Source organism: Pseudomonas triticicola (genome assembly GCF_019145375.1).
Lineage (GTDB): Bacteria > Pseudomonadota > Gammaproteobacteria > Pseudomonadales > Pseudomonadaceae > Aquipseudomonas > Aquipseudomonas triticicola.
Map to the genome: position 1 here is coordinate 115026 of NZ_JAHSTX010000001.1, position 111197 is coordinate 226222.

Consider the following 111197-nt stretch of genomic DNA (forward strand, 5'->3'; position numbering starts at 1 on the left):
TGCGCAACGACATGTTGAACAACATGGACAAGCTCGGCTTCGACTCCTGCGCACAGACCGCTGCCAAGGACTTCCTCGCGGACGCCAAATCCGGCGGCCTGCAACCAAGCATGGCGCACAACATGGCGACCACGCTGGCCGTGCAGGGCGCGTTCTTTGACGTAGTCACCAACTACATCAACGACCCGAAAGCCGACCCGGCTGATGCGGCGAAGAAACTCGGCGCGGCGGTTCAGTCGGCCAAATAGGCGCCTTGACGGCGAGCTGCAAGCTTCAAGCTTCAAGCTGCAAGTTAAAGGCTTGCGCGTTGCTGGGCTTGTAGCTTGCAGCTTGCAGCTGTTCTTCTCTTTCTTTTCTGGATTTGCTCATGAGTTCTGTTGCTGTGTTCAGCAAGGCCTCGCCGTTCGATGCATTGCAACGCTGGCTACCGAAACTGGTGCTGGCGCCGAGCATGTTCATCGTGCTGGTGGGCTTCTATGGCTACATCCTGTGGACGTTCATTCTGTCGTTCACCACCTCGACCTTCCTGCCCAACTACAAGTGGGCCGGTCTGGCGCAATACGCGCGGTTGTTCGACAACGACCGCTGGTGGGTGGCGAGCAAGAACCTCGCCGTGTTCGGCGGCATGTTCATCGGCATTACCCTGGTGATCGGCGTGTTGCTGGCGGTGTTCCTCGACCAGCGCATCCGTCGCGAAGGCTTTATCCGCACCATTTACCTGTACCCGATGGCGCTCTCGATGATCGTCACTGGTACCGCGTGGAAATGGCTGCTCAACCCGGGCATGGGCCTGGACAAATTGTTGCGTGACTGGGGCTGGGAAGGCTTCCGTTTGGACTGGCTGATCGACCCCGATCGCGTGGTCTACTGCCTGGTGATCGCCGCTGTTTGGCAAGCCTCGGGCTTCATCATGGCGATGTTCCTCGCCGGCCTGCGTGGCGTCGATCAATCGATCATCCGTGCCGCACAGATCGACGGCGCGAGCATGCCGCGCATCTACTGGAAAGTCGTGCTGCCAAGCCTGCGTCCGGTGTTCTTCAGTGCGGTGATGATCCTCGCGCACATCGCGATCAAGAGCTTCGACCTCGTTGCGGCAATGACCGCCGGCGGCCCGGGTTATTCCTCCGACCTGCCAGCGATGTTCATGTATTCCTTCACCTTCAGTCGCGGCCAGATGGGCATGGGCTCGGCCAGTGCGATTCTGATGCTCGGTGCGATCCTCGCGATCATCGTGCCTTACCTGTATTCCGAGCTGAGGACCAAGCGTCATGACTAGTCTTGCTGCCAAACCCGCTATCAGCTTGAGCCGCATCGCGATCTACGCGGTGCTGATCCTCGCAGTGTTCCTCTATCTGGTGCCGCTGGTAGTCATGTTGCTGACCAGCTTCAAGACCCCGGAAGATATCAGCACCGGCAACCTGTTGAGCTGGCCGACCGTGGTCAGCGGCATCGGCTGGGTCAAGGCCTGGGCCACGGTTGACGGCTACTTCTGGAACTCGATCAAGATCACCGTACCGGCCGTCATCATCTCCACCGCGATCGGTGCGTTGAACGGTTACGTGCTGTCGATGTGGCGCTTCCGGGGTTCGCAGTTGTTCTTCGGTCTGCTGCTGTTCGGCTGCTTCCTGCCGTTCCAGACCGTGCTGCTGCCGGCCTCGTTCACCCTCGGCAAGATGGGCCTGGCGAGCACCACCACCGGTCTGGTGTTCGTGCACGTGGTCTACGGTCTGGCGTTCACCACGCTGTTCTTTCGCAACTACTACGTGAGCATTCCCGATGCGCTGGTCAAGGCTGCGCGTCTGGATGGCGCCGGGTTCTTCACGATTTTCCGCCGCATCATTCTGCCGATGTCGACGCCAATCATCATGGTCTGCCTGATCTGGCAGTTCACCCAGATCTGGAACGACTTCCTGTTCGGTGTGGTGTTCTCCAGCGGTGATTCGCAACCGATCACCGTGGCGCTGAACAACCTGGTCAACACCAGCACCGGCGCCAAGGAATACAACGTGGATATGGCAGCGGCGATGATCGCCGGCCTGCCGACCCTGCTGGTCTATGTGGTCGCAGGCAAGTATTTCGTGCGCGGGCTGACGGCCGGCGCGGTCAAGGGGTAATCATGGCTACGCTTGAACTTCGCAACGTAAACAAGACCTACGGGGCCGGCCTGCCGGACACCCTGAAGAACATCGAACTGTCGATCAAGGACGGTGAATTCCTGATTCTCGTCGGCCCGTCCGGCTGCGGCAAATCGACCTTGATGAACTGCATCGCTGGTCTGGAAACCATCACCGGCGGCGCGATCATGATCGGCGACCAGGACGTCAGCGGCATGAGCCCCAAGGATCGCGACATCGCCATGGTGTTTCAGTCCTACGCGCTGTACCCGACCATGAGCGTGCGCGAGAACATCGAGTTCGGCCTGAAAATCCGCAAGATGCCGCAGGCCGCGATCGACGAAGAAGTCGCCCGCGTCGCCAAGCTGTTGCAGATCGAACACCTGCTCAATCGCAAGCCGGGCCAGCTCTCCGGTGGTCAGCAACAGCGCGTGGCGATGGGCCGTGCCTTGGCGCGGCGGCCGAAGATCTACCTGTTCGACGAACCGCTGTCGAACCTCGACGCCAAGCTGCGCGTCGAGATGCGCACCGAAATGAAACTGATGCACCAGCGTCTGAAAACCACCACGGTCTACGTGACCCACGACCAGATCGAAGCGATGACGCTGGGCGACAAGGTCGCGGTGATGAAGGACGGCATCATTCAGCAGTTCGGCACGCCGAAAGACATCTACAACGACCCGGCCAACCTGTTCGTGGCGAGTTTCATCGGTTCGCCGCCGATGAACTTCATCCCCCTGCGTTTGCAGCGCAAGGACGGTCGTCTGCTGGCGCTGCTCGACAGCGGCCAGGCGCGTTGCGAATTGCCGATGAGCATGCAGGACGCCGGCCTTGAAGACCGCGAAGTGATTCTCGGCCTGCGCCCGGAGCAGATTGTGCTGGCGAGCGGCGAGGGCAATGGTCTGCCGAGCATCCGCGCCGAAGTGCAGGTCACCGAACCGACCGGTCCGGACACCCTGGTGTTCGTCAATCTGAACGACACCAAGGTCTGCTGCCGACTGGCGCCCGACGTGGCACCGCAGGTAGGCGAAAGCCTGACGCTGCAGTTCGATCCATCGAAAGTGTTGTTGTTCGACGCCAATACCGGTGAGCGTCTGGGCGTTGCGGGCCAGGTGCAGACAGAAACCCGGTCGGCGAATGTGGCGCAGTTCAAAGGCCGCTGAAAACAATGCTGGAATGCGGTCCTGTGGGAGCTGGTTCCACAAAAAGGAGCACGCGGTGAATGGCCTGTCATTCGTCGCACTTTATGTAAACCGCGTTAGATAAAAACAGTTAATAACAATAAAGACGAGGATGTAGGGATGAAAAAGAAACACGTCAATGCCCGGTTGATCTGCCAGGTTTCAGCGGCAGCTGCACTGGTGCTGGCTGGTAATGCGATGGCGGCGGATGCGTTCAGCTCCGACTCCAAGTGGATGACCGGCGACTGGGGCGGCGAGCGCACCAAGCTGATCGAGCAGGGTATCGACATCAAGGCCGACTACGTTGGCGAGATGGGCGCCAACCTGCACGGTGGTTATGACGACGACAAGACCGGCCGCTACAGCGACCAGTTCGGCCTCGGCGTGGCCCTCGACCTGCAGAAACTGTGGGGCTGGGACAACACCCAGGCGAAGATCCAGCTGACCAATCGTAACGGCTACAACATCTCCAACGACCGCGTTGGCGATCCACGTGCCGGCACCCTCAGCTCCTCGCAGGAAGTCTACGGCCGTGGCCACATGGTGCGTCTGACCCAGTTGTGGATCCAGCACCAGTTCTTCGACAACAAGCTCGACGTCAAGGCTGGTTACTTCGGCGAAGGCGAAGACTTCAACACCTTCCCGTGCGACTTCCAGAACCTGGCGTTCTGCGGTTCGCAAGTGGGTAACTGGGCGACCAACATCTGGTACAACTGGCCCGTCAGCCAGGCCGCGATCCGTGTGAAGTACAACATCAACGACGAGCTCTACGCGCAAATCGGTGCGTACAACCAGAACCCGTCGCAGCTGGAACACGGCAACGGCTTCAAGCTCAGCGGCAGCGGCACCAAAGGTACGGTGCTGCCGGTTGAGTTGGTCTGGTCGCCGAAGGTCAACAGCCTGCCGGGCGAATACCGCGTCGGTTACTACAAGAGCACGGCCGATGCCGACGACGTTCGCGAAGACGTCAACGGTTTCGACGCGGCAACCACTGGTGACGACTACAAGTCGCACAACAGCAAAAGCGGTTACTGGTTCGTTGCGCAACAGCAACTCACCAGCCACAACGGTGATGCGACTCGCGGTCTGAACATCGCCGCCAACGCGACCTTCCACGACAAGGACACCAACTTCATCGACAACTACCAGTCGGTGATGTTTGTCTACAAAGGCCCGTTCGATGCGCGTCCGAAAGATGACATCGGTATTGGCGCTGCGCGTATCCACGTCAACAAGGACGTCAAGCGCAATGCTGAACTGCTGAACGCTGCCAACGGTGTGTCCGATTACGACAACGCCGCGTTCTCGCCGATTCGTGAGACCGAGTACAACTACGAACTCAACTACGGCATCCATGTCACCAACTGGCTGACCGTGCGTCCCAACCTGCAATACATCACCCATCCGGGCGGTGTGGATGAAGTCGATAACGCTTTGGTCGCTGGCCTGAAAATTCAGTCAACGTTCTGACGCGTCTGCGATAAGCTCCTCTCTATGTGCGCATTTTGCGGACAGCCAAGGCTGTCCGCTTTTTTTTGTGACACAGGTCAGATGTGTTGCTTGATGATTTTTTGTGGCTGGAGAGTTTTTTGTGGCGAGGGGATTTATCCCCGCTGGGCTGCGAAGCGGCCCCAAATCCTATAAGCACAATCTGGCTGATACACCTCGGTGAATGGTTTTCAGGGCCGCTTCGCGACCCAGCGGGGATGAATCCCCTCGCCACAAAGTGCTATGCAAGGCTTTTGGATTGATGAGTACCTCCATGATTTTCAGGACCGTAGCCAATGCATGAGCATCCGCTGCAACGCTTCTTCAAATCCCTGCGCGAGCGACCGGTGTTCGCCTGGGAGCGCTATCAGATGCGCGACGTGTTGGTGATCGATCATCCGCTGTGTCAGGCGGTGTTCAGTCGTCAGGGCGCGCAGTTGCTGCATTTTCAGCCGCGCGGGCAGAAGCCGTGGTTGTGGTGCGCGGCGAAGTGGCCGCATGTCGGCGCAATTCGCGGTGGCGTGCCGGTGTGCTGGCCGTGGTATGGCCGTCATCCGAGCGAAAACGCGTGGCCGTCCCATGGTTGGGCGCGACTGCTCGACTGGAAACTGCTCGACAGCAGCAGCGCCGAGGATGGCGTGCGCCTGCACTGGCAATTGCAGCTGTGCGATTGGCAGGTCGACCTGCACGCGCACCTTGGCGAACGCATGGACTTACGCCTGAGCACCGAGCATCAGGACGACATGCCGTGCCAGTTGAGCCAGGCTTTGCACGCTTACTGGCGGATTGGTGATGTCGGTGAGATAGCGCTGTCTGGGCTTGAAGGCGCGCAGGGTTATGATCAGTTGAATCGCCAGGTTTGCCAGCAGGAAGGCGAGTTGCGGGTGGATGGCGGGTGTCAGCGGGTGTTCCAGCACGACGGCGAATTACAGCTCAAGGATCACGCCTGGCAGCGCGAGTTGTGCATCGATACCGGTGACAGCGGCGACACCGTCGTCTGGCATCCCGGCGCGCGGCCGTTGCTGGGGGTGAGCTGGGACGAGGTATCGGAATTCGTTTGCGTAGAAGCAGCGGCGGGCGGCACCGACAGCCTGCACCTGGCGCCGGGGGAGAAGGCGCATTTGAGTTTGCAGGCGTGGGCGGCTGCTTGAGTGTGTCAGCCACATCGTAGCCCCTCACCCTAGCCCTCTCCCGGGGGAGAGGGGACCGAATGGGGGATATTCGAGAGATTCGCCGACCTGAATGAATGTCGGTGAATCCATAATCGACTCAGTGTTTCAGGTCGATGTAGATCGCCAGACACCTCGGTCGGCCCCCTCTCCCTCTGGGAGAGGGCTGGGGTGAGGGGCTTTTGATCTTTAGTTGAATTCGTCCCCAACCGGATACCGGCTCGCATTCAAACTCTCTTTGATCTTGCGCAGATGCGGCTGGAAATCCACCCCGCGGCGCAAGGTCATCCCCGTCGCCAGCACATCCAGCACGGTCAACTGAATGATCCGCGAGGTCATCGGCATATAGATGTCGGTGTCTTCCGGCAGCGGAATGTTCAGGCTCAAGGTACTGGCCTTGGCCAGCGGTGAATTTTCCGCTGTCAGGCCCAAAACCGAAGCGCCGTTCTCCCGGGCAATCCGCGCCACTTCCACTAGCTCGCGGGTACGCCCGGTGTAGGAAATGATCACGAACAGCTCACCGGTGTGCGCCACCGAAGCAATCATTCGCTGCATCAGCACATCGGCGTGCGCGGTAACCGCTAGGTTGAAGCGGAAGAACTTGTGCTGCGCATCCAGCGCAACCGGGGCCGAAGCGCCGAGGCCGAAGAAGTGGATCTGCCGCGCCTGGATCAACAGGTCGACGGCGCGGCTGATCAGGTTCGGGTCGAGCGCCTGGCAAGCACTGTCCAGGGAAGCGATGGCGCTGCCGAAAATCTTCTGCGTGTACGCCTCGGGATTGTCGTCGGCCTCGACCGCGCGGCTGACATACGCCGCACCACTGGCCAGGCTCTGCGCCAATTGCAGCTTGAGTTCGGGATAACCGCTGACACCGAACGAGCGGCAGAAACGGTTGACCGTCGGTTCGCTCACCGAGGCGGCCTGGGCGAGGGCGGCGATGCTGAAGCGGGTGGCCTGCTGCGGGTTGAGCAGGATCACCTCGGCGACCTTACGTTCGGCCTTGTTCAGCTCTTCAAGGCGACTCTGGATCTGTTCCAGTAAATTTCGCACGCGGTCCATATGGAATTCCTGATTCACCGACGCAGAGTTGCGTCGGGCTATGCAAATTGGGCCTTTGATATGGCCCGTGACGGTGGCCTATCCTACTGATGCGTCCGGGCGACCACCACTCGGATTGAGTATTCTGCGAAAATGTTGTGGTTATTACTACATTTTCCCTTGAGTGATGCCTTGAAAAAAGGTATTTGTAGCTTAACTTGATAAAAGAACAAACATCATGCCTTCCATTACGGTTGAACCGTGCACCTTTGCCTTGTTCGGCGCGCTTGGCGATCTGGCCCTGCGCAAGCTGTTTCCTGCCCTGTATCACCTTGACGGTGCCGACCTGCTGCACGAGGACACGCGAATCATCGCGCTGGCCCGTGAGCCCGGCAGCGAGCAGCAGCACATGGCGTTCATCGCCGCCGAATTGCGCCGTTACGTCGGCAAAGAGCTGAACGAAACCGTGGCCGAGCGCTTTCTCGCGCGCCTGACCTATCTGCACGTCGACTTCCTCAAGGCTGAGGATTACGTGGCGCTGGCGGAACTGGCCGGCAGCAGCCAGCGCATGATTGCCTACTTCGCTACTCCGGCGGCGGTATACGGCGCGATCTGCGAAAACCTCGAGAAAGTCGGTCTGGCCGAGAACACTCGCGTGGTGCTGGAAAAACCGATCGGTTCTGACCTGGAGTCTTCGCGCAAGGTCAACGATGCCGTCGCGCAGTTTTTCCCGGAAGACCGCACCTACCGCATCGACCACTATCTGGGCAAAGAGACGGTTCAGAACCTGATCGCCCTGCGTTTCGCCAACAGCCTGTTCGAAACCCAGTGGAACCAGAATTACATCTCCCACGTGGAAATCACCGTGGCCGAGAAGGTCGGCATCGAAGGCCGTTGGGGCTATTTCGACAAGGCCGGCCAGCTGCGCGACATGATCCAGAATCACCTGTTGCAGCTGCTCTGCCTGATTGCCATGGATCCGCCAGCCGACTTGTCCGCCGACAGCATCCGTGACGAGAAAGTGAAAGTGCTCAAGGCGCTCGCGCCGATCAGCCCGGAAGGCCTGACCACACAAGTGGTGCGCGGCCAGTACATCGCTGGCCACAGCGAGGGCAAATCCGTTCCGGGTTACCTCGAAGAACCGAATTCCAACACCCAGAGCGACACCGAAACCTTCGTCGCCCTGCGTGCCGACATCCGCAACTGGCGCTGGGCCGGCGTGCCGTTCTACCTGCGTACCGGCAAGCGCATGCCGCAGAAGCTGTCGCAGATCGTTATCCACTTCAAGGAACCGTCGCACTACATCTTCGCCCCGGAGCAGCGCCTGCAGATCAGCAACAAACTGATTATCCGTCTGCAACCGGACGAAGGCATTTCCTTGCGCGTGATGACCAAAGAGCAGGGCCTGGACAAGGGCATGCAACTGCGCAGCGGGCCGCTGCAACTGAATTTCTCCGACACCTGGCGTAGTGCGCGGATCCCCGATGCCTATGAGCGGTTGTTGCTGGAAGTGATGAACGGCAATCAGAACCTGTTTGTCCGTAAAGATGAAATCGAAGCCGCGTGGAAGTGGTGTGACCAGCTGATCGCCGGGTGGAAGAAATCCGGTGACGCGCCCAAGCCGTATGCGGCCGGGTCGTGGGGGCCGATGAGCTCCATTGCTTTGATCACGCGGGACGGGAGGTCGTGGTATGGCGATATCTGATGTGCAACTGCCGACGGGCGTGACTGCCCGCGAATTCAACAGCCCGGTGCTGCTCGCCGAAGGCCTGGCGCTGAACGTTGCCAAGCAACTGAGCGACGCCATTGCTGCACGCGGCAACGCGGTGCTGGTGGTGTCCGGCGGGCGCAGCCCGGTAGCGTTCTTCCAGCACCTGGCCAAGCAGGAGCTGGACTGGTCGAAGGTCGTTGTGACCCTCGCCGACGAGCGTTGGGTGCCGGTCGAACACGCCGACAGCAATGCCGGCCTGCTCAAGCAGTATCTGCTCAAAGGCCCGGCAGCCAAGGCGCAGTTCCTCAGCCTCTACAGCGCGGCGGCCAACGTCGAGCAGGCTGCGGAACAGGCTGATCGCTTGCTCGCGGAATTGCCCCCGATTGACGTGCTGGTGCTGGGCATGGGCGATGACGGTCACACCGCGTCGCTGTTCCCCGACAGCCCGAACCTCGCCGAAGCCCTGCAAGCCGATGGCACACGCCGTTGCTGGCCGATGCTGGCGCCCAGCGTGCCACGTCAGCGCCTGACCATGAGCCGCGCGCTGCTGGCCTCGGCCCGGCACAAGATTCTGTCGATTTCCGGTCAATCGAAACTGACCACCCTGAATGCCGCGCTGGCATCCGATGACGTTGCGGCCATGCCGGTGCGCGCGTTTCTGCAACCTACGTTAGAGATTTACTGGTGCCCATGAGCCAAGGAACAGCCGCTATGACAACCCCATCCCCGACCGTTTCCATGGCGGACAAAGTTGCCCTGATCGACAGTCTCTGCGCCAAGGCGCGGATCCTGCCAGTGATCACCATCGCCCGCGAACAGGACGTGCTGCCACTGGCCGACGCCCTCGCCGCCGGTGGCCTGACCGCGCTGGAAGTGACCCTGCGTTCGCAGTTCGGCCTCAAGGCCATTCAGATCCTGCGTGAACAGCGTCCGGAACTGATGACCGGTGCCGGCACCGTGCTCGACCGCAACATGCTCGCAGCGGCGGAAGCGGCCGGTTCGCAATTCATCGTCACCCCGGGCATCACTCGTGACCTGCTCGAAGCCAGCGTCGACAGCCCGATTCCGCTGTTGCCGGGCATCAGCAACGCCTCGGGGATCATGGAAGGCTACGGTCTGGGCTATCGCCGCTTCAAGCTGTTCCCGGCGGAAGTCAGCGGTGGCGTGGCGGCAATCAAGGCGCTCGGCGGCCCGTTCGGCGAAGTGAAATTCTGCCCGACTGGCGGCGTCGGTCCGGCCAATATCAAGAGCTACATGGCGCTGAAAAACGTCATGTGCGTGGGCGGTAGCTGGATGCTTGATCCGGAGTGGATCAAGAACGGCGACTGGGCGCGTATTCAGGAATGCACTGCCGAAGCCCTGGCGCTGCTGGACTGATCTTTACCCCTACACCTCGTTGTGTGCTTTACGGCTTTATGGTGCGCTTGGTCGGCGCACCTTTTTTTTGCGCCGAAGAAAGTAAACATACATGCCGCGATACATAGTTAACGCACGCGGTCCGTTTGCCGGGGTTAACCTGCGTTCTTCTTATGGAAGAGAGAACGCCTCATGGACGACCGTCAGTCTCTGACCCTTACACCACAATCCCGTTATCAACCGAAGCAACTTTCCCTCGGCCGCCCCGCAGCCGATTCCCAAGTGCGCAATATCAGCCAGGGGGTCGAAGGCCTGCCGCTGATCCTGCGTCTGTCGCTGGTCGATGCGATGACCAGCGAGCCGGTCATCGGCGCGCTGGTGCGCATTCAACAGCGTGTCGATGGCGACACCCGCTTGGGCGGCAGTCAATCGACCGACAGCCATGGCATCGTCCGTTTCACCAGCGTCTATCCGGATCGGGCGGCGCACGGCGCTGCTTGCCTGAAGCTGAACGTATTCATTCCCGGCGACGAAGCAGGAGGGCAAGCTCACCACGAGGCCTGGGCCGGCACCTTGCACGTCCCAGGCCGCTGCGGCTGTGAAGCTGCCGCCGATGACGCCTTGCAGCTGGTATTGCAGCCGATCGCCGGCGCCGATCTTGAAGACGGTGCCTTCGCCTGCCAGACCCTCGGCATCGACACCTTCGCCGTGTCGTCGCAGCTTGGCCTCGAAGGCTACGAAAAGAACTCCGGTGTGCTGTTCTAGCGCAGCTGGTTCAATGCGTGGACCAGCTGCTCCATCTCGCCGGCCGTGGTGGTCAGCCCCGGGGTGATGCGAATGCACGGCCCGCACGCGGCGCCGGTGCGCACCACGGTGAACAGGTTGAACTCGCTGAGCAGCCGCTCGGCCATGGCCTGTTGATCGGCATGCCGGGTGAAGCGCAGCGCGGTGATCCCGCAATACAGTTGCGGATCGTCCGGAGTCAGCACCTCGATGCCCGGCAGGTGCCGCACGGCGCTGACCCACAGGTTGCGCAGGTAATTCAGGCGTGGGCTTTTGGCTGCTGCGCCGCCGAGCGCGTCGTGCTCTTCGAACACCAGCGGCAAGGTCATCAGCGCCGGGATGTTCGGCGTGCTGTACGAGGTGCGCGCGCGAATATCGCTGACCGGGTAATGCATCTCGCCCATGTCCGGATCGATATCAGCCAGACGCTGCGGGGCGATATAGATGAAGCCAAGGGTCAGCGGTGCGCCGATCCATTTGTGCAGGTTGTAACCGGCGAAAGCGATGCCCAAGGCTTGCAGGTCGAATTCAATCTGGCCGAGAGCGTGGGCACCGTCGAGGATGATGTCGACACCATGCTCTTTGGCCAGCGCGGCGATGGCTTGCACCGGCATGACCAGACCGGTGCGATGGGTGACATGGGTCAGCGCCATCAGTTTGAGTTTCGGGTGGCGGGTGAAAGCTTCGCGGTAGCTTTCCAGCAGGCTCTCGAAACTGGCGGGATGGTGGTGGGTAATCTCGATGACCTCAACGCCACGCTGTTTCGCCAGCCAGCGCATGGCGCCTTTGACCGTGTCGTACTCGAGGTCACAGATCAGCACCTGATCGCCCGGTTGCAGGCGATTGTAATTGCGGATCAGCGATTGCAGGCCTTCGGTGGCATTGCGCGTCAGCGCCACGCTTTGCGCGCGCACGCCGATCAGTTCGGCCAGTTGCGCGCGGATCTCAAGGTTGTCGTGCTGTTCAAAGCGCTGGCGCACATAAATCGAGTTGCTGGTGTTGATCAGCTCGATATTGCGCTGGTACTCCTCGATCACCGTGCGCGACATGCGCCCGAAGTAACCGTTTTCCAGATTGACCGGGCCGGGCTGCACATCGTATCGGTCGGCGAATGTCTGCCAGAAGGCTTCGTCACGGGCGCGGCGGGTGTTGTCAGGCATGGTCGGCAAGGCTCAAGAGGAAAGGGCACGTCAGTGGCGCGGGGCGGGTTTGCCGTGTTTGGCGCGCAGCGGTTCGAGCAGGTCGGACAAGCCGTTGTGGTCGATCTCCTGCATCAACGCCAACAGGCCACCGAGTTCACCGTGGGGAAAGCCTTCACGGGCGAACCAGTTCAGATAGGGGCCAGGCAAGTCGGCAATGATCCGCCCTTTGTATTTGCCGAAGGGCATCTCGCGGGTGATCAGCAGTTCGAGTTTTTCCGGATTCATCAGCACGCTTCATCGATTCACATGACAGCCTGGAAAATACAGGCATTCTGCATGCAGGCCAAATGACAGATCATGCAAAAAACCAGCATACAGATGGTTCAATCTTTTATAACTCTTTGAAAAACAAAGACTTATTTTCGAAAGCGAAGCTGGCACGCACACTGCAATATCCCTTGCATCTTCAACCCATCGCAAGGAATTGAAAAATGACCGACATGAATAAAGAAGCCATTTCTGTACTCAACGACCTGATTGAAACCTGCAAGGACGGTCAGGAAGGGTTCAAGACTTGCGCCGAAGACATCAAGCACCCAGAACTGAAAACCCTGTTCGTGCAGCGCTCCGCCGATTGCGCCACCGCAGCGGCCGAGCTGCAGGCTCAAGTGCGTTCGCTCGGCGGTGATCCGGAAACCTCGACCAGCGTTGCCGGTGATCTGCACCGTCGCTGGGTCGACGTCAAATCCATGTTCACCGGTAAAGACGAAGAGGCTGTGCTGAACGAAGCCGAGCGCGGTGAAGACCATGCGCTGAAGGCTTATCGTGAAGCGATCGAGAAAATCAACAAGCACAATCTGGTAGGCATTCGTGACCTGGTTGAGCGTCAGTACCACGGCGTACAACGCAACCACGACCAGGTGAAAGCCCTGCGCAACCAGGCTCGTGCCAACTCGTAAGAGTTAGTCGGCTGATAAAAAACGCCAGCTTGTCTGGCGTTTTTTTGTGCCCGCGGGAAAAGCCCCTCACCCTAGCCCTCTCCCGGAGGGAGAGGGGACTGACCGAGGTGTCTTTCGCTAAACATCGACCTGAATGATCGAGTCGAACTCAGGATTTGAATCCGGCGAAGATCAGCTCCCTTTCCCCCTCGCCCCCTTGGGGGAGAGGGCTGGGGTGAGGGGGAAAAGATCTCACTGACACACCACAAATCAATCAGCCAATGTTAATCGCCGGCAATGTCGGCAACGTCACCGTCTGCTGCTTACGTGGCGCGAGAATCTCCGCCTCGCCATCCACTACCAACTCATCACGCTGATTGAATACGCGAGTGGCAATGCGCACGCGGAATTTCGGCAGTTTCTCCAGAATCTCCAGGCGCACCGTCAGCGTGTCGCCGATCTTCACCGGCTTCTGAAAGCTCATCTGCTGACCGATATAGATAGTGCCCGGCCCAGGCAATTCGCAGGCCACCGCTGCGCTGATCAGCGCACCGCTGAACATGCCGTGGGCGATGCGCTCCTTGAACATGCTGGCGGCGGCAAACTCGGCGTCCAGGTGCACCGGGTTGTGGTCGCCCGACATCGCGGCGAACAGCTGAATGTCGCGCTCTTCGACAGTCTTGCTGTAGCTGGCGGTCTGGCCGACTTCAAGGGCTTCGTAAGGGATGTTGGTAACCTGGGTCATCGGTTTCGATTCCTGTGACGGATTTCAGTGAATCCACAAAAAATTATTCGCTACGCTGCGGGCGCCGGTGGCTCAGGGCCTGGTCGATCCAGGCGAGCACATCGGCGCTCACTTCGTCGCGATTGCTTTCATTGAACAATTCGTGCCGGGCCTGCGGGTAGATCTTCAGTTGCAGATGCTGGCTGCCGGCCATGCGCAAGGCATTGGCCAGATCTGTCAGACGCTTGCCCTCGCTCACCGGATCACATTCGCCGCCAATCACCAGCAGCGGCAGGCCCGGATCGATCTGCGCGAGATTGGACGCTTTGCTGATTTGCTGCAACCCACCGAGCAGGTCGATCCACAGCTGATTGGTGCAGCGAAAGCCGCACAACGGGTTGGCGGCGTACTTGTCGACCTCCGCCGGGTCGCGGCTCAGCCAGTCGAAACGGGTGCGCACCGGTTTGAATTTATTGTTGAACGAGCCGAACGACAGCCACTCGATCAATGCACTGCGGCCCTTGCCGCCCTGGCGCAGTTTTTCCAGCCGGGCGATCTGCCGCGCGACGCGATAGAGGGCCACCGGCTGGAAATTCGAGCCGCTGAGAATCGCCCCGTGCAGACTGGCGCTGTGGTGCAACAAATAGCCTTGGGCGATGTAGCTGCCCATGCTGTGGCCGAGCAGGATGATCGGCACGCCGGGATGTTGCTGGCCGATGTGCTGATTGAGGCTGGCCAGATCGCCGACGACCTTGCGCCAACCGTCGTCATCGGCGAAATGGCCGAGGGTGCCGTTGTCGGCGGTGCGACCATGGCCGCGCAGATCCGGGGCGTACACGCCATAGTCTTTGTCGCAAAACGTGTCGGCGAGCCGCGCGTAGCGAGCGCTGTGTTCGGCCATGCCATGGGCCAGCAGAACCACCGCTTTCAATGGCGTGGCCGGCAGCCAGCGGTTGACGTACAGGCGGCTGCGGTCGCTCGCGTCCAGCCAGAAGGTGTCGTGGGTCATGGCGATTCCTTTGCTCAGCATCGCCACAGTGTATAGCGCGTCTGATCAGCTCACGCCACGGCAGGAAGATTCACGGGATCAATGAGGGCTTGCGTCATATTTGCCTCAATGGCCATAGCTGCTAGTGTCCGTGAAGCTCCGCTTTGTGCTTTTCGCCTTCCATGGACGAAGCAGAAACGACAGAAAGCGGCTCCCGGATCGGCTCAGGTAAAGAGGACAAGAACAATGCAACCTGATTTCTGGAATGACAAACGCCCGGCCGGCGTACCGCTGGACATCGACATGGGCGAGTTCAAGTCGGTCATCGAAGTGTTTGAGCGTTCCTGCAAGAAGTTCGCTGACCGCCCGGCGTTCAGCAGCATGGGCATCACCCTGACCTACGCCGAACTCGAGCGCCAGAGCGCGGCGTTTGCCGGATACCTGCAGGCCCATACCGATCTGGTGCCGGGGGATCGCATTGCGGTGCAGATGCCCAACGTTCTGCATTATCCGATTGCCGTGTTCGGCGCGCTGCGCGCCGGGCTGATCGTGGTCAACACCAACCCGCTGTACACGCCACGGGAAATGCGCCACCAGTTCAAGGATTCCGGTGCACGCGCGCTGGTCTACCTGAATCTGTTCGGGCAGAAAGTCCAGGAAGTGCTGCCCGACACCGACATCCAATATCTGATCGAAGCGAAGATGGGCGACCTGATGCCCACCGCCAAAGGCTGGCTGGTCAACACCGTGGTCAGCAAAGTGAAGAAACTGGTTCCCGAGTATTCGCTGCCGCAAGCGACCTCGTTCAAAAGCGCGCTGCGCATGGGGCGTGGTCTGGGCATCAAGCCGCTGAACGTCGGCCTCGATGACATCGCCGTGCTGCAATACACCGGCGGCACCACCGGCCTGGCCAAGGGCGCGATGCTCACCCACGGCAATCTGGTGGCGAACATGCAGCAGGTGCGCGCCTGTCTGGCTCAGCTCGGCCCGGACGGTCAGCCGCTGTTGCGCGAAGGCCAGGAGGTGATGATTGCGCCGCTGCCGCTGTACCACATCTATGCCTTCACTGCGAATTGCATGTGCATGATGGTCTCGGGCAACCACAACGTGTTGATCTCCAATCCGCGCGACATCGCCGGCTTCATCAAGGAACTGAAGAACTGGCGCTTCTCGGCGCTGCTGGGTTTGAACACCTTGTTCGTCGCGCTGATGGATCACCCTGACTTCAAGACCCTGGATTTCTCCAGTCTGAAGCTGACCAACTCCGGCGGCACCGCGCTGGTCAAGGCCACCGCCGAGCGCTGGGAGCAGATGACCGGTTGCCGTATTACCGAAGGCTACGGCCTGACCGAAACCTCGCCAGTGGCCTGCACCAACCCTTACGGCGATCAGTCGCGGCTGGGCACTGTCGGCTTGCCGGTGCCGGGCACGCTGGTGAAAATCATCAACGATGACGGCGTCGAACAGCCGCTGGGCGAGCGCGGCGAGCTGTGCATCAAAGGCCCGCAGATCATGAAGGGCTACTGGAACAAGCCCGAAGCCACCGCCGAAGTGCTCGATGCCGAGGGCTGGTTCAAGTCCGGCGACATCGCCGTGATCGACCCGGACGGTTTTGTGCGCATCGTCGATCGCAAGAAGGACATGATCATCGTCTCCGGTTTCAACGTGTACCCCAACGAAATCGAAGACGTGGTCATGGCCCACCCGAAAGTCGCCAACTGCGCGGTCATCGGCGTGCCGGACGAGCGTTCGGGGGAGGCGGTGAAGCTGTTTGTGGTAGCGCGGGAGAGCGGGGTCAGCCTGGAAGAGCTGAAGGCGTACTGCAAAGAGAATTTCACGGCCTACAAGGTGCCGAAACACATCGTGTTGCGTGAGTCGTTGCCGATGACGCCTGTAGGGAAAATTCTGCGGCGCGAGTTGCGGGATATCGCATAAAGGTTACAAGCGAAAAGATCGCAGCCTTCGGCAGCTCCTACAGGAAACGCATTCCAAAATGTAGGAGCTGCCGAAGGCTGCGATCTTTTGCTTTTACACCCCATGACTACGGGGCTTTCACGGTTTAATAGGATTTTTGCTCTAAAATGACCGCTGGCAAGTCTTGAGTCATCAATGTGACTGTAGGGGCCTCTTTTGGCTCTGGTCGACCCTTGGCAAAGCTGCTACTCTCGGCGCGCTTTGTGACTTCTCGGCCTGTAAAACGCCGGATTCACCAATACAAAACACACACCAATAATAATCGCATCAAATGCGGTGAAGAATTCGCGTTGCTGAGGAGTGGGCTTCCATGATCGAAGACTTTTGGAAGGATAAGTACCCGGCTGGAATCGCAGCCGAGATCAATCCAGACGAGTATCCGAACATTCAGGCAGTGTTGAAGCAATCCTGCCAACGCTTCGCCAACAAACCGGCTTTCAGCAACCTCGGCAAGACAATCACCTACGGTGAGCTGTACGAGCTGTCCGGTGCCTTTGCCGCGTATCTGCAACAGCATACCGACTTGCAGCCCGGTGATCGAATCGCCGTGCAACTGCCCAACGTCCTGCAGTATCCGGTCGCGGTCTTCGGTGCCATTCGCGCCGGGCTGATCGTGGTCAACACCAACCCGCTGTACACCGCGCGGGAAATGGAACACCAATTCAACGACTCCGGCGCCAAAGCCCTGGTGTGCCTGGCGAACATGGCGCACCTGGCCGAAGCCGTGGTGCCGAAGACCGGCGTCAAGCACGTCATCGTCACCGAAGTCGCCGACTTGCTGCCGCCGATCAAGCGCCTGCTGATCAACAGCGTCATCAAGTACGTGAAGAAAATGGTCCCGGCCTATCACTTGCCCAAAGCCATCAAATTCAACGACGTCCTGAGCAAGGGCCACGGCCAGCCAGTGGCCGAAGCCAACCCGGACAGCGGCGATGTCGCGGTGCTGCAATACACCGGCGGCACCACCGGCGTGGCCAAGGGCGCGATGCTGACCCACCGCAACCTGGTCGCCAACATGTTGCAGTGCAAAGCGCTGATGGGCTCCAACCTCAACGAAGGCTGCGAGATCCTGATCACGCCGCTGCCGCTGTACCACATCTATGCGTTCACCTTTCATTGCATGGCGATGATGCTGATCGGCAACCACAACATCCTGATCAGCAACCCGCGCGACCTGCCGGCGATGGTCAAGGAACTGTCGAAGTGGAAGTTCAGCGGTTTTGTCGGTCTGAACACGCTGTTCGTGGCGCTGTGCAACAACGAAGGTTTCCGCAAGCTGGATTTCTCCGCGCTGAAAGTCACCCTGTCCGGCGGCATGGCCCTGCAACTGGCCGCAGCCGAGCGCTGGAAAGCCGTGACCGGTTGCGCCATCTGCGAAGGCTACGGCATGACCGAAACCAGCCCGGTGGCCACGGTCAACCCGATCCAGCACATCCAGATCGGCACCATCGGCATTCCGGTGCCGTCGACCCTGTGCAAAGTCATCGACGATGCCGGTGTCGAGCAGCCGCTAGGCGAAATCGGCGAGTTGTGCGTCAAAGGCCCGCAGGTGATGAAGGGCTACTGGCAGCGTCAGGAAGCCACCGATGAAATGCTCGACAGCGACGGCTGGCTGAAAACCGGTGACATCGCGCTGATCCAGCCGGACGGCTACATGCGCATTGTCGATCGCAAGAAGGACATGATTCTGGTGTCTGGCTTCAATGTCTATCCGAACGAACTGGAAGACGTGCTGGCGACTTTGCCGGGCGTATTGCAGTGCGCGGCGATTGGCGTGCCGGACGAGAAATCGGGTGAGGCGATCAAGATTTTCATCGTCGCCAAACCGGGAGTGACCCTGACCAAAGAGCAGGTCATGGACCACATGCGCGCCAACGTTACCGGCTACAAAGTGCCGCGTTCGGTGGAATTCCGCGATGCGCTGCCGACTACCAACGTCGGCAAGATCCTGCGCCGCGAATTGCGGGATGAAGAGCTGAAGAAGATCAAGGCGAAGAGCGCCGCTTAAACGAAAAGCCCCGCAGGTGCGGGGCTTTTTGTTGGGAAAGATTGGTGGTTTGCAGCGTCTGGTAAATCCTACCCCCTCACCCCAACCCTCTCCCCCAAGGGGGCGAGGGGGAAGGGAGCCGATCTTCAAGCTTTTCAGATCCTGAGTTCGGCTCGATATTTCAGGTCGGCGTATTCCGTAAGAGCAACCCGGTCGGTCCCCTCTCCCTCTGGGAGAGGGCTAGGGTGAGGGGAAGGGCTGACGCCACAAATCCTACTGACGAAACGGTGCAAAATTCACATTGGTTCCGGCCGGACGCATGTCCTGCAGATACGAATCCTTGTCCGCACTTAATTCCAGGCTCAGCGCCGCCTTGCGTTTGCCTTCGTTGCGAATCACCAGGCCCTCGAGCTTTTCGCGCAGGAACACCGTCGGCACTTTCAGGTGCAGCAACTCATCGGTCGCCGGGGTGTGCAGCAGCAAGTGAATCCACTCGTACTGACCGATGGCCAAGCGCGACACCGGCAGGTCGAACCACCAGATATTGCGGTTACGGTTCAGTTCGGCGAAGTGGCAGTTGTTGGTGCCGAGCACGGCGCCGCCCAGTTCCTGGTTGCGACGGGCGATGGCCTGGGTTTTATTGAGCTTCATGACATTCCTGCGAATCGGTGTGCCGGGCTCAGCGCCCGTAGGCTGAGCATTCTCCGGGCAACGCCGGCAAACATAAAGCGCAACCTGCATGCCACGACGAAATGCCGGCAAAATAAATGAAACTCGGCGCAAAGCGCACCGGTCAATCGTTACGTAATGACTTTTCTTCCCTTTATGCTTCACGGAGAAACACCATGAGTAGCACAGGCGATAAAGTAAAAGGCATGGCCAACGAAGCCGTCGGCAACGTTAAACAAGGTGTCGGCAAAGCTACTGACAACGACAAACTGCGCGCTGAAGGAAAAGTCCAAGAGAAAAAAGGCGAAGCCCAGCAAGCGGTCGGCAACGCCAAGGACGCTGTGAAAAAAGGCGTCGACAAGGCGTAAGCGAGCCTTGAACGAATCACACGAGCGGCCATCCAAGGATGGCCGTTTTTGTATCAGAACCCTGCGGTCATCCGCCGAAGGATCGTAAAACAGGCTACCTTGAGGTAAAAAACGGCCCCTGAGTCGCCACGACTTCAACCTTTTGCGGCGCAAGGAGACGCGAATGATATTTCCGGACATGAAAGGTCTGCCCCTGCACCGGGTGATGGTGCGCACGGTCACTGAATTCGTCGATGACGAAATGTCGACCTACGCCTCGGCACTGGCCTACCAGATGCTGTTCTCGCTGTTTCCGTTCATTCTTTTCCTGATCGCGCTGATCGGTTTCCTGCACCTGCCGGATTTCTTCTCCTGGCTGCGCCTGCAATCCGAGCTGGTGCTGCCGCCGCAGGCGCTGGAGCAGGTCAACCCGGTGATCGACCAGTTGCAGCAATCCAAGGGTGGCCTGCTATCCATCGGTATTGTTATTGCCCTGTACACCGCGTCCGCCGGCGTGCGCCTGATGATGAGCGCAATGAACGCCGCTTACGACGTGGTCGAAGGCCGGCCGGTCTGGAAGCGTTTTCCGCTGTCGATCGTCTACACCGTCGGCATTGCCGGCATGCTGCTGATCGCCGCCGCGCTGATGGTGCTTGGGCCGCAGGTGATGGGCTGGATTGCCGCACAAGTGGGGCTGGAATACTTCATCGTTACAGTGTGGACGATTGCCCGCTGGCCGGTGATCGTGATTCTGATGATGGTCGCGGTGGCGCTGATCTATTACGTAATGCCCGACGTCAAACAGGAATTCCGTTTCATCACCCCGGGTTCAGTCCTGGCCGTGGTGGTGTGGATCCTCGCCTCGTTGGGGTTTGCCTTCTACGTGAAGACCTTCGCCAACTACAACGCGATGTATGGCAGCATCGGGGCGATCATCGTGCTCTTGCTGTATTTCTACATTTCTTCTGCAGTCCTGTTGCTCGGCGCAGAGATGAACGCGGTGATCGAGCACATGTCCGCCGAAGGCAAGGAAAAGGGCGAAAAAGCCCCTGGCGAGCCTGACGAATCCCCCAAACAACACGTCTCGGGCCTGGGCCGCGATCATTCGCTCAAGCCGGACACTGACGAAGCGCGACCATGATCCGTGAAATTCTGAAAATGGGCGACGAGCGCCTGCTGCGCATCGCGCCGCCGGTACCGCCGGAAATGTTCAACAGCGCCGAGCTCTGGCAATTGATCGATGACATGTTCCAGACCATGGAGAGCGTCGGCGGCGTTGGCTTGGCGGCGCCGCAGATCGGCGTCGACCTGCAACTGGTGATCTTCGGCTTCGAACACAGCGAGCGTTACCCGGATGCTGAAGCAGTGCCGCAGACGATTCTGATCAATCCGCTGATCACGCCGTTGAATCCGCTGATGGAAGAGGGCTTCGAAGGCTGCCTGTCGGTGCCGGGCCTGCGCGGTGCGGTGGATCGCTATCAGCAGATCCGCTACGAAGGCTTTGATCCCAAGGGCGAGCCGATCGTGCGCGTGGCCTCGGGGTTTCATGCGCGAGTGGTGCAGCATGAATGCGATCACCTGATCGGCCGGCTGTACCCGTCGCGGATTACCGACTTCAGCAAGTTCGGCTTTACCGAAGTGCTGTTTCCGGACCTTGATCCCAACGCTGACGACTGATTGTCAGAACACCATCAACCCCAGTGGGAGCGAGCCTGCTCGCGAACGCGGAGTATCAGAACCAAATTCGGCGCTGACACACCGCATTCGCGAGCAGGCTCGCTCCCACAGGGTTTCAGCGTAAATCTGCGGGATTGAGCCCCATCGCAATCATCGGCTTGCTCCGCGCATACCGGCTCAACCGCTCGGCCATCGCCTGCGGCAGCGGCGGATCGAAGCTGAACCCACGCCGCTCATAAAACCCGCGCAAATCCGGATGGCAAAACAGCCACACCGGCTCCTCCACTTGGGCCACCGCCGCCGCGATCAACTGCGCAGCGACGCCCTGCTCACGACACTGCGGATCAACAAACAACCCCGTCAGCCAATGCCCGCCCGCTACCGGACGCAGGCACAGCGCCGCTACAATCTCGCCGCGCTTTGCGACCCACAGCTGCGCCTCGCGCACGGCTTTCATCGACGACTGGTGGCTGCGGTAGAACTTGTTCATCAACGGCCACAACGATTCGTCGAGCTGGCTGTAGTGGATATCGGACATGGTTCGGGCTGTCGCTGCGAAAAGCGCCGATTATAAAAGAACGCGCGCTTGGGGATAGGTGTATACCTGAACTCACATCCCTGTGAGTGGAGTACCGATCATGTCCAAAGGTATGGATTCAAAGAAAGCCGCGAAGAAGAAACCGGCCAAGACTGCGATTGAAAAACGTGCCGAGAAGAAAGCCAAGAAGGTCGACATCTTCGGCCATTGAGCAAACCTTGCGGGAGCCTGGTTCGCGGGCTTCCGCTTCGCTGGCGAAAACGTCCGTTTTCACCACACTGTTTCCCGCGCTGAACCGTTTCTTGTGCAAAAAGTGCCAGATGCTGGCCGACTAGTGGCCTTGCGCCCGGCGTCGGGATGGCTATGCTTTGCAGGTAACTAACCATGTCGACCGTCATGCCAACAGGGCGACGGTACCAGGTTGGTCCGTGATTCATGCTGCCAGAGTGCGCAATCCAAGGCACCGACACTGAACCAAAAAGGAGCGTCATCTAAATGGAAGTTCTTCTACGCGTTAGGGCTGGCCCGCTTGCGGGCTATCAAGAAAAGGATGTCTTGATCAGAGCGTTGCTGCAGGGACCCTCCGATTGATCATCATTTATCACCTGACAACTTCCTCCCGTGGAGGAAGGCGTGTGCCTGTTCTGTGGAACGTAGTGATGGATCTTGCAAGACCTGAACTTTCATCAAATCAAAAGAACGCGCGGAAGGTGATACAACCATGTTCAACCTACATCACAAGGCTGACCTGCGGGAAATCGAACGCTTCAGCTGTGCGCTGACCGAGGCCAACGCGAAAATAGAGGCAATCAGCCGCTCGATGGCGATGATCGAGTTCACTCCGGACGGCATCGTTCTCGACGCCAACGAGAACTTCTGCAAGACCATGGGCTACAGCGCCGAAGAAGTGCGCGGCAAACACCATCGGATCTTTTGTGAAGAAAGCTTTTATCGCAGCGAGGACTACGCAAAGTTGTGGCGCGACCTGGCACGTGGTGAACCGCTCAGCGGCACTTTTCTGCGCCTGAACAAGAGTGGCCGGGAGATCTGGCTTGAAGCCAGTTACATGCCGGTGTTCGGGCCCGACAAACAGGTCAGGAGTGTGATCAAGGTGGCGGCGGACATCACCGCGCGCATCAACAAGGAACATGAAGAAGAAGCCATGCTCGCGGCGATCGGCCGTTCCATGGCGGTGATCGAGTTCACTCCCGAAGGCCATGTCATCCGCGCCAACGACAACTTTCTGCAGACCATGCAGTATGCACATCATGAAATTGTCGGCCAGCACCACAGCCTGTTCTGTCACCGTGCCGAAGCCGAATCCGCGCAGTACAAGGCGTTCTGGGCTTCGCTCAATCGCGGCGAATATCACTCGCACCGTTTCGAGCGCAAAAACAAGTCCGGGCAGATGGTTTACCTGGAAGCCTCGTACAACCCGCTGTTCGATGCCAAGGGCCGATTGTACAAAGTGGTCAAGTTCGCCAGTGACATCACCAAGCAGATGACCACCCTGCAGAACGCTGCGGAATCGGCCCACAGCACCTCGGTACAAAACGACGCCTGCGCGCAGAAAGGCTCACAAGTGGTGCAGGAGACCGTGCAGATCATCCAGGACATTTCCCGCGACCTGAACGAAGCGGCGGTGAGCATCGATGCGGTAAGCAAACAGTCGGACATCATCGGCAGCATCGTCCAGACCATTCGCGGCATTGCCGATCAGACCAACCTGCTGGCGCTCAACGCGGCGATTGAAGCCGCGCGGGCCGGTGAGCATGGACGCGGTTTTGCCGTCGTCGCCGATGAGGTGCGCAGCCTCGCCGCGCGGACCAGTCAGGCCACTCTGGAAATTGTCGACGTGGTGCGCAAGAACCACGACCTGTCGCTGAGCGCGGTATCGAGCATGCAGTCGAGCCTGAGCCGAACCGGGTTGGGCGTGGAGCTGGCGAACGAGGCGGGCGAGGTGATCCTCGAGATTCAGCAGGGCTCGCGGCATGTGGTGGATGCGATCAGCCAGTTCAATGAAACCCTGCAATTGAACTGAGCTTTTTCAACATCACCAATAACCAATGTGGGAGCGAGCCTGCTCGCGAAAGCGTTATGTCAGCCAGTACATGCCTTCTGACACGACGCCTTCGCGAGCAGGCTCGCTCCCACAGTTGAGTCATGTGTTGGCCTTTCAACGATGGGCAATATTTTCCAACGCCAGATTACGCGTTCGTGGGCCGAACCAGCCGATGGTCAGCATCACGATCAGCATGCTGCTGACGATAAAAGCCAGTACCCCCGGCGTGCCGAAATTATCCAGAAACATGCCGATCAGCAGACTGCTGAAAACCGTCGACAAACGACTGAACGAATAGCAGAACCCGACCGCGCGGGCGCGGATGTTGGTGGGGAACAGTTCGCTCTGGTAGGAGTGATAACTGAAGCTCAGCCAGGCGTTGCAGAAGGTGATCATTACCCCGCAGAAAATCAGCCCGAACGCGCTGCTCTGCAGGGCGAACAGGGTGCCGAAGGTCATCGCGCCGAGGGCCGAGCCGACGATCTGCCATTTGTTTTCGAAGCGGTTGGCGAACTTCACGAACAGCAACGGCCCGAGCGGGTAGGCGAGGGTGATGATGAAGGCGTACATCAGACTGTGGGTGACGCTCACGCCTTGCCCCGAAAGCAGCGCCGGCAACCAGTTGCCGAAACCGAAGAAACCGATCGCCTGAAAGATGTGGAAGACGATCAACATCAATGCGCGGCGGCGGTACGGCGGCTGCCAGATATCGGCGAAACGGCCCTTGCCTTCGACATCGACTGACACCGGTTCCGGCGCATCCAGCGCTTTGCCGTAATCCTTGGCGCAGCGCGCTTCGAGATGGTCGAGGATCCGGTTGGCCTCATCAAAGCGACCATGCTGCGCCAGCCAGCGCGGCGATTCCGGCAGACGCTTGCGCAGCCACCAGATAAACAGCGCAAACACCGCGCTGGCCAACACTACCCAACGCCAGCCGGAAATGCCGAACGGCGCTTGCGGTACCAGCCACCACGACATCAAGGCCACCGCCGGCACCGAGAGGAACTGCACGAAAAACGCAAAGGCGAACGCCGAGCTGCGCATGCGTTTAGGGACCAGTTCCGAGAGGTAAGCGTCGATGGTCACCAGCTCGATACCGAGGCCGATGCCGACCAGAAAGCGCATGCCGATGATGCCCAGCGCCGAGGTCTGAATCCCCATCAGCACTGTCGCCACCGTGTACCAGATCAGCGCGAAGGTGAAGATCGCCCGGCGGCCGAAACGATCCGCCAGCGGACTGAGCAGGCTGGCGCCGAGGAACGTCGCCGAGGCGAACGCCGCCTGATCGGAGAAACCGAACACGCTTTGCTTGCCTGTGGCGAACAAACCGTCGCGAATCAGCCCAGGACTGATGTAGGCGGTCTGGAACAGATCGTAGAGTTCGAAAAATCCGCCGATCGACAGCAGCGCCACCAGACGCCAGATGGTAGCAACGGCGGGCAGCCGATCAATGCGGGCGGAAATTTCGGCGGCGCGTACCGGGTCGATGCCATCACTGAGCGCGGCGGCGGAAGCGTGAGCAGTCATAAGCTGATCCATTTTTTATTGATGGAAAAGCTTAGCCTGCTATCGGTGTTAGCGGATTGTGAATGTCGGCGGTTTAACAGGTTGAACCGCTGATTTCTCGCAATATCTGCTTACGAATTAGCGATTTATGTCGCAGCGGCAGAATCCGGCAGCGCCGAGCTCGGCAGGCCGAAAATGCGGTCGAACAGCCAGTTGAACACGAAGGTGTAGCAAGGAATGAAAATGATCAGCGCCAGATCCAGCAGGAACGCCTGCACCAGACTGATGTTCATCCACCACGCAATCAGCGGAATCAGGAACACGATCAGCGTCAATTGAAAGCCGACCGCATGGGCGATACGCCGTTTGACCGTACGGGTGCGCGAGATCTGGCGACTTTCCCAGCGCTCGAACAATGAGGTGTAGATGAAATTCCAGGTCACGGCGATGCTGGTGATGATCACCGCCAGCGGCCCGGTGCTGCCCGGCGACGTGCCCGAGAGCAACGCCAGACCGAGGGCTGAGAAGGTCATCCCAATCACTTCGTAGAGCGACACGTAGACCAGTTTGCGTTTCACGCCTTGCATGCAGATTTGCCTCTTTCTTGCCGAATGTTGGCCAGCAGGGCTGGCGAAGGCGGCGAAAGATAGCTTCAATAGACCTGACAGAAAAAGTCGGAAGCTTTCAGTTTTATTGATAGGTGAGGCATTTGAATTTCAGCAGCGACAGCATCGAATTATTTCTCGCGGTGATCGAGCGCGGCTCGTTTTCCGCTGCGGCGCGGCAGTTGGGCAAGGTGCCGTCGGCAGTAAGCATGGGCATCGCCAACCTTGAGGCCGAGCTCGGTTATGCGTTGTTTGATCGCAGTCATCGCGAGCCGCAACCCACGGCGATGGCCCAGTCACTGGTGCCCCACGCGCGACTGATCGCCGAGCAGCTCAAGCAGCTGCAAGTGCACGCGGTGGAGCTGTCGCTGGGGCTGGAAAGCAGGTTGTCGATCGGAGTGGTTGCGGACGTTGATCGGCGGCGCTTGCTGGCAGCGATCAAGGTGATTGCCGAGCGGCATCCGTTGCTCGACATCGAAGTGCTGACTGCGCCGCAGGATGATGTGCTGGCGATGTTGCACACTGGCCGGGTCAGCATGTGTCTGGCGTTTGCCGGTTTGAGCGTGAATGCGCTGGAGCGGTTTCAGTTCGTCGGCAGCGAACGCATGATCGCCACGCTGGCGGCGGACAGCCCGTTGTTGCAGGGGCGCGATGTGTTTCTCGAAGATCTGGTGCAGGTGCGGCAGATCATCGTCGCCAGCCGCGACTTGCCGATCAGCGAGACGCGGCCATTGGTGGCTGAATCCTACTGGCGCACGGACAATCTTGAGACGGCAATGGAAATGGTCGAAGCGGGATTGGGCTGGGGTAATTTTCCGCTGTCGGTGGTACAGCCGTGGCTGGACGCGGGACGTTTGAAACGGCTGAATTTTCGCAACATCGAAAATGGCCTGGTGCTGCCGGTGCACGCGGTGTGGCTCAAGAGCCAGCCCTTGCAAAAGGGTGCGCAGGCCCTGGTTGACCTGCTCAGCCATTGAATTTGGTAGAGATCCCCTGTGGGAGCGAGCCTGCTCGCGAAGGCGTCGTGTCGGCTGCATCAATGCTGACTGACCCACCGCTTTCGCGAGCAGGCTCGCTCCCACAAGGGTTGTGTTTCAACTCAGCATTTGTGAAGGGTCAGGTACTCTCGCGCACCTTCAGCTCAAACCCCATATCCTCCACCGGCCGCGCCACTTTGTTACCCGCCATCAACGTCAGCATCTGCTCCGCAGCGCGCCGGCCGATCGCCTCGCGCGGGGTGTTGATGCTGCTCAGGCGCGGCACCATGTGTTCGGACATCGGCAAGTCGTTGAAACCGAGAATCGCCACTTGCTCGGGAATCTTGATGCCGTTACGCAAGGCTTCCAGCAGCGCGCCTTGGGCCAGGTCATCGTTGCCAAAGAAGATCGCATCGACGTCCGGATGCGCCGCCAGCAATTGCAGGAACAGCTCGCCGCCCAAGCCCACCGACGAAGCACGCGGTGTCAGCACTTCCAGATCCGGGTCGTAACGGCCCGCCTTCTGCAACGCCTTGCGGAAACCCTCACCACGCAACAACGTGCGCTGGTCCAGCTGCGCACCAATGTAAGCCAGACGTTTACGCCCGCGAGACAGAAGGTGTTCGGCGGCAGTTTCCCCCGCGCTCAACTGCGAGAAACCCACGCAATTGACTCCTGCAGCACTGTCCAGCTCCATCATGTACACGCAGGGAATGTTGCTGGCCTCGATCATCCGCCGCGAACTTTCCGTGCGATCAAAACCGGTCAGCAAAAAGCCGCGCGGCTGATAAGCCATGTAGTTGCGCAGCAGATTTTCTTCTTCATCGCGCGAGTAGTGGAAGTTGCCGATCAGCACTTCGAAGCCCTTGGGCGTCAGCACCCGATGAATGGCTTCCAGCGTGTCGATGAACAGCAGGTTGGACAGCGATGGCACCAGCACCACCACCGAATGGCTCTGCGCCGAGGCCAAAGCACGGGCGGCAGGGTTGACCACATAGTTGAGTTCGAGCGCGGCTTTCTGCACTTTTTCCACCAGTTCGGTGGCTACCGTGCTCACCCCGCGCAAGGCGCGCGAGGCAGTGATCGGGCTGACGCCGGCCAGGCGGGCTACTTCATTAAGGGTCGGACGGCCGGTGGTGCGGGTATTTTTATCGTTCTTGGGGGAGGTCATCGGGCGGCTTGCCAAACAAAAATCAAGGCACTAAGGTAGCGCTGTCCTGATGCAGCTGCAAATGCGTGAGCGCGGTCCTGCCTGATCAGTGCTCTTTGGCGTTAGGAACAAACCTGCTGCAACCCAAAAAAACGACAAGAAGGCGTCGGCAACTTCTGCCTGTGCACTAGAGTCATAGCTAGCAAAGGTAGCGCTGTCTGCGCGCTGAGGTGTTATATGAGTCATCCCATCACCGCCCTGGTCATCATGGGCGTTGCCGGTTGCGGCAAGACGTGCGTCAGCCAGGCCCTGTGCCAATTGAGCGGCGCCACTGCCATTGAAGGCGATACTTTTCATCCGGCCGCGAACATCGAAAAGATGAGCGCGGGGATCCCCCTGAACGACGAAGACCGCGCTGGCTGGCTTGACAGCCTGTGCGATGAACTGCGTCGCGTCGATGCCCAAGGCCAACGCCCGGTGTTGACCTGCTCCGCCCTTAAACACAGCTATCGCGAACGTCTGCGCAGTGCCTTGCCGGGCCTGGGTTTCGTGTTTCTTGAATTGACCCCGGAAGTCGCCGCCGAGCGTGTATCGCACCGCCCGGGCCACTTCATGCCGGCGACGTTGATCGAAAGCCAGTTCGCCACCCTCGAATCGCCCAAGGGCGAGCCGCTGACTCTGCCGCTCAATGCCTCGATTCACAGCGTCGAAGAGCTGGCCCTGCAGGCTCACGTCTGGTGGCAGGCCAACGGTCTGAAACAGGCGGTATGAGCATGTTGAAAAAGACAGCGCTGTCCTCCCGACTTCTGTTCAACCCGCTTTAATAACAACAACAATCCAGGAGACACCCCCCATGTTTGGCATGTCCCACGAGACGTTCCTGCTGCTCGATGCGGTGGTCACGGTAATCGGCCTGATTATCCTGATCACCAAATTCAAGATTCACCCGTTCATAGCCCTGACCATCGCCGCCGCCTTCCTCGGCCTGACTTCCGGCATGCCGATCAACACCATCATCAAGGCGTTCCAGGACGGCTTTGGTGGCGTGCTCGGTTTTGTCGGCATCATCCTCGCCCTGGGCACCATGCTCGGCAAGATGATGGCCGAATCCGGCGGCGCCGATCAGATTGCCCAGACCCTGATTCGCGCCTTCGGCAAGGACAAAGTCCAGTGGGCAATGATGTTCGCCGCGTTCCTGGTGGGCATCCCGCTGTTCTTCGAAATCGGCTTCGTGCTGCTGATTCCGCTCGTGTTCATCGTTGCGCGCCGCACTGGTGTGTCAATCATCAAGATCGGTATCCCATTACTCGCTGGCCTGTCCGCAGTGCACGGCCTGGTACCGCCGCACCCGGGTCCGCTGCTGGCCATCGGCGTATTCGGCGCTGACATCGGCAAGACCATTCTGTACGGTCTGATCGTCGCACTGCCGACCGCCATCATTGCCGGTCCGATCTTCGGTACCTTCATCGCCAAACACATCCCGGGTCACCCGAATCAGGAGCTGGTCGATCAACTGGCCCGGGAAAACGATTCGGCCAACCTGCCGAGCTTCAGCATCACTCTGGTCACCGTGCTGCTGCCGGTGTTCCTGATGCTGCTGAAAACCTTCGCTGACGTGGCACTGCCGGACGGCAACTTCTTCCGCATCTGGATGGACATGATCGGCCACCCGATCTCCGCACTGCTGCTGGCGCTGCTGTTGTCGCTGTACACCTTCGGCTACAAGCAGGGCATCGGTTCCAACCAGATGCTCAAGTGGCTCGACGCGAGTCTGGCGCCTACCGCTGCGATCATTCTGATCATCGGTGCCGGCGGTGGCTTCAAGCAGATGCTGGTGACCAGCGGCGTGGGTGACGTGATCGGCCACATGGCGGTCAGCGCACAGATCTCGCCGATCCTGCTGGCCTGGCTGGTAGCGGCGGTGATCCGTATCGCAACCGGTTCGGCCACTGTGGCGACCATCACTGGCGCCGGCATTGTGGTGCCGGTTGTCGGCATGATTCCGGGCGTCAACCGTGAGCTGCTGGTGCTGGCCACCGGCGCCGGTTCGCTGATTCTGTCCCACGTCAACGACGCCGGTTTCTGGCTGGTCAAGCAGTACTTCAACATGACCGTGGCCGAAACGTTCAAGACCTGGACGGCGATGGAAACCATCCTCTCGGTGGTCGGCCTGGGCTTTATCCTGCTGCTGTCGCTGTTCGTATAAGCCGCAGTTTGCAGGCACAAAAAAACCGCAGCGATGCGGTTTTTTTGTGTCCTGATTTCACGGTTCACTGAAAGCCATTGTGGGAGCGAGCCTGCTCGCGAAGGCGTCGTGTCAGCTGCATCTATGCTGACTGACCCACCGCTTTCGCGAGCAGGCTCGCTCCCACAGGGGACAGGTGTCAGGCAGGGGATTTCGGATTGAAACCATCCGCGCGGAACATCCCGCGAATCCCGCGCACGGCCTGACGAATCCGATCCTGATTTTCGATCAGGGCAAAGCGCACATGATCATCGCCATATTCACCGAATCCAACCCCCGGCGAGACGCAGACCTTGGCCTCGGCCAGCAGTTTCTTGGCGAACTCCAGCGAACCCAGATGTGCATACGCCAGGGGAATCTTCGCCCAGACGTACATCGACGCTTTCGGATTCTCGACCATCCAGCCCAGCTCATGCAGGCCCTTGACCAGCACGTTGCGCCGCTGGCGATACTGCTCGGCGATATCGCGCACGCATTGCTGATCGCCTTCCAGCGCAGCAATCGCCGCCACTTGCAGCGGGGTGAAGGTGCCGTAGTCGTGGTAGCTCTTGATCCGCGCCAGGGCGCTGACCAGTTCCGGGTTGCCGACCATGAAACCGATGCGCCAGCCGGCCATGTTGTAGCTCTTGGACAGGGTGAAAAACTCCACCGCAATGTCCTTGGCCCCGGGCACCTGCATGATCGACGGCGCTTTCCAGCCGTCGTAGACGATGTCGGCGTACGCCAGGTCGTGGATGACCAACACGTCGTATTGCTTGGCCAGGGCGATCACCCGCTCGAAGAAATCCAGCTCCACGCACTGCGCGGTCGGGTTCGACGGGAAGCCAAGGATCATCATTTTCGGCTTGGGGATCGAGCCGCGAATGGCGCGCTCCAGCTCATCGAAGAAATCCACCCCCGGCACCAGCGGCACCGAACGCACCTGAGCGCCGGCAATCACTGCGCCGTAGATGTGAATCGGATAGCTCGGGTTCGGCACCAGCACGGTGTCACCCTGATCGAGGGTTGCCAGCATCAAATGCGCCAGGCCTTCCTTGGAGCCGATGGTGACAATGGCTTCGCTTTCCGGGTCGATATCGACTTCGTAGCGCTGCTTGTACCAGTTGGAAATTGCCCGGCGCAGGCGCGGAATGCCTTTGGACGTCGAGTAACCGTGGGTGTCTTCACGTTGGGCAACTTGGACGAGTTTTTCGACAATGTGCGGCGGTGTGGCGCCGTCGGGATTGCCCATGCTCAGGTCGATGATGTCTTCACCACGGCGGCGAGCGGCCATTTTCAGCTCGGCGGTGATGTTGAACACGTAAGGGGGGAGTCGATCTATGCGCGCAAAGCGGCGCGGCGAACCTTGTTCGGCCATTGTTGCCTCGGATAACGTAAGCGCCCGGAACCGTCCGAGCGACGCTGGTCACTGCGGTGACCTGTGGCGGAAGATAAGGGCAGTGATGGCATACTGTCCAGCGCGCTTGTAAACATTTTTTTCAAGGAAAATCGGTCAATGGAATTCACCAGCGGCTTCTTGCTGAGCCTTTCGCTGTGCCTGGATATCGGCGTAGCCAACATCGCGATGATCACCCTGGCCATGCAGCGCGGCTACTTTCAGGGCTTCGCCCTGGGCCTGGGCACTTGCGTCGGTGACCTGATCTACGCGGTGCTGGCACTGGCCGGCATGACCGTTCTGCTGCAATACGAAAGCGTGCGCTGGGTGCTATGGATTGGCGGTTCGGCGCTGCTGATCTACTTCGCGGCGAAGATGATTTATTCGGCAATTCACCACGAAGCGCTGCTGGCGGAAACGGCGGAAGTGGGGCAGAACTCCCATCGCAAGGAATTCTTTCGCGGCATCTTCCTCGCCATGTCGTCGCCGAGTGCGATTCTCTGGTTTGCTGCGGTTGGCGGCACGTTGATCGCCCGATCCGGTGGCGGTGGTCCGTTGAGTTCGGCACTGTTTCTCGGTGGTTTTCTCTGCGCCGGGCTGCTGTGGTCGGCCGGTCTGTGCTTCGCGGCAAGCCACGGCGGCAAACTGCTGGGCGACAAGCTTCTGCGCTACTCCTATCTGGCATCGGCGGCGATCTTCTGCTATTTCGCGGTGTACGTGATTGTTTCTGGTTACAACGAGTTTGTCGGCTCGGGCGCCGTCGAGCAGTTGCACTCGCTGTAAACGTGCGAAACGGGTCGGGCTTTCTATACTCCCAGCCGAATCCACTTTTCCGTTCTGAGGAGTCGCGTCATGGATGAACAACTACGCGTCGAGATAGCCGAGCCTCGCTTCGAACACGGGCAATTTCTGCTGATTGCCGGTTTCGGCGGGCGATTCACTCAGGAGACCACCGAAGACATTCCCGCGTTGTGGGAAAAACTGATCCCGCACTTGGGAAAAATCCCCGCACAAGTCAATGAAGTGACCTACGGCGTTTGCTGCAATGCGGATGGCGAGGGCGGTTTCGAATACATCGCCGGGGTGCAGATCGACAAGCTCGACGACCTGCCGGAAAAGTACCGCTGGGTTGAAATCCAGCCGCAGAAATATGCGGTGTTTGAGCACAAAGGGCCACTGGCGCAACTCCCTGACACCTTCCAGTACATCTGGAACACTTGGCTGCCGCAGTCCGGCCACGATGCGGCGGACGCCCCGGAATTCGAGCGCTACAGCGAGGATTACAACCCGAAACTCAATACCGGCACGCTGGAGATCTGGCTGCCGATCAAGGCCTGAGCGGCGTAACAATCGAGGCGGAGCATGTCCGCCCCGTTGGTTCTGCATTATGCTGGCGGGCCTTGTTTCCACAGATTTTTGAGCTGCCATGAACACCGTGATCCGCAACGTCAGCGCCGCCGACCTCGACCGCTGCTACGCCATCGAAACCGTCGCCTATGAAGGCGACGAAGCCGCCACCCGCGAAAAGATCGCCACGCGCATCGCCACCTGGCCGGACGGCTTCATCGTCGCCGAGGTGGACGGTGTGGTCGCCGGTTTCATCAATTCCGGCGCGGCGTTCGACGTGCAGATGTCCGACGAAGCCTTCAAGGAGCTGATCGGCCACGACCCGAAAGGGCCGAACGTGGTGATCATGTCGGTGGTGGTGCACCCGGATTACCAAGGGCAGGGCCTGGCCAAGCGCCTGCTCGGCGAATTCATCGAACGCATGCGCGCCATGGACAAAGCGACGATTCACCTGATGTGCAAAGAGCAGCACATTGTGCTGTATGCCGGCTTTGGCTTTGCCTACATCAAACCGTCGGAGTCGGATCACGGCGGGATGGCATGGCACGAAATGATCCTGACCCTCTGAACTTCAATCAAAACTGTGGGAGCGAGCCTGCTCGCGAAAGCGGTATTTCAGCTAAGCAAGTGTCGACTGACACGACGCCTTCGCGAGCAGGCTCGCTCCCACAGGGTTTTGAGGTGTCTGTAGTTGCGCGGTTAGTAAAGGCTTTCACGCACCCGTTTCGGCGCTTCCCGATCGTAGGTGTCGGCGTCGAACTGGCCGTCATTCAGGCGCTTGTGAAATGCGCCAGCAGATGGCAAGGCCGAGCGCGGCAGGTGCGTTTCGGGATTCCACGCATCCGAGCGGACAAAGGCTTTCGAGCAGTGAAAAAAAGCCGCGTCCACCGTCACCAGCAACACAGTTTTCGCCGGTTTGCCATTCACCGCGAAACTCCCCAGCAACGCTGGTTCATCGCTGATCAGGGCCGTGCCATTGACCCGCAATGTTTCGCCGATCCCGGGAATGATGAACAGCAGCGACACCCGCGAATCGTGCAGCACATTGCGCAAGGTATCGATGCGGTTGTTGCCCGGGCGATCCGGCAGGGCCAACGTGTTTTGATCAATGATCCGAACAAACCCCGGCGCATCACCGCGCGGCGAGTTATCGAGGCCATCGGTCCCCACCGAGCTGACGATCACTAGCGGCGACAGGCGCACCATCGCCTGATAATCCTCGTTGAGAAAGCCGATCTGCTTGCGCACGGCGCGTTCGTGGGGCCGGCCGTAAATGGCCTCCAATGCTTCTATCGAATCGATCATCGTTTATCCCTCTACGATTTAAAAAAACAGGCCCATCCGCCGCTCGTACCCAATCCGGCCCTTGTACGCTTCGCCGCTGTCGACGTAGCCATGCCTGGCATACAGCGCAATCGCCGCCTCGTTATCAGCGTCCACCGACAATTCCAGCCCCTTGATCTCCGGCCACGCCTCGCGGGCGACAGCGGGCAGCGCTTGCAGGCAAGCCTTGCCGTAACCCTTGCCCTGCGCGCGCCGATCGACCTGCAGAGCATGCAATGTGGCGCTGTGTTCGTCGGCCCAGTCGGGCAACACCGGCGGGCGCTTGAGCAGCAGAAACGCCACCGGTACGTCGTCCGCCAGCAGGGCAAAACCCTTTACGCCGGGGCCGGGTTTCGACAGCAGGGTGTGCAGGGCACCGTGGATGTCGCCGGAGAACTTGATCTGCTCGGGGTGAATTTCAATCGCCTCGACTTGCTCACGCTGCTGCGCGTTCAGGCTGTCGTACGGCACGAGTTGGGCTGACACGGGAATTTCCTTTTTCCTACAAGGATTGAAGCTCGGATTCTAGCGACATTGTTGTCGGCGAAATTTTTTTGTTTGCCCTGTCGATCTGCGCAAAGAGCAAACGACTAAGGGTGTCTTCACAACAAAAACCACGGAGAACACCATGAGCGCACAAAGCGAAATCCAGACTCTGATCAATACCTATCGCGAAGCGGTAATGGCCAAGGACGTCGAAAAAGTCATGGCCCTGTACGCCGACGACATCGTCTCGTTCGACGCGATCAAGGCCCTGCAATTCAAGGGCAAACCGGCCTACCGCGCGCATTGGGTGGACTGCATGCAAATGTGCCCCGGCCCGCACGTTTTCGAGTTTCACGAAATCGCCATAGAAAGCGCCGACAACATCGCTTTCGCCCACTGGGTGGCCAATTGCGGCGGCACCAACGACAAGGGCGAAACCCAGAGTTGCTGGATGCGTGTGACCGCCTGTTATCGGCAGGTCGGCGGGGCGTGGAAGATTGCCCATGAGCACTGGTCGGCACCGTTCGATCCGATGAGCGGCGCGACGCTGTTCGATGTAACCCCCTGATCTTCAGCCATAGTTGATCCGTTCGAATCAGGAGATCGCCATGAAATACCTATGCCTGGTCTACAGCGATGAACGCTTGCTGCACACCTCGCCGGACAGCCCGGAAGACGCCGAATGCTGGGCCTACGCCGAGTCGATTCAGGGCAGCGGGCGGATGATCGCCGCTGAAGCGCTGGAATCGGTGGAGACCGCCACCACGGTACGCATGCGCAACGGCAAGGTGTCGATCACCGACGGGCCTTTCGCTGAAACCAAGGAGCAACTGGCCGGTTTCTACCTGATCGATGCCAAGGATCTCAACGAAGCGATTCAGGTCGCCGGCAACATTCCGGCAGCGCGGGTCGGCAGCGTTGAAGTGCGCCCGGTGCGGCAGTTGAATGTCTGACGTCAGGGCGCGGGTCGAGCAGGTCTACCGCGAGGATTCGCGGCGGATTCTGGCCACGCTGATCCGCCTGCTCGGTGATTTCGACCTCGCCGAAGAAGCCTTGCACGAGGCGTTCTTCGTCGCGGTCGAGCGCTGGCAACGCGACGGCGTGCCAGACAACCCGCGTACCTGGCTGGTCTCCACCGGACGTTTCAAAGCCATCGATGTGCTGCGCCGGCGCGCGCGGTTCAAGGCGTCGCAACCGTTGCTGCTGGCACAACTCGATGAGCTCGAACAGGCTGACTGGAGTGGCGAAGACGTGGAAGACGATCGCTTGCGGCTGATTTTCACCTGCTGCCACCCGGCACTGGCGGCGGATGCGCAGGTGCCGCTGACCATGCGCGAAGTCTGCGACCTCACCACCGAAGAAATCGCCCGCGCTTTTCTCTCGGCGCCGGCGGCCATTGCCCAGCGCATCGTGCGCGCCAAGGCCAAGATCCGCGACGCGAAAATCCCTTACCAAGTGCCCACGCTGAACGAATTACCCGAGCGCCTCGACAGCGTGTTGCGGGTGATTTATCTGGTGTTCAACGAAGGCTATTCGGCCTCGGTCGGTGCCGAGCTGATCCGCGAGGATCTGACGCGCGAAGCGATTCGGCTGGGGCGCTTGTTGATGGAGTTGCTGCCGGAGCCGGAAGTCATGGGTCTGCTGGCGCTGATGCTGCTGCACGAATCGCGTCGACCGGCGCGCACTTCGCCGAGCGGTGAACTGGTGTTGCTCGACGATCAGGATCGCTCGTTGTGGGACGCCGGGTTGATGGCCGAAGGCTGCGCGCTGGTCGAGCACGCCCTGAGTACGCGACGCTTCGGGCCATATTGCCTGCAAGCGGCGATTGCAGCGGTGCATGCGGAAGCGCCGTCGGCGGCGGAAACGGACTGGCAGCAGATTGTCGGTCTGTATGACGTATTGCTGCGTGCAATGCCGTCGCCGGTGATCGAGCTGAACCGCGCGGTGGCGGTGGCCAAGCGTGATGGTGCGTTGGCCGGGTTGTTGTTGGTTGAAGGGATTCTGGCGCGGGGGGAGTTGCAGGATTATCACTTGGCGCATTCGGCGCGGGCGGAGTTTTGTCGGCAGTTGGGCCGGGTGGAGCAGGCGCGGGCGGCGTATCAGCGGGCGCTTGAGCTGACGCGGCAGGAGCCGGAGCGGCGGTTTATCGAGGGGCGACTGAGGGACCTGGGTTGATCTGGAAGCTGCGTCGGTGCGGCTGGCCCTTTCGCGAGCAGGCTCGCTCCCACAGGTGATTGCATTTCACTTTTGGGAAGCTAGGTCCCACAAGTGAGCGCATTCCAAGTGTGGGAGCGAGCCTGCTCGCGAATGGCAGCGCCGCTTATTCGAGCATCTTGCTGAGCAACCAGCTCCCCGCCGGCCCCGGCGGATACAAGCGCGACCACAAGGCGTCGACAAACACCGGTTTCGGCCAGCCGCGCACATTCAGCTCAATCAGCAATTCATTGGCATAACGCTGCACCAGCCACCTCGGCAGTGGTGCCCAGCCAAAACCCTTTTCAGCCATTTCCAGCAGCATCAGGTAACTCGGCGCCGACCACACCCGGCCTTTGCCGCGACTGTCGTAGGGATTGACGATGGTCGCCAGCCGCAATTCGCGATATTGCTCGAGAATCTGCTGATCGACATGCTCAAGCTTCGCCAAAGCATGCTCGCGGCTGACGAACAGGGCTATCTCCGTGCGCTCTGCCACCGTCGAGGTCACCAGATCCGGCGGGTAGTTGTCCTGCATTTCCGCGAAGGCCAAATGCGCTCGGCCGCGCTGGACCAGTTCGATCAGGTCGTCACACTCGGCAATCAGGCATTCCAGCTCAAGCTCCGGATAACGCTGCTCGAAACCCACCAGCGCCGCCTCGAAACGATAGGACTGATAAGTGTCGGAAATCGCCACGGTCAGCTTCGGTTCCACGCCTTGCGCCAATTGCCGAGCGCTCATTTCCAGGCGGCTGGTGGCAGCCAGAATCGCCTCGGCTTTTTGCAGCATGACGTGGCCGGCGGGGGTGAGCGTGGGCTTGCGGCTGCTGCGGTCGAACAGCTGCAGATCCAGATCGATCTCCAGGCTTGCCACTGCCGCGCTAATGGTCGATTGACTGCGGCCCAATTTACGCGCCGCTGCGGAAAACGAGCCTTGCGTCGCCGCCTGGACAAACGCCAACAGTACTTCCTGCGAAGCCATGAACTATCGCCTTGATCGATGGTTATTGGTTTTGAAGTATCGGTATTAAGTTGGATCATGGCAACCATCGTCAAACAAGGAGTCAGGCCATGACTGCCCACAAGTCCATTACCGAACGTGTTTTCCAGGCGGTTGGTTTCGAGTTTCTTGCCATCCTCATCTGCACACCGCTGCTCGCGTGGATCATGCAAAAGCCGCTGCTCGACATGGGCGCGGTGACCGTGTTGATCGCGCTGTTGGCGCTGGCGTGGAACGTGGTGTTCAACCGGTTTTTCGACCGTGCATTGGCGCGGATGAATCTGCCGCACAACGCCTGGGTGCGTGTAGTGCATGCGTTGCTGTTCGAAGGTGGACTGATCGTGATGGGCGTGCCGCTGATTGCCTGGTGGCTGTCGGTCAGCCTGTGGCAGGCGTTGTTGCTCGACATCGGCGTGCTGCTTTTTTTCCTGCCGTACACCTACGTCTACCACTGGGGTTATGACGTACTGCGCGAGCGCTTCATGACCCGCCGCGCATATGAAAGCTGAGGTAAACCTGTGGCGAGGGGATTTATCCCCGTTGGGCTGCGTAGCAGACCCGATTTTGGGGCCGCTCCGCAGCCCAGCGGGGATAAATCCCCTCGCCACAAACAGTCTGTTGGTTGAGGTCAGAGAAACATGCCGCCAGATGCCTCGACCCGCTGACCGTTGATCCACTGCCCACCCTCTGACAGCAGCAGCGCCAGTGCACCGCCAATATCATCCGGCAGCCCCACACGACCCAGCGCGGTGTTGCTGGCAACCATCGCGTTGACCGCGCTGTTGTCGCGCACCGTGCCACCGCCAAAATCGGTTTCAATCGCACCCGGCGCCAGAACGTTCACGCCAATCTGCCGCGCCCCAAGCTCTTTCGCCTGATAACGCGTCAGCACTTCCATAGCACCTTTCATCGCCGCGTACGCGCCGTAACCCGGCAGGCTGAAGCGGGTCAGACCGCTGGAGATATTGACGATCCGCCCACCCTCATTGATCAGCGGCAACAGTTGCTGGGTCAGAAAAAACGGCCCTTTCAACTGCACGTTCATCAGCAGATCGAATTGCTCGGGGGTGGTTTCGCTGAACAGCGCATGCACGCCGACCCCGGCGTTGTTGATCAGGAAATCAAAGCGCTGTCGCTGAAAAGTCTCCACCAGTGCTTGTTCAACCTGTTCGGCAAACGCGGCGAAGTTTTCGCTGTGGCCGACGTCCAGTTGCAGCATCGCCGCTTTCGCGCCGAGTGCCTGCAATTCAGTGACCAGCGCTTGGGCCTCGTCGGCGCGGCTGTTGTAGGTGCCAATAATGTCAATGCCTTGCGCGGCGAGGTGCAGGGCGGCGCTGCGGCCGAGGCCACGACTGGCGCCAGTGATCAGTGCGATTTTGCGGTTCATGCTGACTTCCTCGATTGCATTGATTGGGGATGGAAGAAGTTTATTTATCCGCCCTGAGGTGATAAACACGGCAAAAGCGGAATCACTGATCGGCTCAGCCGAACAATCACCGGGGCTTGTCATGAACAAACTGGAACTGCTGCGCACTTTCGTCCGGGTCAGCGAACTGTCGAGTTTCACCCTCGCCGGTGAAAGCCTCGGCCTGCCGCGCTCCACGGTGTCCGAGCAGGTACAGGCGCTCGAAGCCTTGCTCGGCACGCGGCTGTTGCAGCGCACCACGCGCAAGGTGCAGGCCACACAGGATGGTCTGGTGCTGTACGAGCGCAGCAAAGATCTGCTCTCGCACATGGATGAGATTGAAGGATTGTTTCGTCAGGACGAGGCTTCGCTGACCGGGCGCATCCGCGTCGATATGCCGAACATCCTCGCGCGACGCTTGATCATGCCGCGCCTGCCGGAATTCATGGATCGCCACCCGAATCTGCAGATGGAAATCAGCAGCACCGACCGCCGCGTCGATCTGCTCAGCGAAGGTTTCGACTGCGTGTTGCGCATCGGCGCGCAGCCGGATCAGTCGGTGGTCGCCCGGCATCTTGGCGACTTCCCGATGGTCAATTGCGCCAGTCCGGCTTACCTGCAACGTTACGGCGTGCCGCAGACCATCGAGGATCTGGCGCAGCATCGGCTGGTGCATTACGTCGGCGTACTGGGCTCGCGTTCGGAAGGGTTTGTGTATGAGGAGGGTGACGAAGTGCGACGGGTGGCGATGGCCGGCAGTGTCACGGTAAACAGCACCGACGCCTATGAAGCGGCGTGCCTGGGCGGCTTCGGCCTGACGCAGGTACCGCGCACCGGCATGCAGCCGCATCTGGAAAATGGCGAACTGGTGACCGTACTGCCGCAACACACCGCACCGCCGATGGCGATTTCCTTGTTGTACGCGCGGCAACGGCATTTGCCGCTGCGGGTGCGGGTGTTTATGGATTGGCTCGGCGAGGTCGTACGTTCAACGCTCTGACATTGAGCACATTGCCCCTGTGGGAGCGAGCCTGCTCGCGAAAGCGCCATGTCATTCAACATTGATTTATCTGACACACCGACTTCGCGAGCAGGCTCGCTCCCACAGGGAGGACTGTGTTGTGTGTGGGATTTGCGCTCAATAATCCCCACGCTTGCGAAACGCCCAGCGCCCGGCAATCACGGTGAACGTCGCCACCAACGCGACCAGTACCCAAAATCCGTGCGGGTCCTGGGACAGCGGCACACCGCCGACATTCATCCCAAAAAAACCGGCAATAATGTTGATCGGCAAGGCCAGCACTGTCACCACCGTCAGGGTGAACAGCGTACGGTTGCTCTGTTCGTTGAGGTTGGCGGCGATTTCTTCCTGCAACAGTTTGATGCGTTCGCCGAGGGCGGTGAGGTCGTTGATGATCAGCGCAAACTCCTCGGTGGATTTGCGCAACTCCTTGACGTCCTCCTTCTGCAACCACGGCGGCGGACGATTGAGCAGGCGCAGCAGCGAACCCGGCTCCAGCGCCAACAGCCGTTGCAGACGCACCAGCACGCGACGGTTGGCGCCAAGTTCGGCGCGGTTGGTCGACAGGCGCGAGGAGAGCAGTTCGTCTTCGACCTGATCGACACTCAGGCTGGTCTTGCGCACGATCTGCGTCAGCACTTCGCCCTGATCGCGCAGCAAATGCACGAGCAGTTCCGAGGGCGAGCGAAAGCACTCGCCGGCCTTCACCGACGAACGCAATTTATCTACCGAATGCAGCGGTTGCAGGCGCGCGCTGACGATCAGTTTGCTGCGCACGCAGACCCACAGCGTCGACACGTCGGAGGAAACCATGCTGCTGAGGTTGAACACCACATCGTTGACCACCGCCAGCAGCGCCGAATCGACATGCTCGATGCGTGTCGATCGCGAACCTTCGTGCAGTGCTTCGAAAAACTCATCGGGCAATTGCAGATGACTTTTCATCCAGCGCTCGCACGCGGCATGGGCCAGGTTCAGGTGCAGCCAGAGAAACTCTTCGCTGTCACCGTCGTCCTGCAAACAGCGCAAAGCCGTCGCCGAATCGATCTCGCGCCCGCGCTCCCCGGGCAGGAAGCGAAAGCCGTAGAGCAAGCCAAACAGGTCCGGGGCGCGATGGCTGATATCGAGGCTGTGGTTCATGGCGGCTCGCTGCGAGGAGGGTGTCTGGTGGGGGATTTTCAGGTTCACCTGAGCGGCATCATCGCAAGCCAACATGACCATTTTGTGACAGTAAAGTAACTGCAAATCAATGCGTTACCGACTGTCGGACGATTCTCAAGAAGCCCTCTGGCGCGCCGATCTCAGGTGAGTCAGGTTGCGCGCCATCGGCCCTTGGCCATGGTACGTCGACAGGGAAGTCCGGCCATTTTTCACGTCCGCTCGGGCGTGCCTCATCCCTGCTTCGAGTACCCTGCAATGCTGCAAAAATCCCTGAGAACGCAAATTCTCGCCCTGCTGAGCGGCAGTCTGCTGGCGATATTGTTGATCGCGCTGGCCTGCTTTCATTTCCTCTCCAACGGCGTGCAAAGCTATAGCCAGTTGATCGCCGGCCCGTTGCACACTTCGCAATTGATCGATGAAGCCAACCTGCAATTCAAAGTGCAGGTGCAGGAATGGAAAAACGTTCTGCTGCGCGGCAAGCAACCGGCGGATCTGGCGAAATACTGGAGCCAGTTCGAAGAGCGTCAGCGCGACGTGCAGAATATTCTCGGCGAACTGGCCGGCCAGAAAGGCATCGAGGCCAATCTCAAATCCCGCATCGAACGCTTGCGCGAAGAGCATCGCCAGTTGGGCGCGGCCTACCAGAAAGGCCGCGATGCCTACGTCACTGCCGGTGGTGATCCGAGTGCCGGCGACGCGGCGGTCAAAGGCGTCGATCGCGCCACCAGCGAGCAGATGAGCGCACTGGTCGCCGAGCTGCGCGAGCAGGGCACCGCGCAATCGGCGTTGATCAGCGCCAGCGCTGAGCGCACCGTGTGGCTGGGGCTGTTGGTGATGCTCGCGTCAGGCTTGTTGATCGGTCTGCTGAGCCTGTGGCTGGTCAGCCGCAACCTGATCGAGCCGATCCGCAACCTCATCGATTACGTCACCCGCTTGAGCCGTGGGCAGTTGGCTGAACGTGTTGTCAGCGAGCGTCGCGATGAACTGGGCAACCTCGCCGCCGCAGCGAACACTCTGCGCGATTTTCTCGCGGACACCTTCACTCGCTTGCAACGCAGCGCCGGTGATCTGGACAGCGCCAGCGGCGAGTTGAACGCCATTGCCACGACCATGGCCGGCGGCACCAGCGAGCAATTCAACCGCACGGATCAAGTGGCCACGGCGATGAATGAAATGTCCGCCACAGCCCAGGAAGTCGCCCGTCACGCCGCCGATGCCGCGCGTGCTGCGGATGATGCCGATCAGTCGGCGCAGCAGGGTGAAAAGGTCATGCAGACCACCATTCACTCGATCACGCAGATGCGCGGCGAAATCGCCAACACCGCCACGGTGATTCGTCGCCTGGAAACCGACAGCGGTCGTATCGGCAAGGTGCTGGAAGTGATTCGTGGCATCGCCGAACAGACCAACCTGCTGGCGCTCAACGCGGCCATCGAAGCGGCGCGGGCGGGTGAGGCCGGGCGTGGTTTTGCCGTCGTCGCCGATGAAGTGCGCAACCTCGCCCAGCGCACGGCGGAGTCGATCATCGAGATCAACCAGATCATTCAGAACGTGCAGACGGGCGCTGTCGATGCCGCGCAGGCTATCGAGAGCGGCCAGGCGCGCAGTGATGAAAGCGTCGAACAGGTGACCCAGGCCGGCGCGATGCTGGAGCGCATCACCTTGGCCGTGGAAGCGATTCGCGACATGAACCGGCAGATCGCCACGGCCGCTGAAGAGCAGACTTCAGTGGCCGAGGATATCTCGCGCAACCTGACTGAAATCACCGCGATTGCCAGCACCAACCTCGACAACGTGCAGCGCACCGAAAGTGCCAGTCAGAACCTGCATGGGTTGTCGGGGCAGTTGAATGAGGTGACGGCGCGGTTGAGTGCTTGATTTTGGGTGGCGGTTTGTCAGCCCCTCACCCTAACCCTCTCCCGGAGGGAGAGGGGACTGGCCGCAGGGAATGTGTGAATTGCACCGAACTTGCGATACCGAGTCGAACTCGGGTTTGAGCGGCCCGCAAATCGGCTCCCTCTCCTGGGGGAGAGGGCTGGGGTGAGGGGGATCGAGTTCACAGACCACACAAAGTTTGCGCCCCAATCCGCAGCCACAAAAAAGCCGCACGATCGTTAAATCGTGCGGCTCTTTAACAGCGGTCTATCAAGTGTCTTGCTTGTTGCTCAGCACTTTACCGGTGGTGGCATCAAAGTCCACGTCGAACTCTTTGCCGTCAGCAGTTTTAAGTTCAACTTCATACTCGTAACCATTGAAGTGGTTATCCAGATCGGTGTCGGTAATCGTTGCGCCCGGGTGCAGTTTCAGTGCTTCGGCGTTCATCGATTCCAGCGACTTGATCTTGCCGTCCTTGACCAGTTGCGGGATCTGGTCGATGCGAACATCAGCCTGAGCCAGGCCTGCGGTGAGGGTCAGGGCAGCGGCGGTAAACAGGGCAGTCAAAGTTTTCATCGGTTCATTCCTTGGCAGTGCGTTGAAGTGGTTGATCTGTGTAAGTGGGTTCAGATTAACCAGCGCAACTTAATTCACCCTTAAATCTCTGCTCCGCGATAAAACTGCTCTTTGCGGGAGCGAGCCTGCTCGCGAAGCAGACGACTCGATAACAAGTCAGAAACCGTTCTTCTTCAGAACCTCATCAACACTGCCAACAGCCGGACGCTTGTAAAACTTCAACAGTTCACTGGCGCGGTTGGTAAAGATGCCGTCGACACCCGCTGCCATGACTTTCTCGTAGTCCACCGCCTCGTCGACCGTATAAACATGCACCAGCATGCCTTGGTCGTGGGTGTACTTATTCATCCACGGTTGCACCAGGTCGGAGTAACTCTGATCACCACCCTGAGTCAGCTTCGCCGAAGGGCCGGTGCCGATCGCGCCCTGGGCCTTGGCGTAGTCGACCCATTGCTTGAATTCCGCTTCTGACTTGGGTTCCTGCTTGCCGTAGAAAACGTTTTTGTCTTTCTCGCCGGACGCGGCAAACGTCACGGCGGATTTCGGCTCGATGCTGCCTTCGCCGACCCACAACAGCAGAATCTTCGGCACTTGCGGCATTTCCTTTTCCAGCAATTGCAGGCTGTTTTTATCGAAGGTCTGCAGGATCACCTTGCCTTTGCCCTGACCGACGCCGAGCGCACTTTTCGCCAGTTTCGAACCGGCCGGACTGAGCCAGCCGCGATCCTGCAGTTTTTCCTTGAGGTCATGTTCGATGCCGGGAAACAGCTGCGGCTCTTTGGTTTCAATGTACAGGCCCGGCTTGTGCTGGGGGTTGGCGCGGGCGATGTCGATGATTTCATCGAGGGTAAGAATCTTCAGCCCGGCGTAGGACGGGCGTGCGCGGTCAGGATATTTGCTGTTGAACCAGCTGCCGGCATCGAGGGTTTTCAGTTCGGCCATGGTGAACGCGGTGGCCGGGCTGTCCTTGCGCTCGGGGAATTTACTGGCGACGTCGGTGGTGCGTTGCAGGTTGTCGTCGTGCAGGGCGAAGAGCACGCCGTCCTTGCTGCGCTGCAAATCCATTTCCAGGTAATCGGCGCCGAGGTCGCGGGCCAGTTTGTAGGCCGCAGCGGTGGATTCCGGGGCATCGAACGACGCGCCACGGTGGGCGATCACCGCTGGATGCGGAATGCCGTGGGCGGCAGCGATTGCCTTGGGCTCCGGGTGGCTGGCGGCATGCGCCTGACCGAGGCCGAACAACAGACTCAGCACCAGAGCGCTTCGGGTAAAAGTGGCAGGCATGGTCGAGTTCCTTTCGCAGGTTTTTTTCGAGACGTACCTTTTAACAATTGACGCGCCGCAGGGCTATCGCCAGACCGACATAAACCGAGCAAAACGGAAATTTCCTGCACTTTTGTGGCGCTGTTTGCAGTACGCTTGCCCTCGGCAGACGCTCCGGCAGAGGGCGCGCCGCTGCGTTGCCCTGCGTGTAAACCATCGATCATCTTTCGTGAGGTTTACCATGCGCATCACCTCTCAACTCATCTGCCAGGCCGCCGACGATCTCAAAGGCTTCGTTGGCCTCAACCGCAAGACCGGCCAGTACATCGTGCGCTTCAGCGAAGATTCGTTCGGCATGGACGTGGCCGACAACGGCATCATCCCGGTCAGTGAATTCGTCTGGGCGAAGGCGTCGGAAACCACCATGACCCTCAAGCGCGAGTTGATTCAGTTGCTGCTCGATCAACACATCGACGACCGCATCAACATCACCGAGCCGTTGCGGGTTTACATGAGCAAGGTCGAGGTGCCGGAGATTGTTGCGGTGCGGAGTCTGGTGCGCGGTTGAGGTTTTGCTGTGTGGTTGCGGGCCTCTTCGCGAGCAGGCTCGCTCCCACAGGGATTTTCTGAACGCCACAGATCCAATGTGGGAGCGAGCCTGCTCGCGAAGGCGGCGTTGGGGGCGCCGCCAACCTCACTGGCCGAGTGCATAACGCTCAATCCCGCAATCCGCAGGCTTCGATAAATGCGCGAACCAGCGGTGGCATTTTTCCTTTTAGGGCGGCGCGTTCCGGCTGGAACAGCGTGGCGACGAAAAACGGATGTTTTTTCAATTCGATAGCGCGCAGATCCCCCTCCGAATCACGGCCTACCGCTTGTAGCTGATCGCTCATCAAATGCTGTTCGAACTGCGGATTCACGCCGTAGCGGCAGCGATAGCCTTCTTCAATTTCAGACTTTTCGTACGCCTTGGCGATCAACGAGCCGGGCTGGAGGTGAATGACGTCGATGGCTTCAACCAGCGAGCAGCTCAGCGGCGTGAGCACAGCGCGTTCGGATTCTGGCGAGGTTTCCCCATGCTCGGCGTCGGCCCAGCCCAGCACATTGCGCGAATATTCCAGAACCGCGTGCTGAAAACCGCCGCAGGTACCGAGGAAAGGTCGCCCTTGCTCGCGGGCAAAGCGGATTGCTCTTAGCGCACCGTCTTCACTTTTATAAGGGCTGGCGGGTACACACCAGAATCCATCGAATTGAGTCAGCGCAGTGTCGGTGCCGATCTCTTCAGTGGCCAACCACTCGAACTGCACGGTGCGTTGCAGGTTTTCGGCGACCAGGCCGAGTGCAACCGGGATTGCTTGGTGGGCGGTGACTTGAGGGTCGTAGTCGCCAATCAGGGCGATGCGAATGGCGCGATTTTCCATGGGATTTCCCTACGCTTGCTGATGGATGGCAGTCACTATAGATCGCGTGATTGCCATCCCACTATCCCGAGTTTTACCTGGTGACTGAGACTACCGCCATCACCCCGACACCTGCTCATTGGCAAACATGCTCACCGCATCCACCGCCTCACTGGCGCCATCGCGAATCTGCAGAATCACCGTGCCGGCCTGATTGGCCAGTTCCACGCCTTCTGCGGCGCGGTCGCGGGTGCCTTGCATGCTCTTGATCGCCTGCCGTGTTTCGCTCTGGATCAGGCTGATCATGGTGGAGATCTCCGCAGTGGAACCGCTGGTGCGCGCCGCCAGTTGCCGTACTTCATCGGCCACCACGGCAAAGCCGCGGCCCTGTTCACCGGCGCGCGCGGCTTCGATGGCGGCGTTGAGGGCGAGCAGGTTGGTCTGATCGGCGATCGCGCGGATAGTGTTGACGATGGCGGTGATCTGCTCGGAGCGGTCGCCCAGTTGTGCGATCAGCGTTGAGGACTGGCTGATGTCCTCGGCGATTTCGCGCATTTCGCTGGCAGCCTGTTGAATCACCTGCGTACCTTGCTCGGCGACTTTTCGCGTCGCTACCGAGATGTGGTAAGCGGTGCTGGCACTGCGCGCGTCCTGCTCGTGTTGCTCGACACGGGCGGTAACGTCAGACGCGAACTTCACGACTTTGTACAAGCGCCCCGAAGCGTCGTAGACCGGGTTGTAGTTGGCCTCCAGCCAGACGATCTGACCGCGTTTATCCACGCGCTCGAACTGCCCGTGGAAGAACTCGCCCTGATTCAGGCGCCGCCAGAAATCCTGATAGGCGCCGCTGTTGACCAGCGCCGGGGTGCAGAACAGGCGGTGATGCTGGCCCTTGAGCTCTGCGAGGCTGTAACCCATGCGCGTGAGAAAATTCTGGTTGGCGGTAAGGATATTGCCGTCGAGATCGAACTCGATCACCGCCATCGCGCGATCGATCGCCTGCAGCTTGGCGCTGGCCTCGTTCTCCTGCTGCACCTTGGCGGTGACATCCATCGCGTACTTGACCACTTTGATCACCCGTCCCGATGCATCCTTGATCGGGTTGTAACTGGCCTCGAGCCAGATCGGCTGGCCTTTGCTGTCGACCCGTTCAAAGGTGCCGGACTGGAACTGACCGTTTTTCAGGCGCGACCACAGCTCAGTGTATTGGGCACTGCGACCGAACTCTGGTGTGCAGAAATGCCGGTGCGGCTGGCCGATCGCCTGGGCAGCCGTGTAACCCATGGTCTTGAGGAAATTGTCATTGGCACGCAACACCACGCCATCAAGATCGAACTCGATCACCGCCATCGAACGGTCGATCGCTTCGAGCATTGCAGCCTGGTCAAAAACGGTGTGTTGCAGTTCAGCGAGGGCGGCTTTCTGGCGATTGAAAAACATGCTTGCGATACTCGGGAAGTGGGGAAAATCAAAAGGATTCAGTCCCTATTCCTGCGCCGGCAGACCGAAATGCACAGACGGCATTCGGTGGTGACTGCTCAATGCCAGCGTTCCGTTACTGGCAGATGGCTACTTATACAAAACTTAATAAAGTTGTACAAGAAAGGAATTTTTCACAAGTTTGTATAACTTTTTACGAGATTAGTTGTACACGGCTCGACGAGCCGGTGATTCACCGCTGATACAGTGCCAGGAACATCTCCAGCGCCGACTCGGCAACTGCATTCTGCGCGTCTGGATCAAGGGCCGCGCGACCCAGCGAGATCTGCGGCCAGAACGCGAATGCCTTGAGCAAACCTTGTACTTGATGCGCGGCAAATTCTGGATCCACCGGCTTGAGCCGTCCGTCGGCTTGCGCCGCGCGTATCCAGACGGTCAGGCCTTCCTCGCGCTCGCCCATGCGCTCGATCATGTTCTGCGCACGTTCAGGGGAATGAATGGTTGCGGCAATCGCCACCCGGGCGAGGGTGAGAAAATTCTCGTCAGCCATCATCTGCACTTTTTCTCGCAGCATCAGGCGCAACTGCTCATGCAGCGGTTGCTCGCGGTCGTAGCTCACCGATGGCTCGGCAATGATCCGCGCCCACAACTGATTAAGGATCTCGGCGAACAGCTCTTCCTTGCTCGGGAAGTGGTTGTACACCGTCCGCTTCGACACGCCGGCCGTGGCGGCGATCTTGTCCATGCTGGTGATTTCGAACCCGTGGGCACGGAATTCGGCGATCGCCGCCTGGATGATGGCTTCGCGTTTGCGATCGGTGAGGCGTTGTGGAGCGGTCATGAGCGGACTTCGGTAGAGAAGAAAGGAAATTACACTCGGCAGTTTACTTGGCGTCGGCTTTGATGCAACCTAGAAACTACACCGCTTAGTGTAATGTTGCGTTAATCGTCGCACCTTACAAACCAGAGCGTTTGGCCTTTGCGTGCAGCTTGGCCATTTTCATTTCCCGTGGAATACCGTGCAGCACACGGTTTTTCGGAGTCGTTCAGTCATGGCCAATCCAGTCTCACTCCCGGATAAAACTCCCACGCCTGAAGCCTCGCGCCAGGATCAAGGGCTGTTTCGCAATCATGCGCCGGTTCAGCGCGAAGGCCTGCGCAAAATGCTGCGGATCATGTGGAACATGATTTTCCACAAACCGCGCGACACCCGTCCGAGCGCCGCCATTCCTGTACAGCCGCTGACCCGTGAAGATCTGCTCGCAGCGCCCAATCACAGCGTTTACCGCTTGGGACACTCGACGCTGTTGCTGAAGATGCGCGACAAATTCTGGATCACCGACCCGGTCTTCGCCGAGCGCGCCTCGCCGGTGCAATGGGCGGGTCCGAAACGCTTCCACCAACCACCGATCAGCATTGACGAGCTGCCACCGATCGAAGCGGTGATCCTCTCGCACAATCATTACGACCATCTCGACTATGAAGCGGTACTCAAACTCGCCGCCAAAACCACTTACTTCCTGACTCCGCTGGGCGTGGGCGACACCCTGATCAAATGGGGCGTCGACGCCAGCAAGGTGCGCCAGTACGACTGGTGGCAGGGCACCGAAATCGCCGGTATCCGCTTCATCGCCACCCCATCGCAGCACTTCTCCGGCCGTGGCCTGTTCGACGGCAACAGCACGCTGTGGGCGTCATGGGTGATGATCGACGCCGACACACGAATCTTCTTCAGCGGCGACAGCGGTTACTTCGACGGCTTCAAACGCATCGGCGAACAATACGGCCCGTTCGACCTGACCCTGATGGAAACCGGCGCCTACAACGTCGAATGGCCCCACGTGCACATGCAACCGGAAGAAACCCTGCAAGCCCACATCGACCTCAAGGGCCGCTGGCTCTTCCCGATCCACAACGGCACCTTCGACCTGGCCATGCACGCCTGGCACGAACCGTTCGACCGCATTCTTGCCCTCGCGTGGGAACGCAGTATTGCGATTACCACACCGCGAATGGGGGAGGCGTTCAACATTGCGCATCCACAACGGGGGAGTGCGTGGTGGATGGCGGTTGAAGAGGAGGGGGAGGCGCTTGCTCAGAATGCCTGACGCGTTCGCCTCAAGCGAATACCACTTCAATACGGCCCTCTTTCCGTGATCGGGGGGCCGATTTGACTACAATTTGCACATCTCGTCCGAGACGTGAAAGGCATTCCATCATTTTGGCCTCACTGATTCCGCGAAATTTGCCACGCAACATTTCGGAAAGCTTGGGTTGTGAGAGTCCCAAGATTTCTGACGCCTGAATCTGAGTGAGATGACGCGCCTTAATGATTGCGCCAATTTTCGCTGCGAGCTGCGACTTCACCTGCATTTCACTTGCATTGGGTAAGTCCAGATCGTGATAGACGTTTCCGCTACCTACTTCAATCTTCATGGTTTTCTGATCCTTTCGCATGTTCCTGGGCGGCTCGAAGTCTGTTTCTGATCAGATCAATGTCCGACTGGGCGGTTTTAATCCCGCTTTTCGACTTTTTCTGAAAGCAGTGCAAAACGTAAATTGCACTGCCAAAACGAACCGTATAAATGGCGCGGTAGGTGTCAGTGTCGAAGTCTTCTATCAACTCCAGGACACCTGCGCCTCCGAACCCTTTCAATGGCTTTGCATCTGAATACTTCAGGCCACATTGAGCCAGATCCAGTGCGTGACCAAAAACGTCTTGGACCTCTGTGGGCATCTGCTTGACATCTTTTTTACTACTGCAGACCCACATAAGCGGCTTCCTTGCACTCATGCGAAATATACCTATTTTGGAATAATTATCAAATTGCCATTTCAGTCAGCCATCGCAAACTCCCCACGCCCCACCGATTCCCCCGCCATAGCCTGCGCCCTGACACTGCGCCCCGGTGCAAACCCGGGGAAGAACACCAACCCCTGCGCTTCAAACCGATAAGCCAGTGCCAGTCTCGCGGCGTCCGCCACGTCCTGCTGCGCTTCGAACCGCTGGATATCTACCACCGCCACTTCGGCCTCGCGCGACAGTTGTTCAACGCTCCAGCCCAGCATGGCGCGGGCCTGGACGCAGTGGGTCGGGGTGAACTGGAAAAGGGCAATGCGTTCGAGGACGTGGTTCATCGCAAGAGAGGCCATGGTGTGCTCCGGGCTCAAAAGTGCTGATTGAAAATGTACTGTGTTTTTGTACAGTTGTTTTCGGCCGGGATCAAACGCATTTTTCGAATTTGCCTAGTTCGTCGGCTCCAACCAGACGGACGGTGCCTGTCCCAGCACACGCCGAAACATCGTCGAAAACGCCGCCGGGCTCTCATAGCCGAAGTCCAGGGCAATCCGCGTCACCGCTTCCCCCGTCGCCAACCGTGCCAACGCCCGCACGACGCACGCCTGCTGGCGCCACTGACGAAAGCTGAGCCCGGTCTGCTGCCGAAACAATCTGTTAAAGGTTCGCAAGCTTATGTGTAACTGATCGGCCCAATCCTGCGGCGATTGGTGGGCATTGGGCATGTTCAGAAAGGTCTGACACAGACTGAGGAGTTTTCCTTCGGCGGGCATGGGAATGTGTAGGGCAAGGGGCGCGCTGCGTGCCAGTTCATGCAACAGCAAGTTGATCAGCACACCGTCGCGTCCGGCCTGGTCGTACATCAGTGGCACGTCCACCGCTTCCATCAGCAAATGCCGCAGCAGCGGCGACACATTGAGCACTTGGCAGTCCGGCCCCAGATCCACGTTGCCCGGTTCGACATACACACTGCGCGTGCTCACCCCGAGCATCAACACCTCATGGGCCACGCCCGGTGGAATCCACACCGCGCGCTGCGGCGGCACCACCCAGTTACCGTTCCGGGTGCTGACTTGCATCACGCCTGTTGCGCCGTAGAGCAATTGCCCACGGCGATGCGTATGAAACGGTAGTAGGTAGCCGTGGGAATAATCGGTACCGATGGCCACGACCGTGCGAGGCGTGTCATCGAGCTGATTGATCGAAATATTGCGCATCAGGCGTGTTCCAGCGATTGGCGTAAACGCGAACATTATTGGCCCAACTACTGAAGCCGGCCAATGCCTGACGCACTAATGTCACGGCTCCCAGTTCTGGACGCTCACCATGTTCTACCTCCTGCTTGCACTGTTCGGCTGCCTCACCGGCATCAGCGCCGTGCTCTTCGGTTTCGGCGGCGGGTTCGTCATCGTGCCTCTGCTCTATCGCATGCTCACCGCCAGCCACGCAGCTGACGACCCCATCGCGCAATCGGCCATGCACATCGCCGTGGCCACCTCGACCTGCGTGATGATCGTCAACGCCCTGATCGCCACACGCAAACACCAACGCGCGGGCAATCTGCTCAGGGAATATCTTTGGCCATTGGGCGGGTTTATCGGCGTGGGCGCGATCGTCGGCGCCATCGCTGCGATGTGGGTCAACGGCCAAGTCATCCGCTACGCCTTCATCGCCTATATAGGCGTGACCATCGTCGATTGCCTGCTGCGCCAAGGATTTCTCACACAGTCCCAAACCACTTTCCCACGGCGACTGACCATGACGGAAACATCCGCCGGCGGTGTAGGCATCGGCGCCGTCGCAACCTTCCTCGGCGTAGGAGGAAGCGTCATGACCGTGCCGCTGCTGCGCCGTTGCGGGTTGAGCATGTCGCAAGCCACATCGCTGGCCAATCCGCTCAGCGTGCCGGTAGCGTTGGCCGGCACACTGACGTACATGGCGCTGGCCGGTTTCACCGGGGCTGATCTGGGCGTTTGGTATATCGGGTATGTCGATGTGCTGGCGTTTGCGCTGCTGACGGTTGGCTCGTTGCTGGGGATCAGATTGGCAGCGCGGTGGATTGGGCGGATACCGGATAGAATGCATGCCCAAATCTATGTTGGCTTACTTATGCTAGTGATGCTGGGTATGTGGACGAGATGAGCTAATGCGGTTAACCGGGTTAATCTTGCTGAGGTCAAACAGAACACACGGGGAACGTCATGTCGATCAGTGAAAGTGACTGGAAGAAATTCAAGCAACTGCGCAAAATCGCGCTCGACCGTTTTTGCCAAGGTGTGCTCGCCGATACCAAGACAATCACACAGCACGGTGCGCTGTCAGCCCATGCCCGCTACGGCATGATCTACGGTTTGATCAATGATCGAAACCGCGACATGGCTCGCATGTTCGATGGTCTGGCTCGTTCCTCCGCGCTTTGGAAACTGACGCTCATGGTCTCGCATGATTTATTGACCCATGCGGAGTTGTCGATTCTGAGCGAGGAAGTGCAGAAGCTGACTTCTGATATTGAACGTCGGGCTTACGAAATTGAGTGGGTCGAAGAGATCGTTCGAGATGACTGACCCAATGTCACCCGCGCTTCCAAGAGAACCTGAATGTTGATCTTCAATTGCACCGAAGCCGCCAGCAAGTTCTTCAGCCGTGTTCATAAAGGCAAAACGATCACGCCGGTGGACACCAAACCGCCGTCATCAGTTATTGAGGATGATGAGCTGAACGGCGCGGACGAACAGTGGTTGGTTCATGCGATCACTGTGCAGCGCAAACATGTGTTGTTGGTCCTGCACATCAAAACCCGCTATTGCGTGATCCTGGCTGACGCGAAAAAAGCCGACGATCACGAGTTCGTTTTGCGCTTCACCGAGCGTTGGGTGAATGGCCTGATGATCAATGCCCAAAACCATGGCCTCGGACAATGGCTAGACCCCGAGGTGATGTTGGAGCGGATGCAACAGACTTGTGAGCACCAGCGATTCTATCGGCGCGGCCATCGCAGCGCGCAAAAACACATTGATGAAATTGCCTGGTGTTTTCGAGACAAGGTCGCTGGAACGGGTTGCTTACCACCCAATGAAGTCACGGCGATGGTTTTCGACGAACAAATGAACGACACGCCAAGAAACAGCAAGGGAGCCAAGTCCTACTACTTCCCGGACGAGGAAATGACGCTTCACTGGCTGCGCCATTATTGCTTCCTCGATGATGTCCAGCTGCACGCTGCGAAAGAGCGTCGGCATCAAGTCGCGCGGGAGATCGCGGAGATGGAGCGCAAGGCTTTTAGGGAAGAGTATGAGAGGCAGAATTCTAGGAACTGAGTTTGGCCCGTCACCATCTGCGACGCTTTTTTACGGGCAACGGCCCGCTCATTCAAGGATGAAACGATGCATCTTGGACTGTTGCGCATCAACTTGGCTTTAGCACTTATAGCTTTATGTCTCTCACCGCGCGCCTGGGCCGAAGACAGTAGGCAAGTCTTCACCGGCACCTTGGGTAAAGCCGCGATTGTTGTTGAACTCGACGCGCGCTACAACGAAGGCCGTTATTTTTACCGAAAATACCGAACCGACCTTGCGCTGGAAACTAGTAAAGACGGCGACGCGTTGGTGATGCTGGAAGGCGCTGCAATGGACGGTGACTCGCGCCCGACCTTGCGCTTGCTGCCCACACTCAGCGGTTGGAGCGGCGAGTGGAAGGCCCCTTCCGGAAAAACGCTAAAAGTGGACTTACAACCCGCCAGGCTTCCTGATGTTCCTGCAGGTGCCGCGCCATATCTGGCGCAACTGCATGACACACAGCCCTACGAATACCTGCGGCTCGAGGGTTTGCTGTTGAAAAAAGGCAAGACCGAAACCTTCATGGGCTACACCCTGCAGTGGTGGAGCGAGCCGAAGTCGGGGGCTTCGCTGTTTGAAGTGGTATCGGGTTACGCCCCGGCAGCGCAGGAACGCATCAATCAATATTTGAGGGCGCGGTTATGGAGCGAAGTGTCGCAGTATTACGGTTGTTCGGGGAGTTACACGCAATCCGCGCAGCCGCTGTGGATGTCGTCTTCAGTCATGAGCGTGCGAGTGTCCACCGAGTATTATTGCGGCGGTGCGTATCCTGATCAAAATAATGAATCGCTGAACTTCGATACGCGGACTGGGCAACTGTTGAGCCTTGAAGATGTGCTGTGGGTGGGCCAGGGTGAGCCGCTGCATCGTGAAGAATCACCTGACGCATCTTCGGAGGAAAACTCCAATTACCGCGCCAAAGAACTCGCCCCTTGGCTCGTCGAACAATTGTCGAAGCGTTACCCTACCGAAATGACCGTTGTCGCTGAGGGCGAAAATGATTGCGGCTATGACGAGCCAGAACCCTGGCAATTTCCTACATGGCAGTTTGGAGAAAAAGGCGTCACCTTTTTTCCGTCCTATCCGCATGTCATGGCAGTTTGCGGATACGTCGAATGGGGCGTTCTACCCTATGGTCTGCTCAAGCAGCATCCGGGTGCCGTGAAACTGCAACTGCCCGAAAGCTAACTCTCATTCCAACCCCGGCGCTTCACGAATAATGAAGTGATCCAGGTTCTCGATATTGGCATTGAAGACCTCGAAAGGTTTTTCGGGGTTCTTCTTGCCGGGCACCTGCTTCAGCTCCGGCGTCACCCCATAGAAGAAACAGAACAACGCCTTGTCGCTATCCACCGCGTGCTTGATCTCCTCCAGAAACGCCTTGCGCTTGCGGTAGTTGTCGATGAGCTTTTTGTTCAGATAAACGCTGACCGGATACGGCTTCTTCTTACTGTCCTCGGGCTTCTTGAACCAGACCTTGTCCTCGAAATCGATACGAAAACTGGCACTGTGGAAGTCCTCGATCTTCTTGATCCGCCCCCAGTAAATCAGCCCCTTGTTGTCCGTCAGATACTCGATCTTCTTGAAGAACGAACTGTACGGCGCCGTATGCTCGCCAATCTTCAACGGCATGCGCTTGAGCAAATCCTTGTCGGCGAAGTTGGAAACAAAACACTCCACCGGATGCGCAAACACACTGGTCTTGTCCGGCGCCGACTCACGACCCACCGACTCTTTACCACTCTCCGCCATCACCCGCGCCGGATCATCCCGCAACACATCCGCCGCCCCCGCTGGCGTGACAGGCTTGCGTACATACTCACGCCGGGTCAGCAATAACTCCGATGGGAAATGCTCCTCACGCCCGTCATCCACCTCGCCATCCGCCGTCTCAACGCCAGACGCCGACGCCTTCAAACTCGCATACGGACAACCCGGCACATGCTGCGTAGTCGGCAGATTTTTGAAGTGCGGCGTGCGCACGTAATTCACATTCTTGGCGTTGAACGTGCCAAGCTCATTGGAACCCTCGACCGCCGAACGACAGTCATCGTTGGGGCACTGGAAGTGTTCCTTCGCCGAGTCAAATGCCACCGTCTCATCGAAATTGAGATCGCGAACGTCATAGATCGACAACTTGTCGTCGAGGCTGAGGCAGTAGGCGAGATCGAATTTCATGGTGGGGCTCGGATCCTTGAGTGAGGGAGGGGTATTAATAGCGGGAGGCGGCGCGGGTTGCACTGATTGTTTTCAGGGTGATGCGGGATTTGTGGGAGCCAGCCTGCTGGTGATTCTTCGCATCAATACAATATCGAATCCAGGTGCCCACTCGGCAGCAACAACTCTCCCTAGTCACAGAGTTTATTCCTCTGGAATCAGCCTTTTCACCCTTTCATAAAGCGAAGCTGTAAACGCCACGCGATCATTCGAATGGTGGCAACGACGATGGCAATTCGGACAAAGTGCTACAGCGTTCGAGACTTGATCCGAACCCTTATCTGCAAGTGGTTTGACATGGTGGACTTCAAGAAACGGCAGATCATGCATCTGAAACGGAGCCGGGTCGCCACAGCCTTCGCAATGCCCCTCAGCTTCATTTCGAACCCAGGCTCTAACCTCGGGATCGCGAACGTAAACCGTGCGAGTACTTGACGCTTTCTTTGGTTTCTTTATGCCTCTCGGCGGCTCTTTTATGTGCTTCTTCTGAATTGCAGCAGCGCGACGCTCTAGTGTTTCTTCCTCGGCTGTCGGAATAGCAGGGTCGCCCGGCTGGAAGCCGCGATTTGTGAGAGCTATTCGTATTAACTGCTCAACGTTCGAACCAACGTTTTTCGCCGGTTTGTAACCCTTAATGGGTTTCCGATCCATCGTCATCAAGACTTTGGAAATGTTCTGCATTCGGAATTCGACAGAGCCTTTTGTACGAGTCGACAAGGCTGATGCGCGTAGTTCACGATTCTCATGTGCCTTGTTGAATTTGTGACCCGCGAGTTCTAAATCAAGCATTCTGAGATAGGTGTCAACCGCTGCCTCAATCTCAGCAACAGTCCAGTCAGTGTCTTTTTTCTTGTCGCTCATAAAATCGCCGAGGGGTTGAAAACCCTCGGACGATACTGAGTGGCCATCACGGCTGTCTAGGAAAATTCCTACAGAAAATAGCGACGGATCTCTCGAGATCCGACAACCACATCGCTAACCCATCGAATGCTTCGAAGACTGAAACACCTGCGTGACCCTTCGCCACCAGGAGTTCTCTACCGAAGCCCGACGTGGATTTTGATCATTTAACAGATAAGGCATATCCCGAAGCCGAATCCAGCCCTCATCCTGCCAATGCAGCAAACTCAAAGACATTTCCGGCCAATCCAACAAACTCAACATTGGCCGATGTGAATCCCCCGAATCCTGCGCATCGCGCAATGTCGGCACTACCTCATTAGTCAACCACTCACGCAGCAACCGATTTCCCGGTACGTAGTGATAGATTAATAGTGCATACACCCCCGATTCACTGAGCATCAGATGCTGTTCTGGTTCTCGAAAGTACTCGATCCGCATGACGCGGCGTTGATCGCTATCTAGCTTGTGGACCACCCGATCATTCAGGTGGAAGCCCATCAAACGGCCAACATCCCGGGCGGAGAACCATGGCTGATTTTCGAGTAGAAGGGCATGTAGAAAAAGGTTGTGGCGAGAGAAAACAGTTACCGAGCATGGATCAGACATATCTATGACCTCTACGTTTTAGATTTTGGGAGGGCCTGACCCCAACGTAGAGCGGACTTAAGAAATCCCAACGAGCAGAGCAGTTGTCACCGACGAATTACGCGTCTGTGTCACTGACGAAGCTTTCTACGTTGGGCGTTTCTTAGGCACCTGCCACAGAGCTTAGTAGCGCTCGCAGCAGGCTTCAATGGGAAGCGACTGTAAGTGCTGTAGGAGATTGAGCGCTGTGACGTAGGCGTAAAGAGGCTCACCGATTGCCCATAAAAAAGCCCCGATCAGATCGGGGCTTTTTGCTTTCTCGACTTGTCGACTCAGGCAGCAATCGTCAAATCATGCCAAGCGAGACTACTAGTCCCAGCTCAGAGCACCACCAGTTTGGTATTCGATCACGCGCGTCTCAAAGAAATTCTTCTCTTTCTTCAAGTCCATAATCTCGCTCATCCAAGGGAACGGGTTAGTCGTCCCTGGATACTCTTCTTTCAAACCAATCTGAGACAAACGACGGTTAGCGATGAACTTCAGGTAGTCCTCCATCATCGCCGCGTTCATGCCCAGTACGCCGCGAGGCATGGTGTCACGGGCGTATTCAATCTCCAGCTGCGTACCCTGCAGAATCATCTGGGTCGCTTCTTCTTTCATCTCAGCATCCCACAGGTGTGGGTTTTCGATTTTGATCTGGTTGATCACGTCGATGCCGAAGTTCAGGTGCATGGATTCGTCGCGCAGGATGTATTGGAACTGCTCGGCGACGCCGGTCATTTTGTTGCGGCGGCCCATGGAGAGGATTTGGGTGAAGCCGCAGTAGAAGAAGATGCCTTCCAGCACGCAGTAGTAGGCGATCAGGTTGCGCAGCAACTCTTTGTCGGTTTCCGGGGTGCCGGTTTCGAACTTCGGATCGGAGATCGAGCGGGTGTACTTCAGGCCCCAGGCTGCTTTCTTCGCGACCGATGGGATCTCGTGGTACATGTTGAAGATTTCGCCTTCATCCATGGCCAGCGATTCGATGCAGTACTGGTAGGCGTGGGTGTGGATCGCCTCTTCGAACGCCTGGCGCAGGATGTACTGGCGGCATTCCGGGTTGGTGATCAAACGGTACACGGCCAGGACCAGGTTGTTGGCCACCAGGGAGTCGGCGGTGGAGAAGAAGCCGAGGTTGCGCATGACGATGCGGCGCTCGTCGTCGGTCAGGCCTTCCGGGTTTTTCCAGAGGGCGATGTCGGCGGTCATGTTGACTTCTTGCGGCATCCAGTGGTTTGCGCAACCGTCCAGATACTTCTGCCAGGCCCAGTCGTACTTGAATGGCACGAGTTGGTTGAGGTCGGCGCGGCAGTTGATCATGCGCTTTTCGTCAACGGCGACACGGGCGGAGGCGCCTTCGAGTTCGGCGAGGCCTTCGGCGACGTCGAGGGAGTTCAGTGCAGCCTTGGCGCGGGCCACGGCGGCCGAGTCGTCGGCGGTGACGGCGCGGGCTTCCAGCGCGGCGGCGCCGCCAGCGTTGTCGAGGCGGTCCATGTTGGCTTCGCTTGCGTGGCCGGCGTTGGCGCCTTTCACGGTTGCGACTTCACTGTCTTCTTTATCGAATTCGTCCCAGCTCAGCATGACGTGTCGTCTCCTGCGTGAGGGCTTGTGCCCGTGTGAAACCTGATGGGTTGGTTTTTCACACGGCCAAAGCCGCGTTGGATGTCGTTTTTTGCAGCGCTGCACGCAGGCAAATAAACAGAAATTTTGACGGGTTCCGAGAGCCTCTGATGGGCGCAATCAGCGTCGGGCACTGTTGCGGGGCTTCAGAATGGCTTTTGCTCCCTGTAAGGGAATATTGCTGACCCGTATAGGGCGGCATTATAGGGAAATTTTTACCGGCGTGGTGCGGCGAATCGGCTCATGTGAGGCCGAGGAGGGGGTGGATTTCGGTCCGACCGAGGGATTACAGGGCTTTGCGCGGAGTCGACCCCGGCAGATTTTTTTTCGTTAATTTTTTGGCAGGTGTTTTTTTGTTTAAAAAATAGCCAGAAAAGTGGGTTTTTCACTATATCTAGTGTTTTGCAAGCGTTTTTCACGGCTCCAGACACAACTGAGCCCGACCGAAGCCGGGCTGGAATCGACCCTCAATGTAGCGCTGAGCGATCCGATTCGGTGCAGTCTGATTCAGTTCGTGCAGCCATTGCCCATGATGCTGTAGCGCAGGATGTGGCGTTGGCCTTTGGAGTCGTCGTATTCCATTTTTGCCGGTACTACTTCGCAGACATTTGGAATTTCGCTCATCGATACAACTTTGGCGATGTCCAGGTGTGTGGAGTATGTGTATTCCTCGATGACCGGTTGTTGCTGTGCGACATCAGTCGGGACCTCGTCTGCCATGGCGGTTGCGCACAGACTGCTGAGGGCCAGAACCAATAAAGCTTTCATTTCTAATTCACCTTTTTGAGGTCGAGTGGGGTCACGCAACCTTTTTAGGGTTGCGTGTGGAGCTTGAGTATTTGATGCGTTACTTGGAGAGCTGGATTAACGGCCTTCGTGGGGGCTGTAACGTTGTTAATCGCGGTTGCCTTGTTGGCGAGGTGAATTTTAGGGCGGTGGGGCCGGGGTAAACAGAGCGGGTTTTGATAAACACTTTTGGCATATTTGGTAACAATCCCTCGCGCGGCCCCTGTAGGAGTTGTCGAGTGCAACGAGGCTGCGATCTTTTGATCTTGCTTTGAAGATCAAAAGATCGCAGCCTGCGGCAGCTCCTACAACCATCGTCGAATGGTTCTATGGGCCCCACCCGGCTACAACGGGGTCATACAAAAACAACTATTACACCGAGGTAGGAAAGATGAGTGCGGCTTCTCTGTATCCCGTTCGTCCCGAGGTTCTGGCAAACACGCTGACTGACGAGGCGACCTACAAAGCCATGTACCAGCAGTCGGTCGTCAACCCGGACGGCTTCTGGCGCGAGCAAGCCAAGCGTCTGGACTGGATCAAGCCTTTCACCACGGTGAAGCAGACGTCGTTCGACGATCACCATGTCGACATCAAGTGGTTTGCCGACGGCACCCTGAACGTTTCCTACAACTGCCTCGACCGCCATCTGGCCGAGCGCGGCGACCAAGTCGCAATCATCTGGGAAGGCGACGATCCTTCCGAAAGCCGCAACATCACCTACCGCGAACTGCACGAGCAAGTGTGCAAACTGGCCAACGCCCTGCGTGGTCAGGACGTGCACCGTGGCGACGTGGTGACCATTTACATGCCGATGATTCCCGAAGCCGTGGTCGCCATGCTGGCCTGCACCCGGATCGGCGCGATTCACTCGGTGGTGTTCGGCGGTTTCTCGCCGGAAGCCCTGGCCGGTCGCATCATCGATTGCCGTTCGAAAGTGGTGATCACCGCTGACGAAGGCATCCGTGCCGGCAAGAAGATTTCCCTCAAGGCCAACGTCGACGACGCCCTGACCAACCCGGAAACCAGCAGCATCCAGAAAGTCATCGTCTGCAAGCGCACCGGTGGCGACATCAAGTGGAACCAGCATCGCGACATCTGGTACGAAGACCTGATGAAGGTCGCGGGCACCGTTTGCGCGCCGAAAGAGATGGGCGCCGAAGAAGCGTTGTTCATCCTTTATACCTCCGGCTCCACCGGCAAGCCGAAGGGCGTGCAGCACACCACCGGCGGTTATCTGCTGTACGCAGCGATGACCCACGAACGCGTGTTCGATTACCGTCCGGGCGAAATCTACTGGTGCACCGCCGACGTCGGCTGGGTCACCGGCCACAGTTACATCGTCTACGGCCCGCTGGCCAACGGCGCGACCACTCTGTTGTTCGAAGGCGTACCGAATTATCCGGACATCACCCGGGTGGCGAAGATCATCGACAAGCACAAGGTCAACATCCTCTACACCGCACCGACCGCAATCCGCGCGATGATGGCCTCGGGTCAGGCCGCCGTGGAAGGCGCCGATGGCAGCAGCCTGCGCCTGCTCGGTTCGGTCGGTGAGCCGATCAACCCGGAAGCCTGGGACTGGTACTACAAGAATGTCGGCAAGTCGCGTTGCCCGATCGTCGATACCTGGTGGCAGACCGAAACCGGCGGCAACATGATGAGCCCGCTGCCGGGCGCCCACGCGCTGAAGCCGGGTTCGGCGGCGCGTCCGTTCTTCGGTGTGGTGCCGGCGCTGGTCGACAACCTCGGCAACATCATCGAGGGCGAGGCCGAAGGCAATCTGGTGATTCTCGATTCGTGGCCTGGCCAGGCGCGTACGCTGTACGGCGATCACGATCGTTTCGTCGATACCTACTTCAAGACCTTCCGTGGCATGTACTTCACCGGTGACGGCGCGCGTCGCGATGCCGACGGTTACTACTGGATCACCGGGCGCGTGGACGACGTGCTCAACGTGTCCGGCCACCGCATGGGCACCGCCGAGATCGAGAGCGCGATGGTCGCGCATCCGAAGGTGGCCGAAGCTGCGGTGGTGGGTGTGCCGCATGACATCAAGGGGCAGGGCATCTATGTCTATGTGACCTTGAAGAATGGCGAGGAGCCGACCGAGCAGTTGCGTCTGGAGCTGAAGAACTGGGTGCGCAAGGAGATCGGCCCGATTGCTTCGCCGGACGTGATCCAGTGGGCGCCGGGTCTGCCGAAAACCCGTTCGGGCAAGATCATGCGCCGCATCCTGCGCAAGATTGCCACGGCGGAATACGATGGCTTGGGCGACATCTCGACCCTGGCGGATCCGGGTGTGGTGCAGCATTTGATTGATACGCACAAGACCATGAATGTTGCTTAAGCGTTAGAAGCATAGGAGCCCTGCCCGGTTTTGCCGGATGGGGCTTTTTTGTGTCTGGTGGATTTGTGTCGATCGGGCTGGCCTCATCGCGAGCAGGCTCGCTCCCACAAGGAAACGGGCGCATTTCAAATGTGGGAGCGAGCCTGCTCGCGAAGGCGATCTGTCAGACACCGCAGTAGTCAGCTGTAGGAAACCGCAACACCCCAACCAATAATTATCGATCTGCACCGTCAGACCTTTCCCGCTGTTACCCGCCACAACCCAATGTGTAACCGCCCGCGCCAAACCGGGGCGAAGGGAAACGCGGTGCGCCGTTTTAGAGCCTCCAAAGCCCCGCGGAAAAATAAGACATAACGCTGCGCTTGCCGGATTAGAAGGGTTTGCGAATAATGGGCCCGCAACTTGCAATATGTATCGGTTCACTGTCTTTCGCTCTTGCATGAAATTGCAGGGCTGTCAATGAGCTCAAACCGCTTTCTCGGTGCATCTGTAATTAGTTGTCGCATTGAAGAAATATCGGCTTCGGGCCTGTCGTTAGAATGCCGATCACTCGCTCATCGTGGCTGACGTTGAAATCGCCTGCGGTTTCAACGGGAAATTTCCGCCGATGCGCAACCGATTTCCGATTCACCCATTCGCATATTGGGCTGTCGCTCACTCTGCCGTTTTTGCCCTTTACCGATGGAGTCCCAAGATGAAGAAACTTGTGCTGCTTGGCGCCCTGGCACTGTCCGTGCTGTCGCTGAATGCCGTCGCTGACGAAAAACCTGTGAAGATCGGCATCGAAGCGGCTTACCCTCCATTCGCTTCGAAAGCACCGGACGGCAGCATCGTCGGTTTCGACTACGACATCGGCAACGCGCTGTGCGAAGAGATGAAGGTCAAGTGTGTGTGGGTCGAGCAAGAGTTCGACGGTCTGATCCCGGCTCTCAAAGTGCGCAAGATCGACGCCATCCTGTCGTCGATGTCGATCACCGAAGATCGCAAGAAGTCGGTCGACTTCACCAACAAGTACTACAACACTCCGGCGCGTCTGGTCATGAAGGCCGGCACTCAGGTCAGCGAAGGTCTGGCTGAGCTGAAAGGCAAGAACATCGGCGTACAGCGTGGCTCGATCCACGAGCGTTTCGCCCGCGAAGTTCTCGCTCCACTGGGCGCCGAGATCAAGCCGTACGGCTCGCAGAACGAAATCTACCTCGACGTGGCTGCCGGTCGCCTCGACGGTACCGTGGCTGACGCCACCCTGCTGGACGATGGTTTCCTGAAAACCGACGCCGGCAAAGGCTTCGCATTCGTTGGCCCGGCCTTCACCGACGTCAAATACTTCGGCGACGGCGTAGGTATCGCAGTGCGCAAGGGCGACGCCCTGAAAGACAAGATCAACACTGCCATCGCGGCCATCCGCGAAAACGGCAAATACAAAGCAATCCAGGACAAGTACTTCGCCTTCGACATCTACGGCAAGTAAGACGTCTCTGCGACAAGTCCGAAATGGCGCAAGCAACAGAATCTCTGCGGTTTGCGCCATTTTTTCATCCCAACTTTCGAGGACCTGAATCATGTTGAAAGGCTACGGGGCTGTCATCCTCGATGGCGCATGGCTGACGCTTCAGCTCGCCTTGTCGTCCATGGCTCTGGCCATCGTTCTCGGGCTGATCGGTGTCGCGTTGCGCCTGTCGCCGGTGCGCTGGCTGGCGTGGCTGGGCGACCTGTATTCGACGGTGATCCGCGGCATTCCCGATCTGGTGCTGATCCTGCTGATCTTCTACGGCGGTCAGGACTTGCTCAACCGCGTCGCGCCGATGCTCGGCTATGACGACTACATCGACCTGAACCCGCTGGCCGCCGGTATCGGCACCCTCGGTTTCATCTTCGGTGCGTACCTCTCGGAGACCTTCCGCGGTGCGTTCATGGCGATCCCCAAGGGCCAGGCCGAAGCGGGCATGGCGTACGGCATGAGCAGTTTTCAGGTGTTCTTCCGGGTGATGGTGCCGCAGATGATTCGTCTGGCGATTCCCGGCTTCACCAACAACTGGCTGGTACTGACCAAGGCCACCGCGCTGATTTCCGTGGTCGGTCTGCAAGACATGATGTTCAAGGCCAAGCAGGCGGCAGATGCCACGCGCGAGCCTTTCACCTTCTTCCTCGCAGTGGCGGCGATGTACCTGGTGATCACCAGTGTTTCGTTGCTGGCATTGCGTCACCTTGAGAAGCGCTACTCGGTAGGCGTAAGGGCGGCTGATCTATGATCTTCGACTACAACGTCATCTGGGAGGCACTGCCGCTGTACTTCAGCGGCCTGCTGACCACCCTCAAACTGCTCGCGCTGTCGCTGTTCTTCGGCTTGCTCGCGGCGTTGCCGCTGGGGCTGATGCGCGTCTCGAAAAACCCGTTCGTCAACGGCGCCGCGTGGCTGTACACCTACGTGATTCGTGGCACGCCGATGCTGGTGCAGCTGTTCCTGATCTACTACGGTCTGGCCCAGTTTGAAGCGGTACGCGAAAGCTTCCTGTGGCCGTGGCTGTCCAGCGCAACGTTCTGCGCCTGCCTGGCTTTTGCCGTGAACACCAGCGCCTACACCGCAGAAATCATTGCCGGCAGCCTCAAGGCCACGCCGAACGGTGAGATCGAAGCGGCCAAGGCCATGGGCATGTCGCGCTTCAAACTGTACAAGCGCATCCTGCTGCCGTCGGCCCTGCGCCGGGCGCTGCCGCAGTACAGCAACGAAGTGATCATGATGCTGCAGACCACCAGTCTGGCGTCGATCGTGACCCTGATCGACATCACTGGCGCGGCACGTACCGTCAACGCGCAGTTCTACCTGCCGTTCGAGGCGTACATCACCGCCGGCGTGTTCTACCTGTGCCTGACCTTCATTCTGGTCAAGCTGTTCAAACTGGCCGAGCGTCGCTGGTTGAGCTACCTCGCGCCACGGAAGCACTGATATGCAACGCATCGACCACGTATTGCCGTGGAGCCACCTAGGCAGCGAGCGCAAGGTTTCGGTTTTCCGTTTCGGCAGCGGCGAGCGCAAGGCCTACATCCAGGCCAGCCTGCACGCCGATGAACTGCCGGGCATGCGCACCGCCTGGGAGCTGAAAAAGCGCCTCGGCGAACTCGAAGCACAAGGCTTGCTCAACGGCGTGATCGAGCTGGTGCCAGTGGCCAATCCGCTGGGTCTCGGGCAATTGCTGCAAGGCAATTTCCAGGGCCGTTTCGAGGCGGGCAGCGGCAAGAATTTCAACCGTGACTTCGTCGAGCTCAGCGCGCCGGTTGTGGCGGCACTGGGCGAAAAGCTCGGTGATGATCCGCATGCCAATGTGCGCCTGATCCGCCAGGCAATGGCCGACCACCTGGCCGGCCTGCCTGAAGCGAGCAGCCAGTTGCAGGGCATGCAGCGTGTCTTGCTCAGCCACGCCTGCACCGCTGACGTCGTGCTGGATCTGCACTGCGACGCCGAAGCCGCGCTGCACATGTACGCGCTGCCGCAGCACTGGCCGCAGTGGCGTTCGCTGTCGGCGCACCTGAACGTCAAGGTTGGTTTGCTCGCCGAAGATTCCGGCGGCAGCTCGTTCGACGAAGCCTGCTCGCTGCCGTGGCTGCGCCTGTCGCGGCAGTTTCCCGATGCGCAGATTCCGCTGGCGTGTCTGGCGACGACCATCGAGCTGGGCGGGCAGGCCGACACTGGCCGCGTCGAAGCCGAGGCTTATGCCGAAGGCATTCTGGCGTTCCTTGCCGAGCAAGGCCTGATCACCGGCGAGTGGCCGGACCCGGCCTTCGAACCGTGCGAAGGCCTGCCGTTCGAAGGCACCGAATTGCTGTTTGCGCCGCACCCCGGTGTGGTGAGTTTTGCCCGCAAGCCCGGCGAATGGGTCGAGGCGGGCGACGAGATTTTTCAAGTGATCGACCCTGTGTCCGATCGGGTCAGCACGGTATGTGCTGGTACGTCCGGGGTGCTGTTTGCCATTGAACGGCTGCGCTATGCCCAACCCGGTTTCTGGCTGGCCAAGGTGGCGGGGCGCGAAGCGCTGCGTCACGGGCGCTTGCTCAACGACTGACTGACTGTTTTTGTGAGAACCGACCGCATGTACAAACTTGAAGTCCAAGACCTGCATAAACGCTATGGCAGTCACGAAGTGCTCAAGGGCGTGTCCCTGAAAGCCGCCGCCGGCGATGTGATCAGCATCATCGGCTCCAGTGGCTCCGGCAAAAGTACTTTCCTGCGCTGCATCAACCTGCTCGAGCAGCCGCACGCCGGCAAGATCCTGCTCAACAACGAAGAGCTGAAACTGGTGGCGAACAAGGACGGCGCGCTGAAAGCCGCTGATCCGAAGCAGCTGCAACGCATGCGTTCGCGCCTGTCGATGGTGTTCCAGCATTTCAACCTGTGGTCGCACATGACCGCGCTGGAAAACATCATGGAAGCGCCAGTGCATGTGCTTGGCGTGTCCAAGGCCGAAGCCCGCGAGAAAGCCGAGCACTACCTGAACAAGGTTGGCGTGGCCCATCGCAAAGATGCGTTCCCGGGGCACATGTCCGGCGGCGAGCAGCAGCGTGTGGCAATTGCCCGGGCGCTGGCGATGGAGCCGGAAGTGATGCTGTTCGACGAACCGACCTCGGCCCTTGACCCTGAACTGGTTGGCGACGTGCTGAAAGTCATGCAGGCGCTGGCGCAGGAAGGCCGGACCATGGTCGTGGTGACCCACGAAATGGGCTTCGCCCGTGAAGTGTCAAACCAGTTGGTGTTCCTGCACAAAGGCGTCGTCGAAGAAAGCGGCAACCCGCGCGAAGTGCTGGTCAACCCGCAGTCGGAGCGCTTGCAGCAGTTCCTGTCGGGCAGCCTGAAATAAATCAGGGCTGCCGTTGTGCACCAGATTAGGTCATGCTTCGCGATCTTCTGGCTGGTTCAGATCCCCTGTGGGAGCGAGCCTGCTCGCGAAAGCGGTAGAACAGCCAGCAATTATGTTGACTGGTACACCGCCTTCGCGAGCAGGCTCGCTCCCACAGTCTGATCTTCACCGGTTTCAGGATTTGTATTCATTTCCGGGCTAGCATTGGCCCATGCCTTCATCACCGTTGTTCGTTTCGGATTGCCCGCCCATGACTGCCCATCGAATTGGTTTCCTGATTTGGCCCAGCACTAAAGCGTTGACGCTGGCGCTGGCGGAGGAGGCCTTGCGTGTTGCGCAGCGGGTGCACCCGGACGTGGTTTACGAACTGTCGTTCTTGCAGGCCGAGCCGCAGACCGAAGGGGCCTGGCAATTGCCCGGCGAACCCTGGGCCGGCAAGCTCGAGAACTTCCAGAAACTCTTTCTGCTCGCTGACGAGCCGCCGACCACCCTGGCGCCGGCGCTGAGCAGTGCGCTCAAGCAACTGGTGCGTGCCGGTTGCGTGATCGGTGGTCTGTCAGCCGGTGTCTATCCGCTGGCCCAGCTCGGTTTGCTCGACGGTTATCGCGCCGCCGTGCACTGGCGCTGGCAGGACGATTTCGCTGAGCGCTTCCCGAAAGTCATCGCCACCAGTCATCTGTTCGACTGGGACCGCGACCGCCTGACCGCTTGCGGCGGCATGTCGGTGCTCGACCTGTTGCTCGCGGTGCTGGCCCGCGATCACGGTGCGGAACTGGCCGGTGCGGTTTCGGAAGAACTGGTCGTCGAGCGCATCCGCGAGGGTGGTGAGCGTCAGCGCATTCCGTTGCAGAATCGCCTCGGCTCCAGCCATCCGAAGCTGACCCAGGCGGTGTTGCTGATGGAAGCCAACATCGAAGAGCCGCTGACCACCGACGAAATCGCCCAGCACGTGTGCGTATCCCGTCGGCAGTTGGAACGGATCTTCAAGCAATACCTCAACCGTGTGCCGAGCCAGTACTACCTGGAACTGCGCCTGAACAAGGCCCGGCAGATGTTGATGCAGACCAGCAAGTCGATCATCCAGATCGGCCTCTCGTGTGGCTTCTCCTCGGGGCCGCATTTCTCCAGCGCCTATCGCAACTTCTTCGGTGCCACGCCGCGCGAAGATCGCAACCAGCGGCGCAGCAGCAGTCCGTTCGAATTGTCGTCAGTGCCGCCGGAGCGTGGCTGAGCGCGGATCGACCCTCAATCGGTTTCCATGCCGCCGGAGAAGTCATGGAAATCTTCAATCGTCTGATACGCGGTGTCGTTGCTCGACTGCTGCTCCAGCACGCGCAATTGGTACGCCGCGTCATAACGGTGGAGGCGCTGCAGGCTTTCGGCAGTCAGCGGGTTGTCGCTGAAGTCGTATTCGGTCAGCACGTCGCCGGGCTGTAAAGGAAACTCGCCCGGCAACTCGGTGATCGCGTTCCCGGACAAGTCGGCGTACATCAATCGAGGCAGTCCGAACAGGCCGTCAGGCACCTTGCTCAAGGCACAGTTGCCCAGACGCACATCGGTCATCTGCGGGAAATGACTCAGATCCGGAGCCATGTCGAGCGGATTATCGCTCAGGTCCACGGAACTGAGGTTCCTCAGTGTTGCGAATGCTTCCGCGGTCTGCGCAGTCAGCGTGATCTCACAGCCAGGCAGATACAGACTGCGCAGCCGGTCCATGGCGAATATCCGGGTGGGAATCTCGCCCAGCGGGTAGTCGCGGATGTCGATGCCTTTGAGCTTTGGAAACAACTCCAGCAGACGATCGATCCGAGGCGGGGCGGACGCCGTGGTGGTCAGTTTCAATTGTTCGATATGGTCAAAACGCGCGGTCAGCGGCGGCAGCTCGCCGGTAAACGACAACTCGCAGCTAACTCCCGGACCTGTCAGGTACGCGGGGGCACGGCGCAGCTCGTCTTCCAGGTTTTGTCTGAATTCCTGGCGGTTGAGTCTTTCCCTGGCTGCCGCGTCGGTCCCAGGCGGCATCTGCGTGTCAGTATCGTTGGGAGTCTCGTTGGCCCAGCTATCCAGGCGTTCGAGCAGGCTGGTGAGATCGGTTTTGCGGCGCATCAGCTCAAGACGTCCATCGGCCAGCGTTCCCGCAAGCTTGTAGACCAGATCGTTGGCATCGAAGCCGGACAGCGACGGGTAAAGGCTTTGCGCCAGATCGATGTCGTCCTGTTGGACCCAGACGCTGAAATTGTCTGCCTTGGCCTGGAAAGCGGCTTTGACACGTTCTCTGGACGCAACCGACAACGGGTTGGCGCCCAGTTCAATGCCGCGACCGGAATAACGTGTCAGTTCCGTCGGCAGTTCGACGATGTTGTTGTCGCTCAGCAATGCAACTTCCAGATGCGGCAGCTGTTCCAGCCCGGCAGGAACGCTAGCGATTCCGGTATTGATCAGATCGATGAACGTCAGGCTCTGCAGTGCCGACACATCGGGCGTGACCTGCAGCGGATTGTTATACAAGTCCAGAGATTTCAACCGGGTCAGCGTCGACAAGACCGCTTGTCCGGCAGGATCCAGAGTGATCTGGCACCTGCTCAGCATCAACGTTTCCAGCGACGGCAGGCTTTGCAGCGCTTGAGGCATCCGGCCGAGGGAAAAATCCTGCAGTTCCAGGCCCTGCAATCCGCTGAAGCTTGTGAGAAAACCCTCGGAAACCTTCAATTCCGGATTGCCCTGAAGACTGAGATGCGTGATGTGACTGAAGTCAGCGGCCAACTGCGGTAACTCACCGGTAAATGCCGCATTGGCAGTGAAGGTGTTAAATCGTAGTGCTGCATTGTCAGCGCGCCTGCCGCGCCACAGTTGCTCGAGGCTTTCGCTGAATTTTTGGCGCTCGGCGAGTTCTGCGGCTTTTTCCTGCGCAGTCCATGGCCGCTCTGTCGATGGATTGTTGTCTGGCAGACGCTCACGCCATGCGTGGAGATCGCCAATCATGCGGGCGATTTCCCCCTCCCATCTGATCAGTTGCGCCGTGCCGGCCTGTAATGTCCCGGGCAGGCGATAAATCATGTTGATCGCAGCGTTTTCGCCCAGTCGCGGGAACAGTCGCTGCGCCATGGCAATGTCAGCCGATGCCGGCTTGATCCGGAAGTTGCGCCCCTGAGCCGCGTAGTAGAGCTTGACGCGCTCGCGGGCATTCAAGGACAGAGGGTTGTCGTTCAGATATACGCCGTCGGCGCGATTGGGTTTCAAGCTGAAGATGGCGTCCGGCAGCTCGGTAATCTGGTTGTTATCAAGGCATAGCTCTCGCAGCAGCGGATGCTCGGCAATGCCCTTCGGCACGCTGGTCAGATCGGTATGGCCAAGTAAAAAGTTGGTTACCTTGGGCAGGGTTGTCAGATCTGGCGCGTTTGACAGTGGGTTGTGGCTCAGATCGAGCAGCCGCAGCCCGGACAGAGTGCCGAGTACTTGCTGTCCGGCAGGTGTCAGTGTCAGGGCGCAGTCATTCAGTTTGAGCTCTTTGAGATACTGCAGGCGGCCGACGAATGAGGGTATGTCATAGAGCGTGAAGGCTTTCAATTTCAGCGTCTGAAGATTCGGGAACAATGCAGCGAACGGCTCCAGTCCGGCGGTCGTTACGTTGCCGGTGAGCTTGAGGCTGGTAACGTGATCGAAGTTGACACTCAGGCGCGGCATTTCGCCGAGGAACTTCAGGTCTGCCGCAAACAATGCGCTGCGCTTGCCGCTTCCCATCGATCTTTCGCTCCAGAAATCCTCTATCAATTGCTTGAAGTCGGAGCGTGCGGATCGTTGCGCCATATGCTCGCTTGCGCTTAAGGCCTGACCGGTAACCGGGTGCGCAGACGGCGTTGCCGAGGCCCAGCGGGTCAGGTCGTCGTGCATCTGTTGCTGCTCCGCTTTCCAGCGAAGGAGCTGTTGGTGGCTGTCCTCCAGATTGCCGGGCAAGTCGTAGATCATCTCGCTGGCCTCTTGCTTGTTCAAACCGGGAAACAGCTCCCGGGCGAGGCTCACGTCCGGCTCGGGCGCCAGGACGTCAAAGTCGTTTCGATGAATGCGGAAGTAGTTTTTGATCTCATCGCGCGTTGCTGCCGAGAGCGGATTGTCGGCAAAGTCAATGCCGTCACTGCGCTCGGCGGGGAGGTCGAACAGCGCCTCCGGCAATTGCGTGATGCGGTTGCCCGAGAGCGCTGCGGTTCGTAACCCCGGATGGCTGGCCAGTCCGTCGGGAACGACGGTCAGCCCGCAGTTGGACAGATCGAGATGGAACAATTCCGGCAACAGGTTCAGGTCGGGGAACGTCCCCAGCGGATTATTGCTCAGGTCCAGCGTGTCCAGAGCGCTGAGTGACAGCAGCGCAGCCTGATTTTCCGGGGTCATGACCACGCCACAATTTTTCAGCTCAAGGTCGGTCAGTTGAGGCAGTTTTGCCTCGCCAAGCGCAAGCGGTTCCAGTTCGAAGCCGTGCATTTTCAGCTTGGCAAGGTAGGGGAAGCACTCCACGAAGCGCAGGGCGGCGGTGATATTGGCGTTGCCGGTGAGGTTCAGCCGCGTCACGCGCTCCAGACCGCCGCTGAGTATCGGCATATCCCCACTGAACGTCGCCGTTGCCCTGAGTTCTTCAAGGCGCGGGTATCTCGGCGGGCTGCGCCAGAATTGTTCGATCTGTTGCGCAAAGTCTCGCCTGGCCTCCAGTTCGCGGGCTTGGGCCTCAAGAGGCAGGCGTTCTCCCGATTCAGCCGCAGTCACGGCGGCCTGGTTGATCCATTGGTTGAGTTCGAGATTCAGAACCCCGAGCTCATTTTCCCAGCGTGACAACTGTACACCGCACTCGGCCAATGTTCCGGGCAAGCGGTACAACACCTGTGTTGCGCCTTCCGTATCGAGGGAGGGAAACAAGGCGACGGTGCGCTGCAGATCCTCCTGCACGGGCCGGACGCCGAAGTGCCTTCCGGTGTGCTCGTAGAACACTTTTACCCGCTCGCGAGAGGCCGCCGTCAACGGGTTGTCGGCAAAGGTATAACCATCGCTGAGGGAGCTGGCCAGGTTGAAAAAACTGTCCGGTATCCGCGTGATGCGGTTGCGATCGAATTGCGCCGAAATCAGTCGCGGATGATCCAGCAGATCGTCGGGCACCGAGTGGATTCCGGTATCCGACAGGTTCACGTAGCGCAACGAAGGCAGCGTGTGCAGGTCCGGAGGCAGGCCCAGCGCATTGCCTTGCAGATCAAGGAGGGTGAGCTGCGGCATGGAAGCCAGCACCGACTCTGTGACCGTCGTCAGGCTGACCCGGCAATCGCGTAAACGCAATTCGCGCAGCGAGGGCATTGAAGTCAGCGCTTGCGGCAGGCTCGGCAGGTTGAGGTCGCGCGCATCCAGTCTCCGCAACTGACTGAACGACTGCAAAAAATTGTCAACGGAAGTGGTCATCGGGCTGCCATCGATGACGAGCGAGGTGATATGACTGAAGTCTGCCGACAACACCGGCAAGTCGCCCATCACCGCAGGTGTAAGGTCCAAGGCATACCCGGCGGCAAGACCCTGTCGATCAAGGCTCGTGACGTGCTCCCGCCTCCAGGCTTTGAGCAATTGCTCCCTGAGCAGCCTGCGATTCTGGATTTCGGCGCGCTTCTCCAGCGAGGTGAGCGCCGTGCCGGTTTCCGGGTGCACGGCGGGGGGATTGTTGGCCCAGACATGGAGTTCGTTCTGCAATTGCAGGTAGTCATTTTGCAAGCGAAGCATCTCTGCGCGCGGGCCTGCGGGACTCCTGCGCATGCTTTCGGCGAGAAAGCGCATCTCATGATCCGACATGCGTGGATAGAGCACGCGGATGTCTTCTTCGAGGGTGTGCGGCTGGCCAGCGGGGCGCGGCGGACGCGGAGCATGGGAATAACCATCGGTACCGAGCAGGCGCAGCGTGTCGACCGCCGGCGCTCGGGACGGCGTATCGGCAATCACCTGACGCCACTCGTTGCGCTCAAGCGTACGTTCACGAATGGCCGCCTTCAGCGCCTGACTCTGGCCGATCCGGATATCGAGGCTCTGGCGCTCGCTGTCGGGCAGTGCGTACAACAGGCTGGAATAGAAATCAGCGAATGAATGCAGCTGCTGCCCACGATCGTCATAAGGTTGATATTGGCCATCGTCGCGGCGCACCAGCACCTTGTGTTCGGGCGCATTGTCGCGGCCGATCGTGTCCAGTAACGGGCCTTCGTAGCGACCGTCACGGATTTCGATACGGACATCGCCGCTCCAGCCCGGCAGCAGTTTGAGGCTGTGCAGCGCCAGAGAATCAGAGTCGGGGTTGCTCACCGAGGCCAGCTCAAGGCCTTCATACGCGCGGGTGACGCGCACCTCGTCACTGGCCATCTGCATGAGCGTCTGCTGGCGCGGGGGCAGTTGTCCTTCGCTGATCTGTAGCAGTTCACTGCCGGTCGCGGTATCGAGCAGTTCGCGGGTAATGCTTGCCGGCAATTGCGGAGGGTGAGTATTGAGTCGTGCCGCCAGCGGGTCGTCGAGGTGCTGGAGGGCTTGATAGCGCGACTCGAACAGCGCGCTTGTGTTGCGTCTGGCGAGGTCGGCCACTTGCTTGCGCAGGTTCTGGCTGCGGACCTCGATGGACGGCGTCGGTCCCGCAAAAGGCTCGTCCAGCAAGGCTTTGATCTGCGTCTCGTCGAGGGCTTGGAGCAGGGTTTTGAGCACGTCGCCACCGGCCAGCCTGTCCTGGCGTAGTTCGATTACCGGCAGGCTTGTGTCGGTAGACGATTGCCACAGTTGCTCGCCTTGGCGATCGAGCAGGCGCAGGCATTTGTCGCCTGGCCAGCGACCGTATTCGCTGAGCACCTGCAGCTGCATGGTCGGGTCGGCGCGCAGAAAAACTTCAGCGTCATCGCTGTCGAGCTGGTCGATGAAGCGTTGCAACTGCTGATCAATCTTGAAGCGCTGGATACTGTCGGTGAGCAGAGGCGGGACCCTTTCCTGCTCGACATGCATTTTGCGCAACGCGTCTTCGCTGGTTCCGCTGATCTGCATGACGGTTTCGCGCTCGCTCGGCGACAAGCTCTCGACCGCAGGGCCGATGCGGCGCAGCGCGGTTGCGCCATCCCATTCCAGCGGTTGCTCCAGTTCAGTGTGCCAGGCACCTTCGCCATTGTGGCGCAGCACCGGTTGGTATGCGTCGGGGCGACTCGGATGTTCGATCCGGTACTGACCCGGCACCTGGCTGTCTGTGACTGCAAAGTGCGCGCCCTCCAGGGGCAACAGGCGCTTGTCCTCATGTGCATGCAGACCCAGTGCATCGGGTTGCGAATCGGCAGTCGGCTTCTGCGGATGTTTGTAGCGTTCGAGATCCGGTTGCCAATAGCGGGTGTCACCATTGGCCAGTGGTACCGGTTTGAAGCGGTCGATGAACGCCACGACTTCCTTGGGCAATACCTTGCGAAACTCGGCCGCGCCAATCGCACCGCCGACGGCGAACATGCCCAACTGGATCATTGATTCCACGGTGCCCATCAAGTGTTCGACCGCTTCGGTCGTGCGTCCCTGCGCCCACTCGACAATGCCTTCAAATACTTCATCGAGCATCTGATAGGCCATGTACGCCATCATCGCTTCACCGAGCACGGGCACGAAGGGCGCGACGATCATCGCGGCGGTCTGGGCGATGGAAGAGATGATGTTGACCAGCGAATCCCAGAATGCCCAGCGCGCCCTTTGATCGACCAGGGCAGTCGGTACGGCAATGGTTCGGGCGTCATTGAAAATCTTGTTCAGCTTTGCCTGGTACAGGTGTTGCCAGACCTCGTCGTAAAACGGCGTCAGCGCAGTCTGCAGATCGGGCCGCTCCACCGGGGCTTCGCGCCAGGCCGGCAGCGGGTCGCCGGGTTCGTGCGGATGCCAGCGGATTTCACTCAGCCGGCTGTTGAGAGTGCTGAAGAAGAAACCGCGCTGGTCGTGGTTGACGAAGCGGCTGAAGAATTGCTGATAGTCCCTGGAGCGCAACTGGCGCGTCAGTTCCACCACCATTTCCAATGGCGAGGCGTACTCCTTGAACGGATGTTCGGGGTCATCCGGGACGTAGGCGACGACGCGCGCTGCATTGCGTGTCATGTACAGGTCCGGGGCGAATACCACGATGCCGGTCAGCGGTGCGCAAAGCATCGTCATGTCATGACACAGCAGCGGGGCGCCATGCACATGCAGGCCTTTCATGCCGTCGAGCATGGCCTCGATCATGCGCACCGCGTTTTCCGAGACATCGCGGTTCATCCGCGCCCATTGCAGGGCAGCCTTCATCGCGGCCTGCTGGCTGGCGTCGAGCTTGCCGCGCAAAACCGAGGCGACCATCGGATCGGAATAGCCCAGATTGTCTTCCAGACTGGCTTTGTATTGGGCGCCGATATCCAGTCGACGGCACAGTTTTGTGAAAGCCGGAATGCTTAGTTTCGCCTTGATCTCGGGCAGGGTTTCAAACTGTCCTGTAGCCGAGGGGGCGGTGGTGAATGTCGACTCGGCTTCGAAGGCGTCGTCTTCGGTTTCCCTGTCTTCGAAGTTATGCAGCGCCGCCTCGAGCAGTGACACGGACCAGGTGCGGGCGCCGGTGCGAATCGGAAACCACGGGGTGGTGGCGGGAATGTACAGGCGCACGTAGGTGTTTCTGACATCCAGCTCCAGATCGAAGCAGCTTTTCAGCTCGGCCTTGAGCAGGGGCTCGGCGAAGGCCGCAGCGTCCTGCAAGTGCTCCAGGCTTTTATCGACCCGGCTCTGCGCGGTGATATGCGCCGCCCCAAGGCTCTTCATCAGCGCGTGCTGTTCGGCTGGCGCGTTCTTGAGCGCGGCCGGCTGTTGCGGGAGGCTGCTTTTCAGTGCTTCTCGCCGAGTGGCTGAGGTGTCGCCCAGCCAGGCGGGAATCGCGTTTTTCAGTGGTTGATAATGCTCGTCCGCATGGTGCGCGTCAGTTGCGTCATCCGGGGTTGCCGTTGGGGATGCTTCAGACAAATGCATGGCCATTCCTTGGCGTTGGGAAGAACCCTCAGCAAATCAGCAGCAAGCGCCCCCCGTGCGGTAGATATTTATGTCTCTGCCGTGGGGGCTGACTTGGTATCCTGCGCGGCCTGCCGCAAATCGGCCGCGCCCGGTAAACTGCGCCTTTGCGACGCTATATGTCGCATTGCCGTAAACCCGGGAAAATCCGGGGTTTGCGCTATAAGAAGTTGTCGCTTGGCGACAAGGCCGGGCACCCAACTGTCCTTACAATCCCCTCATCGCTCGCCAGTTCCAGGCGGGTGTTCCTCTTCAGGAGACTCCGATGTCCGTTGAGCACGCTGCGGTACAACGCGCCGATTTCGACCAGGTAATGGTTCCCAACTACGCGCCTGCCGCTTTCATTCCGGTGCGTGGCGCCGGTTCCCGGGTCTGGGATCAGGCCGGCCGCGAGCTGATCGACTTCGCCGGCGGGATTGCCGTTAACGTATTGGGCCACGCGCATCCGGCGCTGGTCGGTGCCTTGACCGAACAGGCGAACAAGCTGTGGCACGTGTCCAACGTGTTCACCAACGAACCAGCCCTGCGCCTGGCGCACAAGCTGATCGACGCCACGTTCGCCGAGCGCGTGTTCTTCTGCAACTCCGGCGCCGAAGCCAACGAGGCCGCGTTCAAGCTGGCCCGTCGCGTCGCATTCGACCGTTTCGGCTCCGAGAAATACGAAATCATCGCCGCGCTGAACAGCTTCCACGGCCGTACCCTGTTCACCGTCAACGTCGGTGGCCAGTCGAAGTACTCGGACGGTTTCGGCCCGAAAATCACTGGCATCACCCACGTTCCCTACAACGATCTGGCGGCGCTTAAAGCCGCGGTTTCCGAGAAGACCTGCGCGGTCGTGCTCGAGCCGATCCAGGGCGAGGGCGGCGTACTGCCGGCCGAACTGGCTTACCTGCAAGGTGCCCGCGAACTGTGCGACGCGAACAACGCGCTGCTGGTGTTCGACGAAGTGCAGACCGGCATGGGCCGCAGCGGCAAGCTGTTCGCCTACCAGCATTACGGCGTGACCCCGGACATCCTCACCAGCGCCAAGAGCCTGGGCGGTGGTTTCCCGATCGCGGCGATGATGACCACCGAAGCGCTGGCCAAGCATCTGGTCGTCGGCACCCACGGCACCACCTACGGCGGCAACCCGCTGGCTTGCGCGGTCGCCGAAGCGGTGATCGACGTGGTCAACACCCCTGAAGTGTTGAGCGGCGTGAACGCCAAGCACGACAAGTTCAAGACCCGCCTGCAACAGATCGGCGAGAAATACGGCCTGTTCACCCAGGTGCGTGGTCTCGGTCTGCTGATCGGTTGCGTGCTGAGCGAAGCGTGGAAAGGCAAGGCCAAGGACATCTTCAACGCCGCCGAACAGGAAGGCCTGATGATTCTCCAGGCTGGCCCGGACGTGATCCGTTTCGCCCCGAGCCTGGTGGTGGAAGACGCCGATATCGACGCCGGTCTCGACCGCTTCGAACGTGCTGCTGCGAAGTTGACGCAAGCCTGATGGACCTTTCGGTGCCTGGAGTTTTTCCGGCGCCGAACCAATTTTTGATACCGGGCACATTCACCTGTTGGATTGAACCTGTGGTGAGGGGATTTATCCCCGATGGGCTGCGCAGCGGCCCCAGATTTTTGGGGGTGCTTCGCCCCCCAGCGGGGATAAATCCCCTCGCCACAAGTCCCATTCCTGCATCGATCTTTATGTGGGCCCGGTTTTTTCTGTGAATATTGAAGAGAAAGGAGTGACACCATGCTGGTGATGCGCCCCGCGCAAATGGCTGATCTGGGCGAGGTACAGCGTCTGGCTGCGGACAGCCCGATTGGTGTCACTTCCTTGCCGGATGACGTGGAACGTCTGAGCGACAAGATCGCCGCGAGCGAAGCTTCGTTCGCTGCCGAAGTGAGCTTCAACGGTGAAGAGAGTTATTTCTTTGTCCTTGAAGATTCCACCACCGGCAAACTGGTCGGCTGCTCGGCCATTGTCGCTTCCGCCGGTTACTCGGAGCCGTTCTACAGCTTCCGCAACGAGACCTTCGTTCACGCCTCCCGCGAGCTGAAGATCCACAACAAGATCCACGTGCTCTCGCAGTGCCACGACCTGACCGGCAACAGCTTGCTGACCAGTTTCTACGTGCAGCGCGAACTGGTCGGATCGCCATGGGCCGAGCTCAATTCCCGTGGCCGTCTGCTGTTCGTCGCCAGCCACCCGGAGCGTTTTGCCGATTCGGTGGTGACCGAGATCGTCGGTTACAGCGACGAGAATGGCGATTCGCCGTTCTGGGATGCGATCGGGCGTAACTTCTTCGACCTCAACTACGCCGAGGCCGAGCGCCTGTGCGGGCTGAAAAGCCGCACCTTCCTCGACGAGCTGATGCCGCATTACCCGATCTACGTGCCGCTGCTGCCGGACTCCGCCCAAGAGGCGATGGGCCAGGTGCACCCGCGTGCGCAGATCACCTTCGACATCCTGATGCGCGAAGGCTTCGAGACCGATCACTACATCGACATCTTCGACGGCGGCCCGACCCTGCATGCGCGGGTTTCCGGGATCCGTTCGATCGCCCAGAGCCGCGTGGTGCCGGTGAAGATCGGCGAGCCGGTCAAAGGCGCCGGACGCCAGTACCTGGTGGCTAACGCGCAGTTGCAGGATTACCGCGCGGTGTTGCTGGAGCTGGATTACGCGCCGGGCAAACCGGTGACGCTGGATATGGAAGCAGCCGAAGCCCTGGGCGTCGGTGAAGGTGCCAGCGTGCGCCTGGTGGCGGTTTAACGCCTTAGCGAGTTTCACGGGTGGCGCGAGCGGCCCGTTTGAGGAGATAGCATGATTGTTCGTCCCGTACGCAGCAGCGATTTATCCGCGCTGATCGACCTGGCCCGCAGCACCGGCACCGGCCTGACTACCTTGCCGGCCAACGAAGAGCGCCTGACCCACCGGGTCGGCTGGGCCGAGAAGACCTTTCGCGGCGAAGCCGGGCGTGGCGATGCCGACTATCTGTTCGTGCTCGAAGACGATGACGGCCGCGTGGTGGGGATTTCCGCCATCGCCGGCGCGGTCGGCCTGCGTGAGCCCTGGTACAACTTCCGCGTCGGTCTGACGGTCAGCGCTTCGCAAGAGCTGAACATCTATCGCGAAATCCCGACGCTGTTTCTGGCCAACGACCTGACCGGCAATTCCGAGCTGTGCTCGCTGTTCCTCCACGCCGATTACCGCAACGGTCTCAACGGCCGGATGCTGTCCAAGGCGCGCATGCTGTTCATCGCTGAGTTCCCGGAGCTGTTCGGCAACAAGATCATCGCCGAAATGCGTGGCGTGTCCGACGACGCCGGGCGCTCGCCGTTCTGGGAAAGCCTCGGCCGGCACTTCTTCAAGATGGAATTCAGCCAGGCCGATTACCTGACCGGCGTCGGCAACAAGGCGTTCATCGCCGAACTGATGCCGAAATTCCCGCTGTATACCTGCTTCCTTTCGCCGGACGCGCGCAACGTCATCGGCCAGGTGCACCCGGACACCGAGCCGGCGTTAGCCATGCTCAAGAGCGAAGGCTTCAGCTATCAGGGTTACGTCGACATCTTCGACGCCGGCCCGGCCATCGAATGCGAAACCAGCAAGATCCGCGCGGTGCGTGACAGCGAAGCGCTGGTGCTGGCCGTCGGCACACCGGGCGATGACGCCACGCCGTTCATCATCCACAACCGCAAGCGCGAGGATTGCCGCATCACGGCTGCACCAGCGCGCCTGGCTGCGGGCACCCTGGTGGTCGATCCGCAGACCGCGAAACGTCTTCAACTCAGCGCCGGCGATCAGGTTCGCGCCGTGGCGCTGTCCGCTGCACGGGAGTCGAAATAATGAATTCGCTATACATCGCAGGTGAGTGGCTGGCCGGTCAGGGCGAAGCTTTCCAATCGCTGAACCCGGTGACCCAGCAAGTGCTGTGGGCGGGCGAGGGCGCCACTGCCGCGCAGGTCGAATCGGCGGTTCAGGCTGCTCGCCAGGCATTTCCTCAGTGGGCACGTCGCACCCTCGAGGAGCGCATCAGCGTCCTCGAAGCTTTTGCTGCTGCGTTGAAAAACCACGCTGACGAACTGGCTCGCACCATCGGCGAAGAAACCGGCAAACCGCTGTGGGAAGCTGCGACCGAAGTCACCAGCATGGTCAACAAGATCGCGATTTCGGTGCAGAGCTACCGCGAGCGCACCGGCGAGAAGAGCGGCCCATTGGGCGACGCCACCGCCGTGTTGCGCCACAAGCCCCACGGCGTGGTCGCGGTGTTCGGCCCTTACAACTTCCCCGGTCACCTGCCTAACGGTCATATCGTCCCGGCGCTGCTGGCCGGTAACAGCGTGCTGTTCAAGCCCAGCGAACTGACGCCGAAAGTCGCCGAGTTGACGGTCAAGTGCTGGATCGAAGCCGGCCTGCCGGCAGGCGTGTTGAACCTGCTGCAGGGCGCGCGGGAAACCGGTATCGCTCTGGCGGCGAACCCGGGTATCGACGGTCTGTTCTTCACCGGTTCAAGCCGCACCGGCAATCACCTGCACCAGCAATTCGCCGGGCGTCCGGACAAGATTCTTGCGCTGGAGATGGGCGGCAACAACCCACTGGTGGTCGATCAGGTCGCTGATCTGGACGCGGCGGTGTACACGATCATTCAGTCGGCGTTCATTTCCGCCGGCCAGCGCTGCACCTGCGCCCGCCGTCTGCTGGTGCCGCAAGGCGCGTGGGGCGACAGCCTGCTCCAGCGTCTGGTGGAGGTCAGTTCGACCATTGAAGTCGGTGCCTTCGATCAGCAACCGGCACCGTTCATGGGCTCGGTGATTTCCCTCGGCGCGGCGAAAGCGCTGATGGATGCGCAGGAACAACTGCTGGCCAACGGCGCGGTGGCGCTGCTGGAAATGACCCAGCCGCAAGCACAATCGGCCTTGCTGACTCCGGGCATTGTCGATGTGACGGCCGTGGCCGAGCGTCCGGACGAAGAACTGTTCGGGCCGCTGCTGCAAGTGATCCGCTATGCCGATTTCGGCGCCGCGATCAGTGAAGCTAACAACACCGCTTATGGACTGGCCGCCGGTTTGCTCTCCGATTCCGAAGCGCGTTACCAGCAGTTTTGGCTGGAAAGCCGCGCCGGCATCGTCAACTGGAACAAACAGCTGACCGGTGCCGCGAGCAGCGCGCCATTCGGCGGCGTCGGCGCCTCGGGCAACCACCGCGCCAGCGCCTATTACGCAGCGGATTACTGCGCATACCCGGTGGCGTCGCTGGAAACCCCGAGCCTGGTGCTGCCTGCCTCGCTGACACCCGGCGTGAAAATGGCGTGATGCCCATTCGCGAGCAGGCTCGCTCCCACAGGTTCAGTGGTGTTCACACATTTTGTGTTCAACCTAAATTCTGTGGGAGCGAGCCTGCTCGCGAAGGCCGCGCCTCGGTCTTAAAGAATAGTTACTGAAGCCTATAACAACAGATTCTCGTGGAGCCTCGCTGATGAAATCCTATGAAGTCAATTTTGACGGTCTAGTGGGGCCGACCCATAACTACGGTGGTCTGTCCTACGGCAACGTCGCCTCGCAGAGCAACAGTCAGCAATCCTCGAACCCGAAGGAAGCGGCGCTGCAAGGTCTGGCAAAAATGAAAGCGCTGATGGACATGGGCTTTCAGCAAGGCGTGCTGGCTCCGCAGGAACGTCCTGATGTGGCGGCGCTGCGTCGTCTGGGCTTCAGCGGTACTGACGCGCAAGTGATCGAGCGCGCCGCTAAAGAAGCGATGCCGCTGCTGGTCGCCAGTTGCTCGGCGTCGAGCATGTGGGTGGCCAACGCCGCCACGGTCAGCCCGAGTGCCGACACCGCCGACGGTCGCGTGCACTTCACCGCTGCCAACCTCAATTGCAAATACCACCGCAGCATCGAACACCCGACCACCAGCCGCGTGCTCGGCTCGATGTTCGCCAATCAACAGCACTTCGCCCATCACGCCGCTTTGCCGGCAGTGGCGCAGTTCGGGGACGAAGGCGCGGCGAACCACACGCGTTTCTGCCGTGAGTACGGCGAGGCGGGCGTCGAGTTTTTCGTGTTCGGCCGCAGTGCGTTCGACAACCGCTTCCCGGCGCCGCAGAAATACCCGGCGCGCCAGACCCTCGAAGCCTCGCAAGCCGTCGCGCGTCTGCACGGTCTGCGTGACGAAGGCGTGGTCTACGCGCAGCAAAACCCCAACGTCATCGATCAGGGCGTGTTCCATAACGACGTGATCGCTGTGGGCAACGGTGAAGTGCTGTTCTATCACGAGGACGCGTTCCTCGAGACCGACAAGATGCTCGCCGAGCTGCAAGGCAAACTGGCCAAGGTCGGCGGCAACTTCCAGTCCGTTTGCGTGCCGCGTTCGGCGGTCAGCGTCGATGACGCGGTGCGTTCGTACCTGTTCAACAGCCAGTTGCTCTCGCGTCCTGACGGTTCGATGCTGCTGATCGTGCCGCAGGAATGCCAGGCGAACGAACGCGTCTGGGCTTATCTGCAAAGCCTGACCAGTTCCGGCGGGCTGATCCGCGAAGTGAAGGTCTTCGATCTCAAGCAAAGCATGCAGAACGGCGGTGGCCCGGCGTGCCTGCGTCTGCGCGTGGCGCTGAATGAAAGCGAACTGGCGGCGGTCAACCCAGGCGTTATCATGACGGCCCCGTTGTACGGTTCGTTGACCGCATGGGTTGAAAAGCACTACCGCGACCGCCTGAGCGAAACCGATCTGGCGGACCCGCAGTTGCTGCTTGAATGCCGGACGGCACTGGATGAACTGACGCAAATCCTTAAACTGGGCGCGGTTTATCCCTTCCAGATCAATTGATCGCCGGCGCGCTGCCTGAACGCGGCGCGCGGCGTGTCACCCAAGAGAGTAAAAACATGAGCGATTCCCTGCAGCTGATCCTTGAAGACACCGACGGCACGCAATTGCAAACCTCGTGCACCCGCGTTGCGGTCATGTGGCAAGGCAAAGAGCTGTGGATCCAGCAGGACGGCCGTGGCCAGCTGCTGATCGGCGTCGACGTCGAGGAAGGTGACGAAGAGTACGCCAACCTGCTGCTGCGCCCATTGGCGACTAATCTGGTAAGTCTGCAACTGGAAATGGAACCGGCTGACCTCGGCGCTGACGAGGATCACGTACACGGCCCGGATTGCAACCACGACCACTAAGGAAACCGCTCTATGCTCGCCCTCGGCAAACTGCTTGAACTGACCCTCGCCGGCCGCGAACCGGCGGAGAAGACTCAACTGACTGTCGAAGGCGTGCGCATGCGCTGGTTGAGCGAAGGGGCGCTGGAAGTGCGGCCCCCGGAAGCGCGCGACAATGGCCTGGACCTGCTGCTGTCGGCAGGCATCCATGGCAACGAAACGGCACCGATCGAGTTGCTTGATCGGCTGCTGCACGACATCGCACGCGGCGATCTCAAGCCGCGCGCACGCATTCTGTTCCTGTTCGGCAACCCGGAAGCGATTCGCAAGGGCGAGCGTTTCGTCGAGCAGGACGTCAATCGGCTGTTCAACGGCCGCCACGAACAAAGCAGCGGCTCGGAAGCGTTGCGCGCCTGTGAGCTGGAACGGCTGGCGGCGAGTTTCTTCAGCAAGCCCGAGCGCGACCGTCTGCACTACGACCTGCACACCGCGATTCGTGGGTCGAAGATCGAACAGTTCGCCTTGTACCCGTGGAAGGAAGGGCGCCAGCATTCCCGTCGCGAACTGGCGCGCCTGCGCGCCGCCGGCATGGAAGCAGTGCTGTTGCAGAACAAGCCATCGATCGTCTTCAGCTCGTACACCTACGACAAACTCGACGCCGAGGCTTTCACCCTGGAACTGGGCAAGGCGCGGCCGTTCGGGCAGAACGATGGCGTCAACGTCTCTCTGCTGGAAACTCGTCTGAAGCAGATCATCGAAGGCACTGAGCCGGAGACAGAAGAAGGGCTGGACGGTTTGCAGCTGTTCAGCGTGGCGCGGGAAATTATCAAGCACAGCGATGCGTTCCGCCTGAATCTGCCGTCGGATATCGAGAACTTTTCCGAGCTGGAACCGGGTTATGTGCTGGCCGAAGACCTGGCCAATACCCGCTGGGTGATCGAAGAGCAGGGCGCGCGGATCATCTTCCCCAACCCCAAGGTCAAGAACGGCTTGCGCGCCGGCATCCTGATCGTCCCGGCCACTGACGAAAACCTCGGCTGACGCAATCTGGCGGCTGGAGCAAATCCCTGTGGGAGCGAGCCTGCTCGCGAATGCTGACTGCCAGCCAAAATGATGGTGGCTGACACACCGCATTCGCGAGCAGGCTCGCTCCCACATTTAAATTCGGGTGGGGCTTGAGTCCCCACCCAGCCGGGTGGAATCAGACAGCTACCGCTCGCTGCTCCGTACGGCGCAGTGCGCGAATCTTCTGCAACGTATCCGCGCAAGTCCGCGCCGCTTCCTGACCCTTGTGCACAAAGTGCTCGAAGAAGAACTTCTGGTGCTCTTCGCCCGAATGGAAGTGGTGCGGGGTCAGCGACACCGAGAACACCGGCACTTCGGTTTCCAGCTGCACCTGCATCAGGCCGCTGACCACCGATTGCGCAACGAACTCGTGGCGATAAATGCCGCCGTCCACCACCAGGGCGGCGGCGACGATGCCGGCGTAACGGCCGGACTTGGCCAGCAGCTTGGCGTGCAGCGGCATCTCAAAAGCGCCGCCGACTTCGAAGAAATCGATGTCCGATTCCTGATAACCCTGCACCAGCATTTCAGCGACGAAGCCTTTGCGGCTCTGGTCGACGATTTCCTTGTGCCAGCAGGCCTGGATGAACGCGACGCGCTCGCCCTGTGGGTGTTTGCTTTTGCTGTCGATTGCGGTGGGTTGCATGTTCTGACTCCTGTTTGTGTGAAAAACAGGGCGTTATGAATCGAAAGGGATGCAAGGGTGCGAACGCAGGCACGGATGCACGCGGACGGCCCTTTGGCGTCGATCCCGTTCTCTCTTCATCCGGACTATGACCGTCGGCCCCGGGATCACACCGGGTCTGCTGACCTTGCCGACGCACCCGACTCAAGTCGTGTGCGGCGCCAAGCGCTCGCGGGCTATGCGCATTGCGCGCAATTACCGCCGGTGGGGAATTGCACCCCGCCCTGAGAACGTTTGTGCCGCCCATAGGCGGGCGGCGGCAAGTTTGTAACACATATTTCCCGGCCATGCACAGGACACTGTGGGAGCGAGCCTGCTCGCGAATGCGGCTTCACATTCAACGAATATGTTGCCTGTTACTTCGCTTTCGCGAGCAGGCTCGCTCCCACATGGGCTTTGTCTGCTCGAGGAAGAATGGGATTTTTCCTCGGTCGAGGGTTGATTAATCTGCGCGATGACCGCAGTAATTCCACTTCACAAAGGGATTTCCCCATCTGACCAGAGGCCAGGTTCATGAGCGTTATCGATCTTCGCAGCGACACCGTCACCCAACCGACTCCCGCCATGCTCGAAGCGATGACCGCAGCCGATACCGGCGACGATGTGTATGGCGAAGATCCGACGGTCAATCGCCTCGAGGCCGAACTGGCCAAGCGCCTGGGTTTTGCCGCTGCGCTGTTCGTGCCGACCGGGACCATGAGCAACCTGCTCGGCCTGATGGCGCACTGCGAGCGTGGCGACGAATACATTGTCGGTCAGCAGGCGCACACCTATAAGTACGAAGGTGGCGGGGCGGCGGTGCTCGGTTCGATTCAGCCGCAGCCGCTGGAGGTGCAGGCTGACGGTTCACTGGATCTGGATCAGGTTGCGGCCGCGATTAAACCGGACGATTTCCATTTCGCCCGCACGCGTTTGCTGGCGCTGGAAAACACCATGCAGGGCAAAGTGCTGCCACTGGAATATCTGGCGCGCGCCCGACGCTTTACTCAGGAACACCGCCTGCAATTGCACCTGGACGGCGCGCGGCTGTACAACGCGGCGGTCGAGCTTGGCGTCGATGCCCGGGAGATCACCCAGCATTTCGATTCGGTGTCGGTGTGCCTGTCCAAAGGCCTCGGCGCGCCGGTCGGCTCGGTGCTGTGCGGCTCCGAGCAACTGATCGGCAAGGCGCGGCGTCTGCGCAAAATGGTCGGTGGCGGCATGCGTCAGGCCGGGTTGCTCGCGGCGGCTGGCCTGTACGCGCTGGATCATCACGTCGAACGGCTGGCGGATGACCATGCCAATGCGCAGTTGCTCGCCGAGGGTCTGCGTGAGGCCGGTTTCGTCGTCGAGCCCGTGCAAACCAACATGGTCTATGTGCAAATGGGCGACAAGGCCGCAGCACTCAAGGACTTTGCCGGCGAACGCGGGATCAGGCTCAGCGCCGCTGCGCGCTTGCGCATGGTCACGCACATGGACGTCAGCCGCGCGCAAATCGAACAAGTGATCGCGACATTCGTCGAGTTTTCACGCAAGTGACAGCGTCAGCCGTCCAATTGACCGTTTCTATCGTATAAACACGCTGTACCCCGCGCGCAGGGCCGATATAATGCGGCCCTTTGCCGTCGCTTCGTCTCATGACGTTTCGAACAGGCCTTTGGCCGCAGCCTCCGTGGAAGAACCTAATGAAAAGCGCAGAAATCCGTGAAGCCTTCCTTCGCTTCTTCGAAGAGCAAGGCCACACCCGTGTAGCCTCCAGCTCTTTGATTCCGGGCAACGACCCAACCCTGCTGTTCACCAACGCGGGGATGAACCAGTTCAAGGACTGCTTCCTGGGCCAGGAAAAACGTGCGTACACCCGTGCCACCAGCAGCCAGAAATGCGTGCGCGCCGGCGGCAAGAACAGTGACCTGGAAAACGTCGGTTATACCGCGCGTCACCACACGTTCTTCGAAATGCTCGGTAACTTCAGCTTCGGCGACTACTTCAAGCACGACGCGATCACCTTCGCCTGGACCTTCCTCACTGGCGTGCTGAAGCTGCCGAAGGAAAAGCTCTGGGTCACCGTCTACGCCACCGACGACGAAGCGTATGACATCTGGACACAGAAAATCGGTGTGCCAGCCGAGCGCATGATCCGCATCGGCGACAACAAGGGCGCGCCGTACGCCTCCGACAACTTCTGGACCATGGGCGATACCGGCCCGTGCGGCCCGTGCACCGAGATTTTCTACGACCACGGCGAGCACATCTGGGGCGGCCCGCCGGGCTCGCCGGAAGAAGATGGCGATCGCTACATCGAGATCTGGAACAACGTGTTCATGCAGTTCAACCGCACCGCCGATGGCGTGTTGCATCCATTGCCAGCGCCGTCGGTGGACACCGGCATGGGCCTGGAGCGGATCAGTGCGGTGATGCAGCACGTCAACTCCAACTACGACATCGACCTTTTCAAGAACCTGCTCAAGGCTTCGGCTGAAGCGATCGGCTGCGAAAACGGCGATCAGTCGTCGCTCAAAGTCGTCTCCGACCACATTCGTTCCTGCGGTTTCCTGATTGCCGATGGCGTGCTGCCGTCCAACGAAGGTCGCGGTTACGTGCTGCGCCGGATCATCCGCCGCGCCTGCCGTCACGGCAACAAGCTCGGCGCCACCGGCAGCTTCTTCTACAAGATCGTCGCGGCGCTGGTTGCCGAGATGGGTGAAGCCTTCCCGGAACTGAAGAAGCAGCAAAGCAATATCGAGCGCGTGCTCAAGGCTGAAGAAGAGCAGTTCTCCAAGACCCTGGAGCACGGCCTGAAAATCCTCGAGCAGGATCTGGCCGAGCTCAAAGGCACCGTGGTGCCAGGCGACGTGGTGTTCAAACTCTACGACACCTACGGTTTCCCGATGGACCTGACCGCCGACATCGCACGCGAGCGCGGCCTGACCGTCGACGAAGCCGGCTTCGAGCGCGAGATGGAAGCGCAGCGTGTTCGCGCGCGTTCGGCCAGCTCGTTCGGTCTGGACTACAACACCCTGGTCAAGGTCGACGTGGCCACCGAGTTCACCGGTTACGCCGCCACCAGCGGCTCGGCGAAAATCGTTGCCATCTATAAGGATGGCCAGTCGGTCGACGTGCTGAGCGAAGGTCAGGAAGGTGTGATCGTGCTCAACCAGACGCCGTTCTACGCCGAATCCGGTGGCCAGATCGGCGACTGCGGTTTCATTCAGGCCGGCAGTAGCCGCTTCGACGTGCGCGATACCACCAAGACCGGCGGCGCATTCCTGCACCACGGTGTGCTGGCCGCGGGCAGCCTGACCATTGGCGCGCCGGTGGAAACCCACGTCGACGCCGAAGTGCGTCACGCTACCGCGCTGAACCACTCGGCCACTCACTTGCTGCACGCCGCGCTGCGTCAGGTGCTCGGTGAGCATGTGCAGCAGAAAGGTTCGTTGGTCGACAGTCAGCGCCTGCGTTTCGACTTCAGCCACTTCGAAGCGATCAAGCCAGAACAGATCAAGCAGCTGGAAGACATCGTCAACGCCGAGATTCGCAAGAACTCCGCCGTTGAAACCGAAGAAACCGACATCGAAACCGCGAAGAACAAAGGCGCCATGGCGCTGTTCGGCGAGAAGTACGGCGACAGCGTGCGCGTCCTGAGCATGGGCGACTTCTCGGTTGAACTGTGCGGCGGTATCCACGCCAACCGTACCGGCGACATCGGCCTGCTGAAAATCATCAGCGAAGGCGGTGTGGCATCGGGCGTGCGTCGTATCGAGGCGGTCACTGGTGCTGCGGCGCTGGCCTACTTGAATGCGGCGGAAGAACAACTCAAGGAAGCGGCCAGCCTGGTCAAGGGCAGCCGCGACAACCTGATCGACAAGCTCTCGGCGGTACTGGAGCGCAACCGTCTGCTGGAGAAACAACTCGAGCAGTTGCAGGCCAAGGCAGCCAGCGCGGCGGGCGACGATCTGTCGGCCTCGGCGGTGGACGTCAAGGATGTGAAGGTGCTGGCCGCCCGTCTGGACGGTCAGGATGGCAAGGCGCTGCTGGCGCTGGTCGATCAGTTGAAAAACAAACTCGGCCGCGCAGTGATCCTGCTCGGCGGTGTCCATGAGGAAAAGGTCGTACTGGTTGCAGGCGTAACCAAGGACCTGACTGGCCAACTCAAAGCCGGTGATTTGATGAAACAGGCTGCTGCGGCAGTGGGCGGGAAGGGCGGTGGTCGTCCGGACATGGCGCAGGGCGGCGGTGTCGATGCCGCTGCGCTGGACGGCGCACTGGCGCTGACCGTTCCATTCGTCGAGCAGGCTTTATAAGACGGCTCGCCGGGCCCGCAGTCTAGTGGCGGGCCTGGCGACTGTTCGAAAGATTATTGGGCGCCCTTCATGGGCAGAGGCGGCTTTGAAATGGCTTTGATCGTACAGAAATTTGGAGGCACCTCGGTCGGCACTGTCGAGAGAATCGAGCAGGTCGCCGACAAGGTTAAGAAATTCCGCGATGCCGGCGATGACCTGGTGGTTGTGCTGTCTGCAATGAGCGGCGAAACCAACCGTCTGATCGATCTGGCCAAGCAAATCAGTGGCGAGGCACAACCGGTTCCGCGCGAGCTGGACGTGATCGTGTCCACCGGTGAGCAGGTGACGATTGCCCTGTTGGCCATGGCGCTGATCAAGCGCGGTGTGCCGGCGGTGTCGTACACCGGCAATCAGGTACGGATCCTGACTGACAGTGCGCACAATAAAGCGCGTATCTTGCAGATTGATGACCAGAAGATTCGCGGTGATCTGAAGGCTGGCCGTGTGGTGGTTGTCGCCGGTTTCCAGGGCGTCGACGAGCACGGCAACATCACCACCCTCGGTCGCGGCGGTTCCGATACCACCGGCGTGGCACTGGCGGCGGCCTTGAAGGCGGATGAATGCCAGATCTACACCGACGTCGACGGTGTCTACACCACCGACCCGCGTGTGGTGCCGGTCGCTCAGCGTCTGGACAAGATCACCTTCGAAGAGATGCTGGAAATGGCCAGCCTCGGTTCCAAGGTGCTGCAGATCCGTGCGGTGGAATTCGCCGGCAAGTACAACGTTCCGCTGCGCGTACTGCACAGCTTCAAGGAGGGTCCGGGCACCCTCATTACTATTGATGAAGAGGAAACCATGGAACAGCCGATCATTTCCGGCATCGCTTTCAACCGCGATGAAGCCAAGCTGACCATCCGTGGCGTGCCAGACACCCCGGGCGTGGCGTTCAAGATTCTTGGCCCGATCAGTGCCGCGAACATTGAAGTCGACATGATCGTGCAGAACGTCGCGCACGATAACACCACCGACTTCACCTTCACCGTGCACCGCAACGACTACCAGGCCGCACAGACCGTGCTGGAAAACACCGCTCGCGAGATCGGTGCCCGTGAAGTGGTTGGCGACACCAAGATCGCCAAGGTCTCGATCGTCGGCGTCGGCATGCGTTCCCACGCAGGCGTGGCCAGCCGCATGTTCGAATCCCTGGCGAAAGAAAGCATCAACATCCAGATGATCTCGACTTCGGAAATCAAGGTGTCCGTAGTGATCGAAGAGAAATACCTGGAACTGGCCGTGCGCGCGCTGCACACGGCTTTCGAACTGGATGCTCCGGCCCGTCAGGGCGAGTAATCCGCTTCTGTGAAGGGCGCGGTCTGACCGCGCCCTTTATTTTTGAATGGCGCGAGCCCCGGAACTGTTCTTTTGCTCGCGCTGGTCAATACTCAGGCATGTAGGGCTACGATCGCTGCGGTTGTAGGTCGGGTGCCTTTTTTTTGCAGACTGTTGTCCCTGAAATGAATGGCGTAAGGAGAAAGGTATGCTGATTCTGACTCGTCGGTGCGCGGAAAGCCTGATTATCGGTGACGGCGAAATCACCGTGACCGTGCTCGGCGTCAAAGGAAACCAGGTGCGTATCGGCGTCAACGCTCCGAAAGAGGTTGCGGTGCACCGTGAGGAAATTTACCTGCGTATAAAGAAAGAGAAGGACGAAGAACCAAGCCATTAATTTTTATCGATTTTTATGTTTGCAAACGGGGAAGAAGCTGGTTAATATACGCCCCGTGTTGCGGAGAGCTGGCCGAGTGGCCGAAGGCGCTCCCCTGCTAAGGGAGTACACCTCAAAAGGGTGTCGGGGGTTCGAATCCCCCGTTCTCCGCCATTATTTGCTTAGTACGTCGTAATCTGGCTTCTTCTGTAAGTTGTTGAAATTACTAGAAAAAGTGTTTGACATAGAGATTAGACGGCCTATAATGCGCGGCAACAAATGCACTCGTAGCTCAGCTGGATAGAGTACTCGGCTACGAACCGAGCGGTCACAGGTTCGAATCCTGTCGAGTGCACCATTTAAGAGTTATTTGCTGTAAGGTGAGTAACTCGGCTTCAGCCAGTTGTGGTCTGGTTTAAAAACACAAAATGCACTCGTAGCTCAGCTGGATAGAGTACTCGGCTACGAACCGAGCGGTCACAGGTTCGAATCCTGTCGAGTGCACCATATACCAAAAAGCCCGCGTTTAACGCGGGCTTTTTGCTGTCCGGGATTTGGCTTTTCCCTTCACGCAGCCTCGTTCATCAAAATCAATTTGAGCACTGCGGCCTCGCTTGAGGTCGTAACGATAGCTCGTTGTCGATGTGCGCGTGTTGATCTTGTCGGGCTTGCCCAGTGCGCTTTCGACGTCCCGCTGGCTCATGCCGGCAATCACTCGCCGATTGATGATCGCTTCGCGCCGCTGCCTGTTATCGATCAGGTTTCCACATTTGTGTTCGGTGCCGCCGACGATGCCCGGTTCGCGTCCACTGTCTTTCATGCCGGTCACAGCTTCGTGATTGAACTCCGGCATGATTGCGACCCAGCCAGGTGAGTAGGGATGAACCTCCTGAATTGAGAGCTGCTCCCCGGTTGCGCAGCTCATCGATGTGAATGTGACGCTGCCGTCACCGGCCTGGCAACGATGAAGTGTGGTGGCGTTGGCAGGCGTGGTGTGGAGCAGGGCGGTCAGTAGATATAGCGCGGGTTTTGCCGGCATTCGATGTCCTCCATGACGATCTAAGCTCAAGGGTAGTCGCTGCTTTTTGCATTGCCGGTGTGTTTTCTTTTCAAGATGAGTCGTCGCATCTGCACGGGTCAGGCAGGTGCTCAGGTTTGTTTCGCAAGCGCTTGTTTCAGCCGTGATTTTTTCAACGTTTTAAACCGTCAGGCGTGTATCATTGCGCCCGTCAGCCCCGCCGGGGCTTATGGAAAACCTCCATGGACTTACCCAGTAGTTGTTCAGTAAACCGTTTCACCAATCATGAATTGACTGATTGATCCTTCCGGCGTGCCCCGCTGCTGGGAGTGGAGTTCGCCTATGTCCGAAATCGAAGTAAAGAAAACACAGGAAAGCCTTCAGGACCGCCTGGCTCAGGTCGTCGAGTTGCTGCAGCGCCAACGTGTCGTTGAAGACCTGACTCATCGCCAGGAAGGTCCGCACCACGACCGCGTGGAAAACCTGGTTCACCGGCAAAACCTCGTCGAGCTGCAACGCAAGCTCGATGATCTGCACTCCGCCGACGTCGCCTACATTCTCGAAGCCTTGCCGCTGGACGATCGTCTGACGCTCTGGCAACTGGTCAAGGCCGATCGCGACGGCGACATTCTTCTTGAAGTATCCGATTCCGTCCGTGAAACGCTGATCGCCGACATGGACGATCACGAGCTCCTGGCTGCGGCCAAGGACATGGACGCCGACGAACTCGCTGACCTGGCCTCCGAGCTGCCGCGAGACGTTGTCCATGAGCTGATGGAGAGTCTGGATAACCAGCAGCGCGAACGCGTGCGCTCGGCCCTGTCCTATGACGAGGATCAGGTCGGTGCGCTGATGGACTTCGAGATGGTGACGATCCGTGAGGACGTCAGCCTTGAAGTGGTTCTGCGTTATCTGCGTCGCCTCAAAGAGCTTCCTGGTCACACCGACAAACTGTTCGTGGTCGATTACGACGGTGTGCTCAAGGGCGTGCTGCCGATCAAGCGTCTGCTGGTCAACGATCCGGAGAAGCAGGTCGCCGAAGTCATGGCCAGCGATCCGGTGAGTTTCCACCCGGACGAAGACGCCTACGACGCCGCTCAGGCATTCGAGCGTTACGACTTGATCTCGGCGCCGGTGGTCGACAAGAACGGCAAACTGATCGGCCGTCTGACCATCGACGAAATGGTCGACCTGATCCGTGAGGAAAGCGAAAGCGAAGTCCTCAACATGGCCGGTCTGCGCGAAGAGGAAGATATTTTCGCCTCGGTGTGGAAATCCCTGCGTAACCGTTGGGCGTGGCTGGCGGTGAACCTGATCACTGCATTTGTTGCATCGCGGGTGATCGGTCTGTTCGAAGGTTCGATCGAGAAGCTCGTGGCACTGGCGGCGCTGATGCCGATCGTGGCGGGTATCGGTGGCAACTCCGGTAACCAGACCATCACCATGATCGTGCGCGCCATGGCGCTGGATCAGGTCAGCACCGGCAACACCTCGCGCTTGATGCGCAAAGAGCTGGCGGTCGGTTTGATCAACGGTCTGGTCTGGGGCGGGGTGATCGGTGTGGTCGCGTACATGCTCTACGGCAGTTGGTCACTCGGCGTGGTCATGACGGCGGCGATGACGCTCAATCTGTTGCTGGCGGCGTTGATGGGCGTGTTGATCCCGATGACGCTGGCGAAAATGGGCCGCGATCCGGCGATGGGCGCCAGTGTGATGATCACGGCAATGACCGACAGCGGTGGCTTCTTCATCTTCCTCGGATTGGCAACAATCTTCCTGCTCTGACCTTGTGCAATGAAAAGCCCGTCAAATTGACGGGTTTTTTTGTGCCTGCCAAACAGATATGAGCGCAAGTACAAGTAACCGTGGCGAGGGGATTTATCCCCGCTGGACTGCGCAGCAGTCCCATTGTTTTTGGGGCTGGCATGCAGCCCAGCGGGGATAAATCCCCTCGCCACACTCAATTGCCAAGCGGCCATCTGTCATATTGCGGGCAAAAAAAAGCCAGCAATCATGCTGGCTTCAATATGTTCGGTATAACTCAGGACGCGTCTGCGGCCATTTCTGCGTCGTGTGCGATCAGCGACACCAGGGCGTTCTGCTGACGGTGCGACAGCTGACGGAAGCGTTGCAACAGCTCGCGCTCGTGCAGCGACAGCTCCGGGCTGTCCAGGCGCATGCTCAGCTCTTCGCCCAGTGCGCCTTCCTGAATAAGACTCTGCTCAAGGCGCGCAATGATCTCGGAGTTCATGCTGCGATGATGATTGCGAGCCACCTCGGCAATGCGTTCACGCATTCCGTCTGGCAGACGTACGACAAACTTGTCAGCCGTACGGCTGGAATAAATTGCCTGTTTCAATGGGCGCATATATTTAACCGGTTAGTTCAGGGGAGCGGTTCTCGGGATTGGCCGCAGGATGTGTGGTAGGACAAGCATCCGGACCAATTGGTTCAACCTGAATTGTTAAGAGGCCGGCATCATGCCTCAAAATTGCCAGATCATTGGCGTCAATTCTGTGACAAATATTGCGCCGGGTAAAGGCGTAATGCCAGCACCAGTTGTCAGAAATGCGGACTGGTTGGAAAACTTTCCATCCTTCCATATCGCTGCCCGTTTTCGCATGCACATCTGTTGATGTCCGAAGACCTCAGAACGTGCATGCTATGCGGCTCGCTATTCTTGATCCCTATGTGTACAGGATAGTGGCAATTTGCCGATTTACTAGAGGCAGGACCCGTCGGAGGGCGTTTACAGGATGGATGGCAAGCTTTTTTACCTGATGGGGCCGTCCGGTTCGGGCAAGGACAGCCTGATCGATGCATCGCGTGAGCCACTGCGGGCGTTGAACTGTGAAGTAATGCGCCGGGTGATTACCCGCTCGGCGGAGTCCGTCGGCGAAGATGCAATTGGCGTGACGCCTGAAGAATTCGAACGGCGACAGCACGCCGGCGCGTTTTCCCTGGCCTGGCAAGCCAACGGCCTCTCCTACGGCATTCCAAGGGAAATGGATGAATGGTTGCAAGCGGGCCGGCACGTACTGGTTAACGGGTCAAGAGCGAACCTGCGTCAAGCAATGGAGAAGTATCCAACGCTGGTGCCGATTCTGCTGACAGTCAACGATGAGGTCCTGCGCAAGCGCTTGCTCAGCCGTGGTCGGGAGAACCCTGAGCAAATCGATGCGAGGCTGGCTCGCAATGCTTTGTTCAAAGACCGAAGATCCAGCGACAGCCCCGTTCATCAGATCGACAACTCTGTTGACCTTGCTACCGCGGTCTCTTCGTTACTGGAATTGGTTCGGCTCAACGCAGAACCGGATCGAACTTGATCTTGCGCCCTGCAATCAGCGCCAGCACAAACAGCACCGCAAACACGCCACAGCCAACCAGAGGCAAGGTGACTTCCGTCTCCTCGAACAGCGCCAGATGGGTAACGCCACTCAGTAAAGCGAGGATGAGAAATCCTGTCGCCGATTTGGACATGTTGTACTCCTGAAGATATTTCAAAAAACCAGACGTTCAGTGGTTCGCGCCGAAGCTTGCTCAGGCTCGCTGACCATTTGCGTAGAAGCGTCGCTGCGATCACTCAACACTGCCCACTGCGGCGCTTTCTGCACCTGCAGGTAATGCGGCATGCGCTGCGCCACTGGTTGCTCAATGTCAGCTTTCGGAAAAAAATGCGATCCGAGCAAGAAAGCCAATGCCGCTGCGTTTGCAAGCAAGAGGGTGCTGTTCATGGCACGACGCTCCAAATTGTTCTTTTTGATAGAACAGGCATAGCAGTCGCCGTGCCAACAGTGTAACGGCTGATAAGTCCTTTAAAAACAAGGGTTTGGTAAGGTTTTTAGGAGTGCGGTGATTGCAATCTGCAATGAGCGCATTTTCGGGTAGTGCAAATTGCCCGGTAAAAGTTCCCGCAATCTTCCAGGGCGCTTGCCTACACTTAAAAAGCCCTACGGACGACATGACAAAACAGGGGCTGGCCGTTAACATGCACGCCGTCTGTCGCGCCGCATACAGCCCGCGTCAATCAGTGTCTCAGTAGCTCAATTGGATAGAGCATCCCCCTCCTAAGGGGAAGGTTGCAGGTTCGAACCCCGCCTGGGACACCACATATTTAAAGGCTTTAAGCGCTTCGATGCGGCCCCTCAAAAAATCTCATGGGTGCATTGTGGGTGCAATAGCTTTCTCAAGGATCTTGCGTTAATTACCTCTGGGAGTCGGGTAGTGGCTATTTTTGATATCTTTTCCAAGCGTCAGAAAAAGCTCCGCGGCGAAACGCCAGATGTTTATCAATACGATCGGTTGCCGGATGCACTTCGCGTGCAAATTGTTCATGCGATGTGCGACGCGCTGGGCGGCCCTAATGATCGTCCGAACCAAAACTGCTGGAAATTTATCAGCGAAATGCTATGCCGGGAGTATGGCCTTTTCGCTTTGCCGACAGCGCGTCAGCACGGTCAGCGTGATTTTGCTGATGAGGTGATCAATTTTTTCTTGCAAACTGAAGACTTGGAGCAAGCGCTTGATGTCGTTGAGCTTTGCTTCAGGGCGGTGGATAGAATCAGCCGCGAAACTCAGTATTTGTGGAGGAACAACTCGAACGAGATCGCGGATGCCTCTATCGATGAGCTCAACAAGCGCTTTCAGGAGCATGGCGTCGGTTATCAGTTCGTAAACGGTGAAATTTTAAGAATTGACTCGCAGTTATTGCACGCCGAGGTGGTGAAACCAGCGCTTAGGCTTTTGGAGAGTAAGTCGTACGCGGGACCGCAACAGGAGTTTTTGAAAGCGCACGAGCATTACCGGCACGGTAATTCTAAGGAAGCCCTAAATGAGTGCTTGAAGTCTTTCGAAAGCCTGATGAAAGCGATTTGTGCAAAGCGTAAGTGGACTGTCACTGGTAAGGAAACGGCCAGCTCGTTGATCAAGGTCTGCATGGATAACGGATTGATCCCGGCTTTTTGGCAGACTCAATTTACATCGCTCAAAAGCTTGCTGGAGGCAGCGGTGCCAACTGGGCGGAATAATCTCGCAGGGCACGGACAAGGAGCTGAACCAACCGTTGTTCCGGATTACCTTGTGGCTTATATGCTTCACATGACAGGAGCTTGCCTGGTGTTTTTAGCAACTGCTGAACAGCATCTGTAACCTTCAACGCCCGGCGTCTCTGATTCGCAGGACGGTAGTAGTCGAGCAGCTGGCGTGCCGAGCCGTTGCGCGAATGCCCAGACCGGCGGCCAGCAGCTCTTTTACCCTCTTGTGCAGCGCCTCATCCATCGGCCGGCCTTGATACTTGCCGGCAGCTTTGGCTTTCTCAATTCCCTGAGCTTGGCGCTCACGACGCTGCTCATAGTCCTTGCGCGCGATCGCGGCCATCATTTCCACCAACATGGAATTGATCGCTCCCAGCATCCGCCCGGTGAACTCATCCCCTTTGGTGTCCTGCATTCCTTGATGGCTCGTTGGCAGATCGAGCGCGACGATGCGCAAGCCCTTGGAGTCAATCGCGGCTTTGAGCTTCTGCCAATCCTCCACAGGAAGGCGTGAGAGGCGATCTATTGACTCAACCAGCAAGACGTCACCCTTTCGCGCATCCTTGAGCAGGCGCAGCAGCTCAGGCCGATCTGCCGACGCGCCGCTGGCGTTCTCCAGGTACACGCTCGCGATAACCTTGTTTTGGTCGGTGGCGAATTGCTCGAGCGATGCCCGGGCGCGGCCGGCGTCCTGCTCTTCGGTCGATGCTCGGAGGTATGCGCGGATGAACATGATGTGCTGTCCGTATCAGTTAAGGTGTTCTACTAATACTATTGCACTATGAGTGTCACTTATCAAGCGGAATGCGCAAATAAACACCAATTTGCGCGTATCAGCTCAGGCATACCAGCAATAACATGGAGGTAAAAAAAGGGGGAGGAGGGATCGAGGAAGGGCGGCTGAGAGTGCCGCCCCTTGCCAATGTCTATCGTGGGCGACGAGGAGGCTCAGGTGGGCGGGGCTGGCTTGGGCGCGGTTTATCGTCACGCACAAATCGCATTGGCGGTGGTGGAGGCGGTGGCGGCTTCTGCGTAGTCATTTCGATTACCTATGGGTGGTGGTAAACATAAAACGGTATGAACGATACCAAGGCGAATAGGATTGTTGCCGCCATGAACGTCGACAGCTTATTCAGATATTCCAAACGTCGATCATTATTCAGCGCGTTCGTAGTCGCTCCAGTGACGTATTGATTGTAAATGAATATGGACATTTGTTTTTCTGTCTCTTCCACCCCGTCTTCGAACTCTGCGTAAAGCTTGAGCATCGAGGCCCTATACGCCTCGATCTCCTCCAGCGTGGATAGCGCCTTGTCAAAAACTCGCAGGTTCCAGGCTCTCCAAAAATTCCATATTCCAATCGCTAGGCAGATGCAGGCGTACCAGTAGAAAACCCAGAAATATACCGCCACACCGCCGAGATAGGTCGTTGGTGCTTTGTCGAGCATGTAGGAGAAAAAGCTGAGCAGCGCGACCAGTATCGCTAAAGGAAGGCTCAGTCGCGCGATGAGTTTTTCCTTCCTTTCTAGCTCGTAGTAGTAAACCTTCTCAGCGAAATCGAATCGCTCCTTGTCATCCATTTTGACGGCATCCGTTTCAATTGTTTGAGTGGTTACATAGACGAAGGGCGGATATCCGTGCCGTTCTGCGTGCCCGATATTCGGTATTTTTGTACTTCGCCAGCGACAACTTCAGTCGCCGTCTCTTTCACTGGCTGGCCAATCTGCATTGCGCACAAGCCACCGCCATCTTCATCGCCTCCAACGCCCACGATATGCCGACCCGGCTTAACGTGGAATTTTGCGACCTCGCCAGTATCAAGGCGGGCGGCTCTTTTGCCGTCAATGAGCAGCGTGGCGAAGCATCCGCCAGACGCCCAAAATCCTTTGTCGCGGCTGACAACAAGCGTTGCATCACCCGGCGTCGCAGTCTGATAGGCGTAGACGCGATCGGCGGTTACTCGCTTTGCTGATCCAGGATCAACGGGGGTGCTTGAGCACCCAGCAATCAACGCGATCACCGCGACCGCTGGAAAAATCCTGTGCATGATTCGTCCTCAATGTTTGAAGGGCTAACTTTACACCAGATAGGTTAGACCTTGTCTTCAGCCAGGATCGACGCCGAGATGATCATCCCGCCCCACCGGCGTTCGCCGATGCAGATCGGGACCGGGTTGCCGCTGGCCGTGGTGTTCTTGGCGCTGCCGAAGGCGTAGGAGGGAGAATTTTCGGGGGAGGCGCTGTGCTTCAGGCCGGTTGCCTGCGGGCTGAGCATTTGGATGACGCCGCCCGCTGCTAGGGCGATACCCGGAGCCAACGTTGCGCCATTTGTGAAGGGACTCATGACGATCAGGACGGCGCCAATGATTGTCTGCAGAAGGCCGGCGCGTTTGCTGCCTGCGATCACCGGGACGATTTTCAATGTCTTGATACCGCCCAGGTCGAAGTCTTTCACCCCCACGTTCTTGCCGTTGCGGATGATGGCAAATCTCATGCCCAGCCTAGCCAGGCGAGCAATCTCCTCGGCGAATCCATCGACCGTCGCCCTCAACGCCCTGAAGACCTCCCAGGCGCTGCCTGTTTCAAGTTGGTAATCCTTTTGCCGGAAGAACTTTCTTCCCAAGATGCTGCTGAGCTGGATCGTCGTCCGGGGGCTGTAGTGCACAACTGTGGCAGCCATTGCCTGTCTCCTATGTGTTAGTAGTCGGCATGGATACGCCGAGACGAATAGCGAGAAGCGACCGCGACATACGCGCCTGATCGAATGTCACCTGCTCACGTTGTGGGTCGTAATTCCAAATACGGTCGTAGATCCCCTGGTAGGCACGAGCGCCACGAAACGTCCCGCGCAGCAGATCGGCCGAGACTCGGGCCTCTTCCTCAGTGAAGAAAGGACCGTCAATGGTCACCTTCTGGCCATCGCGGACGTGCTGTACATCCCACACCACGTAACCGGAGTCGGGACCTTGTTTCAGCGGATACGATGAAAAATGGTTGGTTTTGCACGCTTCGGCGAAGCGTTCTTGATAGTTGGCCAAGGGCTATATCCTGATTCGCGGCCGCCAGATCGCGGCCGCACAACGTTGGGTCAGGCTGCGTCTTCAGCAGCTTCTTCATCGTCCGCGTTCGGACTGTTCTTGAGCATCTCGGCGGTCGGCCCCTTACCGGGTAGCTCAAGCGGGATAGGGGTGAGCCACTCCGCAAGGTTCGCGTAACCCTCGCCGAAATCACCCCACTTCTGCACCTCGGCGGCCTTACTGTCGATTCCCACTCCGTCGGTGATTAAGCCGACAGCGAGGGCACGTGCGTTCATCAGCGTCTCACGCACGCCGATCGCAAGCAGGCCCAGCGTCGTCACTGCATCCGGATACGCAATGGCGATTCCCGCGCCACCGAGCTTTACCGCCTGCTCATCGGTGTAGCCGCTGATTCTGGCCGGGCCGCGAAGGACCGCCGCCGCGATGCGCGACTCTTTCCCCTGGCGCATTTGCATCAGGAGGTTCATGCGCTCGTTGTTTGGCAGGTCGCTGGTGTATGCCCGGCACTCGGCATCCAGAGATGCGCCCACGGCGTCATTTGGCGAGAGAGCCAGGAATGGGAGGATTTTCTGGGATGCGTAGGTGTAGAGGTTTTGGGCTGTCTCCCGGATCGTCGGAATACCGTCCTTCACAGCCATGACGTAATCGTCAAACGCAGCTGCTGATCGCCGCGTCTTTGCCTCTCGCGTCAGGTCGGCGTTTTCGCGGATGGCTTCCATTTTCGCCGATGCCTTCGAGTATTGATCGAGCATTGCGTCTTGAAGGCGCTGGAGTGGGCCAACATTTGGCCAAAGCGCCCAGGCGGTGCCGGGCAGATTTTCGGAGTGGTATTTCTTGAAGTCGTGAAGGAAAACAGTGGCAGATCCGACTTTTTGCATAGCGCCGACAGATCGTTGCAGGTTCATTTTGTGTACCTATGGTTGGTTTGCGTTTGTGGTTCAGGCTCGAAGTAGTCAGCGAGCGTCATTTGATCGGGATTCATCCCGCCGGCGGCCGCGGCGCTGAGCTGGTCCATGATCTGACTGATGGCTTGCACATCGTTATCGGTGGCCGCTAGGCCCAACTCGTTTTTGAGCTTGGCCAACTGCTTAAGAGGCTTCATTGCGCGCCTCGATAATTTGTCGATATTGCTCGGCGGCGTGCTGATCGATAGTCACACCCTCTGGAGGCCTGGTGACGATCCAGGCGCCTGGCGTTGGGGCGTGGCGGATATCCATGATCCCGACCTGAGCGCCATACCTGCCTGGTCGTTCAACGTGGCGCACGTGCAGGATCAGAGCCTTCGCCATCTCCTCGCACTGGTCGCTATCCATTGAGGAAAATGGGAAAAACAGGCACTCGTTTTTCCCTTGGATTCGATAGTCCACCTGGTGTCCCGCAGTCTTGGGGAAGTCGGACTCTTCTTGCAGTTCGGTGGAGCTGGCGCGGATCACTGCCAGCACAATCAGCAGAACCGACTCGTCGGCCGCACCGATCTTTTGAGCCAGCCGCTGCAGTTCGGATTTCAGTGACTTGATGCTCATCGCTTCATTTCCTCGATTTGTAGGCGAAGCTCTTCCATCGCCTGTTGCAGCTCTGCCACCTCAATGACGCGAGCAACGGCCCCCAGTCCGAGAATGAGGTTCTTGCCCTGGTCGGGTGGAAGCTTCCCGTCAGCGATAGCCCTGAGCAGCGACCGAGCGGCACTCGGCAGGTCCGTGTCGTCCAGGTCGAACGTCACCGACTCCACTGAAGGTTTGATCGGCGGCACAAGCCGCTCAAGGATGAGCCGGCAGGCCTGCATATCTCCCTTCTTGGCGGCGGCCAGCACCTTCTTGGTCACCGCCTCGGCGCCCTCCGCCAGCTTCGCGCGGATCGCTTGGGTCTGCCCTGAACGCCCGCCGGGGTTACCTGATTGCCCCGGCGCCCATTGCCCGGCGTTGGCGCGGCCCGTCACTGAGCAGCCTTCTTGCGCGCGCCGACCAGTTCGGCCGGATGCAGCAGTGCCAGTTCTGCAATGTGCAGATCGACGCCGGGGCCGGTGATATGGAAGCGGCCGCCGGCGAGCTCAGTCAGCGTCAACCCGCGCTCCGCAATCCAGCGCCGGGCGCGGTTGCGCTTACTGCTGAAATTTCTAGGCACGGGCAAGGCGAGACTCCAGGCCGATAACGGGTTTGTTCTCACTGAGGGCGATGAGCAGGGCACAGGCTTCGATGCTGCCCGTGTCTGCGGCAGCGCGAAGGCGCGCCCAGGCCGAATTGAGTTCCGCCCGAGTAGGCTTGGCCTGTGGTCCTCGCTGTTTCGTTTGTTGGGTCTGCATGATCAATCCTCATTGGCTGCGAAACCGGGTGACGCAACCAAATTAGGACTTATCTGATCGCATATCCAGTGTTTTATAGGTGCACCTCAGGTGCTACACAGAACGGGACGGAATGGGACTGAAATAGTTGGTTTTGGCGGTTCGGAAGGAGGATTTTTTGTTGCAGTAAGTCGATAGTAGGCAAAGTGATACAGCTGCCAGGTGAACGAATCGTTCACCCTCAATCTGAGGTCGGGTAAATACGGAGAAGTGGCGGGACTTCCTCAATTTGAGGAACAACCCCCAGTGGGGGAAGTTGAACGATCCAACCCCCAACGGGGCTGTACCTGACCTCCGATTTCGGTATGGCAGGTGTCGCGACACGTTTTGCTAGATCAGAAAACGTGTCGCGTTACTTGACGATCCAGATTCGGATGATCTTCCCCCGGCGGGGCAGCATCGCTGATGCCTGATCCGACCTGCTGTCAGGCACTCGTTAAGCTTCAGCAAAACCTTTAGCGGTAAGCCTGAACGATTCCCCTTTAGGCATGACGTCTACCCATCCTTGCTGAGCAGCGTATGTCATTCCAGGTTTGAAGTCGGCAGCATCAAGGCCACGCGAATGCCAAACTGAAAGGAAATTATTGATCCGCAATACGTCGTCTGGACGATTATTAAAGTGATGAACGAAAATCGCGAGAATCTCACGAGCCGTTTCTTCGGGGGTGGGCATACTGGCCATTCATAACTCCTTGAGTGCGGTTTTAGCGTCCTCGGCGAGGGCGTGCTATTTAGCGCAATCGATAATGCCACTCCCAACCCAATCTCAAAAGGCCAGTAGAGCTTTCTCATTCTTAATCAAACTTTACATAGAGCAAACACTCGAGGAATAGAGATGCTTACTCATTGGGTTTTCGTAATGTTTATAGCCGGCCAGCCAGTCATGACGGAGCAGAAGGCGTCCGAGGCAGACTGCAACAGAACGCTGGTACGCGTAGTGGCGCTGGCGCGAATCCAGGGAAAGGACGCCATCGGCGCCTGCTATCTTCGAGCGACGTCGGATGTTTGATCGTACGTTCGGGGCCGCGCAATGAGACCAAATCATCTCAGTGAGACCAAAATGTCACACTGCGGGAGAAGTCACTGCATTTTGCGCGTGTATGCAGTGTTTTCACCTGGCTTATTGCGGAGATACACTCAAAACTGAGTACATCTCCCGGAGCCCCTATGTCTGTCATCGATTGCGATTACCTGCCTGACCCATCCAAGACCACATTCCCGCCCGAGCTGGCCCTGCTCATCGTGCGAAAGGCCGCATCACTTGCCGATGCCTTCGAGCAGCAGGCGCTCGATCAGCTCACCCGGGACGCAACCTCGGCAATCGCCGCCGGCGCCGATCCGCGCCAGGTCATCCGACAGATGCGGCTGTAACTCCCACCGCTGGTGGAAGTCTTGGTGTTCCACCATTGGTGGCGCATCGAGGTTTCCGCCATTGGAGTAAACCTCCCAGCCTTTTACGACCTTCTCGCGAAAGTGTCGGCAAGCCCGGCAGATGTGAGCAAAAGTCCGCGCATCTGTGATGTGCTCAGTTTTGAGCGCATCTTTCCCCACTTTTGGGGGCTGCAATTATTTTCCATCCCTCTGTTGATCTATGTAAGACAGTGTCTTACACTGAGCCTATCAAGACGAGATGAGGCTCCCATGGCAAACACACCAACCGTAACGATGAGACTGCCCCAGGAATTGATCGAGCGCGTCGACGCATACGCAAAGCGCGTCACCGGTGATACAGGGGTCGAGGTAAACAGGACGGCAGCAATCCGCGCGCTTCTGGTGGCGGGGCTGGAAGTCAAAGAGAAGGGTAAGCAGTAACCGGCTGAGAATTTAGCCGATTAAAAAGAGGTGCCAACCCGGTGCGCTAACACCGGGAAGGCGATCACACGACGACACTTGAAGGTACACGTCATGCAATTTAAACAGAATACCATCCAAATTTTGGATGCGCACGGCCAGATCATCACCACCATGGTGCTGCCGGCGAAAATCAAGCTTACCCAGTTGGCACCATTGAAGATCCTCGGCGATATCAGCGTTAAGGTTTTGCCCGGCGCGGCGCCATTTCGCGGGATCTGCGTAGGGGGTGTGCAATGAGTCTGCAGCCCTACACCATCGAGGGCGAAGTCCTCCCTGAGGCCGTGCTTAGCGCTCAGGCGATGGCCTATATGAACTTCGCCAGGATCGAGCACGACCGCCTCGAGCAGATCGTCCGCCACATCATCATTCCCATGGTGGGTGGCTACGAAACTGCCCTTGGCGAAGCCCTTGACCGGCACTGTGAGCAGGTTCGCCGGTTCAGCGGCAACTTCTGCTGGAAGCATCGTCACTTGGGTGAGTCTCACGGCGTGGTCGGCAAGGGGGATATGCAATGAATGGTTCTGTTCGAACGCGAGACGACCTGAGCTTCACTCAGCGCGATGATGCCGGTCGCCTCGTAAACTGGCCAATGAACAATCCCGGCGTGGCGGCCGATTGGCAGAAGGGTATCGACTTCTTTGAGTGCGAAGTGCGCGACCTGGCGACCCATGACGAAACTGAAGCGTTCGACGCGATCCGGTTCGCGCTTGTGGGGATGGGCGGGCGCTATACCTGCCTTGAAATTGGCTTTATCGAGCATGTAGCTCTGGCCGCGATGGTCGGCCTTCGTGCACTGCGTGAAGGTGCTCAGCCATTCATGCCTGCGGAGACCGACTGAGCAACTACGAAACTTTCGTTGTATCGACGGCACTACCCTGCAAGGGGTGGTGCCTTTTGCTGTGGGAGCGAGGTAGGACCTGTCAGCTCGCACATGAATCAACGGCTGGTATGGTAGATATCTATAAGGGTGTATTGATTCGATACAGGAAGAATTGATTTAGTGGTATTGAATCAATACACGATGAACGAGTTTCTGAACGTAGCCAGACAGAACGGTACATTCATTTTTTCTACGTGTATTGAATCAATACCGCTACGTGTATTGAATCAATACAGGATCAATTCGAATTTGTCAGATCTCGCACGGTTCTCGGCGGCGTGTTGGTCGGGGCCACCTCAAGATCCTTTCCCGGGCACTCATCAATTGCGTACCAAGAAAGGGCGTACAGCGCGCACCGCGATCCATGGCGGGAGAAGTAGCTGGTTCGAGTCTGGATGATCCAACCACCATTGAGCAGATCGGTCAGCGCTTTTTGCAGTATGTTGGGAGAGCTGACACCCCATTCTTTTGCCATTGTCCTGGTGGCCGACAGATCCCCATTGTTGCTGCCGTTGTACTGCATTTGCAGCTCCATCAGCACCCCCCTGGCGGTGAAGCTCAGCGCGCGATAGGGGGCAGACTGCCCCATTTGCCACAGCATCATGGCAAACGGTTTAGCCTTGGGCTTGAACCCCTTTCTTTTGATCGCCATTCGGCAGCTCACAGGCAGGCGCAGGGGATCCCCTCAGTTTTGAGGACATCCCCTTGCATCGATTATTGGTTTTCTTCGACGAGGACGTACAGGCCGACTCGATGAGGACGGCGGCCAGGGGCTGCTGCCTGATAGCACCATCTGGTGAGAATCCCCCAGCCGAGTTTTCTCAGATGGCGGATGGTGGATGGAGGGTGAACAATATCCAACTGCTGAGCGGCGGCGATCGAGGATACCGGGCCAACCCTGAGCGCCTGAATCATTCTCAGGGCCTGAGCCTCGGCGGTGTGACCATCTGGCGGCGGATCGCCTACCGCGGCGGTGGTGGCGCCGACGGCGCGGCAGGAAGTAGAATCATCCGGTCCCATCTTTGGCTTCTCCAAGCATTCTGATGTGATGCGTCGGGCCGGTGTTGGTAGCACCGGTTCGACAACCCCTTTTGAGGCCTTCTCAGGCCCAGCTCTCACCGAGCACCATCCTTCGCGGCACGCTCAACCCACGCCTTAAGCTCCGTCATGAGGATCAGCCGGCGGCGCCCAAGCTTGAACGCCTTCAGGTCCCCAGAGGCGATCAGCTCATAAACACCAGAGCGCGAATACCCGACAATCCGCGCCGCATCTTCGACGCTGACCGAAAGCGGACTTAATTGATTTGCTTGTTCCATGAGGCATCTCCAAATCCTCTGCCGACACGGCATAGGTCCATCGAAAGAATATTGCTGTATGTGATGCACGTCAACTGCAATCACAGGCTGAATATGAGTGCATGGACTTCGGTGGACGCAAAAGGTAGGATTGGGCTACCCATATTTGATAGGTGTAAGCGATGGCCAAGAACAAGCCAAGCCAAGGTGCGCGAAAGACGGAGACGTTGACGCTCCGTCTTGACCCCAAGGTGAAAATGATGATTGAGCTCATCTCGCGGATTCGCAGGCAGTCCATCACCGGCGTGGTTGAAGCGGCTATCGAAGGGATCGCTTTTGACTTGGACGCCCCATATTTTGACGATGGGGAAACGCACAACTATTCGCTCGGGGTGATTTTTTCCGAAATATGGTCTACAGACGAAAGCGAACTATTCATAAATACGTGCTTCCGCCTGCCTTCACTCCTGACTTATGAGGAGCAGCGGCTGTGGGAAACGATCAAGATTTCTCCCGTGTTTCGAGAAAAGCCTTCTTCGACGCTAGTAACGGACTGGAAGATTGACGGCGTGGGCCGCCTTGATAAGGCGATGATAAGAAACTTCTGGAGTGAGCTGACGGAGCACGTCGTGGATAGCCGTGATAACCGGACCGTTTCACCTTTTGTGCCTCCGTACTAAATCAGCTCCACTGCAGCTGCTTTGGTGCCAGGCGCCAGATGGGCATACCGAAGCGTCATCTTGATATCGGAGTGCCCGAGTAGATCCCGTACCGTATTGAGCGGTACGCCAGCCATTACAAGGCGTGACGCGAAGTCGTGCCGCATATCATGCCAGCGAAAGCTTACGATTTTGGCGCGCTCTAGCAGATTGAGCCAAGCGCTTTTCACATCATCTAAGCGGCCGCCGGCCTGACTCGGGAAAACGTACCGGGACTTCCCGGACTGCTTTTTCCAGTCCTCCAGCACGCCGAAGGTTTCCTTGTTCATTGGGATATGCCGCGTATCGCTCGTTTTAGTAGTGGCGCCGGCGGCGGTGATCGTCTTCGCTTGGAAGTTCACCTCCGACCATTTGAGGTCGAACAACTCGCCGCGCCTCATTCCGGTATTCAGCGACACCAGTACCATTGGCTTTAAGTGATCTGTGAAGGGCGCTTCGAGCAGGCTGGGGAACAACTCCTGGCCGCGGTCAGCCCGCCACTTGTTGGCGGTCTCTCGTTCGATCCGTGCTTCATCTTGGCGTGCATCCAGCGCCTCACGCAGGCGCTTGTTCTCATCGGCGTCCAGATAACGGACCAGCCCCATGGAGTCAACTTTGAGCGCCTTGAGCTTGTCCATCGGATGGACGCTGATGTACTCCCATTCAACGGCCCTACTAAATACGCCGCTAATGGAGCCCATTTTGCGGTTGACCGTTGAAGCTTTGTTGCCCGACTGCATCCATCCGGTGCGGATCTGGTCCAGGTCGCGGCCGGTGATCGCGTCGAGACGTTGATCCATGATGGCCTCGAAGTTGTTGTGGAGCGTATGCAGTGTTTTCTCGTGCCCTTTGTGGTGCGTCTTGAACCAGGGCATATAGGTGTCGTCGATGAACCGACGCAGGGAGGGCAGTGCTGAGCCTTTCCTTCCTTGGGTGACGGCCAGCGGCTCGCCGTGCTTCCTCGCGTCGGCGAGGTACTGCGTTGCCTCCTGGCGAGCTTGGTCGAGCGTGAGGATGCCTACTCGGCCCAAAGTCTTCTTGCGGCCGCGCGCCCAAGTCACCACATAGGACTTCGCTCCCGCAGCCGTCACTCGCACGAATAGCCCGGTGATGATGGTATCGTGAACCTCATACTCCCGGCCGGTGACCTGCAGGCCGGCAAGCAGCTTGGCCGTTATCTTCTCTTTCAATTTGTTCCCATGGGTGCAGAGTGGGTGCAAAAAGAACTATACGGGGCCGTTTTCACGGACGCAACCGGACGAAAAGCCCTTGATTTACGGAGCTGGCTCAAGCGGGCCGGGTGCAGAATTGCCCCTCCTAAGGGGAAGGTTGCAGGTTCGAACCCCGCCTGGGACACCACCTCTTCAAAAAACAAAAAGCCCCGTCGCACTTGCTCGTGCGGCGGGGCTTTTTGCGTTGGAGCGCTGGCGAGCTCTACAGCAACTCCGAACGGCGCAACGCCTCGATGGTTTCAATCAGGTCGTCGTACGCCACCGGTTTGCCCAGATGCTGATCGAACCCGGCCTCCCGGGACTTTTGCATGTCGCTCTGAGTGCCATACCCGGTGAGGGCGATCGCTGGTACGTTTTTCACCAGCGGCAGCTTGCGCAGGGCAGCCATCAGTTCATAGCCGGTCATGACCGGCATGCCGAGGTCTGAGATGATCAGATCGTAGCGCGTGCTCTCAGCGGCTTTGAGCGCTGCCACGGGATGGTCGAAGGCCGTTACGTCGGCGTCTTCCATCTCCAGCAGCAGCTTCAAGGTCTCCAACACTTCCGGAGAATCGTCGACCAGCAGAATGCTCAAGCCATCGAGCTTGCCGGAAACCGGTTCAACCTCGGCTGTTGCAGCGGTTTCTTCGACATCAGTCGACAGCGGCAGGCGAACGGTAAAGGTACAACCGGCGCCCAGCCCCGGCGAAGCAACCTTCACCGTGCCGTGCTGGGCTTCGGTCAGTTGCCGCACCAGTGAAAGGCCGATGCCCAAGCCTTCACGTTGATGGTTGGTGTGCTGTTTTTCCGCCTGGCCGAACAGATCGAAGACGTGTTCGAGGTTTTCCGCAGCGATGCCGACGCCGTTATCCTTGACGTCCAGTTGCGCCATTTTCCCGCTCTTGCTGGCGATCAACTCAATGCGCCCGCTCGGTGGCGTGAACTTCAAGGCATTGTTGACCAGATTCCAGATGATCTGCTCGACCCGGGTCGGGTCGGCATGAATGATCAACGGTACCTCAGGCAATTGCAGGTCGATGCGCGTGGCGTGCTGCTCATTGAGCACTACCGTGTGGATGTCACGCAGAACCGCGCTCAGATCGACACGCGCCAATTGCAGTTTGAGCTTGCCGGTGCGTACCCGTGCTACATCAAGCAGGTCGTCGATGATCCGCGCCTGACTGTTCACTGCATCGCAAATGGTGTTGACCGCTTTGGTCGCCGGTCCGGCGGTGCGGATCATTGGCAAACGGCGCAACAGTTCGGCGTTGAGCTGAATCAGGTTGAGCGGGTGCTTGAGTTCGTGGGACATGACCGCGAAGAACTCATCACGCAGGGACACAGTATTGCGCGTCTGCGCCAGTTCCTTGCTCTGTTCATCCTGCTGGCGCTTGTGCCCGGTCAGGTCGCGGGCGATTTTCACATAGCCTTGCAAGCGGTCGCCGCTGAGCCGGGTGACCTCGCCGCTGCAGAAGAAACGGCTGCCATCCTTGCGCACATGCCAGCGCTCATCCTCCGAGCGCCCGTGCTGACGAGCCGTGGACAGTTCACTTTCAGCCATGCCGGCAGCACGGTCTTCGGCTGTGAAGATGAAATCGTAGTACTGACCTTCGGCCTCGTTTTTGCTGTGGCCAAAGATCAGTTCAGCGCCTTTGTTCCAACTGGTGATCGCACCCATTTCATCGAGGATGATAATCGCGTAGTCACGCGTACTCTCAGCGACCAGACGCATGCGTTCTTCGCCCAGGCGCAGCTCTTCCTCGGCTTCGCGGCGTTTGCTGATGTCGATGAAGGTCAACACGGTGCCGTCGATGTGGTCTTCGCTGGAGCGATAAGGCAGCAAGCGGGCGATGTACCAGCGGTTATCGGTACTGTTGACCTCGCGTTCGATCATGTTCAGCGATTCGAACACTTGCGCCGCGTCCTCGGTCATCGCCGGGTAATTCAGGCGATGGGTGATATCCAGCAGTGAACGGCCGGTGTCTACCGGCAGCATGCTGAAGATATCGGTGGCGCGCGGCGTGAACCATTTGATACGCATGCTGCGATCGACGAACACCGTAGCAATGTCAGTAGAAGCGATCAGATTGGTCAGATAATCGTTGATCTTGTCGGTTTCTTCGACTTTGGTCTTCAGTTCGTAATTGACCGTCAACAGCTCCTCATTGATTGACTGCAACTCTTCCTTGCTGGTCTCGAGCTCTTCGGTGGCCGAGCGCAGTTC

113 protein-coding genes, 4 tRNA genes, 2 pseudogenes and 1 riboswitch (2 of these 120 cut by a window edge) are annotated in these 111197 nt (G+C 58.9%); of the genes and pseudogenes, 67 read left to right on the top strand and 52 right to left on the bottom strand.

What is annotated here, in order from left to right:
* The 6 genes from KVG85_RS00450 to KVG85_RS00475 form a co-directional block, all read left to right on the top strand.
* Positions 1-248 carry the end of an ABC transporter substrate-binding protein gene (locus KVG85_RS00450; RefSeq protein WP_217862702.1) on the top strand. 1054 nt of this gene lie to the left of the window's left edge, so 248 of the gene's 1302 nt are visible here — the last part of the coding sequence; its start codon lies beyond the left edge, outside the window; it ends in the stop codon at positions 246-248.
* Between the two features lie 119 nt (positions 249-367).
* Positions 368-1276 carry a carbohydrate ABC transporter permease gene (locus KVG85_RS00455; protein ID WP_016773533.1) on the top strand — a complete coding sequence of 303 codons (909 nt, stop codon included), beginning with the start codon at positions 368-370 and terminating at the stop codon, positions 1274-1276.
* A complete protein-coding gene (locus KVG85_RS00460) occupies positions 1269-2114 on the top strand; it encodes a carbohydrate ABC transporter permease (protein ID WP_039758116.1) in 846 nt (281 codons plus the stop codon). Before KVG85_RS00455 ends, KVG85_RS00460 begins: the two co-directional genes overlap by 8 nt.
* Positions 2115-2116: 2 nt before the next feature.
* Positions 2117-3277 carry an ABC transporter ATP-binding protein gene (locus KVG85_RS00465; RefSeq protein ID WP_217862703.1) on the top strand — a complete coding sequence of 387 codons (1161 nt, stop codon included), beginning with the start codon at positions 2117-2119 and terminating at the stop codon, positions 3275-3277.
* A 138-nt stretch (positions 3278-3415) separates the two neighbouring features.
* Positions 3416-4765: a carbohydrate porin gene (locus KVG85_RS00470; RefSeq protein ID WP_217862704.1), complete on the top strand. Its 1350-nt coding sequence runs from the start codon at positions 3416-3418 to the stop codon at positions 4763-4765.
* A 314-nt stretch (positions 4766-5079) separates the two neighbouring features.
* A complete protein-coding gene (locus KVG85_RS00475; RefSeq protein ID WP_217862705.1) occupies positions 5080-5934 on the top strand; it encodes a D-hexose-6-phosphate mutarotase in 855 nt (284 codons plus the stop codon).
* 207 nt (positions 5935-6141) lie between these two features.
* On the opposite strand, the gene KVG85_RS00480 is transcribed toward KVG85_RS00475, so the two are convergent.
* A complete protein-coding gene (locus KVG85_RS00480; RefSeq protein ID WP_169842436.1) occupies positions 6142-7002 on the bottom strand; it encodes a MurR/RpiR family transcriptional regulator in 861 nt (286 codons plus the stop codon).
* A 226-nt stretch (positions 7003-7228) separates the two neighbouring features.
* Between KVG85_RS00480 and zwf the strand changes: the two genes are divergently transcribed.
* The 4 genes from zwf to KVG85_RS00500 all read left to right on the top strand — a co-directional run bounded on the left by zwf (position 7229) and on the right by KVG85_RS00500 (position 10822).
* Positions 7229-8695, top strand: a complete 1467-nt coding sequence (gene zwf / locus KVG85_RS00485; RefSeq protein WP_016773537.1) for a glucose-6-phosphate dehydrogenase — start codon at positions 7229-7231, stop codon at positions 8693-8695.
* On the top strand, positions 8682-9395 hold the full coding sequence (gene pgl / locus KVG85_RS00490) for a 6-phosphogluconolactonase (protein ID WP_041479176.1): 714 nt from the start codon (positions 8682-8684) through the stop codon (positions 9393-9395). The genes zwf and pgl overlap by 14 nt, the downstream gene beginning before the upstream one ends.
* A gap of 17 nt (positions 9396-9412) precedes the next feature.
* A complete protein-coding gene (locus KVG85_RS00495) occupies positions 9413-10078 on the top strand; it encodes a bifunctional 4-hydroxy-2-oxoglutarate aldolase/2-dehydro-3-deoxy-phosphogluconate aldolase (protein WP_016773539.1) in 666 nt (221 codons plus the stop codon).
* Positions 10079-10249: 171 nt separating this feature from the next.
* Positions 10250-10822 carry a peptidase associated/transthyretin-like domain-containing protein gene (locus tag KVG85_RS00500; RefSeq protein ID WP_217862706.1) on the top strand — a complete coding sequence of 191 codons (573 nt, stop codon included), beginning with the start codon at positions 10250-10252 and terminating at the stop codon, positions 10820-10822.
* Here the strand turns inward: KVG85_RS00500 and KVG85_RS00505 are convergent.
* Both KVG85_RS00505 and KVG85_RS00510 read right to left on the bottom strand, forming a co-directional pair.
* Entirely contained in the window at positions 10819-12000 is a 1182-nt protein-coding gene (locus tag KVG85_RS00505; RefSeq protein WP_217862707.1) for an aminotransferase class V-fold PLP-dependent enzyme, read from the bottom strand. The genes KVG85_RS00500 and KVG85_RS00505 overlap by 4 nt on opposite strands.
* 30 nt (positions 12001-12030) lie before the next feature.
* Positions 12031-12267, bottom strand: coding sequence for a DUF3820 family protein (locus KVG85_RS00510; RefSeq protein WP_003227425.1), 237 nt, complete (start codon positions 12265-12267; stop codon positions 12031-12033).
* Between the two features lie 206 nt (positions 12268-12473).
* Between KVG85_RS00510 and KVG85_RS00515 the strand changes: the two genes are divergently transcribed.
* A complete protein-coding gene (locus KVG85_RS00515; protein ID WP_217862708.1) occupies positions 12474-12941 on the top strand; it encodes a ferritin-like domain-containing protein in 468 nt (155 codons plus the stop codon).
* 253 nt (positions 12942-13194) lie between these two features.
* Here the strand turns inward: KVG85_RS00515 and KVG85_RS00520 are convergent, their stop codons facing one another.
* Both KVG85_RS00520 and KVG85_RS00525 read right to left on the bottom strand, forming a co-directional pair.
* Complete coding sequence (locus tag KVG85_RS00520; protein WP_217862709.1) at positions 13195-13665, bottom strand: MaoC family dehydratase; 471 nt, start codon at positions 13663-13665, stop codon at positions 13195-13197.
* A 43-nt stretch (positions 13666-13708) separates the two neighbouring features.
* Positions 13709-14653 (bottom strand): alpha/beta hydrolase, encoded by a 945-nt coding sequence (locus tag KVG85_RS00525; protein ID WP_217862710.1) that lies wholly within the window; start codon positions 14651-14653, stop codon positions 13709-13711.
* A gap of 225 nt (positions 14654-14878) precedes the next feature.
* Here KVG85_RS00525 and fadD2 point away from each other — a divergent pair, with 225 nt between their 5' ends.
* Positions 14879-16567 carry a long-chain-fatty-acid--CoA ligase FadD2 gene (gene fadD2 / locus KVG85_RS00530; RefSeq protein WP_024014054.1) on the top strand — a complete coding sequence of 563 codons (1689 nt, stop codon included), beginning with the start codon at positions 14879-14881 and terminating at the stop codon, positions 16565-16567.
* A 349-nt stretch (positions 16568-16916) separates the two neighbouring features.
* A complete protein-coding gene (fadD1, locus tag KVG85_RS00535; protein ID WP_024014053.1) occupies positions 16917-18614 on the top strand; it encodes a long-chain-fatty-acid--CoA ligase FadD1 in 1698 nt (565 codons plus the stop codon).
* 252 nt (positions 18615-18866) lie between these two features.
* Here fadD1 and KVG85_RS00540 read toward each other — a convergent pair whose 3' ends face one another.
* Positions 18867-19244 (bottom strand): hypothetical protein, encoded by a 378-nt coding sequence (locus KVG85_RS00540; RefSeq protein ID WP_016775519.1) that lies wholly within the window; start codon positions 19242-19244, stop codon positions 18867-18869.
* A gap of 194 nt (positions 19245-19438) precedes the next feature.
* On the opposite strand from KVG85_RS00540, the gene KVG85_RS00545 reads away from it, so the two are divergent.
* The 3 genes from KVG85_RS00545 to def all read left to right on the top strand — a co-directional run bounded on the left by KVG85_RS00545 (position 19439) and on the right by def (position 21286).
* A complete protein-coding gene (locus KVG85_RS00545; RefSeq protein WP_042607250.1) occupies positions 19439-19630 on the top strand; it encodes a CsbD family protein in 192 nt (63 codons plus the stop codon).
* Between the two features lie 163 nt (positions 19631-19793).
* Positions 19794-20750, top strand: a complete 957-nt coding sequence (locus tag KVG85_RS00550) for a YihY/virulence factor BrkB family protein (RefSeq protein ID WP_217862711.1) — start codon at positions 19794-19796, stop codon at positions 20748-20750.
* Entirely contained in the window at positions 20747-21286 is a 540-nt protein-coding gene (gene def, locus KVG85_RS00555) for a peptide deformylase (protein WP_039758091.1), read from the top strand. The genes KVG85_RS00550 and def overlap by 4 nt, the downstream gene beginning before the upstream one ends.
* A 115-nt stretch (positions 21287-21401) precedes the next feature.
* Here the strand turns inward: def and KVG85_RS00560 are convergent, their stop codons facing one another.
* Positions 21402-21824 carry a GNAT family N-acetyltransferase gene (locus KVG85_RS00560; protein ID WP_217862712.1) on the bottom strand — a complete coding sequence of 141 codons (423 nt, stop codon included), beginning with the start codon at positions 21822-21824 and terminating at the stop codon, positions 21402-21404.
* Between the two features lie 826 nt (positions 21825-22650).
* Here KVG85_RS00560 and KVG85_RS26205 point away from each other — a divergent pair.
* Positions 22651-23322: pseudogene (locus KVG85_RS26205) on the top strand (PAS domain-containing protein); the annotation flags it as partial.
* 114 nt (positions 23323-23436) lie between these two features.
* A pseudogene (locus KVG85_RS26210) lies at positions 23437-23865 on the top strand (methyl-accepting chemotaxis protein); the annotation flags it as partial.
* Positions 23866-24000: 135 nt separating this feature from the next.
* Here KVG85_RS26210 and KVG85_RS00570 read toward each other — a convergent pair.
* Both KVG85_RS00570 and KVG85_RS00575 read right to left on the bottom strand, forming a co-directional pair.
* Positions 24001-25413 carry an MFS transporter gene (locus KVG85_RS00570; protein WP_217862714.1) on the bottom strand — a complete coding sequence of 471 codons (1413 nt, stop codon included), beginning with the start codon at positions 25411-25413 and terminating at the stop codon, positions 24001-24003.
* 125 nt (positions 25414-25538) lie between these two features.
* Positions 25539-25979, bottom strand: coding sequence for a PACE efflux transporter (locus tag KVG85_RS00575; RefSeq protein ID WP_217862715.1), 441 nt, complete (start codon positions 25977-25979; stop codon positions 25539-25541).
* A gap of 122 nt (positions 25980-26101) precedes the next feature.
* On the opposite strand from KVG85_RS00575, the gene KVG85_RS00580 reads away from it, so the two are divergent.
* On the top strand, positions 26102-26974 hold the full coding sequence (locus KVG85_RS00580) for a LysR family transcriptional regulator (RefSeq protein ID WP_217862716.1): 873 nt from the start codon (positions 26102-26104) through the stop codon (positions 26972-26974).
* Positions 26975-27113: 139 nt separating this feature from the next.
* Here KVG85_RS00580 and gntR read toward each other — a convergent pair whose 3' ends face one another.
* Positions 27114-28145, bottom strand: a complete 1032-nt coding sequence (gene gntR, locus KVG85_RS00585) for an HTH-type transcriptional regulator GntR (RefSeq protein ID WP_024014046.1) — start codon at positions 28143-28145, stop codon at positions 27114-27116.
* 216 nt (positions 28146-28361) lie between these two features.
* Here gntR and KVG85_RS00590 point away from each other — a divergent pair, with 216 nt between their 5' ends.
* Positions 28362-28895, top strand: coding sequence for a gluconokinase (locus tag KVG85_RS00590; RefSeq protein ID WP_016773550.1), 534 nt, complete (start codon positions 28362-28364; stop codon positions 28893-28895).
* Positions 28896-28977: 82 nt separating this feature from the next.
* A complete protein-coding gene (locus KVG85_RS00595) occupies positions 28978-30330 on the top strand; it encodes a GntP family permease (RefSeq protein WP_016773551.1) in 1353 nt (450 codons plus the stop codon).
* A 178-nt stretch (positions 30331-30508) separates the two neighbouring features.
* Here the strand turns inward: KVG85_RS00595 and alaC are convergent, their stop codons facing one another.
* Entirely contained in the window at positions 30509-31726 is a 1218-nt protein-coding gene (gene alaC / locus KVG85_RS00600) for an alanine transaminase (protein ID WP_217862717.1), read from the bottom strand.
* A gap of 138 nt (positions 31727-31864) precedes the next feature.
* Between alaC and KVG85_RS00605 the strand changes: the two genes are divergently transcribed.
* The 3 genes from KVG85_RS00605 to KVG85_RS00615 all read left to right on the top strand — a co-directional run bounded on the left by KVG85_RS00605 (position 31865) and on the right by KVG85_RS00615 (position 33659).
* Positions 31865-32527 (top strand): LysE family translocator, encoded by a 663-nt coding sequence (locus tag KVG85_RS00605; protein WP_186550664.1) that lies wholly within the window; start codon positions 31865-31867, stop codon positions 32525-32527.
* Between the two features lie 69 nt (positions 32528-32596).
* Positions 32597-33082: a GyrI-like domain-containing protein gene (locus tag KVG85_RS00610; RefSeq protein ID WP_217862718.1), complete on the top strand. Its 486-nt coding sequence runs from the start codon at positions 32597-32599 to the stop codon at positions 33080-33082.
* 88 nt (positions 33083-33170) lie between these two features.
* The gene (locus KVG85_RS00615; protein ID WP_217862719.1) at positions 33171-33659 is read left to right on the top strand and encodes a GNAT family N-acetyltransferase; all 489 of its coding nucleotides are present in this window, start codon (positions 33171-33173) and stop codon (positions 33657-33659) included.
* A 131-nt stretch (positions 33660-33790) separates the two neighbouring features.
* Here KVG85_RS00615 and KVG85_RS00620 read toward each other — a convergent pair whose 3' ends face one another.
* A complete protein-coding gene (locus KVG85_RS00620) occupies positions 33791-34396 on the bottom strand; it encodes a pyridoxamine 5'-phosphate oxidase family protein (RefSeq protein ID WP_217862720.1) in 606 nt (201 codons plus the stop codon).
* A gap of 18 nt (positions 34397-34414) precedes the next feature.
* Entirely contained in the window at positions 34415-34900 is a 486-nt protein-coding gene (locus KVG85_RS00625; protein WP_217862721.1) for a GNAT family N-acetyltransferase, read from the bottom strand.
* Between the two features lie 142 nt (positions 34901-35042).
* Here KVG85_RS00625 and KVG85_RS00630 point away from each other — a divergent pair, with 142 nt between their 5' ends.
* From KVG85_RS00630 to KVG85_RS00640, 3 genes are read left to right on the top strand one after another with little or no spacing between them, the layout of a single operon-like run.
* Positions 35043-35468, top strand: a complete 426-nt coding sequence (locus KVG85_RS00630; RefSeq protein ID WP_217862722.1) for a YybH family protein — start codon at positions 35043-35045, stop codon at positions 35466-35468.
* Positions 35469-35508: 40 nt separating this feature from the next.
* Complete coding sequence (locus KVG85_RS00635) at positions 35509-35853, top strand: YciI family protein (RefSeq protein ID WP_039758054.1); 345 nt, start codon at positions 35509-35511, stop codon at positions 35851-35853.
* Positions 35846-37075, top strand: coding sequence for an RNA polymerase sigma factor (locus KVG85_RS00640; protein ID WP_217862723.1), 1230 nt, complete (start codon positions 35846-35848; stop codon positions 37073-37075). The genes KVG85_RS00635 and KVG85_RS00640 overlap by 8 nt, the downstream gene beginning before the upstream one ends.
* Before the next feature lie 145 nt (positions 37076-37220).
* On the opposite strand, the gene KVG85_RS00645 is transcribed toward KVG85_RS00640, so the two are convergent.
* On the bottom strand, positions 37221-38075 hold the full coding sequence (locus KVG85_RS00645; RefSeq protein ID WP_217862724.1) for a LysR family transcriptional regulator: 855 nt from the start codon (positions 38073-38075) through the stop codon (positions 37221-37223).
* Between the two features lie 89 nt (positions 38076-38164).
* On the opposite strand from KVG85_RS00645, the gene KVG85_RS00650 reads away from it, so the two are divergent.
* Positions 38165-38602 carry a multidrug/biocide efflux PACE transporter gene (locus KVG85_RS00650; RefSeq protein WP_110646582.1) on the top strand — a complete coding sequence of 146 codons (438 nt, stop codon included), beginning with the start codon at positions 38165-38167 and terminating at the stop codon, positions 38600-38602.
* A gap of 119 nt (positions 38603-38721) precedes the next feature.
* Here KVG85_RS00650 and KVG85_RS00655 read toward each other — a convergent pair whose 3' ends face one another.
* Entirely contained in the window at positions 38722-39480 is a 759-nt protein-coding gene (locus KVG85_RS00655; protein WP_217862725.1) for an SDR family NAD(P)-dependent oxidoreductase, read from the bottom strand.
* Positions 39481-39601: 121 nt separating this feature from the next.
* Between KVG85_RS00655 and KVG85_RS00660 the strand changes: the two genes are divergently transcribed.
* Positions 39602-40498 (top strand): LysR family transcriptional regulator, encoded by an 897-nt coding sequence (locus KVG85_RS00660; protein ID WP_217862726.1) that lies wholly within the window; start codon positions 39602-39604, stop codon positions 40496-40498.
* Positions 40499-40636: 138 nt separating this feature from the next.
* Here KVG85_RS00660 and KVG85_RS00665 read toward each other — a convergent pair whose 3' ends face one another.
* A complete protein-coding gene (locus tag KVG85_RS00665; RefSeq protein ID WP_136492879.1) occupies positions 40637-41659 on the bottom strand; it encodes a transporter in 1023 nt (340 codons plus the stop codon).
* A 276-nt stretch (positions 41660-41935) separates the two neighbouring features.
* Here KVG85_RS00665 and KVG85_RS00670 point away from each other — a divergent pair, with 276 nt between their 5' ends.
* The gene (locus KVG85_RS00670) at positions 41936-43558 is read left to right on the top strand and encodes a methyl-accepting chemotaxis protein (protein WP_217862727.1); all 1623 of its coding nucleotides are present in this window, start codon (positions 41936-41938) and stop codon (positions 43556-43558) included.
* A 267-nt stretch (positions 43559-43825) separates the two neighbouring features.
* On the opposite strand, the gene KVG85_RS00675 is transcribed toward KVG85_RS00670, so the two are convergent.
* Both KVG85_RS00675 and KVG85_RS00680 read right to left on the bottom strand, forming a co-directional pair.
* Positions 43826-44131 carry a PepSY domain-containing protein gene (locus tag KVG85_RS00675; protein ID WP_030142484.1) on the bottom strand — a complete coding sequence of 102 codons (306 nt, stop codon included), beginning with the start codon at positions 44129-44131 and terminating at the stop codon, positions 43826-43828.
* 156 nt (positions 44132-44287) lie between these two features.
* Positions 44288-45415: a glycerophosphodiester phosphodiesterase gene (locus tag KVG85_RS00680; protein ID WP_122704241.1), complete on the bottom strand. Its 1128-nt coding sequence runs from the start codon at positions 45413-45415 to the stop codon at positions 44288-44290.
* Positions 45416-45635: 220 nt separating this feature from the next.
* Here KVG85_RS00680 and KVG85_RS00685 point away from each other — a divergent pair, with 220 nt between their 5' ends.
* Positions 45636-45962 (top strand): DUF2025 family protein, encoded by a 327-nt coding sequence (locus KVG85_RS00685; protein ID WP_217862728.1) that lies wholly within the window; start codon positions 45636-45638, stop codon positions 45960-45962.
* Between the two features lie 148 nt (positions 45963-46110).
* On the opposite strand, the gene KVG85_RS00690 is transcribed toward KVG85_RS00685, so the two are convergent.
* The 3 genes from KVG85_RS00690 to KVG85_RS00700 all read right to left on the bottom strand — a co-directional run bounded on the left by KVG85_RS00690 (position 46111) and on the right by KVG85_RS00700 (position 49075).
* On the bottom strand, positions 46111-46815 hold the full coding sequence (locus KVG85_RS00690) for a CTP synthase C-terminal region-related (seleno)protein (RefSeq protein ID WP_217862729.1): 705 nt from the start codon (positions 46813-46815) through the stop codon (positions 46111-46113).
* 99 nt (positions 46816-46914) lie between these two features.
* The gene (locus tag KVG85_RS00695; RefSeq protein WP_217862730.1) at positions 46915-48234 is read right to left on the bottom strand and encodes a methyl-accepting chemotaxis protein; all 1320 of its coding nucleotides are present in this window, start codon (positions 48232-48234) and stop codon (positions 46915-46917) included.
* Between the two features lie 232 nt (positions 48235-48466).
* Positions 48467-49075 (bottom strand): TetR/AcrR family transcriptional regulator, encoded by a 609-nt coding sequence (locus KVG85_RS00700; RefSeq protein WP_016773570.1) that lies wholly within the window; start codon positions 49073-49075, stop codon positions 48467-48469.
* A 211-nt stretch (positions 49076-49286) separates the two neighbouring features.
* On the opposite strand from KVG85_RS00700, the gene KVG85_RS00705 reads away from it, so the two are divergent.
* The gene (locus KVG85_RS00705) at positions 49287-50342 is read left to right on the top strand and encodes an MBL fold metallo-hydrolase (protein WP_217862731.1); all 1056 of its coding nucleotides are present in this window, start codon (positions 49287-49289) and stop codon (positions 50340-50342) included.
* 10 nt (positions 50343-50352) lie between these two features.
* On the opposite strand, the gene KVG85_RS00710 is transcribed toward KVG85_RS00705, so the two are convergent.
* The 4 genes from KVG85_RS00710 to KVG85_RS00725 all read right to left on the bottom strand — a co-directional run bounded on the left by KVG85_RS00710 (position 50353) and on the right by KVG85_RS00725 (position 52248).
* Positions 50353-50670 carry a helix-turn-helix domain-containing protein gene (locus KVG85_RS00710; protein ID WP_217862732.1) on the bottom strand — a complete coding sequence of 106 codons (318 nt, stop codon included), beginning with the start codon at positions 50668-50670 and terminating at the stop codon, positions 50353-50355.
* Positions 50660-50971, bottom strand: a complete 312-nt coding sequence (locus KVG85_RS00715; RefSeq protein ID WP_217864914.1) for a type II toxin-antitoxin system RelE/ParE family toxin — start codon at positions 50969-50971, stop codon at positions 50660-50662. The genes KVG85_RS00710 and KVG85_RS00715 overlap by 11 nt, the downstream gene beginning before the upstream one ends.
* 98 nt (positions 50972-51069) lie before the next feature.
* Positions 51070-51387 (bottom strand): XRE family transcriptional regulator, encoded by a 318-nt coding sequence (locus tag KVG85_RS00720; RefSeq protein WP_217862733.1) that lies wholly within the window; start codon positions 51385-51387, stop codon positions 51070-51072.
* Between the two features lie 93 nt (positions 51388-51480).
* Positions 51481-52248, bottom strand: a complete 768-nt coding sequence (locus KVG85_RS00725) for an AraC family transcriptional regulator (protein WP_217862734.1) — start codon at positions 52246-52248, stop codon at positions 51481-51483.
* A 109-nt stretch (positions 52249-52357) separates the two neighbouring features.
* Here KVG85_RS00725 and KVG85_RS00730 point away from each other — a divergent pair, with 109 nt between their 5' ends.
* From KVG85_RS00730 to KVG85_RS00745, 4 genes are all read left to right on the top strand, one after another.
* On the top strand, positions 52358-53173 hold the full coding sequence (locus KVG85_RS00730; protein WP_217862735.1) for a sulfite exporter TauE/SafE family protein: 816 nt from the start codon (positions 52358-52360) through the stop codon (positions 53171-53173).
* A 59-nt stretch (positions 53174-53232) separates the two neighbouring features.
* A complete protein-coding gene (locus tag KVG85_RS00735) occupies positions 53233-53595 on the top strand; it encodes a hypothetical protein (protein WP_039758005.1) in 363 nt (120 codons plus the stop codon).
* A gap of 33 nt (positions 53596-53628) precedes the next feature.
* Positions 53629-54348 (top strand): DUF6933 domain-containing protein, encoded by a 720-nt coding sequence (locus KVG85_RS00740; protein WP_217862736.1) that lies wholly within the window; start codon positions 53629-53631, stop codon positions 54346-54348.
* Between the two features lie 66 nt (positions 54349-54414).
* Complete coding sequence (locus KVG85_RS00745; RefSeq protein WP_217862737.1) at positions 54415-55554, top strand: hypothetical protein; 1140 nt, start codon at positions 54415-54417, stop codon at positions 55552-55554.
* Positions 55555-55557: 3 nt separating this feature from the next.
* Here the strand turns inward: KVG85_RS00745 and KVG85_RS00750 are convergent, their stop codons facing one another.
* The 5 genes from KVG85_RS00750 to KVG85_RS00770 form a co-directional block, all read right to left on the bottom strand.
* The gene (locus KVG85_RS00750; protein ID WP_217862738.1) at positions 55558-56544 is read right to left on the bottom strand and encodes a hypothetical protein; all 987 of its coding nucleotides are present in this window, start codon (positions 56542-56544) and stop codon (positions 55558-55560) included.
* A gap of 183 nt (positions 56545-56727) precedes the next feature.
* On the bottom strand, positions 56728-57444 hold the full coding sequence (locus tag KVG85_RS00755) for an HNH endonuclease (protein ID WP_217862739.1): 717 nt from the start codon (positions 57442-57444) through the stop codon (positions 56728-56730).
* A 114-nt stretch (positions 57445-57558) separates the two neighbouring features.
* Positions 57559-58092: a BRO-N domain-containing protein gene (locus tag KVG85_RS00760; RefSeq protein WP_217862740.1), complete on the bottom strand. Its 534-nt coding sequence runs from the start codon at positions 58090-58092 to the stop codon at positions 57559-57561.
* Positions 58093-58440: 348 nt separating this feature from the next.
* Positions 58441-59691 (bottom strand): ribonucleotide-diphosphate reductase subunit beta, encoded by a 1251-nt coding sequence (locus tag KVG85_RS00765; protein WP_016773579.1) that lies wholly within the window; start codon positions 59689-59691, stop codon positions 58441-58443.
* A 546-nt stretch (positions 59692-60237) separates the two neighbouring features.
* Complete coding sequence (locus KVG85_RS00770) at positions 60238-60498, bottom strand: DUF2790 domain-containing protein (protein WP_016773580.1); 261 nt, start codon at positions 60496-60498, stop codon at positions 60238-60240.
* A 409-nt stretch (positions 60499-60907) separates the two neighbouring features.
* Here KVG85_RS00770 and acs point away from each other — a divergent pair, with 409 nt between their 5' ends.
* From acs to argR, 7 genes are all read left to right on the top strand, one after another.
* On the top strand, positions 60908-62863 hold the full coding sequence (gene acs, locus KVG85_RS00775; protein WP_186551463.1) for an acetate--CoA ligase: 1956 nt from the start codon (positions 60908-60910) through the stop codon (positions 62861-62863).
* A 694-nt stretch (positions 62864-63557) separates the two neighbouring features.
* Positions 63558-64331: an ABC transporter substrate-binding protein gene (locus tag KVG85_RS00780; RefSeq protein WP_024014020.1), complete on the top strand. Its 774-nt coding sequence runs from the start codon at positions 63558-63560 to the stop codon at positions 64329-64331.
* A gap of 91 nt (positions 64332-64422) precedes the next feature.
* A complete protein-coding gene (locus KVG85_RS00785; protein ID WP_016773583.1) occupies positions 64423-65112 on the top strand; it encodes an ABC transporter permease in 690 nt (229 codons plus the stop codon).
* Positions 65109-65807, top strand: a complete 699-nt coding sequence (locus KVG85_RS00790) for an ABC transporter permease (RefSeq protein WP_024014019.1) — start codon at positions 65109-65111, stop codon at positions 65805-65807. The genes KVG85_RS00785 and KVG85_RS00790 overlap by 4 nt, the downstream gene beginning before the upstream one ends.
* 1 nt (position 65808) lies before the next feature.
* Complete coding sequence (locus tag KVG85_RS00795) at positions 65809-66921, top strand: M14 family metallopeptidase (RefSeq protein WP_217862741.1); 1113 nt, start codon at positions 65809-65811, stop codon at positions 66919-66921.
* Between the two features lie 27 nt (positions 66922-66948).
* Complete coding sequence (locus tag KVG85_RS00800) at positions 66949-67713, top strand: ABC transporter ATP-binding protein (RefSeq protein ID WP_003227281.1); 765 nt, start codon at positions 66949-66951, stop codon at positions 67711-67713.
* 250 nt (positions 67714-67963) lie between these two features.
* Complete coding sequence (gene argR, locus KVG85_RS00805; protein ID WP_041479242.1) at positions 67964-68944, top strand: transcriptional regulator ArgR; 981 nt, start codon at positions 67964-67966, stop codon at positions 68942-68944.
* Positions 68945-68958: 14 nt separating this feature from the next.
* Here the strand turns inward: argR and KVG85_RS00810 are convergent, their stop codons facing one another.
* Positions 68959-76722 carry a dermonecrotic toxin domain-containing protein gene (locus KVG85_RS00810; protein WP_217862742.1) on the bottom strand — a complete coding sequence of 2588 codons (7764 nt, stop codon included), beginning with the start codon at positions 76720-76722 and terminating at the stop codon, positions 68959-68961.
* 304 nt (positions 76723-77026) lie between these two features.
* On the opposite strand from KVG85_RS00810, the gene KVG85_RS00815 reads away from it, so the two are divergent.
* The 7 genes from KVG85_RS00815 (at position 77027) to astE (ending at position 84933) form a co-directional block, all read left to right on the top strand.
* Positions 77027-78247, top strand: coding sequence for an aspartate aminotransferase family protein (locus tag KVG85_RS00815; RefSeq protein ID WP_217862743.1), 1221 nt, complete (start codon positions 77027-77029; stop codon positions 78245-78247).
* Positions 78248-78493: 246 nt separating this feature from the next.
* Positions 78494-79513 (top strand): arginine/ornithine succinyltransferase subunit alpha, encoded by a 1020-nt coding sequence (gene aruF / locus KVG85_RS00820; RefSeq protein ID WP_217862744.1) that lies wholly within the window; start codon positions 78494-78496, stop codon positions 79511-79513.
* 51 nt (positions 79514-79564) lie between these two features.
* Positions 79565-80590 carry an arginine N-succinyltransferase gene (astA, locus tag KVG85_RS00825; protein ID WP_024014014.1) on the top strand — a complete coding sequence of 342 codons (1026 nt, stop codon included), beginning with the start codon at positions 79565-79567 and terminating at the stop codon, positions 80588-80590.
* Entirely contained in the window at positions 80587-82056 is a 1470-nt protein-coding gene (gene astD, locus KVG85_RS00830; RefSeq protein WP_217864915.1) for a succinylglutamate-semialdehyde dehydrogenase, read from the top strand. Before astA ends, astD begins: the two co-directional genes overlap by 4 nt.
* 163 nt (positions 82057-82219) lie before the next feature.
* Complete coding sequence (gene astB, locus KVG85_RS00835; protein WP_217862745.1) at positions 82220-83566, top strand: N-succinylarginine dihydrolase; 1347 nt, start codon at positions 82220-82222, stop codon at positions 83564-83566.
* A 56-nt stretch (positions 83567-83622) separates the two neighbouring features.
* Positions 83623-83913: a hypothetical protein gene (locus KVG85_RS00840; protein ID WP_016773591.1), complete on the top strand. Its 291-nt coding sequence runs from the start codon at positions 83623-83625 to the stop codon at positions 83911-83913.
* A 12-nt stretch (positions 83914-83925) separates the two neighbouring features.
* Positions 83926-84933, top strand: coding sequence for a succinylglutamate desuccinylase (gene astE / locus KVG85_RS00845; protein ID WP_217862746.1), 1008 nt, complete (start codon positions 83926-83928; stop codon positions 84931-84933).
* A 160-nt stretch (positions 84934-85093) separates the two neighbouring features.
* On the opposite strand, the gene KVG85_RS00850 is transcribed toward astE, so the two are convergent.
* Positions 85094-85603, bottom strand: coding sequence for a 6,7-dimethyl-8-ribityllumazine synthase (locus KVG85_RS00850; RefSeq protein WP_217862747.1), 510 nt, complete (start codon positions 85601-85603; stop codon positions 85094-85096).
* Between the two features lie 103 nt (positions 85604-85706).
* Positions 85707-85878, bottom strand: a riboswitch (FMN riboswitch).
* A gap of 277 nt (positions 85879-86155) precedes the next feature.
* Here KVG85_RS00850 and ltaE point away from each other — a divergent pair.
* The 7 genes from ltaE (at position 86156) to KVG85_RS00885 (ending at position 92116) form a co-directional block, all read left to right on the top strand.
* Complete coding sequence (gene ltaE / locus KVG85_RS00855) at positions 86156-87160, top strand: low-specificity L-threonine aldolase (protein WP_217862748.1); 1005 nt, start codon at positions 86156-86158, stop codon at positions 87158-87160.
* A 146-nt stretch (positions 87161-87306) separates the two neighbouring features.
* The gene (alaS, locus tag KVG85_RS00860) at positions 87307-89922 is read left to right on the top strand and encodes an alanine--tRNA ligase (RefSeq protein WP_217862749.1); all 2616 of its coding nucleotides are present in this window, start codon (positions 87307-87309) and stop codon (positions 89920-89922) included.
* Between the two features lie 90 nt (positions 89923-90012).
* Complete coding sequence (locus tag KVG85_RS00865) at positions 90013-91254, top strand: aspartate kinase (RefSeq protein ID WP_016773595.1); 1242 nt, start codon at positions 90013-90015, stop codon at positions 91252-91254.
* Positions 91255-91441: 187 nt separating this feature from the next.
* Positions 91442-91630, top strand: coding sequence for a carbon storage regulator CsrA (csrA, locus tag KVG85_RS00870; protein ID WP_002554426.1), 189 nt, complete (start codon positions 91442-91444; stop codon positions 91628-91630).
* 62 nt (positions 91631-91692) lie between these two features.
* Positions 91693-91783: transfer RNA gene (locus KVG85_RS00875), tRNA-Ser, on the top strand.
* Positions 91784-91890: 107 nt separating this feature from the next.
* Positions 91891-91967, top strand: a tRNA-Arg gene (locus KVG85_RS00880).
* A 72-nt stretch (positions 91968-92039) separates the two neighbouring features.
* Positions 92040-92116 (top strand) — tRNA-Arg (locus KVG85_RS00885).
* Positions 92117-92135: 19 nt separating this feature from the next.
* On the opposite strand, the gene KVG85_RS00890 is transcribed toward KVG85_RS00885, so the two are convergent.
* A complete protein-coding gene (locus tag KVG85_RS00890; protein WP_217862750.1) occupies positions 92136-92648 on the bottom strand; it encodes a cell envelope protein SmpA in 513 nt (170 codons plus the stop codon).
* 321 nt (positions 92649-92969) lie between these two features.
* Here KVG85_RS00890 and mgtE point away from each other — a divergent pair, with 321 nt between their 5' ends.
* Entirely contained in the window at positions 92970-94412 is a 1443-nt protein-coding gene (gene mgtE / locus KVG85_RS00895; RefSeq protein ID WP_016773597.1) for a magnesium transporter, read from the top strand.
* A 256-nt stretch (positions 94413-94668) separates the two neighbouring features.
* Here the strand turns inward: mgtE and KVG85_RS00900 are convergent, their stop codons facing one another.
* Positions 94669-94995 carry an Arc family DNA-binding protein gene (locus tag KVG85_RS00900; RefSeq protein WP_003178899.1) on the bottom strand — a complete coding sequence of 109 codons (327 nt, stop codon included), beginning with the start codon at positions 94993-94995 and terminating at the stop codon, positions 94669-94671.
* 388 nt (positions 94996-95383) lie between these two features.
* Between KVG85_RS00900 and phnN the strand changes: the two genes are divergently transcribed.
* The gene (gene phnN / locus KVG85_RS00905) at positions 95384-95953 is read left to right on the top strand and encodes a phosphonate metabolism protein/1,5-bisphosphokinase (PRPP-forming) PhnN (RefSeq protein WP_217862751.1); all 570 of its coding nucleotides are present in this window, start codon (positions 95384-95386) and stop codon (positions 95951-95953) included.
* On the opposite strand, the gene KVG85_RS00910 is transcribed toward phnN, so the two are convergent.
* Entirely contained in the window at positions 95928-96107 is a 180-nt protein-coding gene (locus KVG85_RS00910; protein ID WP_016773599.1) for a PA3371 family protein, read from the bottom strand. The genes phnN and KVG85_RS00910 overlap by 26 nt on opposite strands.
* 20 nt (positions 96108-96127) lie before the next feature.
* Positions 96128-96361, bottom strand: a complete 234-nt coding sequence (locus KVG85_RS00915) for a hypothetical protein (protein WP_217862752.1) — start codon at positions 96359-96361, stop codon at positions 96128-96130.
* A 298-nt stretch (positions 96362-96659) separates the two neighbouring features.
* Here KVG85_RS00915 and KVG85_RS00920 point away from each other — a divergent pair.
* Both KVG85_RS00920 and KVG85_RS00925 read left to right on the top strand, forming a co-directional pair.
* A tRNA-Arg gene (locus KVG85_RS00920) sits at positions 96660-96736 on the top strand.
* Between the two features lie 115 nt (positions 96737-96851).
* Complete coding sequence (locus tag KVG85_RS00925; protein ID WP_217862753.1) at positions 96852-97775, top strand: abortive infection family protein; 924 nt, start codon at positions 96852-96854, stop codon at positions 97773-97775.
* 3 nt (positions 97776-97778) lie between these two features.
* On the opposite strand, the gene KVG85_RS00930 is transcribed toward KVG85_RS00925, so the two are convergent.
* The 11 genes from KVG85_RS00930 to KVG85_RS00980 form a co-directional block, all read right to left on the bottom strand.
* Positions 97779-98393, bottom strand: a complete 615-nt coding sequence (locus tag KVG85_RS00930; protein WP_217862754.1) for a recombinase family protein — start codon at positions 98391-98393, stop codon at positions 97779-97781.
* A gap of 316 nt (positions 98394-98709) precedes the next feature.
* Entirely contained in the window at positions 98710-99240 is a 531-nt protein-coding gene (locus KVG85_RS00935; RefSeq protein WP_217862755.1) for a hypothetical protein, read from the bottom strand.
* A 32-nt stretch (positions 99241-99272) separates the two neighbouring features.
* Positions 99273-99707 (bottom strand): hypothetical protein, encoded by a 435-nt coding sequence (locus KVG85_RS00940; protein WP_217862756.1) that lies wholly within the window; start codon positions 99705-99707, stop codon positions 99273-99275.
* Positions 99708-99751: 44 nt separating this feature from the next.
* Positions 99752-100339 (bottom strand): tail assembly protein, encoded by a 588-nt coding sequence (locus KVG85_RS00945; protein WP_217862757.1) that lies wholly within the window; start codon positions 100337-100339, stop codon positions 99752-99754.
* A gap of 10 nt (positions 100340-100349) precedes the next feature.
* The gene (locus tag KVG85_RS00950) at positions 100350-100697 is read right to left on the bottom strand and encodes a hypothetical protein (protein ID WP_217862758.1); all 348 of its coding nucleotides are present in this window, start codon (positions 100695-100697) and stop codon (positions 100350-100352) included.
* Positions 100698-100747: 50 nt separating this feature from the next.
* On the bottom strand, positions 100748-101602 hold the full coding sequence (locus tag KVG85_RS00955; RefSeq protein ID WP_217862759.1) for a hypothetical protein: 855 nt from the start codon (positions 101600-101602) through the stop codon (positions 100748-100750).
* Positions 101599-101799, bottom strand: coding sequence for a hypothetical protein (locus KVG85_RS00960; protein ID WP_217862760.1), 201 nt, complete (start codon positions 101797-101799; stop codon positions 101599-101601). The genes KVG85_RS00955 and KVG85_RS00960 overlap by 4 nt, the downstream gene beginning before the upstream one ends.
* On the bottom strand, positions 101786-102220 hold the full coding sequence (locus KVG85_RS00965; RefSeq protein WP_217862761.1) for a hypothetical protein: 435 nt from the start codon (positions 102218-102220) through the stop codon (positions 101786-101788). Before KVG85_RS00965 ends, KVG85_RS00960 begins: the two co-directional genes overlap by 14 nt.
* Positions 102217-102633 carry a DUF5681 domain-containing protein gene (locus KVG85_RS00970; protein WP_115989101.1) on the bottom strand — a complete coding sequence of 139 codons (417 nt, stop codon included), beginning with the start codon at positions 102631-102633 and terminating at the stop codon, positions 102217-102219. The genes KVG85_RS00965 and KVG85_RS00970 overlap by 4 nt, the downstream gene beginning before the upstream one ends.
* Positions 102630-102824, bottom strand: a complete 195-nt coding sequence (locus tag KVG85_RS00975) for a hypothetical protein (protein WP_217862762.1) — start codon at positions 102822-102824, stop codon at positions 102630-102632. Before KVG85_RS00975 ends, KVG85_RS00970 begins: the two co-directional genes overlap by 4 nt.
* A 647-nt stretch (positions 102825-103471) precedes the next feature.
* Positions 103472-103717: a hypothetical protein gene (locus KVG85_RS00980; RefSeq protein WP_217862763.1), complete on the bottom strand. Its 246-nt coding sequence runs from the start codon at positions 103715-103717 to the stop codon at positions 103472-103474.
* Positions 103718-104202: 485 nt separating this feature from the next.
* Between KVG85_RS00980 and KVG85_RS00985 the strand changes: the two genes are divergently transcribed.
* The 5 genes from KVG85_RS00985 (at position 104203) to KVG85_RS01005 (ending at position 105727) form a co-directional block, all read left to right on the top strand.
* Entirely contained in the window at positions 104203-104406 is a 204-nt protein-coding gene (locus KVG85_RS00985) for a hypothetical protein (RefSeq protein ID WP_217862764.1), read from the top strand.
* 24 nt (positions 104407-104430) lie between these two features.
* Positions 104431-104847 carry a ribbon-helix-helix domain-containing protein gene (locus tag KVG85_RS25875; RefSeq protein WP_225926615.1) on the top strand — a complete coding sequence of 139 codons (417 nt, stop codon included), beginning with the start codon at positions 104431-104433 and terminating at the stop codon, positions 104845-104847.
* Between the two features lie 93 nt (positions 104848-104940).
* Positions 104941-105126, top strand: coding sequence for a hypothetical protein (locus KVG85_RS00995; RefSeq protein WP_217862765.1), 186 nt, complete (start codon positions 104941-104943; stop codon positions 105124-105126).
* Positions 105123-105404 carry a hypothetical protein gene (locus tag KVG85_RS01000; RefSeq protein ID WP_217862766.1) on the top strand — a complete coding sequence of 94 codons (282 nt, stop codon included), beginning with the start codon at positions 105123-105125 and terminating at the stop codon, positions 105402-105404. Before KVG85_RS00995 ends, KVG85_RS01000 begins: the two co-directional genes overlap by 4 nt.
* A complete protein-coding gene (locus KVG85_RS01005; RefSeq protein WP_217862767.1) occupies positions 105401-105727 on the top strand; it encodes a hypothetical protein in 327 nt (108 codons plus the stop codon). The genes KVG85_RS01000 and KVG85_RS01005 overlap by 4 nt, the downstream gene beginning before the upstream one ends.
* A 280-nt stretch (positions 105728-106007) precedes the next feature.
* Here the strand turns inward: KVG85_RS01005 and KVG85_RS01010 are convergent, their stop codons facing one another.
* The 3 genes from KVG85_RS01010 to KVG85_RS01020 form a co-directional block, all read right to left on the bottom strand.
* Complete coding sequence (locus tag KVG85_RS01010; protein ID WP_217862768.1) at positions 106008-106421, bottom strand: hypothetical protein; 414 nt, start codon at positions 106419-106421, stop codon at positions 106008-106010.
* Positions 106422-106483: 62 nt separating this feature from the next.
* Positions 106484-106789, bottom strand: coding sequence for a helix-turn-helix domain-containing protein (locus KVG85_RS01015; protein WP_225926616.1), 306 nt, complete (start codon positions 106787-106789; stop codon positions 106484-106486).
* A 95-nt stretch (positions 106790-106884) separates the two neighbouring features.
* Positions 106885-107085 carry a helix-turn-helix domain-containing protein gene (locus KVG85_RS01020; RefSeq protein WP_217862769.1) on the bottom strand — a complete coding sequence of 67 codons (201 nt, stop codon included), beginning with the start codon at positions 107083-107085 and terminating at the stop codon, positions 106885-106887.
* A 161-nt stretch (positions 107086-107246) separates the two neighbouring features.
* On the opposite strand from KVG85_RS01020, the gene KVG85_RS01025 reads away from it, so the two are divergent.
* Positions 107247-107744 carry a hypothetical protein gene (locus tag KVG85_RS01025; RefSeq protein ID WP_217862770.1) on the top strand — a complete coding sequence of 166 codons (498 nt, stop codon included), beginning with the start codon at positions 107247-107249 and terminating at the stop codon, positions 107742-107744.
* Here the strand turns inward: KVG85_RS01025 and KVG85_RS01030 are convergent.
* Positions 107741-108952 carry a site-specific integrase gene (locus tag KVG85_RS01030; RefSeq protein ID WP_217862771.1) on the bottom strand — a complete coding sequence of 404 codons (1212 nt, stop codon included), beginning with the start codon at positions 108950-108952 and terminating at the stop codon, positions 107741-107743. The genes KVG85_RS01025 and KVG85_RS01030 overlap by 4 nt on opposite strands.
* 244 nt (positions 108953-109196) lie before the next feature.
* On the bottom strand, positions 109197-111197 hold the 3' portion of the coding sequence (locus tag KVG85_RS01035; RefSeq protein ID WP_217862772.1) for a CheR family methyltransferase. Its footprint extends 2136 nt past the window's final position; 2001 of the gene's 4137 nt are visible here — the last part of the coding sequence; its start codon lies off the right edge, out of view — the gene reads right to left on this strand; the stop codon is at positions 109197-109199.

Bases quoted from the DNA above. Each gene is read 5' to 3' on its own strand.
- astA (WP_024014014.1), top strand. From the start codon at position 79,565: ATGATTGTTCGTCCCGTACGCAGCAGCGATTTATCCGCGCTGATCGAC.
- csrA (WP_002554426.1), top strand. From the start codon at position 91,442: ATGCTGATTCTGACTCGTCGGTGCGCGGAAAGCCTGATTATCGGTGAC.
- astE (WP_217862746.1), top strand. From the start codon at position 83,926: ATGCTCGCCCTCGGCAAACTGCTTGAACTGACCCTCGCCGGCCGCGAA.
- KVG85_RS00650 (WP_110646582.1), top strand. From the start codon at position 38,165: ATGACTGCCCACAAGTCCATTACCGAACGTGTTTTCCAGGCGGTTGGT.
- KVG85_RS00740 (WP_217862736.1), top strand. From the start codon at position 53,629: ATGTTGATCTTCAATTGCACCGAAGCCGCCAGCAAGTTCTTCAGCCGT.
- KVG85_RS00470 (WP_217862704.1), top strand. From the start codon at position 3,416: ATGAAAAAGAAACACGTCAATGCCCGGTTGATCTGCCAGGTTTCAGCG.
- KVG85_RS00940 (WP_217862756.1), bottom strand. From the start codon at position 99,707: ATGCACAGGATTTTTCCAGCGGTCGCGGTGATCGCGTTGATTGCTGGG.
- KVG85_RS00935 (WP_217862755.1), bottom strand. From the start codon at position 99,240: ATGGATGACAAGGAGCGATTCGATTTCGCTGAGAAGGTTTACTACTAC.
- KVG85_RS00610 (WP_217862718.1), top strand. From the start codon at position 32,597: ATGGATGAACAACTACGCGTCGAGATAGCCGAGCCTCGCTTCGAACAC.
- KVG85_RS00660 (WP_217862726.1), top strand. From the start codon at position 39,602: ATGAACAAACTGGAACTGCTGCGCACTTTCGTCCGGGTCAGCGAACTG.
- gntR (WP_024014046.1), bottom strand. From the start codon at position 28,145: ATGACCTCCCCCAAGAACGATAAAAATACCCGCACCACCGGCCGTCCG.
- KVG85_RS01015 (WP_225926616.1), bottom strand. From the start codon at position 106,789: ATGGGACCGGATGATTCTACTTCCTGCCGCGCCGTCGGCGCCACCACC.
- KVG85_RS00615 (WP_217862719.1), top strand. From the start codon at position 33,171: ATGAACACCGTGATCCGCAACGTCAGCGCCGCCGACCTCGACCGCTGC.
- KVG85_RS00965 (WP_217862761.1), bottom strand. From the start codon at position 102,220: ATGAGCATCAAGTCACTGAAATCCGAACTGCAGCGGCTGGCTCAAAAG.
- KVG85_RS01025 (WP_217862770.1), top strand. From the start codon at position 107,247: ATGGCCAAGAACAAGCCAAGCCAAGGTGCGCGAAAGACGGAGACGTTG.
- KVG85_RS00890 (WP_217862750.1), bottom strand. From the start codon at position 92,648: ATGCCGGCAAAACCCGCGCTATATCTACTGACCGCCCTGCTCCACACC.
- pgl (WP_041479176.1), top strand. From the start codon at position 8,682: ATGGCGATATCTGATGTGCAACTGCCGACGGGCGTGACTGCCCGCGAA.
- alaS (WP_217862749.1), top strand. From the start codon at position 87,307: ATGAAAAGCGCAGAAATCCGTGAAGCCTTCCTTCGCTTCTTCGAAGAG.
- KVG85_RS00730 (WP_217862735.1), top strand. From the start codon at position 52,358: ATGTTCTACCTCCTGCTTGCACTGTTCGGCTGCCTCACCGGCATCAGC.
- KVG85_RS00455 (WP_016773533.1), top strand. From the start codon at position 368: ATGAGTTCTGTTGCTGTGTTCAGCAAGGCCTCGCCGTTCGATGCATTG.
- fadD1 (WP_024014053.1), top strand. From the start codon at position 16,917: ATGATCGAAGACTTTTGGAAGGATAAGTACCCGGCTGGAATCGCAGCC.
- KVG85_RS00910 (WP_016773599.1), bottom strand. From the start codon at position 96,107: ATGTCCAAATCGGCGACAGGATTTCTCATCCTCGCTTTACTGAGTGGC.
- KVG85_RS00725 (WP_217862734.1), bottom strand. From the start codon at position 52,248: ATGCGCAATATTTCGATCAATCAGCTCGATGACACGCCTCGCACGGTC.
- KVG85_RS00645 (WP_217862724.1), bottom strand. From the start codon at position 38,075: ATGGCTTCGCAGGAAGTACTGTTGGCGTTTGTCCAGGCGGCGACGCAA.
- KVG85_RS00815 (WP_217862743.1), top strand. From the start codon at position 77,027: ATGTCCGTTGAGCACGCTGCGGTACAACGCGCCGATTTCGACCAGGTA.
- KVG85_RS00695 (WP_217862730.1), bottom strand. From the start codon at position 48,234: ATGTTTTTCAATCGCCAGAAAGCCGCCCTCGCTGAACTGCAACACACC.
- KVG85_RS00745 (WP_217862737.1), top strand. From the start codon at position 54,415: ATGCATCTTGGACTGTTGCGCATCAACTTGGCTTTAGCACTTATAGCT.
- KVG85_RS00915 (WP_217862752.1), bottom strand. From the start codon at position 96,361: ATGAACAGCACCCTCTTGCTTGCAAACGCAGCGGCATTGGCTTTCTTG.
- KVG85_RS00635 (WP_039758054.1), top strand. From the start codon at position 35,509: ATGAAATACCTATGCCTGGTCTACAGCGATGAACGCTTGCTGCACACC.
- KVG85_RS00850 (WP_217862747.1), bottom strand. From the start codon at position 85,603: ATGCAACCCACCGCAATCGACAGCAAAAGCAAACACCCACAGGGCGAG.
- ltaE (WP_217862748.1), top strand. From the start codon at position 86,156: ATGAGCGTTATCGATCTTCGCAGCGACACCGTCACCCAACCGACTCCC.
- KVG85_RS00495 (WP_016773539.1), top strand. From the start codon at position 9,413: ATGACAACCCCATCCCCGACCGTTTCCATGGCGGACAAAGTTGCCCTG.
- KVG85_RS00640 (WP_217862723.1), top strand. From the start codon at position 35,846: ATGTCTGACGTCAGGGCGCGGGTCGAGCAGGTCTACCGCGAGGATTCG.
- fadD2 (WP_024014054.1), top strand. From the start codon at position 14,879: ATGCAACCTGATTTCTGGAATGACAAACGCCCGGCCGGCGTACCGCTG.
- phnN (WP_217862751.1), top strand. From the start codon at position 95,384: ATGGATGGCAAGCTTTTTTACCTGATGGGGCCGTCCGGTTCGGGCAAG.
- KVG85_RS00980 (WP_217862763.1), bottom strand. From the start codon at position 103,717: ATGGCCAGTATGCCCACCCCCGAAGAAACGGCTCGTGAGATTCTCGCG.
- KVG85_RS00540 (WP_016775519.1), bottom strand. From the start codon at position 19,244: ATGAAGCTCAATAAAACCCAGGCCATCGCCCGTCGCAACCAGGAACTG.
- KVG85_RS00675 (WP_030142484.1), bottom strand. From the start codon at position 44,131: ATGAAAACTTTGACTGCCCTGTTTACCGCCGCTGCCCTGACCCTCACC.
- KVG85_RS00945 (WP_217862757.1), bottom strand. From the start codon at position 100,339: ATGGCTGCCACAGTTGTGCACTACAGCCCCCGGACGACGATCCAGCTC.
- KVG85_RS00765 (WP_016773579.1), bottom strand. From the start codon at position 59,691: ATGCTGAGCTGGGACGAATTCGATAAAGAAGACAGTGAAGTCGCAACC.
- KVG85_RS00525 (WP_217862710.1), bottom strand. From the start codon at position 14,653: ATGACCCACGACACCTTCTGGCTGGACGCGAGCGACCGCAGCCGCCTG.
- KVG85_RS00605 (WP_186550664.1), top strand. From the start codon at position 31,865: ATGGAATTCACCAGCGGCTTCTTGCTGAGCCTTTCGCTGTGCCTGGAT.
- KVG85_RS00735 (WP_039758005.1), top strand. From the start codon at position 53,233: ATGTCGATCAGTGAAAGTGACTGGAAGAAATTCAAGCAACTGCGCAAA.
- mgtE (WP_016773597.1), top strand. From the start codon at position 92,970: ATGTCCGAAATCGAAGTAAAGAAAACACAGGAAAGCCTTCAGGACCGC.
- KVG85_RS00840 (WP_016773591.1), top strand. From the start codon at position 83,623: ATGAGCGATTCCCTGCAGCTGATCCTTGAAGACACCGACGGCACGCAA.
- KVG85_RS00995 (WP_217862765.1), top strand. From the start codon at position 104,941: ATGCAATTTAAACAGAATACCATCCAAATTTTGGATGCGCACGGCCAG.
- astB (WP_217862745.1), top strand. From the start codon at position 82,220: ATGAAATCCTATGAAGTCAATTTTGACGGTCTAGTGGGGCCGACCCAT.
- KVG85_RS00780 (WP_024014020.1), top strand. From the start codon at position 63,558: ATGAAGAAACTTGTGCTGCTTGGCGCCCTGGCACTGTCCGTGCTGTCG.
- KVG85_RS00810 (WP_217862742.1), bottom strand. From the start codon at position 76,722: ATGCATTTGTCTGAAGCATCCCCAACGGCAACCCCGGATGACGCAACT.
- KVG85_RS00465 (WP_217862703.1), top strand. From the start codon at position 2,117: ATGGCTACGCTTGAACTTCGCAACGTAAACAAGACCTACGGGGCCGGC.
- KVG85_RS00685 (WP_217862728.1), top strand. From the start codon at position 45,636: ATGCGCATCACCTCTCAACTCATCTGCCAGGCCGCCGACGATCTCAAA.
- KVG85_RS00715 (WP_217864914.1), bottom strand. From the start codon at position 50,971: ATGCCCACAGAGGTCCAAGACGTTTTTGGTCACGCACTGGATCTGGCT.
- KVG85_RS00865 (WP_016773595.1), top strand. From the start codon at position 90,013: ATGGCTTTGATCGTACAGAAATTTGGAGGCACCTCGGTCGGCACTGTC.
- KVG85_RS00770 (WP_016773580.1), bottom strand. From the start codon at position 60,498: ATGAAAGCTTTATTGGTTCTGGCCCTCAGCAGTCTGTGCGCAACCGCC.
- KVG85_RS00700 (WP_016773570.1), bottom strand. From the start codon at position 49,075: ATGACCGCTCCACAACGCCTCACCGATCGCAAACGCGAAGCCATCATC.
- argR (WP_041479242.1), top strand. From the start codon at position 67,964: ATGACTGCCCATCGAATTGGTTTCCTGATTTGGCCCAGCACTAAAGCG.
- KVG85_RS00960 (WP_217862760.1), bottom strand. From the start codon at position 101,799: ATGAAGCCTCTTAAGCAGTTGGCCAAGCTCAAAAACGAGTTGGGCCTA.
- KVG85_RS00590 (WP_016773550.1), top strand. From the start codon at position 28,362: ATGAGTCATCCCATCACCGCCCTGGTCATCATGGGCGTTGCCGGTTGC.
- KVG85_RS00550 (WP_217862711.1), top strand. From the start codon at position 19,794: ATGATATTTCCGGACATGAAAGGTCTGCCCCTGCACCGGGTGATGGTG.
- KVG85_RS00545 (WP_042607250.1), top strand. From the start codon at position 19,439: ATGAGTAGCACAGGCGATAAAGTAAAAGGCATGGCCAACGAAGCCGTC.
- KVG85_RS00955 (WP_217862759.1), bottom strand. From the start codon at position 101,602: ATGAACCTGCAACGATCTGTCGGCGCTATGCAAAAAGTCGGATCTGCC.
- KVG85_RS00620 (WP_217862720.1), bottom strand. From the start codon at position 34,396: ATGATCGATTCGATAGAAGCATTGGAGGCCATTTACGGCCGGCCCCAC.
- KVG85_RS00670 (WP_217862727.1), top strand. From the start codon at position 41,936: ATGCTGCAAAAATCCCTGAGAACGCAAATTCTCGCCCTGCTGAGCGGC.
- KVG85_RS00930 (WP_217862754.1), bottom strand. From the start codon at position 98,393: ATGTTCATCCGCGCATACCTCCGAGCATCGACCGAAGAGCAGGACGCC.
- KVG85_RS00560 (WP_217862712.1), bottom strand. From the start codon at position 21,824: ATGTCCGATATCCACTACAGCCAGCTCGACGAATCGTTGTGGCCGTTG.
- KVG85_RS00575 (WP_217862715.1), bottom strand. From the start codon at position 25,979: ATGCAAGGCGTGAAACGCAAACTGGTCTACGTGTCGCTCTACGAAGTG.
- KVG85_RS00510 (WP_003227425.1), bottom strand. From the start codon at position 12,267: ATGAATCCGGAAAAACTCGAACTGCTGATCACCCGCGAGATGCCCTTC.
- KVG85_RS00630 (WP_217862722.1), top strand. From the start codon at position 35,043: ATGAGCGCACAAAGCGAAATCCAGACTCTGATCAATACCTATCGCGAA.
- KVG85_RS00985 (WP_217862764.1), top strand. From the start codon at position 104,203: ATGTCTGTCATCGATTGCGATTACCTGCCTGACCCATCCAAGACCACA.
- KVG85_RS00475 (WP_217862705.1), top strand. From the start codon at position 5,080: ATGCATGAGCATCCGCTGCAACGCTTCTTCAAATCCCTGCGCGAGCGA.
- KVG85_RS01000 (WP_217862766.1), top strand. From the start codon at position 105,123: ATGAGTCTGCAGCCCTACACCATCGAGGGCGAAGTCCTCCCTGAGGCC.
- aruF (WP_217862744.1), top strand. From the start codon at position 78,494: ATGCTGGTGATGCGCCCCGCGCAAATGGCTGATCTGGGCGAGGTACAG.
- KVG85_RS00790 (WP_024014019.1), top strand. From the start codon at position 65,109: ATGATCTTCGACTACAACGTCATCTGGGAGGCACTGCCGCTGTACTTC.
- KVG85_RS00665 (WP_136492879.1), bottom strand. From the start codon at position 41,659: ATGAACCACAGCCTCGATATCAGCCATCGCGCCCCGGACCTGTTTGGC.
- KVG85_RS00785 (WP_016773583.1), top strand. From the start codon at position 64,423: ATGTTGAAAGGCTACGGGGCTGTCATCCTCGATGGCGCATGGCTGACG.
- KVG85_RS00690 (WP_217862729.1), bottom strand. From the start codon at position 46,815: ATGGAAAATCGCGCCATTCGCATCGCCCTGATTGGCGACTACGACCCT.
- KVG85_RS01020 (WP_217862769.1), bottom strand. From the start codon at position 107,085: ATGGAACAAGCAAATCAATTAAGTCCGCTTTCGGTCAGCGTCGAAGAT.
- KVG85_RS00800 (WP_003227281.1), top strand. From the start codon at position 66,949: ATGTACAAACTTGAAGTCCAAGACCTGCATAAACGCTATGGCAGTCAC.
- KVG85_RS00755 (WP_217862739.1), bottom strand. From the start codon at position 57,444: ATGAGCGACAAGAAAAAAGACACTGACTGGACTGTTGCTGAGATTGAG.
- KVG85_RS00655 (WP_217862725.1), bottom strand. From the start codon at position 39,480: ATGAACCGCAAAATCGCACTGATCACTGGCGCCAGTCGTGGCCTCGGC.
- KVG85_RS01005 (WP_217862767.1), top strand. From the start codon at position 105,401: ATGAATGGTTCTGTTCGAACGCGAGACGACCTGAGCTTCACTCAGCGC.
- def (WP_039758091.1), top strand. From the start codon at position 20,747: ATGATCCGTGAAATTCTGAAAATGGGCGACGAGCGCCTGCTGCGCATC.
- KVG85_RS00500 (WP_217862706.1), top strand. From the start codon at position 10,250: ATGGACGACCGTCAGTCTCTGACCCTTACACCACAATCCCGTTATCAA.
- KVG85_RS00705 (WP_217862731.1), top strand. From the start codon at position 49,287: ATGGCCAATCCAGTCTCACTCCCGGATAAAACTCCCACGCCTGAAGCC.
- KVG85_RS00760 (WP_217862740.1), bottom strand. From the start codon at position 58,092: ATGTCTGATCCATGCTCGGTAACTGTTTTCTCTCGCCACAACCTTTTT.
- KVG85_RS00900 (WP_003178899.1), bottom strand. From the start codon at position 94,995: ATGCGCCCATTGAAACAGGCAATTTATTCCAGCCGTACGGCTGACAAG.
- alaC (WP_217862717.1), bottom strand. From the start codon at position 31,726: ATGGCCGAACAAGGTTCGCCGCGCCGCTTTGCGCGCATAGATCGACTC.
- KVG85_RS00505 (WP_217862707.1), bottom strand. From the start codon at position 12,000: ATGCCTGACAACACCCGCCGCGCCCGTGACGAAGCCTTCTGGCAGACA.
- KVG85_RS00710 (WP_217862732.1), bottom strand. From the start codon at position 50,670: ATGAAGATTGAAGTAGGTAGCGGAAACGTCTATCACGATCTGGACTTA.
- KVG85_RS00460 (WP_039758116.1), top strand. From the start codon at position 1,269: ATGACTAGTCTTGCTGCCAAACCCGCTATCAGCTTGAGCCGCATCGCG.
- KVG85_RS01010 (WP_217862768.1), bottom strand. From the start codon at position 106,421: ATGGCGATCAAAAGAAAGGGGTTCAAGCCCAAGGCTAAACCGTTTGCC.
- KVG85_RS00520 (WP_217862709.1), bottom strand. From the start codon at position 13,665: ATGACCCAGGTTACCAACATCCCTTACGAAGCCCTTGAAGTCGGCCAG.
- KVG85_RS00515 (WP_217862708.1), top strand. From the start codon at position 12,474: ATGACCGACATGAATAAAGAAGCCATTTCTGTACTCAACGACCTGATT.
- KVG85_RS00720 (WP_217862733.1), bottom strand. From the start codon at position 51,387: ATGGCCTCTCTTGCGATGAACCACGTCCTCGAACGCATTGCCCTTTTC.
- KVG85_RS00795 (WP_217862741.1), top strand. From the start codon at position 65,809: ATGCAACGCATCGACCACGTATTGCCGTGGAGCCACCTAGGCAGCGAG.
- KVG85_RS00680 (WP_122704241.1), bottom strand. From the start codon at position 45,415: ATGCCTGCCACTTTTACCCGAAGCGCTCTGGTGCTGAGTCTGTTGTTC.
- KVG85_RS00595 (WP_016773551.1), top strand. From the start codon at position 28,978: ATGTTTGGCATGTCCCACGAGACGTTCCTGCTGCTCGATGCGGTGGTC.
- acs (WP_186551463.1), top strand. From the start codon at position 60,908: ATGAGTGCGGCTTCTCTGTATCCCGTTCGTCCCGAGGTTCTGGCAAAC.
- KVG85_RS00750 (WP_217862738.1), bottom strand. From the start codon at position 56,544: ATGAAATTCGATCTCGCCTACTGCCTCAGCCTCGACGACAAGTTGTCG.
- KVG85_RS00570 (WP_217862714.1), bottom strand. From the start codon at position 25,413: ATGACTGCTCACGCTTCCGCCGCCGCGCTCAGTGATGGCATCGACCCG.
- zwf (WP_016773537.1), top strand. From the start codon at position 7,229: ATGCCTTCCATTACGGTTGAACCGTGCACCTTTGCCTTGTTCGGCGCG.